The organism is Pseudomonas sp. PDM03 (genome assembly GCF_014852385.1).
Classification (GTDB): Bacteria; Pseudomonadota; Gammaproteobacteria; order Pseudomonadales; family Pseudomonadaceae; genus Aquipseudomonas; species Aquipseudomonas migulae.
The window spans coordinates 56,871-170,840 of sequence record NZ_JACVBM010000008.1 but is presented as its reverse complement, the minus strand read 5'-3'; the positions used below and the strand labels follow the sequence as shown (position 1 = coordinate 170,840).

The following is a 113,970-nucleotide window of genomic DNA, read 5'->3' as shown; positions in this document are numbered from 1 at the left end:
CGTCGAGTTGGCAGAGGTCACTACCGATCAGCGTCGTAGCGCCAAGGCCATCAACTTCGGTTTGATCTACGGCATGAGCGCGTTTGGCCTGGCCAAGCAGATCGGCGTGGACCGCAAACAGTCCCAGGCGTACATCGACCGCTATTTCGCCCGCTATCCAGGCGTCCTGGAATACATGGAGCGCACCCGCGCCCAGGCGGCCGAGCAAGGTTTTGTCGAGACCATCTTCGGTCGTCGCCTGTACCTGCCGGAAATCAACGCGAAAAACCCGGCCCTGCGCAAAGGCGCCGAACGCACTGCGATCAACGCACCGATGCAAGGCACTGCGGCAGACATCATCAAGAAAGCCATGGTGGCTGTGGATAACTGGCTGACGTCGTCAGGCCTCGACGCCAAAGTCATCCTGCAGGTACACGATGAATTGGTGCTTGAAGTACGTGAAGACCTGGTCGACCAGGTTCGTGAGGAAATTCGCGTGCACATGAGCGACGCTGCGAAGCTGGATGTGCCGCTTCTGGTCGAGGTGGGCGTGGGAAATAACTGGGATGAGGCTCACTGACACGTCCTCTGTAGGAGCTGGCTTGCCAGCGATGGTCGTTAACGATGACGCGTGTTTCCTGAATGCACGCGGCGATCTCAAGTCCATCGCGAGCAGGCTCGCTCCTACAGGGTATTTCGCTGCGGCATAGTGTCGCGATGAAGGGGCTTATTTCTGATAGCGAGCCGACTTATTTCAAATGGTTTTGGAAACACCGGAACTAAACCTGTGAAGCGCCACTCAGAGTTACTGAATGGCTGGTGAAGCCCTTCGATGCTCCTATGTTGTGTTAAGTGTTGGCAGATAATCTGGACCCCGCCCTAGCGGTCCGGAACTTGAACCCCGGAACTTCCCCCTCCCCATAAGAAGTCCGGGGTTTTTTTTGCCTGCGATTTATTGCTCGACGGGTTCAGCGCCCTTGTCCGCCAGCTCCATCCAGCCTGCCAGTACTGTGTAGGCCTCTTCCAGACCTAGGCGTTTTGGCGCCGAGAACAGCTGGATGGTGATCGCATCGCCCCAGCCTTTGCGGATATCCGACTGCACCTTGAGCAGGACGTTCTTCGCTGCGCCGTAGGTCAATTTGTCCGCTTTGGTCAGCAAAATGTGCATCGGCATGCCGCTGGCCACGGCCCAATCCAGCATCAACAGGTCGAAGTCGGTCATTGGATGACGGATGTCCATCATCAGAATCAGACCTTTCAAACTCTCGCGACCACCCAGATAAGCTTCCAGGTGACGCTGCCAGTGCAGCTTCAACGGGATAGGTACTTTCGCGTAACCGTACCCCGGCAGGTCGACCAGACGCCGATCATCGTCTAGCTTGAAGAAGTTCAAGAGTTGCGTGCGACCCGGGGTTTTCGAGGTCCGCGCCAGGCTGGCATGCGTCAGGGTGTTCAAAGCGCTGGATTTACCGGCGTTGGAACGCCCGGCGAAGGCCACTTCAAAGCCTTCGTCGTCGGGACATTGGTCGACTTTGGCAGCGCTGAGCATGAAGGTGGACTGTTGGCACAGGCCGAGGATGGGGTTCTTGAGTTGCATGGGATTTCCGATGTGGGCGGCGCCGGGAATGGACGCGGCAAGCGGTGTCGTTTCCGTTTCAGTGACGCCAGTATATAATGCCGCAGATTTTGTGTGCGCTTTGTCCCAGCGTAGGATGAAGTTCACGAGAGCGATTGACCTTGATTGCGCATTAGAACGCAGAACGCTCTCAACCCTGAAAAGGTCGTTTTATGACGAAATGGCTGCTAGCTGCCGGTGTCTTGATACCGCTTTACAGCGCTCAGGCTACACAGGATCCGGAAGCTGTGTACAACCGTGTTTGTGGTGCCTGTCATTCCGGCCAACTACCCATGGCGCCCAAAAAGGGCGATCAGGAAGCTTGGACGCCGAGGTTGGCGAAAGGTATGGAGACGCTGGTGCAACACGTGACCCAGGGTTTCAAGGCGATGCCGCCGCGTGGTTTGTGCATGGACTGCAGTGCCGAGGATTACCAAGTCATCATCCAGTGGATGAGCGAGTGATCCCGGTCCATAACTCTTTAACCCTTAGCCGTAGTTGGATTAGCTGATGAACAAATTGATCGTGAGTCTGCTGTTGACCGTGGGCATCTCCGGCATGGCCCATGCTGCAGGTGAGGCAGTACAACCGGGTGATGCAAAAGCCGGTCAGGCCAAAGCCGCCGTATGTGGCGCCTGCCACGGCCCGGATGGCAACAGCATGGCGCCAAACTTTCCAAAACTGGCGGGGCAAGGTGAACGCTACCTGACCAAGCAATTGCACGACATCAAGTCGGGCAAGCGCACCGTTCTGGAAATGACCGGCCTGCTGACCAACCTGAGCGATCAGGACCTGGCTGATATCTCTGCCTACTTCGCCAGTCAGAAAGGCAGCGTTGGCGCCGCCGACCCGAAAGTCGTGGCTCGCGGTGAAGCACTGTTCCGTGGTGGCGACCTGGCCAAGGGCCTTCCATCCTGCACCGGCTGCCACTCGCCAAATGGCGCGGGCAATGCCGCCGCCGGTTTCCCGCACCTGGGTGGCCAGCACGCTCAATACGTCGCCAAGCAACTGACCGATTTCCGCAAGGAAGAAGGCGGTCGCAACAACGACGGCGATACCAAGACGATGCAGAGCATTGCCAAAAAGCTGAGCGACGAAGACATCGCAGCAGTGTCCAGCTACATTCAAGGCCTGCACTAAGACGGCGAAGCGGGCGCCGCGCGGGACGTACATCTCCTGCAACGTTAACGCTCTATTAATCCGTCGCAGCAAGTATAAAAAGGGTGGCTCAGGCCACCCTTTTTTGTGCCTGCTGCCGTTACACTACAGAACTCAAGCCCGCCATGACCTGTCTGAAAACAGGTCGCGCGAGGCGACCCAAATTGTCCAGGAGTAAAGCATGCGTAATCTGATCATCAGCGCCGCACTCGTCGCTGCCAGCCTGTTCGGCATGACTGCCCAAGCCGCCGAAGCCCCCGCCGCCCCTTATGTCGAACTGAGCAATCCGGTTCCGGTTGCAGTGCCTGGCAAGATCGAAGTGGTGGAGCTGTTCTGGTACGGCTGCCCGCATTGCTACGCGTTCGAGCCAGTGATCAATCCCTGGGTCGAGAAGCTGCCGTCCGACGTGAATTTCGTGCGTATTCCTGCAATGTTCGGCGGCCCGTGGGACGCACACGGCCAGATGTTCCTGACCCTGGAAGCCATGGGCGTCGAGAACAAGGTTCACGCAGCAGTGTTCAACGCGATTCAGAAAGAACGCAAAAAGCTGACCGATAAAGACGAAATGGCCGACTTCCTGGCGACTCAAGGCGTAGACAAGGACAAGTTCCTGGCGACCTTCGATTCGTTCGCCATTAAAGGCCAAATCAACAAAGCCAAAGAACTGGCCAAGAAATATGAAATCTCCGGCGTTCCAACCATGATCGTCAACGGCAAGTACCGCTTTGACGTGGGCTCTGCCGGCGGCGCCGAGCAAGCGTTGCAACTGGCCGACAAACTGGTCGACAAAGAGCGAGCGGCTAACAAGGCTGCAGCCAACTAAGCGCGGGACCTGCCATGCGCCGCTGGGGTACTGAACGCGTCGTTGGCCTGCATGATCCGCAGGTCAACGAGCATCACCTGGAATCGACGGGCCTGCCCGCAGACAGCCGTCTGCGCTTGCTCAGCTTCAATATCCAGGTCGGTATCAGTACCGAGCGGTATCGGCACTACCTGACCCGGGGCTGGCAACATCTGTTGCCGCACACCGGGCGTGCCGACAATCTGCAAAAAATCGGCAATCTGCTGGGCGACTTCGATCTGGTTGCACTGCAGGAAGCCGATGGCGGCAGCCTGCGATCCGGCTACGTCAATCAAGTGGAACACCTGGCGCAACTCGGCGCCTTCCCCTACTGGTATCAACAACTCAATCGCAACCTCGGTCGTCTCGGCCAGCACAGCAATGGCGTGCTCAGCCGCCTGCGCCCGTGGGCGATTGAAGATCACCCGCTGCCGGGGCCCAAGGGTCGCGGGGCGATCCTGGTGCGCTTCGGCGAAGGTCCGGAAGCACTGGTGGTGGTCATGATGCATCTGGCGCTGGGCGCCCGCACCCGCAGCATGCAACTGGCTTACATCCGCGAGTTGATTGGCGGCTATAAACACCAGGTGCTGATGGGTGACATGAACACTCATGCCAGTGATCTGCTGCAAAATTCCGCGTTGCGCGACCTCGGCCTGCTGGCGCCGCAACTGGAAGCGACCTTCCCCAGCTGGCGCCCGCAGCGCTGCCTGGACCACATTCTGCTGAGCCCGACCCTGACGCTGGAAAAGGTCGAAGTGTTGGCTCAACCCATTTCCGATCACCTGCCGGTCGCGGTAGAAATTCGTCTGCCGGGTTCGCTCACGGCCGATGCATTCCCCGCGTTGAGTCCTGCCCCTCGCGGAACCCCTGAATGAGCGACGAAGCACAGCGCTGGAAAGAGAAATACCTCAAAAGCATCGAACAACAGGAAAAACTCGAGCGTCGCTGGGACGCCCGGCTCGACTTGCTGCGTCGGGGGTTGGTGCGCAGTACGCTGGCGGCCGAGGGCACTGACCGCGCTGTTGACCAGTGCATGAAAGAAATGCGCGAGGTCATCCGCACCAATGACATGGATGCGGGCCTGGCGGCGCTGCTTCCGCGACTGGAAAAAGCAGTACTCGACTCCGAACAGCGTCGCGAAACCCGAGTCAATCAGACCAGTGCCGCGCTGACCTCGCTGGTAACGCAACTGCAAACGTTGCCGTTGCCCCGGGAAGTGAGCCGGCCACTCAAGAACTTTGCCAAAACCCTGGACGGACGCGTCAGCCAGGCGCGCGAGATCCCGTTGCTGCTCAGCGAACTGAGCGGCCTGCAAGGCAAAGCCTTGAATCAGCTGGAGACCCCGACAGAACCCGGTCGCCCGGGTTTGCTGCAACGACTGTTCGGCAGTCGTGACGCGGATGAAGCCACTCCGGAAGCTGCGGCTCCGCAGGCCCAGGCGTCCGCTCCAGCGCCTGTAGAAGCCATTGCTGCTTTGCCTACCGAGACGCCGCGAGTCGCCGTCGAATCCGCACCCGTCGCAGCAGAGCCACCAGTAACCGCGCCTGACACGCACGCGGCCGCACCCGAGCCGCCAGTGATCGAAACGCCTACAGACGCCCCGCCGCCTGCCGTCGTGGCGTTTGTCCCGCCAGTTGTTGAGCCTCAGCCAGTACCCGACGTGGAAACACCGGCCCCGCCGCAGGTTCAACAACCGGAGCAACCGACACCCGCCGCGATGACACCGGTTGTCGAGGCTCAACCGCCTGCCAATCCCGACGAACTCACCCCGGTGGTGCTTCTCGACAGCTTGCCCCTGCCCTCGCCCGTGATCCAGGCGCTGGCCGCCATCGATCCGGAACAACCTGAACACGATATTCTCTACGCCCTTCCGGACTCGCCCGAGCCGTCCTACAGCTCAGTGGCCAAGCACATCGAAGACACGCTACTGGGCCTGCTCGACGACCTGTCGCTCCCCGAACGTCATCGCCCACAAGCCGAAGCGATGCGTGATCGCCTGCAAAACGGTTTGAACTGGTACGAATTGCTGCCGATCCTCGACGATCTGGCAACTTTGATGCTGGCGATCAACAACAGCGGACAGCACGAGTTCGAAGTTTATTTGCAGCAACTCAACGAACGCCTCGAGTCGTTCCAGAGCAACTTGCAAGCCGCCAGCGATGGCCATGCCGACAACCAATCTGCGGCACGGCAAATGGACACGCAGATCCGCGAACAAGTCGACGGCTTGCAGAGCAGCATGCAGGAAGCCGCCGACCTGGACGACCTCAAGCATGTGCTGGAGAACCACCTCGAAGGCCTGTTGGGCACCATGGACCAACACCAGAAGCAGCGCGACGAACGCGAACAGGAAGTGGCCGCCCGCCTGAAAGGCCTGGCCGAACGGGTGGCGCACATGGAGCAGGAAGCCCAGGGTTATCGCGAACATCTCGAAGAGCAGCGCCAGAAAGCCTTGATCGACCCGCTGACCGGGCTGCCGAACCGGGCGGCCTGGAGCGAGCGGCTCGACCACGAAATCCATCAGTGGCAGCAGCACGGCAACACCCTTCTGCTGGCCATGCTCGACCTCGACCATTTCAAACGCATCAACGATAACTATGGTCATCTGGCGGGCGACAAAGTGCTGAAAATCATCGCCACGGTGTTGCGTAAGCGCCTGCGAGGGACAGATTTCATTGCACGCTTTGGCGGAGAAGAATTTGTCCTGTTAATGCCCGGCACAGTGCCGGCCGTCGGCGCAAAACTGTTGGAAAGCTTGCGAGCGGCGGTCGAAGCCTGCCCGTTCCATTTCAAAAGCGAGCCGGTGACCATCACCATTTCCATGGGACTGACAGCGTTCAAACCCGGCGAACACAGCGATCTGGTGCTTAAAAGAGCCGATCAGGCGCTGTATCGTGCAAAACATGCCGGGCGTAACCGAGTGGAACTGGGCTGACGGCCAATTGTTCCATTTTGTTTAAAAGCTCGCGCCGACCATTCTCGCGCAAGGCAGTACGTTACACTGTTGCATTACTGTCTTGCGCGTACTGTCTCTACCATGAAATTTCTCACCCTCTTCGTGTCGCTGATCCTGTTGGCCGGCTGTGCCAGCGGACCTCGGTTCGACACCAGCCATCCTTCGGCCAATCACGACAGCCGCGTTCAATTCGTGGTGGTGCATTACACCTCGGCATCGCTGGAACGCTCGTTGCAACTGTTGACCCACGGCGAAGTCAGCAGCCATTACCTGATCGGCGACGACACAAACGCCACTATCTATAAGTTGATGGACGAAAACCAACGGGCATGGCACGCCGGAGAGAGTGAGTGGCAGGGTCGGACCTGGCTGAATTCCAGCTCCATCGGCATTGAAATCGTCAACCCAGGATTCAAGGAACTCCCGACCGGAGGGCGTTACTGGTATCCCTACAGCGAAGCTCAGGTCCAGTCCTTGATCGTCTTGCTAAAAGACATCAGCAAACGTCACGCCATCAGCCCCCGCAGCATTATCGGCCATAGCGACATCGCGCCATTCCGCAAGCTGGACCCGGGGCCGCTTTTCCCCTGGAAGCGCCTGGCCGCCGAAGGCCTTGGTGTTTGGCCAGACGAGCAGACCGTGGCGCGGCAACAAGTGCAGTTCGATTCGAAACTGCCGAGCGTCAGCTGGTTTCAGGCGCAGTTGGCCCGCCTCGGTTACGCCACGCCGCAAACCGGCGAGCTGGATGTGGCGACGCGTCACGTGATCGGCGCCTTTCAAATGCATTTCCGGCCGTCGCGCTTCGACGGCATGCCGGATGCGCAGACAGCTGCACTTCTCCAGGTGTTGAATCAGACAAAATAATGACGCCCGCCCGACGGTTCGGGCTTTTTCCCAATCAGCAGCTATAACTCATTGGTAATTCTTCGGATATTCCCATATGCCTGCTGCTCGAGAGACGCTTCGTAGCTGGTTCTATCGCCCGTGGTTTTTGGCGATGCTGGCGGCTGCCCTGAGCAGTGCGTTGCTATTGGCGCTCAGCCTGTTCGTGGCCATTCATCAGATCGAGCAGAACGAAAGCCTGGAAATGAACGCGCAAGGTGAGCGATTTCTTTCGCGCCTGGAGCAGTTGTTCGGGCAACTGCGCGAAGGCCTCGATGATCTGGAGGCCCAACCGCTTCGAACCTGCGACAAAGACATGATCGCCACTTTGCAGCAGGTCACCTTCAATTACCGCTTCATTTACGAGGCCGCGTATATGGATGCCTCGAAGATCTGCTCCAACCGACCGAGCCAGGAAGGACTGTCGCTGTCACGAGCACCGGACATTCAAGACCCCACTTACAGTTATTGGCTGAACACCACCACCGAACCTGATGAAAACCGCGCCGCACTCATGCTCGGACGGGGCAACTTCCGAGTCGCGACCTCTCGCGGACATTTGACCGACATGGTCGACCTGTCGCCGGGCAGCAGTCTTTTGGTGATACTCGACCACGGCACCCGCGCGATTCCGGTGCTGGGCTCCCCGCAAGCCTGGCCGCCGACCGAGCCTTGGCCACCGAAGAGCAGCGAAGCCTTGCAAGTCACCCCGACTCGCTTGATTTACCTCATGCCGACCAAAAGCCCCGAATACCAATTGGTGCTGATCACCCCGCGCACCGCCGTGAATGTGCCCACCGCCTGGTGGTGGCTGGTACCGGCCAGCCTGGCATTGGGAGTCCTGGTGGGCTTCATGGTGTTTCTGCTGGTGCGTCAGCGGCAGTCGCTGGACGCCGAATTGACCGGTGCGATACGACGTGGCGAGTTGCAGGTGTTGTATCAACCGATCTTCGACCTCGACAGCCGCAACTGCGTCGGAGCCGAAGCCTTGCTGCGCTGGCGCCGGCCGGATGGCACCCTGACCAGCCCCGATCTGTTCATTCCGATGGCGGAGAACACCGGCCAGATCCGTCAGATGACCGACTTCGTCCTGCAACGCCTGCTGGAGCAATTGGGGCAGTTGTTGCGGGCCAATCCGCAACTGTACATCTCGGTCAACCTCGCTGCGTGCGATGTCATGGTGCCGCGAATCGGTCAGGTGATGGCGCGCCTGCTGACCTTGCACCGTGTCGCAGCCAAGCAGATTGCCTTTGAGGTGACTGAACGGGGATTGATTGACGTGGTGGTGGCCCGGGAAAATCTGCAGGCCTTGCGTGATGTCGGGCATCAGGTATTGATCGATGACTTCGGCACCGGCTATTGCAGCCTCGCCTATCTGCAAACCCTGCCGGTGGACTGCCTGAAAATCGACAAGGCGTTCATCGATGCGCTGGGGCATGACGCCGCCAGCAGTGGCGTGGCGCCGTATATCATTCACATGGCCCAGTCGTTGCACTTGAAGGTGATTGCCGAAGGCATCGAGCATGAAGCCCAGGCCGCATTTTTGAGCAGTGAAGGGGTGAAGTTCGGTCAGGGCTGGTTGTTCGCCCATGCATTGAGCGCCGTACAGTTCATCGAACTGATTACCCGGGGTCGGCGACTGGCCGGTCGACGCCTGGACGACGAAGCGTAAACGCGCGTTAAACCGCCAACGCCATGTAGAACTGCGTGCCCTGCCCCGGCCGCGAATAAACCCCCATCCGCCCACCGTGCAACTGCACGATTTCCTTGCACAACGCCAGGCCGAGCCCCGCGCCACCCTTCTTGCGCCCGACCTGCACAAAAGGCTCGAAGATCCGCCCCTGCTGGCCGTAGGCGATGCCCTCGCCATTGTCCTCGACGCTGATGATCACCCGCTCCCCATGACGCCGCGCCTGCAAGCGTATCTGGCCGTCAGGGCCGGTATGTCGCAAGGCGTTGTCGATCAGGTTATCGAGCACACGGTCCAGTTGCGGTTGATCGGCCTGCAACCACGGTAACGGACCTTGCACCTCCACCAGCAGGTTGATGCCCTTCTCTTGTGCTGAATCGGCGAACCGCGACCGTGCCCGCTCAAGCAGCTCCTCGATGGAACACGGCGCCAGCGAGAGTTTCTGCAGTCCGTTCTGATAGCGGGAGAAGTTCAGCAAGTCGTTGATCAGTTGCATCAAACGCTGCATCTCTTCATTGACGGTGTCCAGCAGGTCCGCTTCTCGCGAGTCCTGCGCAAAGTGCGTGCGCTCCCGAAACAGGCCGAATGCCATGTGCATCCCGGTGACCGGCGTTCTCAGCTCATGGGACGCACGCAACACAAACTCGCTGCGCACTCGCTCGAAAGCACGCTGCTCGGTGACGTCATGCAACACCATTACCGCGCCCAGAATCTGGGCCTGGGTATGACTGACCGGCGTCAGGCTGTACGTGAGCAACCGCGACTCGCCATCGACCTCGATACTCAGGTCCTCCGGCGCCCGCTCCAACGTGCCGCCACGCAGCACCAGTTGCAGCTGTTGATCCAGCTCGGGGCGTTCGAGCGCGGCCCCCAGCCCCTGACCAAGACGATCGGTGTCCCAACCCAACTGGCGCTGCGCCACCGGGTTGAGGTGTTCCAGATGGCCGTCGCGGTCGATCATCAGCAGCCCGTCATCAATGCTGTCGAGCACCGCCTGCAAACGCTGCTGGCCGGCGAGCAATTCGTCGATATTAGTCGCCTGATGCTGACGCAGAGCCTCGGCCATGATCCCGAAACGCTTGGTCAGCAGATTCATTTCCACTGCCGAGGAAATCGGCAGGGTCACCTCGAAATTGCCTTGGCCGATGTTGTCGGCGGCCTGCGCCAACGCCTCGATCGGTTCGCCGAAACGACGTGCAATCGCATGAGCGGTGACGAAACCGATGATCAGCACCGCCAGCCCGACCAGACCGAGCAGGCCGGCAATCAGCAGCGCTCGTTCCCGCGCCTGACGTTGCGTTTCATTGATGGTATCCAGCGCTCGCTTTTGCTCGGTAATCAGCCCGTTGCGCAATACGTTGAGTTTTTCGGCGAGGTCTTCGTTGCCACTCAGTAAGTGGGACGGATCGTGTGCCTGGTCCAGCGCCTGAAGAAACCGCAGGTAATCGTCCTTGGCTTGCCTGAAACCGTTTTGGCCACTCTCTTGGTTCTGCTCATGGGCGATGCCTTCATCCACCAACTGCAGATAATGCAGCCTGGACGTTTCAAACGCCGCAGGATCCGATTTTTCGCCCAGCATGAGGATCAGTTGATCGCCCAAGGTCTGGCGCATCTTCAGGCCCAGATCCAGGGTGACGAAATTGTTGCGAATCAGCGCTTCCTGGGTTCCCGCCATCTGCATCACGCTGACCAGACCGAGCAAAAGCCCCAACAGCGCCACGGTGATCAAGGCGGAAATACTCAGAAAAAGCCGAGTACGCAACTTCATCGCCAGTTTCATCGCGCAGGGCTCACAAGTTGTACTGCTTGCGTTTGCGGTAGAGCGTCGAAGCGTCGATGCCGAGGGTCTTGGCGGCCTGATCCAGGGTGTCGGCGGTGGCGAGGACCGCGCCGATGTGGGCCTTCTCCAGTTCATCCAGGCTCAGCGCAGCGCCGATGCGTGGCGCATTGTTGACCGGGGTTTCGGCCATGCCCAAGTGGCTGATTTCAACCCGTTCCTGTGGACAAATAATGCTCGCCCGCTCGACCACGTTGCGCAGCTCGCGGATGTTCCCGGGCCAGCGATAGTTGAGAAGCGCTTCACGGGCTTCTTCACTGAAGCCCCGCGCAGGACGCGCGTATTCCTTGACGAACCGGGCCAGAAAACGGTCAGCCAGGTTCAGAATATCTTCCCGCCGTTCGCGCAGCGGTGGCAGGTGCAAGGTGATGACGTTCAGGCGATAGAGCAAATCTTCACGGAAACGTCCGTCGCGGACCATGTCTTCAAGATTGAGGTTGGTGGCCGCGAGGATGCGCACATCGGCGCGGCGGGTGACCGGATCGCCGACGCGCTCATATTCCTTGTCCTGGATGAATCGCAGCAACTTTGGCTGCAATGTCAGGGGAAAATCGCCGATTTCGTCGAGAAACAGCGTTCCGCCATCAGCCTGGTTCACTCGTCCGAGCGTGCTCTCACTGGCGCCGGTGAACGCGCCACGGCTGTGACCGAACAGCTCGCTTTCCATCAGTTCGGCGGTCAGCGATGGGCAGTTGATGGTGACGCAGGATTTTTTCGCACGCTTGCTCCAGCCATGAATGGCCTGGGACAGCTCCCCCTTGCCGGTACCGGACTCGCCTAGGATCAGGATGTTGGCATCCGTGCTGGCCACCTGGCGGGCGGTTTCAAGCACCACTTTCATCGCCGGGCTGTGGGAATCCAGACCGTCCTTGGGTTTTCGCACTTCACCTTCCAGCGCCTCCAGACGGGCCGACAGTTGCCGCACTTCCAGTTGCTTGGCGGTGGCAAGGCGCAATTGATCGGGGCTGCACGGCTTGACCAGATAATCAGCGGCGCCGGCCTGAATGGCATCCACCGCGGTGTCCACAGCCGAATGTGCGGTGACAATCACCACGCGCATCCACGGCGCCTGAATGCGCATCTGCGCCAACACGTCGAGGCCATTGTCCTCGCCGAGGCGCAAATCGAGGAAGCACAGGTCGAACACCTGGCGTTGCAGCAGCGCATCGGCCTGCGCCGCGCTGGTGGCGGTGGCGACGCTATAGCCTTCATCTTCGAGGCAGTATCGGAACGTTCGCAGGATGGCGGATTCGTCGTCCACCAGCAGAATGCGGCCTTGATGCTCAGTGGCTGATTCCATTTTCCTACGCTCCTTAAAGAATGATCTTGGTTTAGTCCCGGAATAATCGGGCAAGTTGCATGGTTGATTCTGGTCGATTCCGGCTACAGCAGGGTAGCTCGCCCCTCACCCTACGGCTAATCGCCTGATTTTGTTGTTTTTTTATCAGATAGCCGGTTTTCAGGTGATTCCCCATCTTTCCTTGTGACATCCACGCCCTCCCCGCAATTCAAAAAAAGTGAAAGTTCCTACAAATCCATCGTGCATTACGCACGACTGTGGAAGAGCCATCGTGCAGGATGCGTCCGGCATGATTTTTATGAGAATCATAACTATCTGATTTTATTGGTATTTATCATCATTAAAAGCTGGCATGCAGGCTGCAACAACCTGATTAACCAGGGCATTCAGAAACGAGGCCCATAACAAGATCACTACAGAGTGGGAGGAGCTTCAGGATGAATCGCCAACGTGCCGCCCAATTGCGTATCTCGCCACTGCATATCCAGCAAGGCCTGCTTGCTGTTCTGGCGCTCCTGATCACCTTGGTCGGCGGCCAGCAGTTTCAGCGTTGGGAGCAGAGCCAACAGCAAGAAGCGCCAAGCGTGTCGATTCAGCATCCGACCCAAACCCACTTCAGCGCCGTCAGCAGCAGCTTCGCTGACAGCGCCCCGACGCGAATGATGGATGTCGACCAGGCTCAGCCTGCGGACGAGCTGACACGTCAGGAGCGTTGGGTGTTCTAGACACACGAACTTGGCGCGCTCGCGGCGCCGGGAAACGCATCACAAGCAGCCTCTCTAAATAGAAGCGTAAGGAGAATGACCATGTTGAGCTGGGCAATCACATTCTTGATCATTGCCATCATCGCTGCAGTACTGGGCTTCGGTGGTATCGCGGGCACCGCCACGGGTATCGCCAAGATTCTCTTTGTCGTGTTCCTGGTGATGTTCATTGCTTCGTTCTTCTTTGGCCGTCGCGGTCGAGGTTGAAGATGAGCGGTTCACCCAAAACGTTGGCAGCCGCCCTGCTCCCGGGCGGCAGTGCCATCGCGATGGCGGCCAGACGCGGCGAAGAAAACAACTGAAGAAAGATCCGGGCTGGTACCGAATTTGTCACACGAAAGAAGCAGCATTGCTTCTCTCCAATGCGCTACCTGAGGAAGGTAGACGCATGACCAAGGGGTCGGGACGTTCTGCCTGTTTCAGGGGCGGAGTGACCTACGGGTACAGGGAGTACCTGCGAAAGGGCCGGGTCAGGAAAAAGCTGCGACGCAAGCTCGTCTTCCCTCCATGGCTCGACGGGCTTGCGAAGAGCTTGCGCGCAAAGCTTTGAAATAGAGCGATCCATCCGGTTTCGCTGTTCCAACCTCTCATTCGCACGACTAATCACCGGAAAATACTTTTCCCGGTGTTTCTTTCGTGACCGTACATCGAGAAAAAACTGCCCTATTTTGCAGCGATTTCTCACCTCTGATTGTCGGATTTTTCTGAAATACCTCTCCCGCACCACTGATCAAAAAATACCCAGCCTGCCCGGAGATGACCGGTTCACGGCACATATGCCTGCCGAAATGTCATATTCGAACCGTTTGCGACGTCGCTTTCAGTGAAAAAACCTCATGCCGATTCGGCATAGGGTAGGCGTTTACGGCATTAGACGTCGCATCCTTGCATCGGAATAGTTGCGCCTTTTTTCGCCTGCCAGAGAGCTATAAATACTCGCTCCGGGGCACCTTATACGGGGGCAGATGCACAAGACTTTTTCGCCAAAAGCGTTCCAGTTCCCGCATCTGCCTGAGTCAAACGCAAGTAAGGGTAAAGATATGAAGAAGGCAAAGCTTAGCCTCGCCTGGCAGATCCTAATCGGTCTGGTATTGGGGATTGCAATCGGTGCGCTGCTCAACCATTTCAGTGCCGAAAAGGCTTGGTGGATCAGCAACGTTCTGCAACCAGCAGGCGATATCTTTATCCGTCTGATCAAGATGATCGTGATCCCGATCGTGATCTCGTCGTTGATCGTCGGTATTGCGGGCGTCGGTGACGCGAAGAAACTCGGCAGCATCGGCCTCAAGACGATCATCTACTTCGAAGTCGTCACCACCATCGCCATCGTCGTTGGCCTGCTGCTCGCCAACCTGTTCCACCCGGGTGCCGGCATCGACATGAGCACCCTGGGTACCGTGGATATTTCCAAGTACCAGGCGACCGCCGCCGAGGTACAGCATGAACACGCGTTCATCGAAACCATCCTCAACCTGATCCCATCCAACATCTTCGCGGCCATGGCCCGCGGCGAAATGCTGCCGATCATCTTCTTCTCGGTGCTGTTCGGTCTCGGTTTGTCGAGCCTGAAGCCTGAGTTGCGCGACCCGCTGGTAACGATGTTCCAGGGCGTGTCGGAAAGCATGTTCAAGGTCACCCACATGATCATGAACTACGCCCCGATCGGCGTATTCGCACTGATCGCGGTGACCGTGGCCAACTTCGGCTTCGCGTCCCTGCTGCCGCTGGCCAAACTGGTAATCCTGGTTTACGTCGCCATCGCCTTCTTCGCCTTCGTGGTGCTGGGCCTGATCGCTCGCCTGTTCGGTTTCTCGGTGATCAAGCTGATGCGCATCTTCAAGGATGAGCTGGTGCTGGCCTACTCCACCGCCTCCTCCGAAACCGTGCTGCCACGCGTGATCGAGAAGATGGAAGCCTACGGTGCACCGAAAGCCATTTGCAGCTTCGTGGTGCCAACCGGTTACTCGTTCAACCTCGACGGTTCGACGCTTTATCAGAGCATCGCGGCAATCTTCATTGCCCAGCTCTACGGCATCGACCTGTCGATCAGCCAGCAATTGCTGCTGGTCCTGACCCTGATGGTCACCTCCAAAGGCATCGCCGGCGTTCCGGGCGTGTCCTTCGTGGTGCTGCTGGCAACCTTGGGCAGCGTGGGCATCCCGCTGGAAGGCCTGGCGTTCATCGCCGGTGTCGACCGCATCATGGACATGGCGCGTACCGCGCTGAACGTGATCGGCAACGCCCTGGCCGTGTTGGTCATCGCCCGTTGGGAAGGCATGTACGACGACGCCAAGGGCCAGCGCTACTGGAACTCCCTGCCGCACTGGCGCAGCAAGGAAAAGCTGCCGGTCGGCGAAGTGTCCAACAACTAAACCTGTAGGAGCCGGCTTGCTGGCGATGAACGATAACGCGGTATGTCTGATAAACCGCGGTGTCCGGATCGCCAGCAAGCCGGCTCCTACAAAGATGTGGCGTTTATATGAACCCCGGAGAAATCCGGGGTTTGTCGTTTCTGGCTACCCCGCTATCATTCGCCGCATTCTTCGGGGGATTTACTGATGCTCAATGGCCTTTGGCTTGGCTTCTTCATTGTGGCGGCCGTGTCGGCGCTGGCGCAGTGGCTGATCGGCGGGAATGCCGGGATCTTCGCGGCGATGGTGGAAAGCATTTTCGCCATGGCCAAGTTGTCGGTCGAGGTCATGGTCCTGCTATTCGGCACCCTCACCCTCTGGCTGGGTTTTCTGCGGATCGCCGAAAAGGCCGGGATCGTCGAGTGGCTGGCCAGAGCGCTGGGCCCGTTGTTCCTGCGCCTTATGCCGGAAGTGCCGGCCGGTCACCCCGCCATCGGCCTGATCACCCTGAACTTCGCCGCCAACGGCCTGGGCCTGGACAACGCCGCCACGCCGATCGGCCTTAAAGCCATGAAGGCGCTGCAAGAGCTCAACCCCAGCGACACCATTGCCAGCAACGCGCAGATCCTGTTCCTGGTGCTCAACGCCTCCTCCCTGACCCTGTTGCCGGTGACGATCTTCATGTACCGCGCGCAGCAAGGCGCGCCGGATCCGACGCTGGTGTTCCTGCCGATCCTGCTGGCCACCAGTTGCTCGACCATCGTCGGCTTCCTGGCTGTCGCGTTCATGCAACGCCTTCGCGTCTGGGACCCGGTGGTGCTGGCTTATATGATTCCTGGCGCCCTGATCCTTGGTAGTTTCATGGCGTTGCTGGCAACGCTCTCGGCCACCGCGCTAGCCAGTTTGTCGTCGATCCTCGGCAATCTGACGCTCTTCGGGATAATCATGCTGTTTCTGGTGATCGGCGCGCTGCGCAAAGTGAAGGTCTACGAGGCCTTCGTCGAAGGTGCGAAAGAAGGCTTCGACGTGGCGAAGAATCTGCTGCCGTATCTGGTGGCGATGCTCTGTGCCGTCGGTGTACTACGGGCGTCCGGTGCGCTGGATTTCGGCCTCGACGGTATTCGGCACCTGGTGGAATGGGCCGGTTGGGACACGCGCTTCGTCGACGCGCTGCCGACAGCGATGGTCAAACCGTTCTCCGGCAGCGCCGCGCGGGCGATGCTGATCGAAACCATGAAGACCTCCGGGGTAGACAGCTTCCCTGCCTTGGTAGCGGCGACGATTCAGGGCAGTACCGAGACGACGTTCTATGTGCTGGCCGTGTACTTCGGCGCGGTGGGGATTCAGCGGGCCCGGCATGCGGTGGGGTGTGCGTTGCTGGCGGAGCTGGCCGGGGTGCTCGGCGCCATTGGCGTCTGCTACTGGTTCTTCGGGTGAGTTTGGGATTTTTCGCTGGCAAGCCAGCTCCTGCAGGATTGTGGCGTTCACGCACCGTGCGTACAACACCGAACCTGTAGGAGCTGGCTTGCCGGCGATAAGGTCCGCAGGACCTTCAGGGCCTAGCTGGTGGCGCGACTTTCTGTCCTTGCTCAACCGCCCAATCCACCACCTGCGCCGTCAGCTGATCGCTTGCCAGGCCAAACCCGGCCACCACCGCCGGCACCTTCACATCGCTCAGCGGCTGCCGCACTTCAAAGCGCCGGCTGGCGAGAATGCGCTGGTCATAACCACGCACCAGCAACGCATCCAGACGCACAACGACACTCGCCGCTGTGCCTTGGTATTCAGTCTGGAACGCTTGCAAACTCCCGCCCAACTCCAGGTCCGCCTGGAAATTGCTGTCATCGGTGCTCAACAACGGCACCCGGCCATCACGCTGGAAACCATCGAGCAGACGATTGCGCAGCAGCACCGGCGCCGGATCGCTCCAGCGTGAAGCCTTGTAGCTGCTGATCAGGTCCCCCTGAGGGATCACGGCGATTTGCGGACTGTTCAACGCCTCGCTGGCCTGCGGTTTGGTGAGGCGCAGTGACCAGCGTTGCGCCGAGCCATAACTGCCCGAAACGCTGCCCTGGACCGAAGGCAACCGATAGACGTCGGACGGTTCGGACTTGGGCAGGATCGAGCAGGCGCTGGTCAGTGTAAAAACGCCGAGGAGGGCGATGTGAGTCAGCTTCATGGCGTGAACACCTTGTTCTTGTCATTGCCCAGCAAGTAACCGCTCGGGTTGGCTTCCAGGCGCTGGGAGATGGCGCGCAACGAGGTCAGGGTGTCGCGCAACTCACGTACAGCCGGGGCCAGGCCATTGAGGCCTTGCATGCCGCTGTTGAGTGAATCCTGGTTGTTGGTGAGCAACGTATTGATGGTCGCGCTGCTTTGTTCCAGCGACTTCATCGCCTGCTCGGCGCTGCCGAACATCTGCTTGCCCTGATCGTTGAGCAAACCGTTGGCGTTGCGCATCAGCGTCGACGTCTGTTCCAGCATCGCGCCCGCCTGCTTGCCGACCGATGCCAGTTGCTGCATCGCCTGACGGATGTCACCGCGCTGATCGGCGATGGTGCCGGTGGTTTGTTCCAGGTGTTCGAGGGTCTTGCTGATGCGCTCGACGTTCTCCGACGAAAACATCTGATTGGCGTTGTGCATCAACACGTTCACGCCGGCCATCAAGTCGTTGCTGTCGTTGAGCAAACGGGCGATGGGCGAGGGCGAGGCCACAATCGTCGGCAAGTTGCCGTCGTGGCCCTTGAGCGTCGGGCTCTGCGGCGTGCCGCCACTGAGCTGGATGATCGAGGTGCCGGTGATCCCGGTCAGCGCCAGTTTGGCCTGGGTGTCTTCCTTGATCGGCGTATCGCCGCCGAGGCGAATCCGCGCCAGCACGCGACGCGGGTCTTTCGGGTCCAGGCGCAAGCTCACCACATCGCCGACCTTGATCCCGCTGTACTGCACGGCGCTGCCCTTGGACAGGCCGCTGACCGCCTCGTTGAAGACGACCTCGTAATCCTTGAACTCGGTGTCGACGCTGGACTTGGCCAGCCACAGACCGAAGAGCAGGGCGCTTGCCACCACAATCACGGTGAACAGGCCGATCAATATGTGATGGGCTCGGGTTTCCATGTCAGACCTCGTTAAGCTGTTGAGCGGCTGTCAGCGCCGCGCGGCCGCGAGGGCCATGGAAGTATTCGTGAATCCACGCGTCATCGGTTTCCGACACCTTGTCGATGGCGTCCGCCACCAACACTTTCTTCTGCGCCAGCACCGCCACGCGGTCGGTAATGGTGTAGAGCGTGTCGAGGTCGTGGGTCACCAGAAACACACTCAGCCCTAACGCGTCGCGCAGGGTCAGGATCAATTGATCGAAGGCTGCCGCGCCAATCGGATCGAGGCCGGCTGTGGGCTCGTCGAGGAACAGGATGTCCGGGTCCAGCGCCAGCGCCCGGGCCAGTGCCGCGCGCTTGATCATGCCGCCGGACAGCGAAGCGGGGTACTTGTCCGCCGCCGACAGCGGCAACCCGGCCAACGCCAGTTTCACCGCCGCCAGGTGTTCGGCATCGTTACGGCTCAGGCCGGCGTGTTCGATCAGGGGCAGGGCGACGTTCTCGGTCACGGTCAACGAAGAGAACAGCGCGCCTTTCTGAAACAGCACGCCGAAGCGCCGTTCGACCATCGAGCGCTCGTGTTCGGACAGGGTCGGCAGGTTTTTACCAAACACTTTCACCACGCCTTCGCTGGGCTGGCGCAGGCCGACAATGCTGCGCAGCAGCACCGACTTGCCACTGCCGGAACCGCCGACCACCGCGAGGATTTCGCCCTTGTACAAATCCAGGTCGAGGTTTTCGTGCACGCTCTGACGACCGAAGCGATTGCACAGCCCACGGACCTCAATCACCGCCTCGGAGGGCGCTCGGGGTAGACGACTCACCAGCCCATCTCCATGAAAAACAGCGCGGCCACGGCGTCGAGCACGATCACCACGAAAATCGACTGCACCACGCTCGACGTGGTGTGCGCCCCGACGGACTCGGCGCTGCCGCTGACCTTGAAGCCTTCAAGGCAACCAATGGCGGCGATCAGGAAGGCGAAGATCGGCGCTTTGACGATGCCGACCAGAAAGTGCTGAACGCCGATGTCGGTTTGCAGCAGCGACAAGAACATCGCCGGCGAGATATCCAGCGCCACGGCGCAGACCACGCCACCGCCGACAATCCCCGAAAGCATCGCCACAAAGGTCAGCATCGGCAGCGCCACCAGCAGCGCCAGCACGCGTGGCACCACCAGCAACTCCATCGGGTCGAGACCCAAGGTGCGGATGGCGTCGATTTCTTCGTTGGCTTTCATCGAGCCGATCTGCGCGGTAAACGCACTGGCGGTGCGCCCGGCCATCAGGATTGCGGTGAGCAACACGCCGAACTCACGGAGGAAGGAGAACGCCACCAGGTCCACGGTGAAGATGCTCGCACCGAAACTCGCCAGCACCGTTGCGCCGAGAAACGCCACCACGGCGCCTACCAGGAAGGTCAGCAGGGCAACGATGGGGGCGGCGTCGAGGCCGGTCTGTTCGATGTGCGCGACCATAGGCGTGATGCGCCAGCGCTTCGGGCGGAACAGCCCACGGGCGATGGTTTCCAGTATCAGACCGACGAAGCCCAGCAGCTGCAGGGTGTCTTGCCAGACGGCATCCACTGCACGGCCGATGCGGGTCAGCAACTGAATGCCGACGCTGATTTCCGCTTCCTTGATCGGTACGCAGAAGTCGGTCATCGAGCAATAAACGGTCTGCAACAACGCACGATCGGCGACAGACAAGGTGCAGTCGGGATGTTCAGCGGATTTGCCGAGACGGTCCGAACCGAGCAATTCCACCAACAGCGATGCGCCGGCGGTGTCGAGCGCGCCGAGGCCATTGAGGTCGATGTGGGTTTTGTCGTCGTATTGGCCGCGAAGCTTTTCGCTCAGGTCCTTGAGTTCGGCGTAATGGGCAAGCGTCCAGTCACCCGTCACCCGCAGCTGAGCGGGGGAGTGAGCGGCGTCCAGTTGGGCATTGCCGGCCATTGTGCTGCTGGTCATAAGCTCCGTGCTTGTTCGGCTGTTACGCAGAGCTACGTAATAGCACGAACCGCATTACTTTTCTTTGGTCGGTGTGCTGTCCGTGATCTTGAAGCGCAACACGCCGATCAACTGGCCGTCCTCGGTCAGCACCCGAACCTGCCACTTGCCCGCCGGGTTACCGGGGAAGTTCTGCTTGTGGGTCCAGGCGCGATAGCCTTCCTTGCGCCCGCCGTGGATGTCCAGGGCGATACGGTCGACCTCTTTGCCGTTGAACTGCCACACATGGTAAATGCGCTCGTCGAGACCGCGCGGGGCATTGATCGCGGTGTAGGCGTACAGGCCATCGCCACGGATCTGCTCGGCGCTGACTTCTTCGAGACTCTTGCCCGGCGTGCGGTCCTGCATTTGCGTACTGATCGCCACATCGGTCATCCACAACGTGGCCGGCGGCACCCACGAGCGCAACACCCAACCCACGCCGCCGATGCCGACGGTGATGCTCAGGATTGCCAGCGCATTGCGCACGGTGCGAATAGGGAAGATCGACGCCAGGCTCGGGAACGACAGCACGACGGCGGTGCCCAGCGCCAGTTTGAAACTCTGGGAGGTGGTCAGGTGCAGGATGACGGGCAGGGCGGTCAGCAGCGCGGCAAACAGCGTCAGCGTATGCAACGCCAGGAACGCCCAGCGCCGGGGCGCGAGCCACTTGTAGTAAAGCGGATCAGTGATGGAAATCAGCGCGGCGATGCACAGCAGCCCGGTGAAGAACAACTGACCGCTGTTCCAGGTGGTGGTGATGAAAAAGAACGGCAGGACAAAAAACAGGCTTTCCTGGTGGATCATCTGCGTCGCATAACGCAGCAACGGCTGGGGAATTTCCCGTTTGAAGATTCGGGTGAAGAGCTTGGTGAGGCTGTTTTCCAGCATCAGCCAGATCCAGCTCAACACCATGATGATGGTGATCCACGTCGCCAGGCCTTGCTGACGATCCACCAGCATGAAGCTGCCGACCCCGGAAATGAAACCGCCGAGCGCAATGACCCCGGGATAGCGCTTCATCAGTTCGAGGATGCGCTGTACGAACAAGGTCAGGGTAGGCATTCGGCGGTTCACAATAGTCGTAGGAAAAAACCCCGACAGGTTACCGCCCGGGGGGCGGTGTGGCGAGGGTGAAGTAGAGTTCGCTGGCCTACGCAAAACTGTAGGAGCCGGCTTGCTGGCGATGGACTCAAAGGCACCGCGTTTATTCAGAAAATACGCGTTATCGTTGACGACCATCGCCAGCAAGCCGGCTCCTACAGGGGTTGGTTATTGCTTACGATGTATGCGCCACGCCACTAGCCCGAGCACCATCAAAGCGAACGCCCCGGCAATTGCCCACAGCACCTGGTCATAACTCATCAACGGCTTCTCGATCCGCAGATAACCCGGTTGCAGGAGCAATTCACGCATGGCCTTGTTGGCTTTTTCCAGCGTAACCCCCTGGAGTTCCTTGGCCGGGTCGGCGAAGCGGCCGTCTTCGTAGTCGCTCAACGCGCTCCAGTAGTAATCGGCCAACGCGCTGTTGCCTTGCACGGCCCAGGCCTGGCGCGCGATGGCGGCCTGCTTGAGGCGGTTGAAGGTGCCGGCGTTCAGGCCGTCCTTGAGCAACCCGGCCTTCAACTCATCCAGCACCTGTTCCGCCGCCGTCACATCGTCGCGCTCAAGGTCGGCGTGGAGGCTCATGAAGCCCACGCCGCCAAACACTTCGCGCTCGGCGGAGGGGCCGTAGGACAGACCATGGGCGAGGCGCATCTGACGATAGAGCGCCCAGTCCAGATAATCCTTGAGCAGGTCGAAGGTTTCGTCGTGCTGATCCGCCAGCACGGGCTCCGGCACCAGCCAGTGCAACTTGGCACCCGCACCGACGATACCGTGACTCAGCGTGCGTTCATGGGCTGCGCTGGCGTTGATCTCCGGCAGCGGCGGGTGATCGGTAGGGTCAACCGCGTCAAGCTCGCCCCAGGCCCGTTCCAGATAACCCGGCAACAAGCGGTCGAGGTCGCCGACCACGATCAGGGTCATGTTATTGGGCGCGTACCAGGCCTTGCGTACCTTCTCCAGTTGTTCGCGGGTCAGGTAATCGACCTCGGCCCGCTCCGGGCATTTAAGGCCCAGCTCCACGGCCAGTTGATTGCTCGCGGTGTGGCCCAGGTCCTGACGATCCAGCCACCGCTGCAGGTGCGAGTAGTGACCACCGTCTTCGCGCTCGACCACTTGCTTGGCAGCGTTGATGGCGTTGTCGTCGATACGGGTCTGGGTCAACAGCGCCAACAGCAGGTCGAGGACCTTGCGCTGGTTTTTCGCCGGGGCCTCGATGACGAACGTGGTGTCGGCGTTGCTGGTGTAGGCGTTCCACTCGCCGCCCAGCGCCTGCATGCGCTCTTCCAGACCACCTTCGCCGGTGGCGTCGATGCCACTGAACAGCAAGTGTTCGAGCAGGTGCGGCAGCTCCTTGTCGGCGCAGCTGAAATCATCGATGCCGACGCCGACCACCAGGCGAATCGCCACATGCCCGCGCTCGGTGCCGGGCTTGAGCAGCAATTGCAGGCCGTTGGGCAGCGTATAGCCCTCGACCTGGAAGCGGTCCAGGGCAAACGAAGGGAATGATCCGAGCAACAGGCAGGCGAACAACAAACAACGCATAGCGAGTTTCCATACGGCTGATTTGGAGATCCGTGTCGTCAGTCAGGGCCTCTTCGCGAGCAAGTCGAATCGTCGCACCGCCGCTCCCACAGAGGAATGCATTTCAAATGTGGGAGCGAGCCTGCTCGCGAATGGCCATCAAGCTGAATACATATAACTGACTGACCACACTGCCAGACGTTCAAGGCGAATGTGTGATGTCAGCCAAATCATCTACAGCGAGCGCACCGGTGTCAGACGTTTCCAGCACCACGTAAGCACTGCTGCAAAACAGAGAATTCAGACGCTTCATGTCGGCGATCAGCTCCAGGTGCAGCGAGCTGGTCTCGATACTCTGCACAATCTTACGTTGCAACCGGCTGACGTGAGCATGGGCCAGGCGGCGTTCCTGTGCACGAAAGCGACGCTTCTCCCGCAGCAGCTGGCGCGCACTTTCCTTGTCGGCGCTGAGGAACACCGACAACCCCAGGCGCAAATTGGAAATCAGCTGGCTGTGCAGCCCCGCCAATTCGTCCAGGCCGACCTCGGAAAAAGACCGGCGCTGCGAGGTTTTCTGTTGCTGCACCTTGCGCAACATGCGCTCAATCAGGTCGCTGGCGAGTTTGAGGTTGATCGCCAGTTCGATGATTTCCGCCCAACGCCGACTGTCCTGTTCGCTGAGGTCTTCACGGGGCATTTGCGCCAGATAGAGCTTGATCGAGTTGTAGAGCGCATCCACATCATCGGTCAGGCGACGCATTTCCTGGGTGACGGCAGTTTGCTTGCCGCGCAGCACGTCGAGCATGGCTTCGAGCATGCTGTCGATCAGATCGCCGATGCGCAGGGTTTCCCGGACGGCATTGGCCAGCGCCAGGCTGGGGGTGACCAGCGCCGTCGGATCAAGGTGTCGCGGTTTGGCCGTGCCGTTGATTTCCGGGCGTTCCGGCAAAAGCCAGGCACAAAGCCTCGCCATCAGGCCGACCGTCGGCAGCAAGATCAGGCAGCGAGCCGTGTTGTAGAGCAAGTGGAAGCCGATGACCATTTCCTGGGGGCTGAAGTCGAGGCTGTCGATCCAGTGCACCAACGGGTCGAGCACCGGAATGATCAGCAACAAGCCGATCAGCTTGTACAGCAGGCTCCCGAGCGCCACCTGACGGCCCGCGGCGTTCTGCATGCTGGTGCTCATGAACGCCAGAATACCGCTGCCGATGTTCGCGCCGATCACCAGGCCGATGGCCACCGGCAAGCTGATCACGCTGGCCCCGGCCAGGGTCGCGGTCAGCAGGACGGCGGCCAGGCTGGAGTAGGAAACCATCGCGAACAGGGCGCCGACCAAGGCATCGAGCAGGATGTCGCCGGTCAGCGAGGCGAAGATGACCTTGACCCCTTGCGCCTGGGTGATCGGCGCCGCCGCTTCGACGATCAGTTGCAGGGCCAGAATGATCAGGCCCAGACCGATGGCCACCCGGCCCATCTGGCCGAGTCGTGTCTGTTTGCGCGACAGGAAAAAAATCACCCCGAGGAAAATCAGCAGCGGCGACAGCCATGACAAATCAAACGTCAGCACCCGCGCCATCAGCGCCGTACCGACATCGGCGCCGAGCATGGTCGCCAGCGCAGGCATCAGCGCCATCAGGCCCTGACCGACAAAGGAGGTGACGAGCATGGCGGTGGCGTTGCTGCTCTGGACCATGGCGGTCACGACTATGCCGGCGATGAACGCCAGCCAGCGCTTGGACATGTTCTGGCCGATCACATGGCGCAGGTTGGAACCGTAGACCCGCAGGATGCCGGTTCGGACGATGTGCGTGCCCCAGATCAACAAGGCCACGGCAGATAACAAATTGAGCAGGGTGAGCATAAGGGCCCCCTGTGGTGGTAGCGCCCCAAAGGAGCAAGTTGACGGTGCCGCGCGACTTTCTACGTTGTGTACTTAAGCTGTAGTTGGCTAACGGTCTGCGCGCCAGCATCGCATAGCTAAAGAGGTGATTGAAACAAAACTGTCATGAAAACAGCTTGATGCAGACGTGAAAAAGGGGCCCGAAGGCCCCCGATTCATGTAGGAGCGAGCCTGCTCGCGATGGTCGTTAACGAAGACGCTCGCTTACAGGATAAACGCGGCGCCCCTGAGTCCATCGCGAGCAGGCTCGCTCCCACAGGTTTTACGTGTGACTTACTGCCCAGGAATATCCTTGCGCAGTTTCACCGGATCCTGCTGTTTCTTCTTTTTCGCAATCGCGGTGCGCATCTTGATGTTGATCGCTTCCACCGCCAGCGAGAACGCCATGGCGAAGTAGACGTAGCCTTTTGGCACGTGCACGTCGAAGGATTCAGCAATCAGCACGGTACCGACGATCAGCAGGAACGACAGCGCCAGCATCTTCAGCGACGGGTGCTTGTCGATGAACGAGCTGATGGTGCCGGAAGCCAGCATCATCACCAGCACAGCCACAACAATCGCCGCGACCATGACCGGTACGTGGGAGACCATGCCGACGGCGGTGATCACCGAGTCCAGCGAGAACACGATGTCGATGATCGCGATCTGGACGATGGTGTAGAAGAAGTTGCCGCCCTTGCCGCCCGGCTCCTCGTTGGATTCGTCTTCACCTTCCAGCGCGTGGTACATCTCTTGCGAGCTCTTCCACAGCAGGAACAGACCACCGAAGAACAGGATCAGGTCTCGCCCGGAAATGCCCTGGCCGAACACTTCGAACAAGTCAGCGGTGAGGCGCATGACCCAGGTGATCGACAGCAGCAACAGAATCCGCGTAACCATGGCCAGCGCCAGGCCGAAGATTCGGGTGCGCGCCTGCATGTGCTTGGGCATGCGGCTGACCAGGATCGAAATCATGATGATGTTATCGATACCCAGGACGATTTCCAGGGCGGTCAGGGTAAAGAAGGCAACCCAGATTTCAGGGTTGGTCAGCCATTCCATGTGTATTCCTTTGAGGATGTGTTAAACCACAAAGGGCCCGGGCTTCAAACAACGAAGCCTGGACCCCCAGTGGTGAGTCTTGGGCTTATAGAGTGCTGAACAGCGGAAAAATCCCCATCAGCAATGCTGCAACCAGTATGCACATGCACACCAGCACTGCCCATTTCAGGGTAAAGCGCTGATGGTCACCGAAGTCGATACCGGCCAGGGCCACCAACAAATAGGTCGATGGTACCAGCGGGCTCAGCAAGTGGACGGGCTGACCGACGATCGAGGCACGTGCCATTTCAACCGCGGTTATACCGTAATGACTGGCCGCTTCGGCAAGTACTGGTAACACGCCGTAATAAAATGCGTCGTTCGACATGAAGAACGTGAACGGCATGCTCACCAGCGCGGTGATCACGGCCAGGTACGGGCCGAGGAAATCCGGGATGACCGCCAACAGGCTCTTCGACATCGCATCGACCATGCCGGTGCCCGACAGGATACCGGTGAAGATACCCGCCGCGAAGATCAAACCGACCACCGCCAGCACGCTGCCGGCGTGGGCCGCAACGCGATCCTTCTGCTGTTGCAGGCAAGGATAGTTGACGATCATGGCAATACTGAACGCCACCATGAACAACACTGGCAACGGCAGCAGGCCTGCGATCAGGGTGCACATCAGTGCGAATGTCAGGGCACCGTTGAACCAGATCAGCTTTGGACGACGGGCGTCCGGGAACTGCGAAACGCTGATTTCGCTGTGGTCGATTTCATCGCCCACCAGGTGCAGCTCACCCAGACGCGCACGTTCACGTTTGCCGTAGAAGTAAGCGATGGCCAGGATGGCCAGGACACCGAAAGCCATTGCCGGAATCATCGGTACGAAGATATCCGACGGGTCCACATGCAACGCACTGGCCGCACGGGCAGTCGGACCGCCCCATGGCGTCATGTTCATCACGCCACCGGCGAGGATGATCAGGCCAGCCATAATCCGCGGGCTCATGCCGATGCGGCTGTAGAGCGGCAGCATGGCGGCCACGCAGATCATGTAAGTGGTCGCGCCGTCACCATCGAGGGAGACGACGAGCGCCAGTACGGCGGTGCCGACCGAAACTTTCAACGGGTCGCCCTTGACCAGTTTGAGGATTTTGCGCACGGCCGGGTCGAATAGGCCGGAGTCGATCATCAGGGCGAAGTAGAGGATGGCGAACATCAGCATCACGCCGGTTGGCGCAAGCTTGGTGATGCCTTCGAGCATCATCGGGCCGATCTTCGGCGCAAAACCACCGAACAGGGCGAAGACGATTGGAATGATGATCAGGGCGATCAGCGCAGACAGGCGCTTGGTCATGATCAGGAACATGAACGTGATGACCATGGCGAAGCCAAGGAAAGTCAGCATGGGAATACTCCAGGCGTAGCGCGGCTAGGGAATGGGCGAACCGGGTGGGTCAGCGCAGAACGGGAAGCACGAGGCGTACGGGCGGAGTTGCGGCGAAGCGGCGGGTATCAAAGGACATCAGGGTCACCATTGTTGTTGTTAAATGGGCTGTGCGAGCGATAAAACACTGGCATTGGCCGACCGGTCTGTTGCCGGTAGTGGGGGCGATCCTAATCGGGGAAGCTTTCAGCCAGCTTTCGCTGGTGAAAGCATTGACCGGATGTGCGACCGGTCGTCGGACGGGGGCTAGGCTTTAAACCACGTCGACACGATCGCGAGCAGGCTCGCTCCCACATGGAAATGCGTTCCCCTGTGGGAGCGAGACCGGCTTGCCGGCGATGGCGTCGGAACATACGCAACAGGAGGAAATGTGATGAACGAGCTTCACACCGGCGGCTGCCACTGCGGACAACTGCGCTATCAATTCACCGGCCCGCTGCACGACATCGCCCATTGTCACTGCTCGATTTGCCGGCGGGTCAGCGGCGGGATCGTGACCACCTGGATCACCGTGCCCTCATCGACCTTTGAATGGCTGAAAGGCACACCGGCGCAGTACGCCTCGTCATCCAGTTGCGTACGATATTTCTGCCCGACCTGTGGGGCGCAACTCGCGCTGGTGACACACCTCAGTCCCGAGAGCATCGACCTGACCATCGCCACCCTCGATCATCCCGAGCAGGCTCCGGCCGAGCGGCACATCTGGACCGACAGCCGTCTGCCCTGGCTGCACCTGGACGAACACCTGCCGGGCGAAGCCGAAGAAACACTCTGATCAAAAAATAGACAGGTCCAGTGGCCGGATCGCCCCCATCCAGATGGCATGTTCGGTGTGGTCGAGCAGATCGTCGCCGGTGTCCGGGTGCAGGAACACCACCAAACCCTTGCGGTTGAGCGCCAGCCACGGCAACACGTCGCCGATGAGTTCCGGCCCGAATGCCAGTTGGCAACTCCAGTCCGGGTGCGGGCCGACCGGACGTTCGTGCACCCGCCCCATTTTCAGCGGGAACAGCTGCGCCGCCTGCTCACACAAGGCTCGCGCCTGGTCGATGGTGCTGGCGTCGAAATACACGTGGGCGTGGTAGCCCTTGATCTGTTGCATCTGAAACCCTCTGAATCCCTGTCGAACCCTCACCGTCTCCCACAGGTCAAATGCCATACACCCAGGAAACGGAGCCCAGCCATGAAAAATGCCGAAACCCCGGTGGTAAAAGTGGTGCTTTATGGTGCCATGAGTAGCCTGGGCAGTGCGCTGATGGCTGAGATGCTGCGGCGGCAACACGAAGTGATCGCCATCCTCGATGACTTGACGGCACTCGCGCCACGTCCGGGTTTACGCACCAAGACGGGCGACCTGTTTGAGGCCGAGCGCGTCAAACAAAGCGTCGCGGGTTGTTCGGCCGTCATCTGTCTATTAGACGCACCAGGCTTGCCGTTCAACAGCGAACACGTTGAAAAAACCATTGTTCCAGGCCCGGTCGAACAGGTGCTCGCCGTCGATGCGCTGATAGACGGCATGCAGGCTGCCGGCATTGCCCGACTGTTTCTGGTGGGGGATTTCGAGGTGTTGGACGATCCGGAGATCGAGGATCAACTGCAACGCCACGCCGCCGAAGAAATCCGCGAATCCCTGCAAAGCAGTAAGTTGCACTGGACGCTGGTGAATGCACCGCGTGGCATCCCGGGGCTGACGATCGAGCATTTCAGCCACGCCAGCAGCAGCCTGGAACCGGGGCTGGCCGAACCGCTGGATCGCTTGAAACGTGTCGCGATAGGGATCGCCGATGAATTGCACTTCAATCTTCACGTGGGCGAACACGTGAATTTCGTGGCGACTTCAGAGTAGTGAAAGCTCGGGCCGCGCCCGGACGACCTTTTTGCTTTCACACCGCAATCGAAGGCAAAGGCAGGCCATTCAGCGATTGCGCACTGCTGGCCTGCTCGGCCATCAACCAATCCACAAACTGTTGAATCAACACCCCACGCCGTTTGCGTTGGGGCAGGACCACGTAATAACCCTGCCGGGACATCACCGTTTCAGTAATTGGCCGACACAACAAACCTTGCGCCAGCAAGTTATCCACAAGGTGCCGCCAGCCAATCGCCACGCCCTGGCCGCCAATCGCCGCTTGAATCAACAGCGTGTAATTGTCGAATCGCAACTGCCCGGGCGCCGGCGCCGAAGTAATCCCCAGTTCGCGAAACACACCACTCCAGTCGAACCAGTTGCTGCTGTTTTCGCCACGCAGGTGCAGCAACGGAAATTCCAGCAGCCCCTGGGGCGGCAAGGGCAGGGGACGGTCCTTCAATAGCAGCGGGCTGCACACCGGGAACACTTCTTCGCTGAACAGCCAATGGCTTTCGCCCTGTTTAAAACGCCCGTCACCAAACAGCACGGCAACATCGATATCGGTGCGCAGCATGTTGAGGCTGCGTTCGCTGGTGACCAGGCTAACGTCGACATGAGGATTGGCCGCGTGAAAGCGGTGCAATCGGGGCATCAGCCAGTAAGCGGCAAAGGCAAAATCGGTGGCGACCTGCAACACTTCATGCTGTTGCTGTGCACTGATCGCACTTAATCCTGCGTCGATATTCTGCAAACCGAGCTGAACCTGCTCGAAAAGAATCGCCCCGGCCTCGGTCAATTCGATCCCGCGATAAATGCGATCGAACAGCCGTGTGGCGAGTTGATCTTCCAGCCGTTTGATCTGCTGGCTGATGGCCGGTTGCGTGGTGCCGAGCTCTACCGCAGCGGCGGTGAAGCTGTGATGGCGGGCGGCCGCTTCGAAGGCGCGGAGCAGATCCAGAGACAAATCACCGAGGGCGTCATACATAAGCTGTGCTTATCCTAGTCATTGCCTGGCATGGGCTTTACCACAAATCACATGGACTCCATGCTCGATTGCAGCACTCTCGCATAAATATTCACTATGGAATGCCGCGATCACATGAAGCGCAAGAATATTCTTTTCATCATGGCCGATCAGATGGCCGCGCCAATGTTGCCGTTCTACGGCCATTCGCCGATCAAATTGCCCAATCTCAGCCGCCTCGCCGCCGAAGGCGTGGTGTTCGACGCCGCTTATTGCAACAGCCCACTCTGCGCGCCGTCGCGTTTTACCTTGGTCAGCGGTCAGTTACCGAGCAAGATCGGCGCCTACGATAACGCGGCCGATTTCCCTGCCGACGTGCCCACCTACGCCCACTACCTGCGGCGCCTCGGCTATCGCACCGCGTTGTCCGGCAAGATGCACTTTTGCGGCCCGGACCAACTGCACGGTTACGAAGAACGCCTGACCAGCGACATTTACCCGGCCGACTACGGTTGGGCAGTGAACTGGGACGAACCGGACGTGCGTCCGACCTGGTATCACAACATGTCGTCGGTACTGCAGGCCGGGCCTTGCGTGCGCACCAATCAGCTGGATTTCGATGAAGAGGTGGTGTTCAAGGCCCAGCAATACCTGTTCGACCACATTCGTGAGGATGGCGACCAGCCGTTCTGCCTGACCGTGTCGATGACTCACCCACACGACCCGTACACCATTCCCAAGGCCTTCTGGGATCTGTACGACGACGCCGACATCCCATTGCCCGAAACCCCGGCACAAACCGAGCTCGATCCGCACGCCCAGCGTTTGCTCAAGGTCTACGACCTGTGGGACAAGCCGCTGCCTGTGGATAAGATCCGCGATGCACGCCGGGCTTATTTCGGTGCTTGCAGCTATATCGACAGCAACGTCGGCAAACTTCTGCAAACGCTCGAAGATACCGGTCTGATCAACGACACGATCATCGTGTTCTCCGGCGACCACGGCGACATGCTCGGCGAGCGCGGCCTCTGGTACAAAATGCATTGGTACGAAATGGCCGCGCGCGTGCCGATGTTGATCAGTTCACCCGGCCAGTTTGGCGCCGGACGGGTCAGCGCAGCGGTTTCCACCGCCGACCTGCTGCCGACGTTTGTCGAGTTGGCCGGCGGCGCTCTGGAGCCGGGCTTGCCGCTGGATGGCCGCTCGCTGGTTCCGCACCTGCAAGGGCAGGGCGGTCACGACGAAGTCTTCGGCGAATACATGGCCGAAGGCACCATCAGTCCGCTGATGATGATTCGCCGTGGCGCCTACAAATTCATCTACAGCGAAGACGACCCGTGCCTGCTCTTCGACGTACACAACGACCCGCGTGAACAGGAAGAACTCAGCCAGTCGCCGCAACATCGGCTCCTGTTCGATGAATTTCTTGCCGAAGCACGGGCCAAATGGAACATCCCGGCGATACACCAACAGGTGCTCGCGAGCCAGCGTCGTCGGCGTTTCGTCGCCGAGGCACTGACCATCGGCAAGCTGAAGAGCTGGGATCACCAGCCACTGGTGGACGCCAGTCAGCAGTACATGCGCAACCACATCGACCTCGACGATCTGGAGCGTAAAGCACGTTATCCACAACCCTGCCAAAACCAATAATGTTAAGGGGAAGTCCATGCAAAAGTTATCCACAGTACTGACGATCGGACTGCTGGCTCTGGGCAGTGCGTCGGCGTATGCCGATCAGAGCTGCGAGACGGTGAAAATGGCCGACCCTGGCTGGAGCGACATCGCCGCGACCAACGCCATCACCGGGTTTCTGCTGGACGGCATGGGCTACAAGCCCAAAGTCGACACCCTCGCGGTGCCGATTACCTTTGGCGGGTTGAAGGATGGCCAGGTCGACGTGTTTCTCGGCAACTGGATGCCGGCGCAGCAGGGTTTCTATGACAAGTTCGTCGCCACCGGCGACGTCACGCAACTGGCGAAGAACCTCGATGGCACCGAGTTCACCCTGGCGGTGCCGGATTACGTGTGGGACGCGGGTGTGCATAACTTCGCCGACCTGAACAAATTCGCCGACAAGTTCGACAAGAAGATCTACGGCATCGGCTCCGGCGCTCCGGCGAACATCTCGCTGCAAGAAATCATCAAGAAGAACGACTTCGACATGGGCCAGTGGAAACTGGTCGAGTCCAGTGAACAGGCGATGCTGGCCGAAGTGTCTCGCGCGGTGAAGAAACAGAAATTCGTGACCTTCCTCGGCTGGACGCCGCACCCGATGAACGTGCAGCTGAAAATGCATTATCTGAAGGGCGGCGAGAAATACTTCGGCGACACCGGCAGCGTCCATACCCTGACCCGCAAGGGTTACGCCGAGGCCTGCCCGAACGTGGGCAAGTTGCTGACCAACCTGAGTTTCACCCAGGAGATGGAAAACAGCATCATGGCGGATGTGGTGAACAAGAAGCTCAGCAATGCGGATGCGGCCAAGGCGTGGATCAAGGCCAATCCGGCGGTGCTGGACAAATGGCTGGAAGGCGTGAAGACCGCGGACGGCAAGGATGCGTTGCCGGCGGTAAAAGCCAAGCTCTAACCCCTCGGGCCTGGATGCCGATCTGTAGGAGCCGGCTTGCTGGCGATTCAACGATAACGCGGTGTACCTGATACACCGCGGTGCCATTATCGCCAGCAAGCCGGCTCCTACAGGTGTTGGGCTGATACCCTTGCGCAAAATTTTCAACCGAGAGGACCCATGGCCTTCCCCAGCCGCCATTCACTCTTCCCCTTCCTCACGTGGTTGCCCCGGCAGACCCGCGCCAGCGTCGGCCGTGACCTGATCGTCGGCCTCAGCGGCGCCATTCTCGCGTTGCCGCAATCCATTGCCTACGCGCTGATCGCCGGTCTCCCACCGGAATACGGCTTGTACGCCGCCATCATCCCGGTGCTGATCGCCTGCCTCTGGGGTTCATCGTGGCATTTGATCTGTGGGCCTACGGCAGCGATCTCCATCGTCCTGTTCGCCAGTGTCAGTCCTCTGGCCGTCCCTGCGTCCAAGGACTACATCACGCTGATCCTGCTTCTGACGCTGCTCGCCGGCATTTTCCAGTGGCTACTGGGTTTGCTGCGGTTCGGCGCACTGGTGAATTTTGTCTCGCACTCGGTGGTATTGGGCTTCACCCTCGGCGCCGCCGTGGTGATTGCCATCGGTCAAATGCCCAACCTGCTGGGGCTGGACTTGCCTAGCCAGGCCACCGCACTGGACAGCTTTTTGATGCTGCTGCAGCACCTCGATGCGGTGGATAAACCCTCGCTCGTACTGGGACTGGCAACAGTCGTCGTCGGCATAATCCTGAAAGGGTTGCTGCCTCGCTGGCCGACGCTGCTGATCACCCTGATCCTCGCCGGGTTGCTGGTTTGGCTGTGGCCATCGATGTTCGGCCACGTGAACCTGGTGAGCGCGTTTGTCGGGCGGTTGCCGCCCTTCAGCCCGTTGCCACTGGATCTGGACATGATTTTGCGATTGCTGCCCAGCGCAGTAGCGGTGGGGATGCTCGGGCTGGTGACGAGCCTGTCGATTGCCCGTTCCTTGTCGGCGCGCTCGCAGCAATTGCTCGATGCCAATCAGGAAGTCCGCGCGCAGGGTTTATCGAACATAGTCGGTGCGTTTTTTTCCGGTTCGCTGTCAGCCGGTTCCTTCACCCGTTCCGGCCTCAGCTACGAAGCGGGTGCCTGTTCGCCAATGGCGGGGGTGTTTTCCGCTTTGTGGGTGGCGCTGTTTGCGATCTTCGGCGCCAACCTGATTGCGCATATTCCGATCCCGGCCATGGCCGGCAGCATTCTGCTGATCGCCTGGGGATTGGTCGATCATCGCGGCATTCGCGCGTTGCTGCGGGTCAGCCGCGCCGAGTTCATGGTGATGGCGCTGACCTGTGTCGCCACGCTGTTGCTGGAATTGCAGACAGCGATCTACGCCGGCGTGCTCGCGTCGTTGTTTTTCTACCTCAAGCGCACCTCGCAACCACGGGTACAGCATTGGCGCGACGGCGATGAAGACATTCTGCGGGTCGGCGGGTCGATCTTTTTCGGCGCCAGCCATTACCTGCAAGTGCGCCTGCAACGCATGCACGGGGCGCGGGTGGTGATCGAGGCGCAGCAGATCAACTTCATCGACTATTCGGGGGTGGAAATGCTGCACCAGGAAGCCCGGCGACTACGCAAGCAGGACCGTAGCCTGACCTTGCGCGGGGCGCGACCGCCGGTGGTGGAGGAGTTGCGAAAGCTCGAAGGCGCAGAGAAATGTCCGATCCATTTCGAAGATTGAAACACACCCATCTCCGGACAATGACCGCGATCACGGCATACCAACCGACTGTAGGAGCCGGCTTGCTGGCGATTCAACGATAACGCGGTTTGCCTGATGTACCGCGGCGTCGCCATCGCCAGCAAGCCGGCTCCTACAGTGTGCGTAGTAAGAGTGTGTTTACGCCGCGAGTTGGCGGCGCAGTTCGGCCAGCACCGGCGCGGTGTCCGGGCGTACGCCGCGCCACAGCAAGAAGGCTTCTGCCGCTTGCTCAGCCAGCATCCCCAAACCATCCATCGACACGGCAGCGCCATGCGCCGTAGCCCAACGGCAGAACGAGGTCGGTTCCTTGCCGTACATCATGTCGTAGCAAACGGTCTTGCCCGGCTCGATCAGAGTGCCCGCAATCGGCGGTACATCGCCCGACAAACTGGCCGATGTCGCGTTGATGATCAGGTCCACCGATTCCTGCAACCAGTCGAAACCACTGGCCGACACCGGCCCCAGATCCGCAAACAACTCAGCCAGCAGCTCGGCTTTTTCCACCGTGCGGTTGGCGATGATCACCGAGGCGGGTTGCTCGGCCAGCAGTGGCTCCAGCGCTCCGCGCACTGCGCCGCCGGCGCCGAGCAGCAGGATGCGTTTGCCCTTGAGGCTGAAACCGGCGTTGACCGTCAGGTCCCGCACCAGCCCGGCACCATCGGTGTTGTCGCCCAGCAGCGTGCCATCGGCGAGCTTGCTCAGGGTGTTCACCGCGCCAGCCCGCTGCGCTCGCGCCGTCAAACTGTCGGCCAGACGGAACGCCTCTTCCTTGAACGGCACCGTCACGTTCGCCCCGCGACCTTCCAGGAAAAACTCCCGGGCAAAGTCGGAAAAATCGTCGAGCGGTGCCAGCGAAGTGCTGTAGTCCAGTTGCTGAGCGGTCTGCTCGGCGAACAGACGATGGATCAACGGCGACTTGCTGTGGCCGATCGGGTTACCGAAAACGACGTAACGATCCATCAGAAATCCTCAGGCCTGGGCCAGCCAGTCGCGGTCTTGCAGGAAGTACTCGGTCAGGCGTGCTTCTTCGCTGCCGGGCTCGGCTTTCCAGTCATAGCTCCAGCGAACTTGCGGCGGCAACGACATGAGGATCGACTCGGTACGCCCACCCGATTGCAGGCCGAACAGCGTGCCACGGTCGTAAACCAGGTTGAACTCGACGTATCGGCCACGGCGGAATTCCTGGAATTCGCGCTGTTTTGCAGTGAACGCATCATTTTTGCGGCGCTGCACGATCGGCAGGTAGGCGTCGATGTAAGCGTCACCGATTGCACGCATGAAAGCGAAGCTGGTGTCGAAATCCCACTCGTTCAAATCATCGAAGAACAGGCCGCCGATGCCGCGCGGTTCGTGGCGATGCTTGATGTGGAAATAGCTGTCGCACCAGGCTTTGTAGCGCGAATAGACGTCCGGACCGAACGGCGCGCAGGCCTGCTCGGCGACGCGGTGCCAGTGCACGCAGTCATCGATGTTGCCGTAATAAGGGGTGAGGTCGAAGCCGCCGCCGAACCACCAGACCGGTTCTTCGCCTTCTTTTTCGGCGATGAAAAAGCGCACGTTGGCGTGGGAAGTCGGCACATGCGGATTGTGCGGGTGAATCACCAGCGACACGCCCAGGGCTTCAAAGCCACGGCCGGCCAGTTCAGGTCGATGGGCGCTGGCGGACGGTGGGAGACCGCTGCCAAACACGTGGGAAAAGTTGACGCCGCCCTTTTCGATGACCGCGCCGTTCTCGATCACGCGGGTGCGACCGCCACCGCCAGCAGGCCGGGTCCAGGCGTCTTCGACGAATTGCGTGCCGCCGTCTTCAGCTTCCAGGGCAGCGCAAATGCGGTCTTGCAGGTCGAGCAGGTAGGCTTTTACGGCCTCGGTGCGGGTCGTCATGTCTTCACCTTGAATCGGGCAAAACTACGCGGCGCTCCATGGGAGCGGGGGCCGGCGCAAATGGGCGCGTAGCATAACATTGCAGATGGACTCGCCACAGTTGACGGGGATCAAGCTTGGGAGTTCGATAGGGCGCTTGGCACTACACCTCTAGTAGCTGAAGACCTAAGGAGAGTTCTGATGGCAAAGCGTATCCAGTTCCGCGCCCATGGCGGCCCCGAAGTGCTCGAATATGTGGATTACCAACCGGCCGAGCCCGGCCCGCAGCAAGTGCGCGTCACCAACAAGGCCATCGGCCTGAACTTCATCGACACCTATTTCCGCAGCGGCCTCTATGCGCCGCCCGCCTTGCCGTCGGGCGTGGGTTCGGAAGGTGCAGGCGTGGTCGAGGCGGTGGGCAGCGAAGTCACCCGCTTCAAGGTCGGTGATCGCGTGGCATACGGCAGCGGCCCGTTGGGCGCCTACAGCGAAGTTCACGTATTGCCGGAAGCCAATCTGGTGCACCTGCCGGACGCGATCAGCTTCGAACAGGCCGCCGGGGTGATGCTCAAGGGCCTCACCGTGCAGTACCTGCTGCGTCAGACCTATGAACTCAAGGGTGGCGAAACCATTCTGTTTCATGCCGCTGCCGGGGGTGTCGGTTCGCTGGCCTGCCAATGGGCCAAGGCGCTGGGCGTGAAGTTGATCGGCACGGTCAGCTCGCCGGAGAAAGCCGCGTTGGCAAAGGCCAACGGTGCGTGGGCGACCATCGACTACAGCCACGAAAACGTCGCACAACGCGTACTGGAATTGACCGACGGCAAAAAAGTCCCGGTGGTGTACGACGGTGTCGGCAAAGACACCTGGCTGACTTCGCTGGATAGCACAGCGCCTCGAGGCCTGGTGGTGAGTTTTGGCAACGCTTCGGGCGCAGTGGACGGGGTAAACCTGGGGATTTTGTCGGCGAAGGGATCGCTGTACGTGACCCGGCCGACACTGGCGACTTATGCCAACAACGCTGAAAACCTGCAGCGGATGGCGGATGAGTTGTTTGAGATGATCATCAGCGGGAAGCTGAAGGTGGAGATCAGCCAGAAGTATTCACTGGCTGACGCGGCGAAGGCGCAGACCGAGTTGTCGGCGCGGCGGACGACAGGTTCGACTGTTTTGTTGCCTTGAAGACGCCATCGCCGGCAAGCCAGCTCCTACAGGTGCGAGTCGTTTGAATATTTTGCGAACGACTTGGACCTTGTAGGAGCTGGCTTGCCAGCGATGAACGATGACGCGGTCTCAACCCGGGCGAATGACGCTCCCGGTCGCCAGATCGCGAATCACGCTCGGATTCTTGCGCCCACCGAGGTTGCCGCCAAGAATCAAATCAAGCTGCCCACGGAAATACTGCTCCACGCGAATCCGCGTCCGCGCCGCCGGCCGGCCCTGCGGGTTGGCCGAGGTTGACACCAACGGCCCGACCAATGCGCACAAATCCCGCACCAACGGGTGATTGCTGACCCGCAACGCCACCGTTTCGTGCACGCCGGTAATCCACTGCGGCAACTGATTCCGATGCGGCACCAGCCAGGTATTCGGCCCCGGCCAAGTGCTGGCCATGCGGTCCATCCACAGCTCAGGGAAATCTTCGAACAGGAAGTCGAACTGGCGGATGTTGTCGGCAACCAGAATCAGGCCCTTGTCCACCGACCGGCCCTTTAGCATCAGCAGACGCTCGACCGCTTCTTCGTCCCACGGGTCGCAACCCAGGCCCCAGACCGCCTCGGTTGGATAGGCAATCACCGCCCCTGCGCGAATGGCTTGCGCGGCTTGTTGCACACGCCAACTGTTGACCATGAAAAACTCTCCGGAATAAGGCTCTGCGCAGTTTACCGATGTTCCTTATAAAACCTAGCTCACCCGCGCAAACCAGCGCCCGCTTTCGCAGACCGCCCGGCCGTCCATTTCCAGTTCCGTCAGCGCCGCCAGCACTTTGGGCAGCGCCCAGCCGCTGGAGACGGACAACGCTTCACTGGTGTGCGGCGCCGCGTGCAACAGCATCAACAGCGGATGTGCCACCGACGGAGCCTGCATGGCTAACGGCAACTGCTGCCAGCCGCGCAACGCTTCGAGGATATGTTCGATGGTTTCCACCAGCATCGCGCCGTCGCGAATCAGCTGATGACACCCCTTGGCGCCGGGATGATGGATCGATCCCGGAATCGCATACACCTCACGACCTTGTTCCGCCGCCAGCCTCGCGGTAATCAAGGAACCGCTGGCGACACTGGCCTCGACCACCAGCACGCCGAGGGACAAACCACTGATGATTCGATTGCGTCGCGGGAAGTTGCTGGCCGTAGGCCCGGCGTCCAGCGGGAACTCGGAAAGCACCGCGCTGCCCGACGCAATCATGGCATCGGCAAGCCTGCGGTTGCGCTGTGGATAAAACTTTTCAAGTCCCGTGCCAAGTACGCCGACCGTTTGCCCGCCCACGTCCAGAGCGGCTTGATGCGCGGCGGCATCGATCCCCAGCGCCAGACCGCTGGTGATGACAAAACCGGCGCCAGCCAGACTGCGCGAAAACGCGGCGGCCGTGTCCATCCCCGGACGGGAAGCGCGACGACTGCCGACCATCGCCAATTGCGGTTTTTCCAGTATGCCCGGATCGCCCGCGACGAATAGCAGTGGCGGCGCGTCGCTGATTTCCGCCAGCAATGCCGGGTAGTCAGGCTGGTCCCACATCAGTAAATGCTGGCCGGGACGGTCTAGCCAGGCCAATGCGTGGCTGGCGCCATCCCGGACATCATCGGCCCGGCGAGCCTCGGCGCAAGCAAACGGCAAGCCCAGCGAACGCCAGGCACTGGCCGGCGCGCTGATGGCTTTGGACGCCGAGCCGAAGGCTTCGAGCAGTTTCCTGAATCGTGCAGGGCCGAGCTCCGGCAAACGATGCAGACGTAAACGGGCTTCCAGTTCCGCAGGGGAAACCGGTGTAACAGCAGGCAGCGACATGGATCATCCTTGATCGTTATGAGCCCCGTTCAAACGGGAATAAGCTGTGGATAACTCTGTTGGTAACTTGTGGAGCCTGCTTACGGATTTCGCACCTTGTCCATCACCGCCAAGGAGCGCGATGCGGTGAGCACCAATCCGTAACTGAGTTTGTCGTAGGTGCGGAACACCATCAGCAAACCGGCGCGTTCATCGGGAATTTTCAGAGGCTGGCCGGAGACCCGGTCGCGCACGGTTTCGCCGGTCTTCATCACCACCAACACGTTGCCTTCGGCGAGACCGTCGCGTTGTCCCCGGTTCAGCGTCACGACATCCATCGCGCCGATCTGGGTAACCCCGCGCGGTACGTCGATGATCAGGCCATTGATCGGTTTTTTTGGCGCACTGGGCATGAAGGTCGAGTTGATCGATCGTTCCTCGCCGCTGAACAAGCGATCGCCGAGGCGCACTTCCTGAGTGGTGCGTTGCAGTGCAAGCGTCGCGACATCACCCTCGGTAGCGACAATTTCACCGCCGCCGATGTCGTCGGCATTGATCCCCAGGAACTCCTTGCTCTCGGGATCGGTATAAACCTTGCCTTGGCGAAAGATGCCGTAGACCGGCTGGTTCGGATCGAAATGGCCGCGGGCGAAAATCCGGTCGCCGGTGCCGCTGAGCACCCGTTCGGCATCGCCGGCGACGATGTAAGGCGCCTTGTCGAAATCCTCGACCTTGTCGACGATGCGGTTGCTCAGCAGAAAACTGTTGATCGACTGCAACGGAATGCTCGGGATGGCGTCGGCCACCGGCGAACTGTGCACCCGTGGCGAGAGCTTGATGGTGCCCCGGGAAGCCCCGCGATTGAGGGTCAGGCGCGGCTGCCCGTCAACGTAGACCAGCGACAGCAAATCGCCGGGGTAGATCAGATTGGGGTTCTGGATCTGCGGATTGGCCTGCCAGAGCTCGGGCCACTTCCACGGCTCACGGAGGAATTTCCCGGAGATGTCCCAAAGTGTGTCACCCGCCGCCACTGTGTATTGCTGTGGAAAACCTTCCTTGAGTTGCACTTGCCCATGCGCCAAACCGGCCGAGGCCAGAAGGAGCAAGGCGAGTAGTGATTTCCTCATGCGGTGAATCCCTTTATTATGTGCGTTCGCGTGAAACGCCAGAGCCCTCGTGGCTCGCTCCCGACTCTTTACCGAAAAGAAAAGGAGCTACGCTTCACAACGGTAGCCTGCATCTTCGGACCTGCCAGGCCATCGACCCGACTTTACCTCACACGTGCAGCAATCAAGCTTATGGCCATTTTAGACATCCTCGAATTCCCCGACTCGCGCCTGCGCACTATCGCCAAACCTGTGGCCGTAGTGGACGACGAAGTGCGTCAGTTGGTCGATGATATGTTTGAAACAATGTATGAAGCGCCAGGCATCGGCCTCGCCGCGACCCAGGTCAACGTGCACAAACGTATCGTCGTGATGGACCTCTCCGAAGACCGCACCGAACCGCGGGTGTTCATCAACCCCGAGTTCGAGCCCCTGACCGACGAGATGGAGCAATACCAGGAAGGCTGCCTCTCGGTGCCGGGTTTCTACGAAAACGTCGATCGCCCGCAGAAGGTCAAGGTCAAGGCCCTGGACCGCGACGGCCAGCCTTACGAACTGATCGCCGAAGGCCTGCTCGCCGTGTGCATCCAGCATGAATGCGACCACCTCAACGGCAAATTGTTCGTCGACTACCTGTCGAATCTCAAACGTGACCGAATCAAGAAGAAACTGGAAAAGCTCCATCGCCAGAACGCTTGATGCCCTCCTTTCAAAGGCTTGCTGCGGCAAGCCTTTTTCTTTTGCGACTGCTTTGTAAATGAGAGCTTCCCATGACTGAGCCACTGCGCATCGTCTTTGCCGGCACCCCGGAATTCGCCGCCGAACACCTCAAGGCCCTGCTCGACAGCCCTTACGAGATCGTCGCGGTCTACACCCAACCGGACCGTCCGGCAGGTCGCGGGCAAAAGTTGATGCCGAGCCCGGTCAAGCAGTTGGCCCAGGAAAACAACATCCCGGTGCTGCAACCGCCAACCCTGCGCAACGAAGACGCTCAAGCCGAACTGGCCGCGCTGAAGCCGGATTTGCTGGTGGTGGTCGCCTACGGCCTGATCCTGCCGCAAGTGGTGCTGGATATTCCGCGCCTGGGCTGCATCAACAGCCACGCGTCGTTGCTGCCACGCTGGCGCGGTGCGGCGCCGATCCAGCGCGCCGTCGAAGCCGGCGACAGCGAAAGCGGGGTGACCGTGATGCGCATGGAACTGGGCCTCGACACCGGGCCGATGCTGCTCAAGGTCACCACGCCGATCAGCGCGGAAGACACTGGCGGCAGCCTTCACGACCGCCTGGCGGAACTCGGCCCGCCGGCGGTGATTCAAGCCATCGCCGGCCTCGCCGCCGGCACGCTGGAAGGTGAAGTGCAGGACGACAGCCTCGCCACCTACGCACACAAATTGAACAAGGACGAAGCGCGCATCGACTGGAACCGCCCGGCCATTGAGCTGGAACGTCTGGTCCGCGCCTTCAACCCATGGCCGATCACCCACAGCACGTTGAATGGCGAAGCGTTGAAAGTGCTGGCCGCGAGCCTCGCCGAAGGGCAGGGCGCACCGGGGGAAATCCTCAGCGCCAGCAAGGACGGCCTGATCGTCGCTTGCGGTGAGCAGGCTCTGTGTCTGACCCGTCTGCAATTGCCCGGCGGCAAGGCGCTGAACTTCAGCGATTTGTTCAACAGCCGTCGTGAGAAATTCGCCGTCGGCACCGTGCTCGGTCAAACGGCGGACGCTCAATGAATCCACGTCTGGCCGCCGCCAAGGCACTTGCTGCAGTTCTCAACGGAAAAGCCTCGCTCAACAGTTCGCTGCCGACACAAATGGACAAGGTCGAAGACCGCGATCGCGGCTTCACCCAGGACCTGGCGTTCGGCACCGCGCGCTGGCAGCCACGTTTGTCGGCGCTCGCGGCCAAGTTGCTGCAGAAGCCGTTCAAGGCTGCCGACGCCGATGTCGAGGCGTTGCTGCTGGTCGGCCTCTATCAACTGCTTTACACCCGCGTCCCGGCTCACGCCGCCATCGGCGAAACCGTCGGTTGCGCCGACAAGCTGAAGAAGCCGTGGGCCAAAGCCTTGCTCAACGCCGTGTTACGCCGCGCCCAACGTGAAAGCGAAGCGCTGCTGGCCGAGCTGGAACACGACCCGGTGGTGCGCACCGCCCACCCACGCTGGCTGCAAAAATCCCTGAAAGCGTTTTGGCCTGAGCAGTGGGAAGCCATTTGTGCGGCAAACAACGCGCATCCGCCGATGATTTTGCGGGTCAACCGTCGCCATCACACTCGCGATGCCTACTTGGGTCTGCTGACCGAAGCGGGCATCGCCGCCACGGCGTGCGTTTACAGCCGGGACGGCATCATTCTCGACGCCGCCGCCGACGTACGCAGTCTGCCGGGCTTCGCCGAAGGCTGGATCAGCGTGCAGGACGAAGCGGCGCAACTCGCCGCCGACTTGCTCGACCTGGCGCCGGGCCAACGGGTGCTCGACGCCTGCTGCGCACCGGGAGGCAAGACCTGCCACATCCTCGAAGCCGAACCCGCACTGGCGGGCGTCGTCGCCGTGGATCTGGAAGCCAAGCGTCTGGTGCGTGTGCGAGAAAACCTCGCTCGCCTGGGCTTGAGCGCCGAACTGATCGCCGCCGACGGCCGCGACACGGCCACCTGGTGGGACGGCAAACCGTTCCAACGCATCCTGCTCGATGCGCCATGCTCGGCCACCGGTGTGATCCGTCGTCACCCGGACATCAAGCTGACTCGCCAACCGGATGACATCGCCGCGCTGGCAGTGCTGCAAGGCGAGTTGCTGGATGCCATGTGGATAACTCTGGAGGTCGGCGGGATTCTGCTTTACGCCACCTGTTCCACGTTGCCGACCGAGAACACCGAAGTCATCGAAGCCTTCCTCGCTCGCACACCGGGCGCCCGTGAGCTGGACCTCGCCACCACGGCCGGCATCAAGCAGCCCCACGGTCGCCAGTTGCTGGCACAGGAAGGCGGCCACGACGGGTTCTATTACGCCAAGCTGATCAAGATCGCCGCCGCGCGCGGTTAACCGGGTTTAAGGGAGTGACTGGATGAAAATCATCATCCTCGGCGCAGGGCAGGTCGGCGGTTCGCTGGCGGAACACTTGGCCAGCGAGGCCAACGACATCACCGTGGTCGACACCGATGGCGAACGCCTGCGCGACCTCGGCGACCGGTTGGACATCCGCACCGTGCAAGGCCGCGGCTCGCTGCCGACGGTGCTGCGCCAGGCCGGCGCGGACGATGCCGACATGCTGGTGGCGGTGACTAACAGTGACGAAACCAACATGGTCGCCTGTCAGGTCGCCCACACCCTGTTCCACACCCCGACGAAAATCGCCCGCGTCCGCGAAGCCGCGTACCTCACGCGCTCCGAGCTGTTCGATAACGAAGCGATTCCGGTGGATGTGCTGATCAGCCCGGAACAAGTGGTCACCAACTACATCAAGCGCCTGATCCAGCATCCGGGTGCGTTGCAGGTGATCGATTTCGCCGAAGGCAAAGCGCAGCTGGTCGCGGTGAAGGCGTACTACGGCGGACCGCTGGTGGGTCAGCAACTGCGTCAGTTGCGTGAACACATGCCGAATGTCGAAACCCGCGTAGCGGCGATTTTCCGCCGTGACCGGCCGATTTTGCCTCAGGGCGATACGGTGATCGAGGCGGACGACGAAGTGTTTTTCATCGCCGCCAAGGCGAATATTCGCGCAGTGATGAGCGAAATGCGCCGCCTCGATGAGAGCTACAAGCGCATCGTCATCGCCGGGGGCGGGCAGATCGGCGAGCGTCTGGCCGAGGCCATCGAAAGCCGTTATCAGGTGAAGATCATCGAGATGAACCCAGCCCGCTGCCGTCATCTCTCGGACACCCTCGACAGCACCGTGGTCCTGCAAGGCAGTGCCTCCGACCGCGATTTGCTGATGGAAGAGAACATCGCCGACGCCGACATCTTCCTGGCGCTGACCAACGATGACGAAGCCAACATCATGTCGTCGCTGCTGGCCAAGCGCCTGGGCGCGAAGAAGGTGATGACGATCATCAACAACCCGGCTTACGTCGACTTGATCCAGGGTGGCGACATCGACATCGCCATCAGCCCGCAACTGGCGACCATCGGCACCTTGCTGGCCCACGTGCGGCGCGGTGACATCGTCAGCGTGCATTCATTGCGCCGTGGTGCGGCGGAGGCCATCGAGGCGATTGCCCATGGTGATGCGAAGTCGAGCAAAGTGATCGGCAAGGCCATCGAGAACATCGGTCTGCCCCCGGGCACCACGATTGGCGCGATCATTCGTGATGAAGAGGTGATCATTGCCCACGATGACACGGTGATCGCGGCGGGCGACCATGTGATTCTGTTCCTTGTGGATAAGAAGCATATTCGGGATGTGGAGAAGTTGTTCCATGTCGGCCTCAGCTTCTTCTGATCCGTTAGACCGCTATCGCCAGCAAGCCGGCTCCTACAAAGGATTGCGTATAACCTGTAGGAGCCGGCTTGCTGGCGATGCGATTTCAATAACGCCGCCTATTCGGAAATGTTCCCAATGATCGAATCCCTGGAAAAAATGCTCGCCAAGGGTGTGGATAACTCACTGCTGCGCTTCGGCCTCGGCAAGGGCTATCTGGATCTTGGGGAAAACGCCAAGGCCGCCGAGCATTTCCAGCGTTGCGTCGAATTCGACCCGAAGTATTCAGCGGCGTGGAAGCTGTTGGGCAAGGCACATCTGGCGCTGGCGGACTATCCGGCCGCGCGTCAGGCGTGGGAGCAAGGTCTGGAAGCTGCTCGTGCTCACGGCGACAAGCAGGCGGAGAAGGAGATGACGGTGTTCCTGAAGAAACTTGAGCGCCAGGCGCACTGATCAGAGGTAGCGCAGGCCGATGCCGTCAGCGTCTACCAGCACCACTTCCATGCGAACCCGCGGCGCGCCTGTGGGTAAATCCTGTACCTGACCATAGACCACCGCCCCCTTGGGCAACGCCGACAAGCCCGGATGCTTGACGTAGACGCCCGTGGTCGAGAGATTTCGGGTTTGGCCAAGGCATTCGCCGAAGCTTTCGTGACTGATCTTGATGCGAAACGATTTGCGGTGTTCGGACATCTTCTGCGCCCTTTTTAGAACAGTTGTGGATAACCCGAATCTGTAGGAGCGAAGCTTGCTCGCGAAGAGGCCATTACATTCAACATTGATGTTGGATGTGATATCGCCTTCGCGGGCAAGTCGGATCGCCGCACCGTTCGCTCCTACAGGTTCAGTTATCCACAGATCATGCCAATCAACTCAATACCAGCGCTCTTCACCCGGCGGCCGCTTCTTGAAGCGTTTCATACTCCACATGTACTGGCTCGGATACGCCCGCACATAACGCTCGACCACCTTGCTCATGGCCGCGCAGGACGTCTCGGTATCAGTGCTGTACATGGCCTCAGGCGCCGCTTCGAGGATCACTTTGTAGCCCGAACCGTCCGGCAGCCGCAGGGCGTGCAGGAACACACCGACCGCTTTACCGCCTGCCAACATGTTCGGCACAAACTTGCTGGTCAGTGCCTGAGTGGCAAAGAACGGCACGAAGATCCCGGCGGATTCGGCCGGTTCCGGGTCAGCCGGAATGCCCACTGCACCACCTTTGCGCACTTCCTTGATGACGCTGAGGATGCCTTCCTTGGTGGAGGCGGCGACCTTGTTACCCAGTTGCACCCGCTGCTTGCGCAGCAATTCATCCACAGCCTTGAGCTTTGGCGGACGATAGAAAATGATCGGTTTGCACTGGCTGCAATAGAAGTGGTTCAACACTTCCCAGTTGCCGAGGTGGCTGGTGATACCGACCACACCTTTGCCGGAGGCGAGGGCGTCTTTCAAGACGTCGAGCCCTTCGACTTCGCGCACCAGATCGATGGAACGCTGCGCCGGCCAGATCCACGCGCAGGCACTTTCGGTCAGCGACTTGCCGATGTCTTTCAGGCTCTGGCCGACCAGACGCTCGCGCTCGGCAGGGTCCATCTCCGGAAAACACTTGGCCAGATTGATCCGCACCACATCACGGGAACGGTTTGGGGTTTTCCACATTACCCAGCCGATGGCCGAGCCAACCACCTGCACTGCTCGCCAGGGAAGCAGGGCAAACAGCCGCAGAGCGCCTACCAGCAAGGCGCCTTTCAACTTATCCACAGGTCACTCCTGATCTTGTGCTGTGCGCGAGGCGGCTATTCTAACCGCCGATCGACAAGGTCGCGTAGCGATCGCAATCCTTGGTGTGGTCCATGACCATCCCCGAAGCCTGCATCAGCGCGTAGCAAATGGTCGGGCCGACGAAGGTGAAGCCGGCTTTTTTCAGGCCTTTGCTCATATCCACGGCGACTGGCGTGACCGCCGGGACTTCGGTGCGATCCTTGAAATGATTGATCACAGGCTTACCGCCGACGAAAGACCAGAGAAACTCGACCGGGTCTTCAAGCGCCAGCCAGGCCTGGGCATTGCGCCGGGCGGCGTTGAGTTTGAGGCGATTGCGGATGATCCCGGGATCGAGCATCAATTCATCGATTTCGGCGTCGCTCATTTGCGCCACGCGCTGTACATCGAAGCCGAACAGCACCTCGCGATATCGCTCGCGTTTGCGCAACACGGTGATCCAGGAGAGGCCGGCCTGGAACCCTTCGAGCAAAAGCAACTCGAACAATCCCTGCGCATCGCGTAGCGGCGTGCCCCACTCCTGGTCGTGATAAGCCATGTACAGCGGATCTTCGGAACACCAAAAGCAGCGTGGCATAAGGCTCCAGGGGGCGTGCGCAGCAATGAATCGGGTATACTCCCGCTCTTTAAATCGCAGCCCAAGAAACAGGTGAATTTCGTGAGCCAGCCTACGCCAGCCGTGCGTACCTTCCAAGACTTGATCCTCGCCCTCCAGCAATACTGGGCCGAGCAAGGTTGCGTGGTACTTCAGCCCTACGATATGGAAGTAGGCGCCGGGACTTTCCACACAGCCACGTTTCTGCGCGCCATCGGCCCGGAAACCTGGAACGCCGCTTATGTGCAGCCCAGTCGTCGCCCGACTGACGGCCGCTACGGCGAAAACCCGAACCGTCTGCAGCACTACTATCAGTTCCAGGTGGTTCTGAAGCCGAACCCGGACAACTTCCAGGAACTGTACCTGGGCTCCCTCAAGCATGTCGGCCTGGACCCGCTGGTCCACGACATTCGCTTCGTCGAAGACAACTGGGAATCGCCGACCCTGGGCGCCTGGGGTCTGGGCTGGGAAGTCTGGCTCAACGGCATGGAAGTGACGCAGTTCACTTACTTCCAGCAGGCGGGCGGCATCGAGTGCTACCCGGTGACCGGCGAGATCACTTACGGCCTCGAGCGTCTGGCCATGTACCTGCAAGGCGTGGACTCGGTCTACGACCTGGTCTGGGCTGACGGTCCGTTCGGCAAAGTGACCTACGGCGACGTGTTCCACCAGAACGAAGTGGAGCAGTCGACCTACAACTTCGAACACGCCAACGTCGAGAAGCTGTTCGAACTGTTCGACTTCTACGAAAGCGAAGCCAAGCGCCTGATCGAACTCGACCAGCCGCTGCCGTTGCCGAGCTACGAAATGGTGTTGAAGGCGTCCCATACCTTCAACCTGCTGGATGCGCGCCGGGCGATCTCGGTGACTGCGCGTCAGCAATACATTCTGCGTGTACGCACCCTGGCGCGTTCCGTTGCGCAAGCCTACTTGCTGGCTCGCGCCAAGCTGGGCTTCCCGATGGCGACCCCGGACCTGCGTGATGAAGTACTGGCCAAGCTGGAGGCTGCACAATGAGTGCTCAAGATTTCCTGGTTGAACTGGGCACCGAAGAACTGCCACCCAAGGCCCTGAACACCTTGGCCGAAGCGTTCCTGGCCGGTATCGACAAAGGCCTGCAAGCCGCTGGCCTGAACTACGAGACCAAAACCGTCTACGCCGCGCCGCGTCGTCTGGCTGTGCTGATCACCGCGCTGGCTACCCAGCAACCGGATCGCAGCATCAACCTCGACGGCCCGCCACGTCAGGCGGCGTTCGATGCCGAAGGCAACCCGACTCAAGCGGCACTGGGTTTCGCCAAGAAGTGCGGCGTCGAGCTGAGCGAAATCGATCAGAGCGGTCCGAAACTGCGTTACAGCCAGAGCATCGCCGGCAAGCCGACCGCGAGCCTGCTGCCGACCATCGTCGAAGACTCCCTGAATGACCTGCCGATCCCGAAGCGCATGCGCTGGGGCGCACGCAAGGAAGAGTTCGTTCGTCCGACCCAATGGCTGGTCATGCTGCTCGGTGACCAGGTCATCGATTGCACGATCCTCGCCCAGAAGGCCGGCCGCGACTCCCGTGGTCACCGTTTCCATCACCCGGAAAGCGTACGCATCACCTCGCCGGCCAACTACCTGACCGACTTGCGTGCCGCTTACGTTCTGGCCGACGCCAACGAGCGTCGCGCGATTATCAGCAAGCGCACCGAAGAACTGGCAACGATGCAGGAAGGCACGGCGATCGTTCCGCCAGCCCTGCTCGACGAAGTGACCGCGCTGGTTGAATGGCCGGTGCCGCTGGTGTGCTCGTTCGAAGAGCGTTTCCTCGACGTGCCGCAAGAAGCGCTGATCACCACGATGCAGGACAACCAGAAGTATTTCTGCCTGCTGGATGCCGACGGCAAGTTGCTGCCACGTTTCATTACCGTGGCCAACATCGAAAGCAAAGACCCGCAGCAAATCATCGCCGGTAACGAGAAAGTGGTTCGCCCACGCCTGACCGACGCCGAGTTCTTCTTCAAGCAAGACAAGAAGCAGAAACTCGAAGACTTCAACCTGCGCCTGCAAAACGTGGTGTTCCAGGAAAAACTCGGCAGCGTCTACGACAAGGCCGAGCGCGTATCCAGGCTTGCCGCGTTCATCGCGCAACGCATTGGCGGTAACGCTGCATGGGCTTCCCGTGCCGGCCTGCTGTCCAAGTGCGACCTGGCGACCGAGATGGTCGGTGAGTTCCCGGAGATGCAAGGCGTCGCCGGTTACTACTACGCCCTGAACGATGGCGAGCCGGAAGAAGTCGCGCTGGCGCTGAACGAGCAATACATGCCACGCGGTGCCGGTGCTGAACTGCCGACCACCCTGACCGGTGCGGCCGTGGCCATCGCTGACAAACTCGACACGCTGGTCGGTATCTTCGGGATCGGCATGCTGCCAACCGGTAGCAAAGACCCGTATGCCCTGCGCCGTGCTGCACTGGGCGTATTGCGCATCCTGATCGACAAGAAGCTCGACCTCGACCTGAACGACGCCGTGGCCTTTGCCGTGAATGCGTTCGGCGCCAAGGTCAAGGCTGCTGGCCTGGCCGACTCGGTACTGGAATTCGTGTTCGACCGTCTGCGTGCCCGTTACGAAGATGAAGGCGTGGACGTAGCGACTTACCTGTCGGTTCGTGCCCTGAAACCAGGTTCGGCACTGGACTTCGATCAGCGCGTACAAGCGGTGGAAGCGTTCCGCAAATTGCCTGAAGCGGCGGCCCTCGCTGCAGTGAACAAGCGCGTTTCGAACTTGCTGAGCAAGGTCGAAGGTTCTGTTCCTACAGTCGTTGAAGCCAAGTACTTCGACAACGCCAACGAATTCTCCCTGTACTCGGCGATTCAGCAGGCGGACCAAGCGGTTCAACCGATGGCAGCTGCGCGTCAGTACAGCGAGTCGCTGGCACGTCTGGCAGCCTTGCGCGAGCCTGTGGATGCTTTCTTCGAAGCCGTCATGGTCAACGCTGAAGATGCCAAGGTCCGTGCCAACCGCTATGCGCTGCTGGCGCGTCTGCGTGGCTTGTTCCTCGGCGTCGCCGATATTTCGTTGCTGGGGTAAGACTGTTTGAAACTGCTGATTCTCGATCGGGACGGGGTGATCAATTACGACTCCGACGCTTACATCAAGTCGGTGGAGGAGTGGAAACCGCTCCCCGGTTCGATCGAAGCCATCGCGCAGTTGAGCAAGGCCGGCTGGACGGTAGCGGTCGCTACCAACCAGTCCGGCATCGCTCGCGGCTATTACGACGTCGCCACCCTGGACGCCATGCACGAGCGCTTGCGCTCGTTGGTGGCGGAGCAGGGCGGTGAAGTCGGGCTGATCGTCTATTGCCCGCACGGGCCGGACGAAGGCTGCGATTGCCGCAAGCCAAAACCCGGGATGCTGAAAACCATCGCCACGCATTACAACGTATCGCTGACTAATCTATGGTTCGTCGGCGACAGTCTTGGTGACCTGGAAGCCGCAAAAGCCGTCGATTCTCAGCCAGTTTTGGTAAAGACCGGGAAAGGCGAAAAGACTTTGGGCAAAACCCTACCGGTAGGCACTTTGATTTTTGACGATCTCGCGGCGATTGCCGCAGAACTTATCCACAATTAGAGCGTTTTCGAGATTCCTGACCAAGGATTGATCGGGAGTGCGCTTTATATAGACGGGCAGAGCCCGCACGGTAAACGTCGCCATGTCGATATTGCAGGCCATCAGAACCTTCCTCTTTTACCTGCTGCTGGGCACCAGTTCCTTGCTTTGGTGCAGCCTGAGCTTTTTTATCGCGCCTTTTCTGCCGTTCAAGGCGCGCTATCGTTTTATCAACGTGTACTGGTGCCGTTGCGCCTTGTGGCTGAGCAAAGTCTTTCTGGGCATCAGCTACGAAGTGAAAGGTGCCGAGAACGTGCCAGACCAGCCCTGCGTGATTCAGTCGAACCACCAGAGCACCTGGGAGACGTTCTTCCTCTCGGCCTATTTCGAGCCGTTGAGCCAGGTACTGAAGCGTTCATTGCTGTTTGTACCGTTCTTCGGTTGGGCCATGGCCATGCTGCGGCCGATCGCCATCGACCGCGATAATCCGAAGGCCGCGCTCAAACATGTAGCGAAGCAGGGCGATGAACTGCTGAAGGATGGCGTCTGGGTACTGATATTCCCTGAAGGAACGCGGGTCCCTTACGGCACCATCGGAAAATTCTCACGAGGTGGTACGGCGTTAGCCGTCAACGCCGAACTTCCGGTGCTGCCGATTGCGCACAATGCCGGCAAATTCTGGCCGAAAACCGGTTGGGCCAAGAAGCAGGGCGTCATCACTGTGATCATCGGCGAACCGATGCACGCCGAAGGCAGCGGGCCCCGTGCGATTGCCAACCTCAATGACCGGGTTCAGGCCTGGAACGAGCAGATGCAACGGGAAATGGGCTCGCTCCCACCCGCTCCGCAAGCGCCGGCTGCCAACGATCAGATGGCTGTCTGAGATTCTGTGGATAACCTGTGTACCGTTTTACTGAAAAGTAGCGTATTTAGTTTGTAGGCTTATGATTTATATACATATTTCCTAAGCTCATAAAATATGGAAAAAGGTGCATAAGTTTTTTTCGGACGTAAAAAAACCGGCTGATATAGCCGGTTTTTTTATGCCTTCGATTACTGTACTTCAATCGCTGAACAACACCACGATGTGACTGTAAACAAAGCCATTCAAAAACAAAAAGGCCAGCGCATTGCGCTGGCCTTTTTTTATTTTTGGCAGAACCGCTGGATCAGAAGTCCAGGTTTGAAACCGCCAAGGCATTGCTTTCGATGAAGTCACGACGAGGTTCGACCGCATCACCCATCAGGGTGTTGAAGATCTGGTCCGCGCCAATGGCGTCTTCGATGGTCACTTTGAGCATCCGGCGCTGGCTTGGGTCCATGGTGGTTTCCCACAGCTGATCCGGGTTCATCTCACCCAGACCTTTGTATCGCTGGATGGTGTGACGCTTGGTGCTTTCAGCCATCAGCCATTCAAGGGCTTCCTTGAACTCGGTGACCGGCTTCTTGCGTTCGCCACGCTGGATGTACGCGCCGTCGTCCAGCAGGGTGCTCAGCTGAGCGCCCAGGGATACGACAGTCCTGTAATCGTTGCTGCCGAAGAAGTCGCGGTTGAACGTGACGTAGTTCGACAGGCCGTGGGAGATCAGCTCGACCTCTGGCAGCCAGACGTTACGCTCACGGTCTTCACGCAGGCTGGCCTTGTAGACCAGGCCAGACTTCTCGACGGTGCGCAGACGGACTTCATACTTGGCCAGCCAATCCTGCATCGCTGCGTGATCGGACAGTTGCTCCATGCTCACCGCTGGCAGGTAGATGAAGTGCTCGGTCAGTTCCTGTGGGTACAGGCGCGACAGACGCTTGAGGGTCTTCATCACCAGACGGAAGTCGTTCACCAGGCGCTCGAGGGCTTCGCCGGAGATACCCGGGGCTTCCTCGTTAAGGTGCAGGCTCGCATCTTCCAGGGCCGACTGCGTCATGTACTCTTCCATGGCGTCGTCGTCTTTGATGTATTGCTCTTGCTTGCCTTTCTTGACCTTGTACAGCGGTGGCTGAGCGATGTAGATGTAGCCACGCTCGATCAGCTCTGGCAGTTGACGGAAGAAGAACGTCAGCAGCAGCGTACGGATGTGCGAACCGTCGACGTCAGCATCGGTCATGATGATGATGTTGTGGTAGCGCAGCTTGTCGATGTTGTATTCGTCGCGACCGATACCGCAGCCCAGTGCGGTGATCAAGGTGCCCACTTCTTGCGAAGAGATCATCTTGTCGAAGCGCGCCTTCTCGACGTTGAGGATCTTGCCCTTCAACGGCAGGATGGCCTGGGTTTTACGGTTACGCCCCTGCTTGGCGGAGCCGCCAGCAGAGTCACCTTCCACGAGGTACAGTTCGGAAAGGGCAGGGTCTTTTTCCTGGCAGTCAGCCAGTTTGCCCGGCAGGCCGGCGATGTCCAGCGCGCCTTTGCGGCGGGTCATCTCACGGGCCTTGCGTGCTGCTTCACGCGCACGTGCCGCGTCGATCATCTTGCCAACGACCAGTTTGGCTTCGTTCGGGTTTTCCAGCAGGAAGTCGGAGAAGTACTTGCCCATTTCCTGTTCGACCGCGGTCTTCACTTCGGAAGAAACCAGCTTGTCTTTGGTCTGGGAGCTGAACTTCGGATCCGGCACCTTCACCGAGATGATCGCGGTCAAGCCTTCACGGGCGTCATCACCGGTGGTGGCGACCTTGTGCTTCTTGGCCAGGCCTTCAGCTTCGATGTAGGTGTTCAGGTTACGCGTCAGAGCGGAACGGAAACCCACCAGGTGAGTACCGCCATCACGCTGCGGGATGTTGTTGGTGAAGCACAACAGATTCTCGTTGAAGCTGTCGTTCCACTGCAGGGCGATTTCCACGCCGATGCCGTCTTCACGCTGGATGTTGAAGTGGAACACCTGGTTGACCGCAGTCTTGTTGATGTTCAGGTATTCAACGAACGCACGCAGGCCGCCTTCGTATTTGAACAGCTCTTCCTTGCCGCTGCGCTCATCCTTGAGGACGATGCCGACACCGGAGTTGAGGAAGGACAGTTCACGAATCCGCTTGGCCAGGATGTCCCAGCTGAAGTGGATGTTCTTGAAGGTTTCAGCCGATGGCTTGAAGTGAATCTGGGTACCTGTGGTTTCGCTCTCGCCAACGATTTTCATCGGCTCTTGCGGGACGCCATGGACGTAAGTCTGTTCCCAGATCTTGCCGCTGCGGCGAACGGTCAGGACCAGTTCCTTGGACAGTGCGTTCACTACCGAAACACCTACACCGTGCAGACCGCCGGATACTTTGTAGGAGTTGTCGTCGAACTTACCGCCGGCGTGCAGCACGGTCATGATGACCTCAGCTGCCGAGACGCCTTCTTCTTTGTGTACGTCTACCGGGATGCCACGACCGTTGTCGCGAACGGTGATGGATTCGTCCGGGTGGATGATGATGCTGATGTCGTCGCAATGGCCGGCCAAAGCTTCGTCGATCGAGTTATCGACCACCTCGAACACCATGTGGTGCAGACCGCTGCCATCGTCGGTGTCACCAATGTACATACCGGGACGTTTGCGTACGGCATCCAGGCCTTTCAGCACTTTAATGCTCGTTGAGTCGTACGTATTTTCTTCGCTCAATGCCTTCACTCCCGATGGTCGTGGGTCTGGGTGATACGGCCCTGTTCCACGTGGAACAGAGCGACTGGCGTTTCCGTCTGCCAGCCTTCCCTCAATAATTCGTGATCTACACAGGTGATAAACACCTGGCAGCGTAAGTCTTCCAACAAGCGGCAAAGCGCGCGGCGGTGCTGCTCGTCCAGTTCGGACGGCAAGTCATCCACCAGATAAATACACTGGCCGCGTCGGGCCTGGCTGACCAGGTGCCCTTGGGCAATCCGCAATGCACAGACCACCAACTTCTGCTGACCACGGGACAAGATGTCCGCGGCGTTATGTGCGCCCAATCTGAGGCGCAAATCAGCGCGTTGTGGTCCGGCCTGGGTATGACCCATCTGCTGGTCTCGCTGAACGGACCCAGCGAGCACTGCACTCAATTCGCGGTCTTTGTCCCAGCCTCGGTAATAGCTGAGCGTCAAACCTTCAAGCTCAACCAGTTCGCTCAAGGTCTGTTCAAAGACTGGTTTCAAGGCTTTGATATAGGCACGGCGGTATTCATCAATTTCAGCGCTGGCCTGGCACAGTTCCCTGTCCCAAACCGCTTGCGAAACGGCGTCAAGTGTACCATGCCGCAGCCAAGAGTTTCTCTGGCGCAGGGCCTTCTGCAAGCGCTGCCAGGTGGACATGAACCGCGGTTCCACGTGGAACACGCCCCAGTCGAGAAACTGCCGGCGAATCTTCGGTGCGCCTTCAAGCAGGCGGAAGCTATCAGGGTTGATCAGTTGCAGCGGCAGAATCTCCGCCAGCTGTGCCGCACTGCGCGCGTTCTGCCCGTCAATACGGATCTGGAACTCGCCTTGGCGGTCCCGTGATATCCCCAGTGCGCTGTGCCCACCTTCAGCCAACTCAACCTGACCGAAGACCGTGCAGGCCAATTGCTCATACTGAATAACCGGCAAAAGGCGGGTACTACGAAACGAACGGGCAAGCCCCAGCAGGTGAATGGCTTCCAGAACACTGGTTTTGCCGCTGCCGTTGGCGCCGTAAAGAATGTTGATTCGGGGGGAGGGGGAGAAGGTCACCGGGTGCAGATTGCGCACCGCGGTGACCGAGACGCGACTTAATGACATCTAGCTTCTGCTGAGCATGATTACAGACGCATCGGCATGACAACGTAGGCCGAGTCATCGTTGTCGGACTCTTGCACCAGCGCACTGCTGTTGGAGTCGGACAGGATCAGGCGAACCTGCTCAGTGGTCATCACGCCCAGCACGTCGAGCAAGTAGCTCACGTTGAAGCCGATTTCCAGATTGCCGCCGTTGTACTCAACGCCCACTTCTTCTTCCGCTTCTTCCTGCTCCGGGTTGTTGGCCTGAATCTTCAACTGACCGCTGGCCAGTTGCAGACGGATACCGCGGTACTTCTCGTTGGACAGAATTGCGGTACGGCTGAAAGCTTCACGCAACGCCTGACGATCGCCGAGCACCAGTTTGTCGCCGCCCTTCGGCAGAACACGCTCATAGTCCGGGAATTTACCGTCGACCAGTTTAGAGGTGAAGGTGAACTCGCCTGTGGTGGCGCGGATGTGATGTTGACCCAGGACAATGCTGACATTGCCGTCCGGCTCGGTCAGCAGGCGCGCCAGCTCAAGGATACCCTTGCGCGGCACGATGACCTGGTGGCGATCCGGCTGACCGATGTCGGCCTGCATCGAGCACATGGCCAGACGGTGACCATCGGTGGCCACGGCCCGGATGATCCCGGCCGATACTTCCAGCAGCATGCCGTTCAGGTAATAACGCACGTCCTGCTGGGCCATGGCGAAGCTGGTGCGTTCAATCAGACGACGCAGTTTGCTTTGCTCAAGGCTGCAAGTCAGCGAACCCGGACCTTCTTCAACGGTCGGGAAATCGTTCGCCGGCAGGGTCGACAGGGTGAAGCGGCTACGGCCAGCCTTCACCACCAGCTTCTGCTCGTCGACCTTGATGTCGATCAGCGCGTCGTTCGGCAGGCTTTTGCAGATGTCCATCAGCTTGCGCGCAGGCACAGTGATGGAACCCGGGTCAGCCGGCTCTTCGAGTTGTACACGACCGACCAGCTCGACTTCCAGGTCGGTACCGGTCAGCGACAGTTGCTGGCCTTCGACAACCAGCAGCACGTTGGAGAGCACCGGCAAGGTCTGTCGGCGCTCGACGACGCCTGCGACCAGTTGCAGGGGTTTCAACAGGGCTTCGCGTTGAATGGTGAAATGCATGGTCTAGTCCCTTGCCTTAATAAGCTGCGCTGGTGTTCATCAAGTTGTCAGAGTACGCAGCAGGTTCTTGTAGTCCTCGCGGATGTCCGCGTCGGATTCCTTAAGTTCGTTGATCTTGCGGCAGGCGTGCAAAACAGTCGTGTGGTCGCGGCCGCCAAACACATCGCCGATTTCCGGCAGGCTGTGGTTAGTCAACTCTTTGGACAACGCCATGGCAACCTGACGCGGACGAGCGACCGAGCGTGAACGACGCTTGGACAGCAGGTCGGAAATCTTGATCTTGTAGTACTCGGCGACGGTGCGCTGAATGTTATCCACAGAGACCAGTTTGTCTTGCAGCGCCAACAGATCTTTCAGGGATTCGCGAATCAGCTCGATGGTGATATCACGGCCCATGAAGTGCGAGTGGGCGATTACGCGTTTAAGCGCACCTTCCAGCTCACGGACGTTGGAGCGAATACGTTGGGCGATGAAGAACGCCGCGTCGTGGGGCAGATCGACTTTGGCCTGGTCGGCCTTTTTCATCAGGATCGCGACACGGGTTTCCAGCTCCGGCGGCTCGACGGCTACTGTCAGGCCCCAGCCGAAACGGGATTTGAGGCGCTCTTCAAGGCCTTCGATTTCTTTAGGGTAGCGGTCACTGGTGAGAATGACCTGCTGGCCACCTTCGAGCAGGGCGTTGAAGGTGTGGAAAAACTCTTCCTGCGAACGTTCCTTGCGGGCGAAGAACTGAATGTCATCGATCAACAATGCGTCCACCGAACGGTAGAAGCGCTTGAACTCGTTGATCGCGTTCAGTTGCAGAGCCTTGACCATATCGGCCACGAAACGCTCCGAATGCAGGTACACGACCTTGGCATTCGGGTTCTTCTTTAATAGATGGTTACCCACAGCGTGCATCAAGTGAGTTTTACCCAAGCCAACACCGCCATAAAGGAAGAGCGGGTTGTAACCGTGCTTGGGGTTGTCCGCCACCTGCCAGGCCGCAGCCCGGGCCAGTTGGTTGGACTTACCTTCGACGAAGTTCTCGAAGGTGAAAGTGCGGTTCAGGTAACTGGTGTGCTTGAGCGCACCTTCGACCTGCACCGTGCGCTGCTCGGAACGCACCGGGGCCTGTTGAGAACTGGCGCCGGCCATTGGATCGAAGCTGTCGCGCGATGGCTCTTCACTGACTTCGGCAACTTTCTGGGTCGAACGCTTGGTCGGTGTGGCCGTCGGGGCAGGTGCCGGAGCACTGACAGGCGCTTGAGCCGCCTGTGCCTGAGACGCGGCGGCAGCCAGTGGCGCATTCGGGGCAGCCCGTGGAGCCGAACTGCGTTTGCTGCCTATTAATAAGGAAAGCGCCGGCGCCATGCCGTTGCCATGCTCATCCAGCAGTTCAAGGACGCGGCCCAGGTACTTTTCGTTGACCCAGTCGAGAACAAAACGATTCGGTGCGTAGACACGCAACTCGTCGCCTTCGGCTTCGACCTGTAGTGGACGGATCCAAGTGTTGAATTGTTGGGCAGGCAGCTCATCGCGCAAAAGCTCCACGCACTGCTGCCAAAGTTCCACTGACACGGATATCCCCTAAGTTGAAAGCCGGTGAGGCAAAAACAAGCGGCCATTGTAGCGACCAGACGCCGACTTATCCACACGTAGGTGGGTCACTGACCAAGAAGAATCAACGTTTTATAGGTAAAAAAGACGACCAGTGGTCTGTGCATAAGCTCTGTGGATAACCGCCCTTGAGGTCGTTGCACAAGTGGGGGCGAAACTCGGTGGATAACCTGCCTGTGGATAACAGCCCCTTTCACACACAGCTTATCCGACAGCGCAGCACAGGCTGACCACCGTTTTCCACCGTAGTTGTCATTCTCTGTACATCACGGGATAGAAGGCCTGAAGGTAGTTATCCACAGATGACCGGTGCCCTAGCTTTTATAAGCTTTACAGAAAAGCTTTAAATACTTTCCTTCTTTATTTTTATATTTGGCTGGAGGTGAAGACGAGCAAAACGTCTGGAGATCTATTTATAAGGAAACGTTGGTTGGAAATTGACCTAGAGGCTTGCTTTCTCTAGAATCCCCGGTCTCTTAAAACGGGGGCCATTCCGGCCCGTTGTGGACGAACCAGGTAACACGACAATGAAACGTACTTTCCAACCAAGCACTATCAAACGCGCTCGTACCCACGGTTTCCGTGCTCGCATGGCTACCAAGAACGGTCGTGCCGTTCTGTCGCGTCGTCGCGCCAAAGGTCGTGCGCGTCTGGCAGTTTGATAAGCCGGCACTGGAGGTGAGTCAGGACTTCAGTCGGGAAAAGCGTCTGCTTACTCCCCGGCATTTCAAGGCAGTCTTTGACTCCCCTACCGGCAAGGTTCCGGGGAAAAATCTCCTGCTCCTTGCGCGCAACAACGATCTTGATCACCCCCGTCTCGGGCTGGTTATCGGGAAAAAGAGCGTAAAGCTCTCCGTCGAGCGCAATCGCCTCAAACGTCTGATGCGCGAATCGTTCCGTCTAAACCAGGATTCACTGGTCGGCTGGGATATCGTTATCGTCGCGCGCAAAGGTTTGGGTGACGTAGAAAACCCCGAATTGATTCAGCATTTCGGCAAACTCTGGAAGCGTCTGGCACGCAGCACGCCGGTACCAGCAGTCAAAACCGAAACTGTAGGGGTAGACAGTCCCGATGCGTAAACTGGCACTCGTTCCGATCCAGTTTTATCGCTATGCCATTAGTCCCCTGATGGCCAGTCACTGTCGTTTCTACCCCAGTTGTTCCTGCTACGCGTTAGAAGCCATAGAAAATCATGGCCTTCTGCGCGGTGGCTGGCTGACCTTTCGTCGTTTAGGTCGCTGTCATCCGTGGAATCCCGGTGGTTATGACCCGGTTCCACCTATCCCTACCTCCCGTTCTTCTTCGATGGCCGAGTAATCATGGATATCAAACGCACGATCCTGATCGTCGCCCTGGCAATCGTGTCCTACGTTATGGTTCTTAAATGGAACCAGGACTATGGCCAGGCTGCCCTGCCGACTCAGAATGTTGCTTCCAGTACTTCCGCACCGGGCCTACCGGATACGGCGACTGGCAATAATGCTTCTGTCAGTGACGACATTCCGCGCGCCGCAAGCGATACCAGTGCCACTGCACCTGCTGAAACACCAGTAGCTGCAAGCAAAGACCTCATCCAGATCAAAACGGATGTGCTCAACCTGGCTATCGATCCACAAGGTGGCGATGTTGCACAGTTGACGCTGCCGCTGTATCCACGTCGCCAGGACCATCCGGAAATTCCATTCCAGTTGTTCGATAACGGCAACGAGCGGACTTATCTGGCTCAAAGCGGTTTGATCGGTACCGATGGTCCGGACGCAAGTCCTGCCGGTCGTCCGGTTTACTCCTCCGAGAAGAAGATCTACCAACTGGCCGACGGTCAGAACCAATTGGTTGTAGACCTGAAGTTCAGCAAGGACGGCGTCAACTACATCAAGCGTTTCACACTGAAACGTGGCCTGTATGACGTAACCGTTTCCTACGTGATCGACAACGAAAGCGCCAAGCCTTGGTCGGGTGCGATGTTCGCCCAACTGAAGCGCGACGCCAGCTCCGATCCTTCTTCCAGCACTGCCACCGGCACCGCGACTTACCTGGGCGCCGCCCTGTGGACAAGTAACGAGCCGTACAAGAAAGTGTCGATGAAGGACATGGACAAGGCTCAGCTGAAAGAAACCGTGAACGGTGGTTGGGTTGCCTGGTTGCAACACTACTTCGTGACCGCATGGATTCCGGCGAAGGGCGAAAACAACGTCGTCCAGACCCGTAAAGACAGCAAAGGCAACTACATCATCGGCTACACCGCCCCGGCAATGACTGTTGCGCCAGGTGCGAAAGCCGAAACCAGCGCTGTTCTGTACGCCGGTCCGAAAAGCCAGGCTGTGCTGAAAGAGTTGTCCCCAGGTCTGGAATTGACCGTCGACTACGGCATTCTGTGGTTCATTGCCCAGCCAATCTTCTGGCTGCTGCAACACATCCACGCGCTGGTCGGTAACTGGGGCTGGTCGATCATCTTCCTGACCATGCTGATCAAAGGGATTTTCTTCCCGCTGTCGGCAGCCAGCTACAAATCCATGGCCCGCATGCGCGCAGTGGCACCGAAACTGGCCGCACTGAAAGAGCAACATGGCGATGACCGGCAGAAAATGTCGCAAGCCATGATGGAGCTGTACAAGAAAGAGAAGATCAATCCGCTGGGTGGTTGCTTGCCAATCCTCGTGCAGATGCCGGTTTTCCTTTCGCTGTACTGGGTTCTGCTGGAAAGCGTTGAAATGCGCCAAGCGCCGTTCATGCTGTGGATTACTGACCTGTCGATCAAGGATCCGTTCTTCATTCTGCCGATCATCATGGGTGCAACCATGTTCATCCAGCAGCAGTTGAACCCGACTCCTCCGGATCCGATGCAGGCCAAGGTGATGAAGCTGATGCCAATCATCTTCACCTTCTTCTTCCTGTGGTTCCCGGCTGGTCTGGTGCTGTACTGGGTAGTGAACAACTGCCTGTCCATCGCCCAACAGTGGTACATCACTCGTAAAATCGAAGCGGCTACTAAAGCAGCTGCCTGATTTACACTGTGGATAACCACTCAAAACGCCCCCTAGTGGGGCGTTTTGCTATCTGTCACTTTTGTCTGGATACCGGTTTATGAGCGCTCCTCGTGAAACCATCGCCGCCGTCGCCACCGCTCAAGGTCGTGGCGGCGTAGGCATCGTCCGTATTTCCGGGCCGCTGGCGAGCGTTGCGGCCAAGGCCTTCAGCGGTCGTGAACTCAAGCCGCGATTCGCCCACTACGGCCCGTTTTTCGATCAAAACGAAGAGGTGCTGGACCAGGGCATTGCCTTGTATTTTCCGGGCCCGAACTCGTTCACCGGCGAAGATGTGCTGGAACTTCAGGGTCATGGCGGCCCGATTGTTCTCGACATGCTGCTCAAGCGATGCCTTGAACTGGGATGTCGTCTGGCACGGCCAGGCGAATTCAGCGAACGTGCGTTCCTCAATGACAAACTCGACCTGGCACAGGCCGAAGCAATCGCCGACCTGATCGAGGCCAGTTCTGCACAGGCCGCCCGCAATGCATTGCGCTCCTTGCAGGGGGCATTTTCCGATCGTGTGCATAACCTCACCGAGCAACTGATCGGCCTGCGGATTTACGTAGAAGCTGCCATCGACTTCCCGGAAGAAGAAATCGACTTCCTTGCCGATGGCCATGTACTGAGCATGCTCGACAAAGTCAGGGACGAGTTATCCACCGTGCTGCGCGAAGCCGGGCAGGGTGCGTTGCTGCGTGACGGCATGACGGTGGTCATCGCCGGTCGGCCAAATGCCGGTAAATCCAGTTTGCTCAACGCCCTGGCCGGTCGTGAAGCAGCGATCGTGACCGAGATTGCCGGCACAACCCGTGACATTTTGCGCGAACATATCCACATCGATGGCATGCCGCTTCACGTGGTGGATACCGCTGGTCTGCGAGATACCGATGACCATGTGGAAAAAATCGGTGTTGAACGGGCGTTGAAAGCCATTAGCGAAGCTGATCGAGTGCTGTTGGTGGTCGATGCCACTGCACCGGAAGCGCTTGATCCGTTCGCGTTGTGGCCAGAGTTCCTGGAAACCCGCCCGGATCCGGCAAAAGTCACGTTGATCCGTAACAAGGCCGACCTCACGGGTGAAGCGATTGCCCTGGAAGTCAGTGAGGATGGCCATGTGACCATCAGCCTGAGTGCCAAGTCGGCCGGCGAAGGCCTGGAACTGCTGCGTGATCATCTCAAGGCCTGCATGGGCTATGAGCAGACGTCGGAAAGCAGCTTCAGTGCTCGCAGGCGTCACCTTGAGGCGTTGCGTCATGCCAGTGCATCCCTCGAGCACGGCCGTGCGCAGCTGACTCTGGCGGGTGCCGGTGAGCTACTGGCCGAAGATTTACGCCAGGCTCAACATGCCTTGGGCGAGATCACCGGTGCATTCAGCTCCGATGACCTGCTGGGACGGATCTTTTCCAGTTTCTGTATCGGCAAATAGCCCCTTCGTTGTCCACAGACAGGCCATTCGTGCCTGTCTGTTCTCCCCCCTTTTCCTGAATTGCCTCCAGTGCCGAGCAGATTCTTTCTGCCTGGCCGGATTTTCTGCGCCCGGGATTTGATCAATCGCTGCTTTTCTGTGGATTAAGCCCTGTGAATAACTGCCGCTAAGGGCAGTTGATAACAGGGCCTCAAAACTGAAGATAACCGCCTCTGTGGATAACCACCCCTTTCATCCACAGGCTTACACCGGTTATCCAAGGGCCTCCTTGGCACATGACCACAGGGTTTTGATTCTCTGTACATATTGAAAACAAAGGGCTGTAGGAATCTATCCACAGAAATGGTGCTCAGTAGAAATAAACATAAAAACAAAGATTTAATAAATTTCTTTCTTTTTAATTTCTATAACCCCGACTTCTCCACAGCTGGTTAAATTTTGTGCAAAGGGTTCTTTAGGAAGGGCGAAGTCCCTATACTTGTCGACCAGGTCCAAAAACCTGAGCTCAAACTATTCCTGAATTACCTACTTAAGCAGGCACGAGGTGCGTGGTGGATTTCCCTTCCCGTTTTGAAGTGATCGTCATCGGCGGCGGTCATGCCGGTACCGAGGCAGCACTGGCCTCAGCACGTATGGGGGCCAAAACCCTGTTGCTGACGCATAACGTGGAAACCCTCGGTGCCATGAGTTGCAACCCGGCCATCGGCGGAATCGGCAAAAGCCACCTGGTAAAAGAAATCGATGCCCTCGGCGGCGCGATGGCCATGGCTACCGATAAAGGCGGCATTCAGTTTCGCGTGTTGAACAGCCGCAAAGGCCCGGCCGTGCGTGCAACCCGCGCCCAGGCAGACCGGGTTCTGTACAAAGCCGCTGTCCGCGAAGCATTGGAAAACCAGCCGAACCTGTGGATATTTCAACAAGCCGCTGATGACCTGATCGTTGAACAGGAACAAGTGCGCGGTGTTGTCACCCAAATGGGCCTGCGTTTCTTCGCCGACTCCGTGGTGTTGACCACTGGCACCTTCCTCGGTGGACTTATCCACATCGGAATGCAGAATTATTCCGGTGGTCGTGCCGGTGATCCCCCGTCGATCGCCCTGGCTCACCGTCTGCGCGAATTGCCACTGCGTGTTGGCCGATTGAAAACCGGTACTCCGCCGCGTATCGACGGTCGGTCTGTGGATTTCTCGGTGATGACCGAGCAAGCAGGTGATACGCCGATCCCGGTGATGTCGTTCATGGGTTCCAAAGAGCAGCATCCGAAACAGGTGAGCTGCTGGATTACCCACACCAACGCCCGGACTCACGAAATCATCGCAGCGAACCTCGACCGTTCGCCGATGTATTCCGATGCTGGGTTGATCGAAGGTATCGGCCCGCGCTACTGCCCGTCGATCGAAGACAAGATCCACCGCTTTGCCGACAAGGAAAGCCACCAGGTCTTCATCGAACCGGAAGGTTTGACCACTCACGAGCTGTACCCGAACGGGATATCCACATCCCTGCCGTTCGACGTGCAATTGCAGATCGTGCAATCGATTCGCGGCATGGAAAACGCGCACATCGTGCGTCCGGGCTACGCCATCGAGTACGACTACTTCGACCCGCGTGACCTGAAGTACAGCCTGGAAACCAAAGTCATCGGCGGTCTGTTTTTCGCCGGGCAAATCAATGGCACCACCGGTTACGAAGAAGCCGGCGCCCAAGGTTTGCTGGCCGGGGCCAACGCTGCACTGCGTGCGCAAGGCAAAGACGCCTGGTGCCCGCGTCGCGACGAGGCGTACATCGGCGTGTTGGTTGACGACCTGATTACCCTTGGAACTCAAGAGCCGTACCGGATGTTCACATCCCGCGCCGAGTACCGTCTGATCCTGCGTGAAGACAATGCGGACCTGCGCTTGACCGAAAAAGGTCGCGAGCTGGGTCTGGTGGATGATGCGCGTTGGGCAGCGTTCTGCACCAAACGCGAAAGCATCACGCTGGAAGAGCAGCGCCTGAAAAGTACCTGGGTTCGCCCGGGCACCGAGCAGGGCGATGCGATATCCGAAAAATTCGGCACGCCGCTGACTCACGAATACAACCTGCTCAACCTCTTGAGCCGTCCGGAAATCGACTACGCTGGTCTGATCGCCGTGACTGGCGGGGGCGCAGAAGATCCACAAGTCGCCGAGCAGGTCGAAATCAAGACCAAATACGCCGGTTATATCGATCGTCAGCAAGATGAAATCGCACGTCTGCGGGCGAGCGAAGACACGAAACTGCCTGTGGATATCGATTACACGAACATTTCCGGTCTCTCCAAAGAGATCCAGAGCAAGCTCGGTGCGACCCGTCCAGAAACACTGGGCCAGGCGTCACGCATTCCGGGTGTCACACCGGCAGCCATTTCGCTGTTGATGATTCATTTGAAAAAACGCGGCGCGGGCCGTCAGTTGGAGCAAAGCGCTTGAGTTCGTTGGTCACCTCGCAACACGCCGAAGAGTTATCCACAGGTGCTCGCCAGCTCGGTGTCACATTGACCGAAACCCAACACGCGCAGTTGTTGGGTTATCTGGCCCTGTTGATCAAATGGAACAAGGCCTACAACCTGACCGCCGTGCGCGATCCGGACGAAATGGTCTCGCGTCACCTGCTCGATAGTTTGAGCGTGATGTCGTTCATCGAAAACGGTCGTTGGCTGGACGTTGGCAGCGGCGGCGGCATGCCGGGCATTCCGCTTGCAATCCTGTTTCCAGAGTCCCAAGTGACCTGCCTGGACAGTAATGGCAAGAAAACCCGCTTCCTGACCCAGGTCAAACTCGAACTCAAACTGGATAACCTGCAAGTTATCCACAGTCGCGTCGAAGCCTTCCAGCCTGCACAGCCTTTCAACGGGATCATTTCCCGGGCGTTCAGCAGCATGGAGAACTTCAGCAACTGGACGCGCCACCTTGGCGATGCCGATACACGTTGGCTGGCAATGAAGGGCGTTCATCCGGCCGATGAGCTGGTAGCATTGCCGGCAGACTTCCACCTCGATAGCGAACACGCCCTGGCCGTACCTGGTTGCCAAGGCCAACGTCATCTGCTGATACTGCGCCGCACGGCATGATTGGGAACACAAGCAAGAATGGCTAAGGTATTCGCGATAGCGAACCAAAAGGGTGGTGTGGGTAAAACCACCACCTGCATCAACCTCGCAGCTTCCCTGGTTGCTACCAAGCGCAGGGTGCTGTTGATCGATCTCGATCCACAGGGCAACGCCACCATGGGTAGCGGTGTGGATAAACACGGCCTGGAAAACTCGGTCTACGACTTGCTGATCGGCGAATGCGATCTGGCCCAGGCCATGCACTTCTCCGAGCACGGTGGTTACCAGCTGTTGCCGGCCAACCGCGACCTGACCGCGGCCGAAGTGGTTCTGCTGGAAATGCAGATGAAGGAAAGCCGCCTGCGCAGCGCGCTGGCGCCGATCCGTGAAAACTACGACTACATTTTGATCGACTGCCCGCCCTCGCTGTCGATGCTCACGCTGAACGCTTTGGTCGCGGCTGACGGGGTAATTATCCCCATGCAGTGCGAGTACTTTGCGCTCGAAGGCCTGAGCGACCTTGTGGATAACATCAAGCGCATCGCTGAACTGCTGAACCCGAACCTGAAAGTCGAAGGTCTGTTGCGCACGATGTATGACCCGCGCCTGAGCCTGATGAACGACGTGTCGGCGCAGCTGAAAGAACACTTCGGCGAGCAGCTCTACGACACGGTTATCCCGCGTAACATCCGCCTCGCCGAAGCGCCAAGCTATGGCATGCCGGCGCTGGCTTACGACAAGACTTCGCGGGGCGCCATTGCCTATCTGGCACTTGCCGGCGAGATGGTTCGCCGTCAGCGCAAAAACTCACGCACTGCCGCAGCTCAGGCAACTTAAGGAATCCCCATGGCCGTCAAGAAACGAGGTCTCGGACGTGGACTGGATGCACTGCTGAGCGGTCCGACTGTCAGCTCGCTGGAAGAGCAGGCTGTACAAGCCGATCAGCGTGAGCTGCAGCATTTGCCCCTGGACCTGATCCAGCGCGGCAAGTACCAGCCGCGTCGGGACATGGACCCGCAAGCGCTGGAAGAACTGGCGCAATCGATCAAGGCCCAGGGCGTGATGCAGCCGATTGTGGTTCGCCCGATCGGCAGCGGCCGCTTCGAAATCATCGCCGGCGAACGTCGCTGGCGTGCCAGCCAGCAGGCTGGCCAGGAAACCATCCCGGCGATGGTGCGCGATGTGCCGGATGAAACCGCCATCGCCATGGCGCTGATCGAGAACATCCAGCGCGAAGACCTCAATCCGATCGAAGAAGCGGTGGCCCTGCAGCGTTTGCAGCAGGAATTCCAGCTGACTCAGCAACAAGTGGCCGAAGCGGTGGGCAAATCCCGCGTGACTGTGGCCAACCTGCTACGCTTGATCGCGTTGCCGGAAGTTATCAAGACCATGCTGTCGCACGGCGACCTGGAAATGGGTCATGCCCGAGCTTTGCTTGGTTTGCCGGAGAATCAACAGGTTGAAGGGGCGCGACATGTTGTCGCACGGGGGCTGACTGTGCGCCAGACTGAGGCACTGGTTCGCCAGTGGTTGAGTGGCAAACAGGAGCCTGCGGAACCGGTAAAACCGGACCCGGATATCGCCCGACTCGAGCAGCGTCTGGCTGAGCGCCTAGGCTCTGCGGTGCAGATCCGACACGGAAAGAAGGGGAAAGGGCAGTTGGTCATTGGTTACAACTCCCTCGATGAGCTTCAGGGTGTGCTCGCACACATTCGCTGAAACATTTCCTCATGTAGCGTGCAGTCGGAAATCACTACCTGACAGTTGAATAGGGGCAGAACCGCCCCTATACTCTGCGCGCATTTTGTCGGCACAAATTATGCCAAGTTATTGAATTCTGGCAGCCGACCATTGGGGAGTATTAGTGATGGAAACCCGCACGCCAAACCGCTTGCCGTTCCATCGCCTGGCAGTTTTTCCGGTGTTGATGGCTCAGTTTGTCGTGTTGCTGATCGCCGCTTTGGCGCTGTGGCAATGGCACGGAGTCGTTGCCGGGTACTCAGGACTCTGCGGAGGCCTGATAGCCTTGCTACCCAATGTTTATTTCGCTCACAGGGCATTTCGGTTTTCCGGCGCCCGAGCAGCTCAAGCCATCGTCCGGTCTTTTTATGCCGGCGAGGCGGGCAAACTGATTTTGACGGCAGTGCTTTTTGCATTGACGTTTGCAGGTGTGAAGCCATTGGCGCCGCTAGCTGTATTCGGCGTCTTCGTGTTGACCCAACTGGTCAGCTGGTTCGCGCCCCTGCTGATGAGAACAAGACTTTCGAGACCTTAGGGCGTTTGAGGCAACCATGGCAGAAACAACCGCTTCGGGCTATATCCAGCACCACTTGCAGAACCTGACCTTCGGTCAGCACCCAACCGGCGGGTGGGGTTTTGCCCACACCGCAGCAGAAGCCAAAGAAATGGGCTTCTGGGCTTTCCACGTCGATACCCTCGGCTGGTCGGTCGCTTTGGGTCTGATCTTCGTTCTTCTTTTCCGCATGGCGGCAAAGAAAGCGACTTCCGGTCAGCCTGGTGCTTTGCAGAACTTCGTTGAAGTATTGGTCGAATTCGTCGATGGCAGCGTGAAAGACAGCTTCCATGGCCGTAGCCCGGTGATTGCACCGCTGGCACTGACCATCTTCGTCTGGGTCTTCCTGATGAACGCCGTCGACCTGATCCCGGTCGACTGGATTCCTCAGCTGGCCATCCTGATCACTGGCGATGCGCATATTCCGTTCCGTGCCGTATCGACCACTGACCCGAACGCTACCCTGGGCATGGCCCTGTCGGTGTTCGCGTTGATCATTTTCTACAGCATCAAGGTCAAGGGCATCGGCGGCTTCGTCGGCGAGCTGACCCTGCACCCGTTCGGCAGCAAGAACATCTTCGTTCAAGCCCTGCTGATTCCGGTGAACTTCCTGCTGGAGTTCGTGACGCTGGTAGCCAAGCCAATCTCCCTGGCACTGCGTCTGTTCGGCAACATGTACGCCGGCGAGCTGGTCTTCATTCTGATTGCTGTGATGTTCGGCAGCGGTCTGCTCTGGCTTAGCGGCCTGGGCGTAGTTCTGCAGTGGGCGTGGGCTGTGTTCCACATCCTGATCATCACCCTGCAGGCGTTTATCTTCATGATGCTGACCATCGTTTACCTTTCGATGGCGCACGAAGAGAACCATTAAGGCCAGTCTCGACTAGTCTGATGTCCCACTCGGTCAAACGAGTGGGGGCCCGAACAGGGCTATGAAACGATTTGTTTTACCGCTTTAAAATCTAAAAAACCTAAACCATACGACGTAAAAGTCGGGAGGAAAGATGGAAACTGTAGTTGGTCTAACCGCTATCGCTGTTGCACTGTTGATCGGCCTGGGCGCACTGGGTACCGCAATTGGTTTCGGCCTGTTGGGCGGCAAGTTCCTGGAAGGCGCAGCGCGTCAGCCAGAAATGGTTCCAATGCTGCAAGTTAAAATGTTCATCGTTGCCGGTCTGCTCGACGCCGTAACCATGATCGGTGTTGGTATCGCTCTGTTCTTCACCTTCGCGAACCCATTCGTTGGTCAACTCGCTGGCTAATCACTCGAACCTTCGAGTGATTGGTTTGATGTGCAACGAACGAGCGAGGTGTTGGCGTGAACATTAATGCAACCCTGATTGGCCAGTCCGTTGCGTTCTTCATTTTTGTACTGTTTTGCATGAAGTTCGTGTGGCCTCCGGTCATCGCGGCTTTGCACGAACGTCAGAAGAAGATCGCGGATGGACTGGACGCTGCCGCCCGAGCAGCTCGCGACCTGGAGTTGGCCCAAGATAAAGCGGGTCAACAACTGCGCGAAGCTAAGGCTCAGGCAGCTGAAATCATTGAGCAAGCCAAGAAACGCGGTAACCAGATTGTTGAAGAGGCTGTTGAAAAAGCCCGTATCGACGCTGACCGTGTGAAGGTTCAGGCTCAGGCCGAGATCGAGCAGGAACTGAACAGTGTCAAAGACGCGCTGCGTGCCCAACTGGGTGCACTGGCCGTTGGCGGCGCCGAGAAGATCCTGGGTGCCACAATCGATCAAAACGCGCACGCGGAGCTGGTAAACAAACTGGCTGCTGAAATTTAAGCGAGGGCGATCATGGCAGAATTGACCACGTTGGCCCGACCTTACGCTAAGGCAGCCTTCGAGCACGCCCAGGCCCACCAGCAACTGGCCTCTTGGTCAGCCATGCTCGGCCTGGCTGCAGCAGTGTCGCAAGACGACACCATGCAGCGCGTGCTCAAGGCCCCGCGACTGACGAGCGCAGACAAGGCCGCCACGTTTATTGACGTGTGCGGCGACAAGTTTGATGCCAAGGCACAGAACTTCATCAACGTCGTTGCCGAAAACGACCGTCTCCCGCTGTTGCCGGAGATATCCGCTCTGTTCGACCTGTACAAGGCCGAACAAGAGAAGTCGGTAGACGTTGAAGTGACCAGTGCTTTTGCATTGAACCAAGAACAGCAAGACAAACTCGCCAAGGTTCTCAGTGCACGACTCAACCGGGAAGTGCGCCTGCAAGTCGAGGAAGACAAATCCCTTATTGGGGGCATTGTCATCCGCGCCGGCGACCTGGTTATCGATGGCTCGGTTCGCGGCAAACTCGCGAGCCTTGCCGAAGCATTGAAATCTTGAGTTTGAAGGGGCAGCAGAGCAATGCAGCAACTCAATCCTTCCGAAATAAGTGAAATTATCAAGGGCCGCATCGACAAGCTCGATGTGACCTCCCAAGCCCGTAACGAAGGCACTGTCGTCAGCGTATCTGACGGTATCGTGCGGATTCACGGTCTGGCCGATGTAATGTACGGCGAGATGATCGAGTTTCCGGGCGGCGTCTTCGGTATGGCCCTCAACCTGGAGCAAGACTCTGTAGGTGCCGTTGTATTGGGCGCATACCAGACTCTGGCTGAAGGCATGAGCGCCAAGTGCACCGGCCGCATCCTCGAAGTTCCGGTTGGTAAGGAACTGCTGGGTCGCGTAGTCGACGCACTGGGTAACCCAGTTGACGGCAAAGGTCCGCTGAACAACACCGAGACCGACGCGGTCGAGAAAGTTGCTCCGGGCGTGATCTGGCGTAAGTCGGTAGACCAGCCTGTACAGACTGGCTACAAGGCTGTCGATGCCATGATCCCTGTCGGCCGTGGCCAGCGTGAGCTGATCATCGGTGACCGTCAGATCGGTAAAACCGCTCTGGCGATCGACGCGATCATCAACCAGAAAAACAGCGGCATTTTCTGCGTCTACGTAGCGATCGGTCAGAAACAATCGACCATCGCCAACGTGGTTCGCAAGCTGGAAGAAAACGGCGCACTGGCTAACACCATCGTCGTGGCAGCGAGCGCTTCGGAATCTGCAGCACTGCAATTCCTGGCACCGTACTCCGGTTGCACCATGGGTGAATTCTTCCGCGACCGCGGTGAAGACGCGCTGATCGTTTATGACGATCTGTCCAAGCAAGCAGTGGCTTACCGCCAGATTTCCCTGCTGCTGCGCCGTCCACCAGGCCGTGAAGCTTACCCAGGCGACGTGTTCTATCTCCACTCCCGTCTGCTGGAGCGCGCATCCCGCGTTTCGGAAGAATACGTAGAGAAGTTCACCAACGGCGCAGTGACCGGCAAAACCGGTTCCCTGACCGCACTGCCGATCATCGAAACCCAGGCTGGCGACGTTTCCGCGTTCGTTCCGACCAACGTGATTTCCATCACCGACGGTCAGATCTTCCTGGAATCGGCCATGTTCAACTCCGGGATCCGTCCTGCTGTGAACGCCGGTGTTTCGGTATCCCGTGTGGGTGGTGCCGCTCAGACCAAGATCATCAAGAAGCTCTCCGGTGGTATCCGTACCGCTCTGGCTCAGTACCGTGAACTGGCGGCATTCGCCCAGTTCGCTTCTGACCTGGACGAAGCGACCCGTAAGCAACTTGAGCATGGTCAGCGCGTTACCGAGCTGATGAAGCAGAAGCAATACGCACCAATGTCGATCGCTGACATGGCGCTGTCGCTGTATGCCGCTGAGCGTGGGTTCCTGACTGACGTTGAAATCGCCAAGATCGGCAGCTTCGAACAAGCGCTGATTGCTTTCTTCAACCGCGATCACGCCGAATTGATGGCGAAGATCAACGTGAAGGGTGACTTCAATGACGAAATCGACGCTGGCATGAAAGCCGGTATCGAGAAGTTCAAGGCCACCCAAACCTGGTAAGCCGCAGCGGGAGCCGCAAGGCTCCCGCTTGCTAACCTGATAGGTGTTACATGGCAGGCGCAAAAGAGATTCGCAGTAAGATTGCGAGCATCAAAAGCACGCAAAAGATTACCAGCGCCATGGAAAAAGTGGCGGTCAGTAAAATGCGCAAGGCACAAATGCGCATGGCTGCTAGCCGTCCTTACGCGGAGCGCATCCGCCAGGTTATTGGCCATTTGGCCAACGCTAACCCGGAATATCGCCACCCATTCATGATCGACCGTGAAGTAAAGCGCGTTGGTTATGTCGTGGTGAGCAGTGACCGTGGTCTGTGTGGTGGCTTGAACACCAACCTGTTCAAGGCTCTGGTCAAGGACATGGCGGTAAACCGCGAAAACGGCGTCGAGATTGATCTGTGTGTTGTTGGTAGCAAGGGTGCGGCTTTCTTCCGCAACTTCGGCGGTAACGTCGTAGCAGCTATCAGCCACCTGGGTGAAGAGCCGTCGATCAATGACCTGATCGGCAGCGTCAAGGTGATGCTGGATGCCTACCTGGACGGCCGTATTGACCGCCTGTCCGTGGTGTCCAACAAGTTCATCAACACCATGACGCAAACGCCTACCGTGGAGCAGTTGATTCCACTGGTGGCAACCCCGGATCAAGGACTCAAGCACCACTGGGATTATCTGTACGAACCGGACGCCAAAGAGCTGCTTGACGGCTTGATGGTCCGTTACGTGGAGTCGCAGGTCTACCAGGCGGTGGTCGAGAACAACGCGGCTGAACAAGCTGCGCGGATGATCGCGATGAAGAACGCTACCGACAACGCCGGTGATTTGATCAGCGATTTGCAGCTGGTCTACAACAAGGCGCGTCAGGCTGCGATCACCCAAGAGATCTCGGAAATCGTCGGCGGCGCTGCCGCGGTTTAACGGTTCAAATATTCAGAGGATCCAGCTATGAGTAGCGGACGTATCGTTCAAATCATCGGCGCCGTTATCGACGTGGAATTCCCACGCGACAGCGTACCGAGCATCTACAACGCTTTGAGTGTAAAAAGCGATGCAGGCACCACTCTCGAAGTTCAGCAGCAGCTGGGCGACGGCGTGGTTCGTACCATTGCGATGGGTTCCACCGAGGGCTTGAAGCGCGGTCTGGAAGTCACCGACTCTGGCGCAGCCATCTCCGTACCGGTCGGTAAAGCGACTCTGGGCCGGATCATGGACGTACTGGGCAACCCGATCGACGAAGCTGGTCCGATCGCCACCGAAGAGCGCTGGGGCATTCACCGTCCTGCGCCAACCTTCGCTGAGCAAGCGGGCGGCAACGACCTGCTGGAAACCGGCATCAAGGTTATCGACCTGGTTTGCCCGTTCGCCAAGGGTGGTAAAGTTGGTCTGTTCGGTGGTGCCGGTGTAGGCAAAACCGTAAACATGATGGAACTGATCCGTAACATCGCCATCGAGCACAGCGGTTATTCCGTGTTCGCCGGTGTGGGTGAGCGTACTCGTGAGGGTAACGACTTCTACCACGAGATGAAGGACTCCAACGTTCTGGACAAAGTGGCACTGGTTTACGGTCAAATGAACGAGCCGCCGGGTAACCGTCTGCGCGTAGCACTGACCGGCCTGACCATGGCCGAGAAGTTCCGTGACGAAGGTAACGACGTTCTGCTGTTCGTCGACAACATCTATCGTTACACCCTGGCCGGTACTGAAGTATCCGCACTGCTGGGCCGTATGCCTTCCGCAGTAGGTTACCAGCCGACCCTGGCCGAAGAGATGGGTACTCTGCAAGAGCGTATCACTTCGACCAAAAACGGTTCGATCACCTCCATCCAAGCGGTATACGTACCTGCGGATGACTTGACTGACCCGTCGCCAGCGACCACCTTCGCCCACTTGGACGCCACCGTCGTTCTGTCCCGTGACATCGCTTCCCTGGGTATCTACCCAGCGGTCGATCCACTCGACTCGACTTCGCGCCAGCTGGACCCGAACGTAATCGGCCAGGACCACTACGATACCGCTCGCGGTGTACAGTACGTTCTGCAGCGTTACAAAGAACTGAAGGACATCATTGCGATCCTGGGTATGGACGAGCTGTCGGAAGCCGACAAGCAGTTGGTAAACCGTGCTCGTAAGATCCAGCGCTTCTTGTCGCAGCCGTTCTTCGTGGCTGAAGTCTTCACCGGTGCCTCGGGTAAATACGTTTCCCTGAAAGACACCATTGCTGGCTTCAAAGGCATCCTCAACGGTGACTACGACCACCTGCCAGAACAAGCGTTCTACATGGTCGGCGGCATCGAAGAAGCGATCGAGAAAGCCAAGAAACTGTAATCCCGGCGCCCGGCAACGGGCGCTAATTTAGGTTGAGGCAATCAGATGGCTATGACAGTCCATTGCGATATCGTCAGCGCGGAAGGAGAAATCTTTTCCGGCCTGGTCGAGATGGTGATTGCGCACGGTGCACTGGGTGATCTTGGTATCGCCCTGGGCCACGCGCCGCTGATCACTAATCTCAAGCCTGGCCCGATCCGCCTGGTCAAGCAGGGCGGGGAAGAGGAGGTGTATTACATCTCCGGTGGTTTCCTCGAGGTTCAGCCGAACATGGTCAAGGTTCTTGCCGACACCGTGCAACGAGCTGCCGACCTGGACGAAGCCTCCGCTCAGGAAGCCGTTAAGGCTGCCGAGAAGGCCTTGCATGAGCGGGGCGCGGAATTCGATTACGGTTCTGCTGCCGCACGTCTGGCCGAGGCTGCAGCTCAGCTGCGCACCGTCCAGCAGATCCGCAAGAAGTTTGGCCACTAACAGGCCATCACTTGTTGCGCGATTGATTAAAAAGGGTAGCCTCGGCTACCCTTTTTTCTTTTCCGATTTTCATAACCTGGTCGCAGCCGCTGACCATCCAGGATTGGTAGCCAGTCATGTCTCTTGAAATTGTTATCCTCGCTGCCGGCCAAGGCACTCGCATGCGTTCGGCACTGCCGAAAGTCCTGCATCCGATTGCCGGCAACTCGATGCTTGGCCATGTTATCCACAGCGCGCGGCAACTTGATCCACAGCGCATCCACGTGGTGATTGGCCATGGTGCCGACGCCGTACGTGAGCGACTGGCAGCCGATGATCTGAATTTCGTCCTGCAGGACAAACAGCTGGGTACTGGCCACGCGGTTGCTCAAGCAGTGCCGTTCATTGAGTCCGACACCGTCCTGATTCTTTACGGCGATGTGCCGTTGATCGAGGTCGAGACCCTTCAACGTCTGCTCAAGCAGGTTGCACCGCAGCAGTTGGGTTTGCTGACCGTTCAGTTGGATGATCCAACCGGCTATGGCCGCATCGTTCGTGATGCTGCCGGCAAGGTGACGGCTATCGTCGAGCAGAAAGACGCCAACGAAGCCGAGCGTGCGATCACTGAAGGCAACACCGGTATTCTCGCGCTGCCGTTCGCACAACTGGGCGGCTGGATGAGCCGTCTTTCCAACAACAACGCCCAGGGCGAGTACTACCTGACCGATGTGATTGCCATGGCAGTCAGCGATGGTCTGGTGGTGGCGACCGAGCAGCCTCACGATGCGATGGAAGTGCAGGGCGCCAATGATCGCAAGCAGCTTTCCGAGCTCGAGCGTCATTATCAACTGCGCGCGGGTCGTCGTTTGATGGCCCAGGGTGTGACCCTGCGCGACCCGGCACGTTTCGATGTCCGCGGTGACATCACTGTCGGTCGCGATGTGCTGATCGACATCAACGTGATTCTCGAAGGCAAGGTTGTCATCGAAGATGACGTGGTGATCGGCCCGAATTGCGTGATCAAGGACAGCACTTTGCGTAAAGGTGTGGTGATCAAGGCCAACAGCCATATCGAAGGCGCGATCATGGGCGAAGGCAGTGATGCCGGTCCATTCGCGCGCCTGCGTCCCGGCTCCGTGCTGGAGGCTCGCGCGCATGTGGGTAACTTTGTCGAGCTGAAAAACGCTCACATGGGCGAAGGCGCCAAGGCCGGTCACTTGGCCTATCTGGGCGATGCCGAGATTGGCGCCCGCACCAACATCGGTGCGGGCACCATCACGTGCAACTATGACGGTGCCAACAAGTGGAAAACCGTGTTGGGTGAGGATGTGTTCATCGGTTCCAACAACTCGTTGGTGGCGCCTGTGGATATCTCTAGCGGTGCAACCACTGCGGCCGGATCGACTATTACGCAGAATGTGGATAACGCGCAGTTGGCCGTCGGACGTGCGCGGCAGAAGAACATCGATGGCTGGAAGCGACCAGAGAAAATCAAAAAGGCCTGAGTTATCCACAATCCTGTAGGAGCCGGCTTGCCGGCGATAGCGGTTTACCTGAAACACCGCGTCGGTCCATCGCCGGCAAGGTTATCCACAGACCTTTTTATCGCCTCGCGCTTGACGAAGTTTCGCCAATAGGTTTTGATTGCTTCCGTTATCTTTCGAATCGAAACTTACCAGGTCATGTCGAAGCGCAATACACCTCAACGCCGTCACAATATCCTCGCCTTGCTCAATGAGCAGGGCGAAGTCAGTGTTGATGAATTGGCCAAGCGCTTCGAAACCTCGGAAGTTACGATTCGCAAGGACCTGGCGGCGCTCGAAAGCAATGGTCTTTTGTTGCGTCGGTATGGCGGTGCGATCACCATGCCTCAGGAACTGGTCGCCGATATCGGGCAGCCGGTTTCCAGGTACAAACAGGCGATTGCCCGTGCTGCCGTTGCGCGGATCCGCGAGCATGCCCGGATCATCATCGACAGCGGCAGCACCACGGCAGCGATGATTCCGGAACTCGGTCAACAGCCGGGCCTGGTGGTGATGACCAACTCGCTTCATGTCGCCAACGCCTTGAGTGAACTCGAGCACGAACCGGTGCTGCTGATGACCGGCGGTACCTGGGACCCGCATTCCGAGTCTTTCCAGGGGCAGGTCGCCGAGCAAGTACTGCGCTCCTACGATTTCGATCAGTTGTTCATCGGTGCCGACGGCATCGACCTGGTGCGCGGTACCACCACCTTCAATGAATTGCTGGGACTCAGCCGCGTCATGGCGGATGTTGCCCGTGAAGTGATTGTGATGGTGGAGTCCGACAAGATAGGCCGCAAGATTCCCAACCTGGAGCTGCCATGGAGCAGCGTCCATACCCTAATTACCGATGATCGCCTGCCGCTGGAGGCACGCGATCAGATACAAGCCCGCGGTATCACGCTGATATGCGCGGCTGTCAGTCAGGAGAAATAGCATGTGTGGAATTGTCGGTGCAGTCGCAGAACGTAACATCACTGCCATCCTCCTCGAAGGCCTCAAGCGCCTGGAATACCGTGGCTATGACAGCGCCGGTGTGGCGGTCTATACCAATGACCAACAGCTCGAGCGTATGCGTCGTCCGGGTAAAGTCAGCGAGCTGGAACTGGCGCTCGAAGCCGAGCCGCTGGCCGGTCGCCTGGGCATCGCCCACACTCGCTGGGCCACTCACGGTGCGCCGTGCGAGCGCAACGCTCACCCGCATTTTTCCGGTGATCTGGCGGTGGTGCACAACGGCATCATCGAGAACTACGAAGCCCTGCGCGAACAACTCAAGGCATTGGGTTACGTGTTCACATCGGACACCGACACTGAAGTCATCGCTCACCTGCTGAACCACAAACTCAAAGATCTGAACGACCTGACCGTGGCCCTCAAGGCCACCGTTAAAGAGTTGCACGGTGCTTACGGCCTGGCCGTGATCAGCGCTCGGCAACCGGATCGCCTGCTCGCCGCTCGCAGTGGCAGCCCGTTGGTGATCGGCCTTGGCCTGGGTGAAAACTTCCTCGCTTCCGACCAATTGGCCCTGCGCCAGGTCACTGACCGCTTCATGTACCTTGAAGAAGGCGATATCGCCGAAATTCGTCGCGATAGCGTGCAGATCTGGGACGTTAGCGGCAAGGTCGTCGAGCGTCAAACCGTGCAGTACCGTGACGGTGCCGACGTGGCTGACAAGGGCGAGTTCCGCCACTTCATGCTCAAGGAAATCCACGAACAACCGGCTGTGGTGCAGCGTACCCTCGAAGGTCGTCTGAGCCCGGACGGAGTGTTGGTGCAAGCTTTCGGCCCACAGGCTGCCGAGCTGTTCGCCAAAGTGCGCAACGTGCAGATCGTCGCCTGCGGCACCAGCTACCACGCCGGTATGGTCGCCCGTTACTGGCTGGAAGAACTGGCCGGCATCCCGTGCCAGGTCGAAGTCGCGAGTGAATTCCGCTATCGCAAAGTCGTGGTGCAGCCAGACACCCTGTTCGTGACCATTTCCCAGTCTGGCGAAACCGCCGACACCCTGGCCGCGCTGCGCAACGCCAAAGAGTTGGGCTTCCTCGCCAGCCTGGCGATCTGCAACGTCGGCATCAGCTCGCTGGTGCGTGAGTCCGACCTGACCTTGCTGACCCAGGCCGGCCGCGAAATCGGTGTGGCCTCGACCAAAGCCTTCACCACTCAGTTGGTTGGCCTGCTGTTGCTGACGCTGTCCCTGGGTCAAGTGCGCGGCACTTTGGCCAAAGGCGTCGAAGCCACCCTGGTCGAAGAACTGCGTCGCCTGCCGACCCGTCTGGGCGAAGCCCTGGCCATGGACAGCACTGTGGAGAAGATCGCCGAGCTGTTCGCCGAGAAACACCACACCCTGTTCCTCGGTCGTGGCGCGCAATTCCCGGTAGCGATGGAAGGTGCCCTGAAACTTAAGGAAATCTCCTACATCCACGCTGAAGCTTACCCGGCCGGCGAACTGAAACACGGCCCGTTGGCGCTTGTGGATAACGACATGCCGGTAGTGACCGTGGCGCCCAACAACGAACTGCTGGAGAAGTTGAAGTCCAACCTCCAGGAAGTGCGCGCCCGTGGCGGCCAACTGATCGTCTTCGCAGACGAACAGGCCGGCATGACCAACGGCGAAGGCACTCACGTTGTGCACATGCCGCACATCCACGACATTCTGTCGCCGATCCTCTACACCATCCCGCTGCAGTTGCTGTCGTACTACGTCGCGGTGTTGAAAGGCACAGACGTTGACCAGCCGCGCAACCTGGCGAAGTCAGTCACCGTGGAATAAGTTATCCACAGCTGAATCGAGGGGCAGGGTTCCTGTTGTTCACAGGACCTTGCCCCTTTTACATTCAGCTCAGAATTTTTCCGGTATCAAACGCAGTGGATAATCCGGCTCTCGATAGCTGCCTGGCTTTTGGCGTTTGGGCAACTTCACGGGCTCCCTCGGAACATCCTTATAGGGAATGCGGCTGAGCAGGTCGGTGATGATGTTCAGGCGAGCCCGTCGCTTGTCATTGGAGTTGGCCACGAACCAGGGGGCATGTTCGGTGTCGGTCATCTTGAACATGTCGTCACGGGCGCGTGAATAGTCGTACCAGCGGCTGTATGACTTGAGATCCATGCCGGTGAGCTTCCAGATTTTGCGTCCATCCTTGATGCGTGCCTGAAGTCGTCGTGTCTGTTCCTCTTGGCTGACCTCCAGCCAATATTTGATCAGGATGACGCCCGAATCGACGATTGCACGTTCCACCAACGGAATCGACTTCAGGAAACGGTCGACCTGCTCTTGGGTGCAGAACCCCATCACGCGTTCAACGCCCGCACGGTTGTACCAACTGCGATCGAAGATCACCACTTCGCCAGCCGCCGGCAGATGCGGCAGGTACCGCTGAACATACATCTGGGTTTTCTCACGTTCGGTCGGCGCGCTCAACGCCACCACACGAAAGATGCGAGGGCTCACCCGTTCAGTCAGGGCCTTGATTGTCCCTCCCTTGCCGGCGCCGTCGCGACCCTCGAAAACAATACACACCTTGATGCCTTTGTGCCGTACCCACTCCTGCAACTTGACGGTTTCGACGTGCAGTCGGCGCAGTTCTTCCAGGTAGTCCTTGTTAGTCATCTTCGAGCTGTCGGCAGCGTTCTGCTTAAGCGGGCGCTTCTTATCCTTTGCCATAATCAAGACCTCGCAAATTCCCGGTTATGTCAGACTAGATTGTTTTGAACGTCGTATTGGATTCGCAGCCTGACGGTAGCGAATATCTGAGTAGAGGACATACCCAGTGGACCGATTCCAGGAAATGCAGGTCTTCGCCGCCGTCGCCCAGGACCAGGGTTTCTCGGCTGCGGCGCGGCGTTTGGGCCTGTCGGCGGCCAGTGTTACCCGTGCCGTGGCCGCGCTGGAAAAACGCATTGGTGCACGGTTGCTGACGCGCACCACCCGCAGCGTGCATTTGAGCGAGGCGGGTCAGCGGTATCTCGAAGACTGCAGGAGGATTCTTGCCGAGGTGCAGGAAGCGGAGGATTCAGCTGCGGGCAGTCATGCCGAACCCCGTGGGCAACTGACGATCACCGCGCCGGTGTTATTTGGTGAGTTGTTCGTCACGCCGGTGATGGTGAGTTATCTGAAGCAGTTTCCTGAAGTCTGCATCAACGGCTTGCTGGTTGATCGAGTGGTGAGCATGGTCGAGGAGGGGATTGATGTGGCTGTGCGCATCGGTGAATTGCCCGACAGCAACCAGCACGCGATCCGCGTCGGCGAAGTACGGCGGGTGATTTGCGCTGCTCCGCCATTTCTGGAGGCGCAAGGCGCGCCCGTGCATCCTCAGGATCTGGCGCGTGCACCGGTTATTTCGACGTCTGCTATCGGTCAGCTTAAAAGCTGGCCTTTTCAGGAAGCGGGCGAGCCACTCAGCGTACGGGTTGAATCGCGATTGGTGGTGACGGCGAATCAGGCAGCCATTACGGCAGCGTGTCTCGGACTGGGATTCACCCGTGTCCTGTCTTATCAAGTCGCCAGTAAAGTCGCTTCCGGCGAACTGGAAATCGTATTGGCTGACTTCGAACTGCCGCCATTGCCCATCCATGTGGTGTATCAGGGCGGCCGCAATGCGCCGGCCCGGATTCGCAGTTTTGTCGACTTCACGGTGAAAGCGCTGCGCGAACACCCGGCCTTGCAGGGCTGATGGGTTATTGCACTGGCTGAAATAATTGATTGCGTTTGCTGGTTATTCTGTTGTTTTGGTTGGGGGTGGAAGATGGCTCCCATCGGCGCTGATCGTTTCAGAACGGCGCCACCACCCAGCGGAGTCGACCATGCAAGCGATCAAACTCTACAACTTCCCACGTTCCGGCCATGCTCACCGTGTGGAGCTGATGTTATCCCTGCTGCAACTGCCGACCGAGCTGATCCTGGTCGATATGGCCAAGGGCGCGCACAAACAACCGGATTACCTGGCGATCAACCCGTTCGGACAGGTCCCTGCCATCGACGATCAAGGCGTGGTGCTGGCCGATTCCAACGCGATTCTGGTTTACCTGGCGAAAAAATACGGTAACGGTCGCTGGCTGCCAGACGACCCGCTCGGCGCCGCCAAGGTTCAACGCTGGTTGTCAGTGGCGGCTGGACCGATTGCCTTTGGCCCGGGCCGGGCGCGGCTGATCACGGTGTTTGGCGCGCCTTACAGGGCTGAAGAGACGATCGCTTACGCCCACGTCTGGCTCAAACTGATCGATCAGGAACTGGCTGATACGGTTTACCTGACCGGCAGCGAACCGACCATTGCCGACGTGGCCGCCTACAGTTACATCGCCCACGCTCCGGAAGGCAACGTGTCGCTCGAGGACTACGCGAACGTGCGGGCCTGGCTGGCGCGCATCGAAGCCTTGCCAGGGTTTGTCGGCATGCCGCGCACCGTCGCCGGCCTGCAAAAAACTGCCTGATACCTGCGGCCCGGCATTGTCGGGCCGTTCACACTGCGCCTGACGCGCGGGGAGAAGCCGTAATGGACCAGTCAACTTGGCACGCGGGCGAAAAACAGTTGCAGGCACACGTCGGTGTTGCCGAGCGAATGGAGGAGTTGGGTCGTAGGGTGGTTCGCACTGAGATGCCGGACCAGCACCGCAAATTCTATGAGCAACTGCCGTTCATGCTGTACGGCGCAGTGGATGCCGACGGCAATCCTTGGGCGAGCATTCTTGAAGGGCAACCGGGCTTCGCTCACTCGCCCCAGCCAGGTGCGCTGCAATTCGACAGCTTGCCGGGGGCGGATGACCCGGCGCAATTGACCGATGGCGCGGCGATCGGCTTGTTGGGGATCGAACTGCACACGCGGCGGCGCAACCGCCTCAATGGTCGCGTCGGCGCCGTGACGGCGAATGGCTTCGGCGTAACGGTCGAACAGTCCTTCGGCAACTGCCCGCAATACATTCAATTGCGGCAGTTTCGTTCGGTGCCGCTGGCGGATCCCTCGACGCGCATCGCGCAGCACCTGGGCGGTCTGGATGACGCTGCCAAAGCCATGATTGCCGACGCCGATACCTTCTTCGTCGCCAGTTATGTGGATGTCGACGGTCGGCGCTCAGTGGACGTTTCCCACCGTGGCGGTCAGGCCGGTTTCGTACACGTGGAAGGTAATCGTCTGACCATCCCGGACTTCGCCGGCAATCTGTTCTTCAATACCCTGGGCAACCTGTTGATCAATCCACGGGCGGGTTTGCTGTTTATCGATTTCAACTCCGGCGACCTGCTGCACCTCAGCGGTCGTACCGAAATCATCCTTGAAGGCCCCCAAGTCGAAGCCTTTCAAGGCGCCGAGCGTCTGTGGACATTCGAGGTGGAGCAGGTGGTGCGTCGGCCTGCAGCACTGGCTCTGCGCTGGCGCTTCGACGGCGTATCGCCCACCAGTTTGCTGACGGGCACCTGGGAGCAGGCCAACGCACGCCTGCAAGCCCGGGCGCTGGGTGATCATTGGCGGCCGCTGCGGGTGGTGCGCATCGAAGCGGAAAGCCACAACATCCGCTCGATCTATCTGGAGCCCGCCGATGGCGCCGGGTTGCCGCTGTTTCAAGCGGGGCAGCATTTACCGCTGCGGTTCAACATTGGCGGTGAGGTGCATATCCGCACCTACAGCCTGTCGAGCGCGCCGTCCGATGACTTTTTCCGCATCAGTGTGAAGCGAGAAGGGCGGGTGTCTTCGCATCTGCATGAGCAGGTTCGTGTCGGTGATCTGCTGGAAGCCCGCGCGCCTCAAGGGCACTTCACCGTGGCAACCCATGAACGTCGGCCGCTGGTGTTGTTGGCCGCCGGCGTAGGCATTACGCCTTTGCTGTCGATGGTGCGGGAGGTCGTGTATCAAGGCCTGCGCACCCGGCACATTCGGCCTACATGGTTTTTCCAGAGTTCGCGCACGCTGGCTGATCAACCGTTTCGCTCCGAGCTGGATCGTTTGCTGGATGACGCCGGTGATTCGGTGCGGGTGCTGCGTCTGCTCAGTCAGCCGGAGGCCGATGCTCAGGAGGGCGAGGACTTTGACCTGACCGGACGGATCGACACCGCGTTGCTGAAGAACATCCTTGAAGTGGAGGACTACGATCAGCTGGATTTTGTACTCTGCGGGCCGGGCAGTTTTACCCAGGGGCTGTACGACAGCCTTCGGGAACTGGACATCCGTGACAGCAGGATTCACGCCGAGACCTTCGGCCCGTCGACCTTGCGTCGCCGGCCGGACCCCGACGCGGTGGTCATCGAGCAACCGCCGGCCGCGACCACGTCGGTGCCGGTGGTGTTCGAGCGTTCAGCCAAAGAAGCCAGGTGGCAACCCGAGGGCGGCAGTTTGCTGGAGCTGGCGGAAAGCCGAGGTTTGCGCCCGGAATTCAGTTGCCGCGGCGGTTCCTGCGGGACCTGTAAGACTCGCCTGATCAGCGGTCAGGTGAATTATCCACAGCCGCCAGCGGAAGTGCCGGAAGAAGGACACGTCCTGATTTGTTGTGCGATTCCGGCGCAGGGCTCGCAGCCTTTGGTGCTCGACCTGTAGCATCTGGCGGACGCTGCCTTCAGCAGCTTCCAAGGATGCTTTATGGTTTTTCTCGCTCGCCTTTCAGGCTTGCTGGTGATGCTGGCTTTGCTTAGCGGTTGTGAACGGCAGGACGCACCGCCGCTCGATCAGCAACTTTATGTATGGCAACGACAATGGACGCCGGCCCACGAAGCCGCACTCAAAGACAGCCGTGCGGATTTTTCGACCCTGCGGGTGCTGGCCTTGCAGGCGTTTCCCAAGGCGGGCTGGAACCGGGCGCGAATTGACCCGGTGCTGCTCAAACGGGATGGCCGGCCGCTGATTGCGGTGATTCGTCTCGATGGCCAGCTCAAGTCGCTGGATCAGGACGAGGTCGCTGCGCAGATCCAGCAAGTGCTCAGCGATTGGCAGGCGCAGGGGCTGCTGCTATCCGGCGTGGAAATCGACCACGATGCCGGGAACGCTCGGCTACCGGCTTATCGGAAATTCCTCACGGATTTGCGCGCGGTGCTGCCGGCTTCCATGCCGTTGAGCATTACCGCGCTGCCGGCATGGCTCGACAGTTCCGAACTGCCTGCATTGTTATCCACAGTCGATAGCAGCGTGTTGCAGGTGCATGCGGTGAGCGACCCGCGCATGGGATTGTTTGACCCGGATCAGGCCAGAAAATGGGCCAGCGCCTGGAGCCGCATCACTTCTAAACCTTTTTATCTGGCGTTGCCGGCCTATGGCGTAGCGTTGTTGCCGCAGGCCGGCGGCGCACCCGACGTGGAAAGCGAAGTGCCCATTGAGCGCGTCGGCGAGCGCCGGGAATTGCTGGCCGATCCGCAGCAACTGAGCACACTTGCCACCCAGTTGCGCGACGATCCACCGGCTCATCTGGCCGGGCTGATCTGGTTTCGCCTGCCGTTGGCCAATGATCGCCGGGCCTGGAGCCTGACGACCTTGCGCGCCGTGGCCCGTGGCGAAGCCCTCGATAGTCGCCTGACGCTGAAACTCTCGGCGCAGGATGGCCTCTATGACGTCAGCATCAGCAATCAAGGCAACCTCGACAGCGCCTGGCCCGAACGCCTGACGCTCGCCGCACGAGGTTGTGAGGGCGCCGATGCCCTGGCCGGTTATGCGTTGCAACAAAGCCCGGATCTGCTTACCTTCACCCGCCTGCGCGACGGTCGGATCCCGGCCGGTGGGCAGCGCGCCATCGGTTGGGCGCGCTGCACAAACATTGATCAAGGAGGTTCGAATGTTCACCCGTAACTGGCCCCGCCATTTGCTTTGCCTGAGCCTCGGTTTTCCACTGGGTTCGGCAGTGGCCTGCGGGCCGGATTTCCCCATGCGCCTGCTCGACAACCGGGGGCAGTCGCTGGCGGAGCTGCCGGAAGGCAACTTCCGGTTCGAGATCAGTCGTCTCGGGCAGGCGATTACGGGTTTGAAGAACGTCAGCGAAGTCGTCTACAGCATGGACGCGCCTGACTATGCCGTGCAGCGGGACGACGCCGAACAGGCTGGTTTGACGGTGCCGCAGCAGGCGTTGGTCAAACAACTGCGCACGCTGAGCGATGCTCAACAGGTCGAGGTGCAGGGCGCAAGCCTGCCGACCGAGCTCAGGCTTTATCTGGCGGGTGCCGTGGCGTTCAGCGCCGGTGACCATGGATTGGCCGCCGATTACTTCCAGAAAGTGCTCGCATTGCCAGCGGATCAACGCGCGTTGCGCAGCACGTGGGCCGCTTATTCGCTGGGCCGGGCGCTGTTTGCCATGAGCAGCGAAGCGGACGCCACGCCCGATCTGCTGACGCAGTCGCGCAAGACCTTTGAGCAGGCGCGCCAGTTGAGCATCGACGGCTTCAGCGACCCATTGGAGCTGGGCGTCGCCAGCCTCGGCGAAGAGGCGCGAGTCGCTCGCACGGCGGGCGATTGGGACAGTGCCATCGGACTCTACGCCACGCAAAACCTCCATGGTTCCGCAGTGGGTTACACCTCATTGAAGCTGTTGATGGCCGATCTGGCGGCGATGCCCGACGAGCAACTGGCCGCGTTGCTTAAAGGCAAACCGGTGCAGCAACTGGTCACGGCGTCGTTGATCAGCCGGTTGGGTTGGTCATTTGGTGATCAACCGCCGAACGAGCAAAAACTGATCAAGCTGCTGCAAAACAGCACGCGCGGCAGCCTCGACAATGCTGATCGGCTGGCCGCCGTGAATTATCAACAGGGCGATTACGCCAGCGCCAAGGCCTTCCTTGAACACGCCGGCGACGGTGGCCTGGCGTGGTGGCTGCGGGCGAAACTGGCGATGCGCGAGGGTGATAAAACGGCTGCCGCCGCCGCGTACGCCAAGGCTGCCCAGGCCTTCCCGCAGAACGAATCCTGGGGCGAGCGACGGACACCGGACTGGGATTTCGAAACGCTTCAGCCCAAGTGCCGCGTCGAGGGGGAAAGCGCGATCCTGGCGTTGCAGCGTGGGGATTATTTGCAGGCATTCGATCAGCTTTATCGCAGCAACGACATTTACTGGTTCGACGCTGCGACCGTCGCTGAGCGTGTGCTGACCGTCGATGAGCTCAAGCATTACGTCGACACTCAAGTGCCGGCGCCGCCAGCGCTGACTCAGCAGGATCGCGATAACTACGTGCCGTTGTCTGTGGCGGCGAAGTTGCGCAACCTGCTGGGGCGGCGATTGCTGCGCGAAGCGCGTTACGACGAAGCGCCAGGCTATTTCGACAATGCCGACTTGCAGGCCAAGGCCAAGTGGTACGGGGAATTGCGCCACGACGCCGAATCGAAATGGTGGCCAACCAAACGGGCATTCGCTTATTACCATGCCGCGACAGTGGCTCGTTTCGACGGAATGGAGCTGTTGGGCTACGAGATGTCTCCGGATTACGCGACTTTCGGTGGCAATTACAGTCTCGAGACTCCCGAGCTCAAGGTCGGCCCATTGATGGCCGAGGGTGAGGTGAAACGCCAGCAAGCCACGTTGGCGCAACCTGATGAGCGTTTCCATTACCGATTTGTTGCCACCGCGCTGGCGAGTAAAGCGGCTGATCTTTTACCCCACAGCAGTCAGGCTTTCGCGTCGGTGCTGTGCAAGGCTTCGTCGTGGGGTACGAACCTGCAAGAGCAAAGCGCGTTCTACCGTCGTTATGTCGAGGAAGGCCCGTATGTCGTCTGGGCGGGTGATTTCGGTCACCAATGCCAGGACCCGGACTTTCAGCGCGCCGACAAGCGCTACGTCACCCAGGTCACCGACGCCGTGCGCTCCGAGCTGCGGCCTTACAAAAAAACTTTGCAGATCGGCGGTGTGTTGGCGGTCACGGCAGCGGCATTGTTAATGATCAATCGTCGCCGCCGCCGTAAGGCGCAGTAAGGTTCAAGCCTGTTGAACAAAGGTCAGTCGCAGGGCAAAACCAATCAACAGGCTGCCAAACAACCACTGCTGTACGCGCTGGGCCGAAGGACTGCGTTGCAGCCAGCGACCAAGCGCGGCGCCGGCCAAGGCGTACGCGCTGTCGAACAACAAACCGACACTGACCAGCACCACGCCCAGGGTTGCGAATTGTGCGAGCACCGGCCCTGCATGCGGATCGATAAATTGCGGCAGCAGCACCGAGCAGAACAGCAGCGCCTTGGGGTTCAGCAGGTTGGTCAACAATCCGCGCTGAATGGCTTCGCGCCAACGAGGTTTTCCACAGGCTGAATCTGCACCGTTCAGGCTTGGGAGCATCGTGGTCCGCAGGCATTGAATGCCGATCCACAACAGGTAAGCGGCCCCGGCCAGGCGCACCATATCGAACGTCCAGGGCGCGGCCTTGAACAGTGCCGCCAGCCCCAGTGCCGCCAACGCCACGTGACAGCCCCGGGCAATGCCCAAACCCACCGCCGTGGCCAGCGCCGCACCTTTGCCCTGACGAGCGCCGGTTTGCAGCAGCAGAATCATGTCCGGGCCTGGGAGCAGGTAAACCACTGCCAGCGCCATGAAAAACAGCCAAAGCCCCGCCATGCTGCACCCCTTTCGTTGTCGATTCGGTAGCGCCAGTCTAGGGCTGAAACCCAGGGCAGGTGGTTGCGTAGTTTGCTTCTAAACAGTCTTGAATTGGCATAATCTGCCATTCTCTGACGCTTGAACCATCAGGATCTGCCAAACATGAAACTCGACGCTTACGACCGAAAAATTCTCGCGGCCCTGCAACGTGACGGTCGTCTGAGCAACGTACAACTGGCTGACGAGATTGGTCTGTCCGCGTCCCCCTGTTTGCGTCGGGTGCGGATGCTGGAGGAGGCCGGGGTGATTCGCGGCTATCAGGCCAACCTGGACCGCGATGAAGTCGGGTTGGGGCTGACGGTTTTTGTCGGGGTCAAGGTCGAGCGCCACAACGACGAACAGGCCGAAGCCTTCCGTGTGGCGGTGATGGCGTTGCCCGAGGTGATTTCGGCGTTTCTGGTGTCAGGGGAATCGGATTTTTTGTTGCAGGTGGTGGTGCCGGATTTGCGTGCTTATGACCGCTTTCTCACCGGCCGTTTGCTGAAGTTGCCGGGCGTAAGCGACATCCGCAGCAACTTTGCGATTCACACGGTGAAAACGCCGGGGGCGTTGCCGTTGGAACACTTGCCGCTCTAGACCGGGTTGCCCCCTTCGCGAGCAAGCCCGCTCCCACAATGGTTTTGTGTGCGCCACAGATCAAATGTGGGAGCGAGCCTGCTCGCGATGGCGGTAGATCAGTCTCAACAGGTCTCCAGCCCTACATCTGCGTCGCCATCCCCTCCACATTCATCGCCGCCTGACGCAAAGCCTCGGAGCGCGTCGGGTGTGGATGACAGGTCAGGGCAATGTCTTCAGCCGAAGCGCTGAACTCCATGGCCACGCAATATTCGCCAATCATTTCACTGACGCTCGGGCCTACCAGGTGCACGCCGAGAATTTCGTCGGTGCGCTCATCGGCCAGCACTTTGGCGAAGCCTTCAGTCTCGTGGTTGATCTTCGCCCGGCTGTTGGCGGTGAAGGGGAATTTACCGACCTTGTACGCGCGGCCCTCAGCCTTGAGTTGCTCTTCGGTCTTGCCGACGCTGGCCAGCTCCGGCCTGGTGTAAATGACGTTGGGGATCAGATCGTAATTGACCTCGCCTGCCTTGCCGACGATCTGCTCGATACAGGCCATGGCTTCATCTTCGGCCTTGTGCGCGAGCATCGGCCCCGACGTGACATCGCCGATGACCCACACGCCTGCCGCTTCAGTGCGATGACCCTTGTTGGCGAGCATGCCGCGTTTATCCGTGGCGAGGCCGACGTTCTCCAGCCCCAGGCCCTCGGTGTAAGGCCGGCGCCCGATGGCGACCAGCACGTAATCGGCTTCGAGTAGTTCGGCAGTACCGCCAGCGGCCGATTCGACGCTGAGCTGAACACCGTTCGCCGAAGTCGTAGCGCGGGTGACTTTCGAACTCAGCTTGAAACTGATGCCTTGCTTGCTCAACGAACGTTGCAGGGTTTTGCCCGCTTCACCGTCCACACCGGGGCAGATCCGGTCGAGAAACTCGACCACGGTCACCTGTGCGCCCAAACGCCGCCACACCGAGCCCAATTCCAGGCCAATGACCCCGGCGCCAATCACCACCAGATGCTTGGGCACTTCGGACAAAGAAAGCGCACCTGTGGAATCGAGGATGCGCGTGTTGTCGATGTCCACGCCGGGCAGGGGAGTGGGCTCGGAGCCGGTGGCAATGATGATGTCCTTGGCGCTCAGCTCAGTCTTGCCGCCCTGGCTGTCCGTCACCGTGACTTTGCCCGGCCCGTCGATATGGCCCCAGCCCTTGATCCAGTCGACCTTGTTTTTGCGGAACAGAAACTCGATGCCCTTGGTCAGCCCGGCAACACTGTCATCCTTCTGCTTCATCATTTGCGCGAGGTTCAGCGTGGGTTTGACCTCGATACCGAGATTGGCAAATTCCGCGCCCATGGCCGCGTCATACAATTCAGAAGCATGCAGCAATGCCTTGGACGGCATGCAACCGACGTTCAGACAAGTGCCGCCGAGGGTGGCGCGGCCTTCGACACAGGCGGCTTTAAGGCCCAACTGGCCGGCGCGAATTGCCGCGTTGTAGCCGCCGGGGCCTCCGCCCAGTATCACGACGTCATAGTTGCTCATGGATGTACTCCTGAATTGGATGGGAATCGGGCTGGATAAACGTAGTTCCTGAATAAAATTACGAGCGTAATATGTGCGCAGCCACGCCTTTCGGTCAAGGCTTCAGCCAAGCGACAGGTTGAGCGTCTTTAGATAAAGAGATTTAGTACGAAAATTTCACGGTTTTCGTTATATCGTAACGAATTGCGACGTGAGCAAAGAAAATCACTGGGGTGGTATGCAAGTCGATCTCGAGATTGAGGGCGCAACGGTAGCCGGGCTGCCGCGCTTTCAGCAGGCAGTCTTACAAGGGCGGCGATTGCGGCAGTTGGCAATCGGCCTCGGCGCGCTCGCAGGGGCAGGCTGGGTGCTGGCGTTTTTCGTCGGGCTGTTTGCACCGCAGTCGCTTTGGCCTGCGGTGCTGGTCAATCAGAGCGCTGGTTTGCTGGTGCTGGTCGCCGGGCTGCAATCGGCGTGGTGGGTGACACAGTGGCGTGAAAGGGCGATGAACCCGGCGATGCTCCCTGTGGAAGTCGTCGCTGAATCGCCGCCGGAAGGCTGGTATGAACGGCTGCTGGAGCGGATCAGCCAGCGATGGTTGCGGCTGCTGGCGCAGATCGGCGCCTCGACGCTGTGGCTTGGCGCTTGGGCGCTGCTGGTAGTGTTCAGCATCAATCAAGTCTGGAACCTGGCCCTGCCTCCCGCTGCGCTCGGCTTTTCCGCAAGTGTCGCGGCGGCATTGTCGTTGCTGTTGGCCTTCGGTTTGCTGGTGCTGGAACGGCAACTTGCCCAGGAAAACGTGGCCCAGTGGCCCGAAGCAGGTTCGCTGGCGCAGCTGACGCGCGTTGCAATCATCTGCCTTGTGCTGAGCGCGCTGTGCCTGTTGTTGGGCAGCGAAGCGTCGGTTTGGCCGGTACGTCTGGCTGTACTGATTGGCCTGCTGCCGGGGCTGGTCGCGGTCGAACTGCTGCTACGCGCGGTGTTGTCACTGTTCAGTCCGCAGCGTGAACAACTCGAACCTGCGTTGCTGGCGCGAAGTTTCGTCGCCGACATGCTGCGCTGGCCGCCCCAACCGTTGCTGGCGCTGCAACACGAATTACATAACCGCTTCGGCATCGATCTGCGGCAGATCTGGGCCTTCACTTACATGCGCCGGGCATTCGTTCCGGTGCTGGCGGTGGTGGCACTGGTTGGTTGGTCGCTCACCGGCATTCACGAAATTTCCCTGCAAGGGCGGGGCATCTATGAGCGTTTCGGCAAACCGGTGGAGGTCTTCGGCCCCGGTTTGCACGCAGGTCTGCCATGGCCGTTGGGCCGAGTGTTGAGTGTCGAGAACGGCGTGGTCCACGAGTTGGCCACCAGTGTTGGTGAAGCGACGGCGCCGATTGTGGCTGAACCGGCTGAAGGTCCGGCGCCGGCGACAGCCAATCGCTTATGGGACGCCAGCCATGTGAACGACAAGTCTCAGGTGATTGCCAGCAGTCGCGCCGACAAACAGAGCTTCCAGATCGTCAACATGGACGTACGTTTTGTCTATCGCATCGGCCTCACGGATCAAGCGGCGTTGGCCGCGACGTACAACAGCGCCAACGTACCGGCACTGATCCGCAGCACCGCCAGCCGGATTCTGGTGCACGACTTCGCGTCTCGTACCCTTGACGGTCTACTCGGTGAGGACAGGGTAGGGCTCGCTGAAGAGATTGGCCGCGCGGTGCAGGCGGACCTGGAAAAGCTCGACAGCGGCGTGGAGATTCTCGCGACTGTGGTTGAAGCGATTCACCCACCGGCCGGCGCGGCCAATGCTTATCACGGTGTGCAAGCGGCGCAAATTGCAGCGCAAGCCCTGATCTCGCGTGAGCGCGGCGCAGCTGCAGAGGCCACCAATCAGGCGCAATTGCAGGCCAGCATCGCACGGGATCAAGCGACGGCCAGCGCGCGTGAAATCAATGCGGCTGCGCAAGCGGCCGATCTGAAATTCAGCGCCGAGCAAAAAGCCTACGCCAGCGCGGGCCAGGCTTTCGTGCTGGAGCAGTATTTCAGCCAGCTCTCCCAAGGCCTGACCAACGCCAGGTTGCTGGTTCTCGATCATCGTCTGGGCGGCAGCGGCAACGCGCCGACCATCGACCTCCGTACTTTCACGCTGCCGGTTGACCCTGCATCGGCGCGTAAAAATGCTCAGCCAGGAGCTGCCAATTGAGCCAGTCGCACACTCACGATCACGATGATCACGCCGGCCACGATCATGGCCATGGCGGGCATCACCACGGGCATCATCACCACCACGGCGATCCGCAGGAAGCGGGTCCATTCCCGTGGCGGCGCATGGGGTGGGCGGCGTTGCTGGTGGCGTTTGCCATCGCGGCTGCAAGCCTTGTGCAGGTGCGTTCCGGCGAAGCCACGGTGATCACGCGCTTCGGTAATCCGTCGCGGGTGTTGCTGGAGCCGGGGCTGGGCTGGCGTTGGCCCGCGCCTTTTGAAGCGGCGATTCCGGTCGATTTGCGTCTGCGCACCACGTCCAGTGGTTTGCAGGATGTGGGCACGCGCGACGGTTTGCGCATCATCGTTCAGGCTTACGTGGCGTGGCAGGTGCAGGGCGATCCGGACAATGTGCAGCGCTTCATGCGCGCCGTGCAGAATCAGCCGGACGAAGCGGCGCGGCAGATTCGCACCTTCGTCGGCTCGGCGCTGGAAACCACGGCCAGCAGTTTTGATCTGGCCAATCTGGTGAACACCGATGCCAGCCAGGTACACATCGCTGATTTTGAAGCGCAGTTGCGTCAGCAAATCGATCAGCAGTTACTCGCCACGTATGGCGTTCGTGTGCTGCAAGTCGGCATCGAACGATTGACCTTGCCGTCGGTGACCCTGACCGCCACCGTCGATCGCATGCGCGCCGAGCGTGAAACAATCGCCACTGAACGCACGGCCATCGGCAAACGTGAAGCGGCGCAAATTCGCTCTGCTGCCGAGCGTGATGCGCGAATCGTCCAGGCCGATGCTACGGTAAAAGCAGCCGACATCGAGGCTCAATCCCGGGTCGAAGCCGCACAGATTTACGGCCGCGCTTACGCGGGTTCGCCGCAGCTGTATAACTTGCTGCGCTCCCTCGACACCTTGGGCACCATCGTCACGCCTGGAACCAAACTGATTCTGCGCACCGATGCCGCGCCGTTCCGGGTGTTGGTTGACGGCCCGCCGACGCTCGATAACAAGTCCGGATCGCAGCCATGAGTTTGGTTCCACGTGGAACAAATGAGTTCAGCAGCCCCTGGATTCAGGCCGGGCGATTGGCTTTTCTCGCCCTGTATGCGGTGACAGTCTTCGCCGCGTTGGCGTGGGCATTCTCCAACGTGAGGCAAATCGATCCGCAAAATCGCGCGGTGGTGTTGCACTTTGGCGCGCTGGATCGCATTCAGAATGCCGGTCTGCTGTTGGCGTGGCCGAGGCCGTTCGAGCAGGTGGTTTTGTTGCCGGCGGCGGATCGTGTGATCGAGCGTCGAGTCGATAATCTACTGCGCAGCGATGCCGCGTTGCAGGCCGACCGAGCAGCCACTTTCGCCACGCCGCTCAGTGATGCGCTGGCAGGTTCCGGTTATCTGCTGACGGGTGACGCGGGTGTGGTGCAACTGGATGTGCGGGTGTTTTACAAAGTCACCGAACCGTATGCGTTCGTTGTTCAAGGTGAACACGTGCTGCCGGCACTGGATCGCCTGGTGACTCGCAGCGCCGTGGCACTCACCGCCGCACGAGATCTGGACACCATCCTGGTGGCGCGCCCGGAGTTGATCGGCGCGGATAATCAAGCAGCGGAAAGACGCGAGCGCCTGCGCGGGGATTTGGTACAAGGCATCAATCAACGACTCGCGCAATTGACCGCAACAGGGCAGGGACTGGGGATCGAAGTGTCGCGCGTGGATGTGCAGTCGAGTCTGCCAGGACCTGCGGTCAATGCTTTCAACGCCGTTCTGACGGCAAGTCAGCAAGCCGATAAAGCCGTGGCCAATGCTCGCACTGAAGCCGAGAAACTCACTCAGGCCGCCAACGAGCAAGCCGACCGTGCGCTGCAAGTCGCTCACGCTCAAGCCAGCGAACGGCTGGCCAAAGCCTCCGCCGACACGGCCACGGTGTTGAGCCTGGCCAAGGCGCAACAACAAGGCACCGACCCGCAAATGCTGTTGCGCATTTACCGCGAACGCTTGCCGAAAATCCTCGGTCAGGCCGGCTCGGTGACCACAGTCAATCCGAAAGACGATTCCCGCCTGATCATTCAGGGAGCTGCACAATGACCGCCCAAACCGCCGCCGCACCGAGCATGTTGTCCTCGGCCGAACAACGCAGCGCTGCACGCCAACTGACCCTGGCCATGCTCGCGCTCGGCTTGCTGGCGCTCGGTTTGATCTGGCGCTGGTGGTCACCGGAGCAGACGGGTGTCAGTCAATTGCTGCTGGGTTTTGCCTCGTTGCTGGTGGCCGTGCCGGTGATGCGTTCGGCCTGGTACAGCCTGCGTTATCCCAGCTTGCACGGGATCACCGATCAGTTGATTGCGTTGGCGATGTTGGGTGCCTGGGCAACGGGTGATCTGCTGACCGCTGCGTTGTTACCGATCATCATGATCTTCGGCCATGTGTTGGAGGAGCGCAGCGTGATCGGTTCCCAGGAGGCGATTCACGCACTCGGCAAACTGACGCGCAGCCATGCGCGCAAGGTTCAGGCGGATGGCTCCATCGTCGAAGTCGACAACGGCACACTCAAGGCTGGCGACCGCGTGGAGGTCCGCGCCGGTGATCGAGTGCCGGCCGATGGTCGTGTGCTCTCCGGTCAGGCGAGTCTCGATACCGCATCGATCACTGGCGAGTCGGTGCCGGTGGAGGCGGGCGTCGGCATGACGGTGTTCGGCGGGGCGATCAACCTTGATGGCCTGCTGCGCATTGAAGTGACCCGTACCGGCAACGAATCGACACTCGGCAAAGTCATCGCGCTGATGCAAAGCGCCGAGCGTTCCAAGCCGCCAATCACCCGTTTGCTGGAGCGCTACGCCGGCAGCTATATGGTGCTGGTGTTGTTGCTGGCCGCAGTGACCTGGTTCATCACCAACGATGCGCAAGCGATGCTCGCGGTGTTGGTGGCAGCCTGTCCGTGTGCGTTGGTGTTGTCGGCACCGGCCACGGCGATTGCCGGCGTTGCGGTTGCCGCACGACACGGGATTCTGATCCGCAGTTCGGCGTTTCTCGAGGAGTTGGCGGATCTGACGTCGCTGGTGGTCGACAAGACCGGGACGCTGACCTTCGGCACCTTGCGCCTGCAATCGATCGACAGTCCGCTGGAAGATCGCAACCACGTGTTGAAACTGGCCGCCAGCCTGGGTTCTGCCAGCAGTCACCCGGTCAGTCGCGCGCTCGCCGGGTTGGTTACTCAGGAACATTTTCTGCTGCTCACGGACATTCACGAACGTCAGGGCCTGGGCGTGGTAGCGATGACCGAACAAGGCGAAGCAGCACTCGGGCGACCGGAGTTGTTTGCGCAATTGGCGATCGCCACTTCTGCCGTTCCCGAACACGATGGCCCAATTGCCGGGTTGGCGCTCAACGGTGAGTTCCTGGCCTGGCTGTTGCTCGCGGACAGTGTCAAACCTGAAGCGCGGTTCGCCTTGAGTGAGTTGCGTGAACTTGGATTGGGCCGGCAATTGCTGCTCACCGGCGATCGCCAAAGCGTCGCGAATACGTTGGCCCTGGATGTCGGTATCAGCGATGTCGAAGCCCAGGCCTTGCCCGAGGACAAACTCAACCGTGTGCTGAAAGAAATCGGCAGCGGCTTCCGGCCGATGGTAGTCGGGGATGGCATCAATGATTCGCTGGCACTCAAGGCCGGTGTGGTGGGCGTCGCCATGGGCGCGGGCGGGGCGGATATTGCCTTGGCTTCAGCCGACATCGTGCTGATCGGCAGCGACCTGCGTCGGCTCGGCACTTGCGTACGTTTGAGTCGCCAATGCCGGCAAACCTTGCAGGTCAACGTGATTATCGGTCTCGGCTGGACACTGGCAATTGTCGCTTTCGCTGCCTTCGGCTGGCTCGGTGCGGCAGGGGCGATGATTGCTGCGCTGCTGCATAACTTGAGTACGTTGCTGGTATTGGGCAACGCCGGGCGGCTGCTGCGTTTCCAAGAGCCGTTGCTCAAGATGAAGGAAGACGTCTGAGCGATGTGAACATTTCAGAACTGTGCGCGAAATTCGCAGTCATCTAGTGTGAGGGCAATCACTTCTGTGATTTTGCGGCGTTTGTTTCCAGTGCTGCAAATCATAGAAGACGGCTATTAAATCGATAGCCTGCTATTTTTCAAGGATGGTCTACCCTCACATCAGACGTCTGAAACAAGGGGGATATTCCATGCTCGCGCAACTTCCACCGGCCTTACAGAATCTGCAGTTACCGCTACGCCTGCGACTCTGGGATGGCCATGAATTTAATCTGGGGCCGACGCCCAGCGTCACGATTGTGGTCAAGGACCCACAAATGGTTACCCAGTTGACTCATCCCAGCCTCGATGCGCTCGGAGCGGCATTCGTCGAGGGCAAACTTGAGTTGGAAGGCTCCATCAGCGACGTGATCCGCGTCTGCGATGAATGGAGTCAGGCCTTGCTGGGCGACATCGACAGTCAGCCTGTTCGCACTGCCCACGACAAGGAAACCGACGCCAAGGCGATTTCCTATCACTACGACCTGTCCAACGCGTTTTATCAGCTGTGGCTCGACAGTGACATGGCGTATTCCTGCGCGTACTTCGAGACCGGCAGCGAAACGCTTGAGCAGGCCCAGCAAGCCAAATTCCGCCACCTGTGTCGCAAACTACGCCTGCAACCTGGCGAGTATCTGCTGGATGTCGGGTGTGGCTGGGGCGGTTTGGCGCGCTATGCGGCGCGGGAGTTTGGCGCGAAGGTATTCGGGATCACACTGAGCAAAGCACAACTGGCTCTGGCCCGTGAGCGGGTGAAGGAGGAAGGCCTCGACGATCTGGTCGAGCTGCAATTGCTGGACTACCGCGATCTGCCTCGGGACGGGCGCTTCGATAAAGTGGTCAGCGTCGGCATGTTCGAGCATGTGGGGCATGCGAACCTGGCCGAGTACTGCAAAACCCTGTTCGACGCGGTGAAAGAGGGCGGTCTGGTGATGAACCACGGCATCACCGCCAAGCACACCGATGGCCGGCCAGTGGGACGTGGTGCGGGTGATTTTATCGAGAAATACGTGTTCCCCAACGGCGAACTGCCGCATCTGTCGATGATCTCTGCCGAGATCAGTGAAGCAGGGCTGGAGATCGTCGATGTCGAGAGTTTGCGCCTGCACTACGCGCGCACCCTGGACCATTGGAGCGAACGCCTGGAGGACAACCTGGAAGCCGCCGCCCGGCAAGTGCCGGAGCAGGCCTTGCGAATCTGGCGACTGTACCTGGCGGGATGTGCTTATGCGTTCGCCCGGGGCTGGATCAACCTGCACCAGATCCTCGCAGTGAAAGCCCACCCCGACGGCAGCCATGAACTGCCCTGGACCCGCGACGACATCTACAACCCTTAAAGTATCGGTGAAATAAGCCGGGCGATCCGCATGCCGACCTGTTGCAGACGGTGGGTCTCCCGGCTTTCTTCTTTGGCGACTTCATGCGCCTGGTCGAAGTCGTCGTTGAGCATCTGTTCCACCTCGCCGGCAAACACTCGGTCGACAGTCAGCAACATCACTTCAAAATTCAGTCGGAACGAACGGTTGTCCATATTGGCGCTGCCTATGGCGCTGATTTCGCTGTCGATCAACACCACTTTCTGATGCAGGAAACCGGGCTCGTAGCGAAATACCCGCACACCGGCGCGCACGGCTTCGAAGGCATACAGGCTGGAGGCGGCGTAGACGATGCGGTGATCCGGTCGTGAAGGCAGCAGCAATCGCACATCCACGCCGCGCAGAACCGCCAGCCTCAAGGCGGCAAACACCGCTTCATCGGGGATGAAGTAGGGGCTGGTGATCCACACCCGCTCGGTCGCCGCGTGAATGGCTTCGACGAAGAATAACGAACAGGTTTCGTAGGAATCTGCCGGCCCGCTGGCAAGCAATTGGCAGAGTACGCCGTTGTCCGGATACGCGTCCGGCAGTATCAACGGCGGCAACGAGCGCGCTGCCCAAAACCAGTCTTCGGCGAAGGACTCCTGCATGCTCGCCACCACCGGCCCGCGCACCCGCACGTGGGTATCGCGCCAAGGGGCGAGGGGTGGTTTCTCGCCCATGTATTCGTCGCCCACGTTATGCCCGCCCACGAAGCCCAACACGCCATCCACCACGACGATCTTGCGATGGTTGCGGAAGTTGACCTGAAAGCGATTGAGCCAGCCGCTACGCGTCGCGAAGGCTTTGACCTCGACACCGGCATCGCGCAACGACTGCACATAACTGTGGGGCAGGGAGTGGCTGCCGATGCGGTCGTACAGTAAATAAACGGGGACGCCTTCGGCGGCTTTTTTCAACAACAAGGTTTGCAGGCGTTGGCCCAGACGGTCGTCGTGGATGATGAAAAACTGGATCAGCACGGCTTCCTTCGCCTGGCTGATGGCCTCAAAAATCGCCTCGAAAGTGGCGTGGCCGTTGATCAGCAGGCTGACTTCGTTGTTCGCCAGGCAGGGCATGCGGCCCAGTTTTGGCATCGCCCTCAATGATGCGTAGGCGTTGGAGGCACGGGCGGTCAGTGCTTCTTCGACCCACGGGCGCCAGTTCAAATCGGAGATGGCCTTGCGCATTTCCTCGTTGGCCTGTCGCCGTGCCTTGATGTAGCCATCGAAGGTGCTGCGGCCGAAGACCAGATAGGGAATGAGCGTGAGGTAGGGAATGAACAGCAGCGACAAGGCCCAGGCGATCGAGCCCTGAGCGGTCCGAACGGTCAACACGGCATGAATGGCGGCGATCATGCCCAACGAGTGCAGCAGTGCGATCAGATAACCGAAAATATGCGGTCCAAAGTAATCCATGGGGCAGCCTTGCTCCTGAAGATTCAGTGCTTAACAGACCATGTTCCGTGCAGAATGTCGCTATTTAATTGGCCCATGAACCGAAGCTCGTGGCTGACGTCTAACGGCCACTATCGATCAGGAGTTACTCAATGAACGTTCGTCTGCTGGGTTTGGCCGTAGCTTTAGGTTTAGCACTTCCGGTGGCCGCTCAGGCGCAGATGCTGCAGCCGGGTTTGTGGGAATTGACCTCGAGCAACATGAAGGTCGATGACCAGAACATGCCGGATCTGCAACTGATCCTCGGTCAGATACAGAGCCAGATGACGCCTGAACAGCGTGCGCAGCTGGAGAAGCAGGGCATCACCATGGGCGGCAAGGGGATCCGGGCTTGCCTGACGCCGGAGCAAGTGAAGACCGACAACATTCCGCTGACGGATCCGCAATCGGGCTGCAAGCAGGAAATCACCGAGCGCACCGGTAACCAGTGGAAATTCCGCTTCAGCTGCCCGAAAGCGCAGGGTACGGGTGTGGCCACATTCCTCAGTGATCGTGAGTTCACCACCAAGGTGAATGGCACGTTCAACGCTACCGGCATTCAGCAGAAGGGTAGCCTTGATACTCGCGCGGTGTGGTTGGGGCAGGATTGCGGGACAGTGAAGCCAAGGGCTTAAAAGCTTTGCGGGCAAGTCGGATCGCCGCACCGCTCGCTCCTACAGGGTCGGTGTGAATCCTGTAGGAGCGAGGCTTGCCCGCGAAGGCGTCCGTTCATACACCGGCAATCCCCGTTGATCTCAGCCAATCACACACCGCTTCAATGGCCATCCGGCCAAAATCCTCCCCGGTGTGACTTCGCACGCTGACAAACCCGCCTTCTTTTTCTTTCTCCCCGATCACCACCAGATACGGCACTTGCTGGCTGTGTTCGCGAATCTTGTGGCGGACCTTCTCGTTGCGCAGGTCCGCACGGGCGCGTACGCCGCTTCGGCGCAAGGCCTCGGTCACCCACTGTGCGTAATCCGTTTGGCGATCATCCATGCTCACGACCATCACATGCGGCGGTGCCCGCCAGTCGTCCAGTTCTTCCTGGCAAGACCAGCACGTGCCATAGATCCGCTGTGGCGCAAGGCCGCTGATGTGATCGAGCGCGAATGCCTGCAACACTCTGGTTGCCGGAGCATGCGGGCCTATCGACACACATTCGAAGTCCCCGAGCAGGTAGGTCGCAGGTTTTTCCATGTACTTGGAACGCGGTGACGGCTCGCGCCGGCGGATCGAATGATTGGTCGCCGCCAGGGTCTTCATGCGCGCTTCGATGCCCGCAAGGTCGACCAGGTTTAACGGTCGTTCAAAGGAAAACTCATAATAGAACCCGTCACCCAGTGCCGATCCGGTCTGCAATTGCGCTTTTGGATAGAGCTGTTTCACGGCCATCGCCAGCATCAATGCGCAGGAGCGGCGCAGTATCTCCAGGCCATCGGGCTCTTGAGGCGTCACGATGCTGACCCGGGCATCGGCTTCGATCAAGAACTGACAGTCCACCAATACGCCGTCCACCCGGCCGGCGACGGCTGCTTTGGCAAGCCCGGGACCAATGCTCGCGGCGAACTCGTACACCGACAACGGTTGGTCGTATTCACGCAATGAACCATCGCTCAGAGTGATGTGGATCATGTCGGTGCTCTCGAGTGCTGCACTAGCGTGTAAACCGTAGCGGTAAACCCTGGCAGCTGTCATTAAGACGTTTGTCGTGCCACGCAATTTGCCCCGATACCAACGTAGTGCTCACGCTGTGGCGAAAGCGCCGTTGCGCGAAGGGCGTCCAGCCGCATTGAGACAGGATCGGCTGTTGGGAGACGGCAACGCCACCAGGTTCGGGTTTGATCAACACCAGGTCGGCCCAATACCCTTCGCGCAAATAGCCTCGGTCAGGAATCGCAAACAGATCGGCGACACGGTGACTGGTCTTGGCCACAAGGGTGGTGATCGGTAGAACGTCATCCGCCACCAACTCCAGCAGGGCGGGCAGGGCGTGTTGCACCAATGGCAAGCCGGACGGTGCCTGGCAGTAGGGACGTTGCTTTTCGTCCCAGGTGTGAGGCGCGTGATCGCTGCCGATGACGTCCAGTCGATCACTCATCAGGGCCCGGCGCAAGGTGTCCCGGTCGGCCTGAGTCTTGATCGCCGGGTTGCATTTGATCAAGTTGCCGAGCATTGCGTAGTCGCGATCGTCGAAGAGCAGGTGGTGCAGACAGACTTCGGCGGTAATGCGTTTTTGTGTCAGTGGCTTGTCTTCGAACAACGCTAGTTCGCGGGCGGTGGTCAGGTGCAACACGTGAAGCTGGGTGCCATGTCGCTTGGCCAGATCCACGGCCATCGAGGACGAACGGAAGCAGGCCTCGGCATTGCGGATCAGCGGATGGGCTGCGGCGGGAACGTGTTCGCCGAACAGCTCTCGCAGGTTCAGCGCATTGGCGTCGATGCTGGGCGTGTGTTCGCAATGGGCCAACAGAATCGTCGGCACCTCGGCGAATAGCCGCTCCAGAACCTTGGGATCGTCTACCAGCATATTGCCCGTGGACGCGCCCATGAACACTTTTACGCCGGCCACTTCGCAAGGATTGAGCGCGGCGACGGTGTCGAGATTGTCGTTGCTCACGCCGAAGTGAAAGCCGTAGTTGGCCACCGAATTGATCGCTGCGCGGCGCTTCTTGTTGGCCAATGCTGCCAGCGTCAGGGTCGCCGGATTCGTGTTGGGCATGTCCATGAAGCTGGTGATGCCGCCGGCCACCGCAGCTCGCGATTCGGTGTAGAAACTGCCCTTGTCGGGCGAACCGGGATCGCGGAAGTGCACCTGATCGTCGATCATTCCAGGCATCAACCACTGGCCGTCAGCATCGATTTCGACGGCAGCATTTTCCCCTTCGATGCTGCTCGCGATCTTGACGATGCGACCATGGCCGACCAACAGATCACCGTCAAACTCACGTCCTTCATTCACCAGCCGGGCATTGCGAATCAGCACGCTGCTCATGGTCAGAACTCGTTTTGCAGGGCTTTGTAGCCACGCACCAGATCGACGTTGGTGCGGGCCACGTCTTCGGAAAACTCCGAGGCGCTGACGCTCACCGGCGGGAATTGCGACAGGTCGGTGTTGGGCCCGATGCGGGTGGTGGAGGGCACGTAGAAGTCGGCGGGCAAGTCGCGACCGTCGACCACCGAGTTGTGCCGCACCACGCAGCCATCACCGACGGCGCAGTTGAACAGCACGCTGTTGAACCCGATGAACACCCGGTCGCCCACGGAGCACGGTCCATGAACAATGGAGCGGTGGGCGATCGAGCTGAACTCGCCGATCGTCACCGCCGCACCGGACTTGGAGTGGATCACCACGCCGTCCTGGATGTTCGAGTTGGCGCCGATGGTGATCGGCTCCATCTCGCCCGAGGCGTCGACTTCGTCCGCGCGAATCACCGCGTAGGGGCCGACGAAAACGTTCTCGCCGATCACCACTTTGCCGCAGATGATCGCAGTCTTATCGACGTAGGCGGACTCCGCAATCAGCGGCAAATCACCCGAGGGATTCTTGCGGATCATGGCTTGTTCAAAGCCTCGTACAAGGTGTTGAGGTTGTACTCGAACAACCCGGTAAAGGTGCTCGCCGGACCGGTGGCAGCGAGCGCATCGGAGTACAGCGTGCCGCCGATGTGCGCACCGCTTTCATCGGCAATCTGCTTGAGCAGGCGGGCGTCCTTGATGTTCTCCATGAACACCGCTTTGACTTTGGCCTGGCGAATCTGGGTGATCAGCGCAGCGACTTCGGCGGCGGAGGGTTCGCGCTCGGTGGACAGACCTTGTGGCGCCATGAAGTCGATGCCATAGGCCTGACCCAGATAACCGAATGCGTCGTGGGATGTGACGATCTTGCGGTTGCCCGGTGGCAGCGAACCGAGCTTGGCTTTGGCTTCGGCGAGCAGCGCGTAGATCTGTTTCAGGTAGGCCTGGCTGTTGCGTACGTAGTCGGCTTTGTTCGCCGGGTCGGCGGCGATCAGCGCCTTGGTGATGTTGCTGATGTACAGCTCGGTGTTCGCCAGGTTGTGCCAGGCGTGAGGGTCGGGGACGGTCTCGCCATCTTCATCCAGCGAGCGTGGGATGACGCCGTGGCTCGCGCTGATGACCGGGGCTTTGGTCTCGGTGCTGGTCACCAGGCGGTCCAGCCACGGCTCGAAACCCAAGCCGTTTTTGATGATGAGTCTGGCCTTGAGCAATGCCTTGGCATCATCCGGAGTCGGCTCATAGGTGTGAGCATCGGCGTCAGGGCCAACCATGTTGGTGATCTGGATGTGCTCGCCACCGACCTGATGGGTCATGTCGGCGAGGATGCTGAAGCTGGTGACCACCTGCAGTTTTTCCGCCGCAGACAACGACATCGACAGCATCAAACTGAACAGCACGAGTAAAGCGCGCATCGGGAAACACCTCATTGGGATGTGAGCAAGGGCGGGCGGCGCAGCAAGCCGTGCACCGGTCCGAACACCACGGACAGCAGATACCCGCCGCCAGCCACCAGCACGATCGCCGGGCCGCTGGGCAGCGAGTAGTAGAACGACAGCAACAAGCCGAGCCACACCGAAAGGCAGCCAAGCAGCCCGGCGATGGCCATCAACACGGGCAAGCGTCGGCTCCAGAAGCGCGACGCGGCGGCGGGCAGCATCATCAGACCGACGACCATCAACGCACCGATGGCTTGAAATCCGATCACCAGATTCAGCACCACCAATGTCAGGAATACGCCGTGTGCCAGCGGACCCAGACGGCTGACGGTTTGCAGAAACAGTGGGTCGAGGGTGTCCAGCAACAACGGTTTGTAGATGAGCGCCATGGCGACAAGGCTGAGCCCTGAGACCCACAACATGCCGGTCAACGTCGGGCCGTCGACCGCCAACGCCGAGCCAAACAGCAGGTGCAGTAGGTCCAGGCGTTTGCCGGCGATGCCGAGGATCAGCACGCCGCTGGCGAGGGAGATTGGGTAGATTGCGGCGAGGCTCGCGTCTTCTCTCAGACCTGTGCGGCGAGTGATCCATGCCGCGAGCCCGGCCATGCTCAAGCCCGCACCGAGGCCGCCGAAGGTCAATGCCGGCAAGCTCAGCCCGGCAAACCAGAAGCCGAGTGCTGCGCCGGGAAGGATGCCGTGAGCGACCGCGTCGCCGATCAAACTCATGCGTCGCAGGATCAGAAACACCCCGAGCGGTGCCGTGCTGCAGGCCAACACCAATCCACCGAGCAGTGCCCGGCGCATGAACACGAACTCGTGGAACGGTTGCCAAAGATGGGCTGCGGCGAGCATCAGGCCACCTGCGTCTGTGGTTGTTGGCGGATAAGGTCGGTGCTTGAGCCGAGGACGCAGCCGCTGCTTTTGATCAGCAGCGTTTGAGGAATGTGTTGGCGCACGGCGGCGAGGTCATGACACACGACCACCAGGGTTCGGCCTTCGGCGTGCCAGGCGTGGATGTTTCTCCACAGCAGTGATTGACCGAGTTCGTCGAGGGCAGCATGAGGTTCATCGAGCAACAGCAAGGGCGCTTCGGCGAGGCTCAATCGGGCGAGCAGGGCGCGCTGCAATTCGCCGCCGGAGAGGGCCATCAATGGGCGCTGCTCCAGACCGGTCAGGCACCAGTTCTCCAACACGGCTTTAAGGCGCTGGCTTCGGACTTCGGGGGATAGCTTGCTGCCCCAGAAACCCGCGGCGACCAACTCTTGCAGACTGATCGGAAATTGCCGGTCGAGGTGCTGTTGCTGGGGGAGGAACGACAGTGAGCCTTTGCGTGGAACATCCAGGATCACTTTTCCGGTCAGTGGTTTTTGCAGGCCGGCGATGACTTTCAGCAGGCTGCTTTTGCCTGAGCCGTTGGCGCCGATCACGGCGGTCAGGCTGCCTTGGTTCAGTTCGAAATCTACCGGCGGCGTGAGCGGTTGGCCTGGTGCACCCCAGCGCAATGCCTCGCAGCGAATCATGCGACCTCCCAATTCCATCGGCTTTCGGCGACGGCGTCGTGGGCGTGCAGGCTCTCGGCGTGGACGACTTTCAGGTGAAAGGCATTGATGCCGGGCGAGCGCTTCAACGCCAGATTCAAACGGCGAGCGGCGTCTTCGCAGAACATCAGGTTTTGACCATTGGCCAGCGCGAAGGCTTGTTCGTCCGCGCGCTTTACCGCGGTTTGCACGGCGGTGCCGAGGGCGCCTTCGGCATCGTTGATCAGCGCAATCAGTGGCAGGTCATCAAGATAATCATCGAGACGAAGCCTCAACTGCGCATTGCTGCGTTGGCTGTGAGGCGTGGCAACGATGCCTTTTGTGGTGCCGAGCCAAGCCAAAACATCGGCATGTTGCAGTGGCTGGTTGGCAAAGTCGTCGACGAATTGCTGCTGAATCAACTGCCGCGCCAATGCAGCTGAACAGGGGCAAGTTGAGGAATAGGGGATGTCGATGTTTAGTTCCACGTGGAACATCGCGTTTTTCAAACGCGCATTGATGCTGACTGGATAGGATTTCCAACCGGACAATGGACTGATCAGCGCTGGCCGTTTGAGCAGTAAATCTGCGTGAATGTTCAGGTAAGCGCTGTGGGATAGACCTTCATGGGTATCAAGAAATCGCTGCAAGACACGCCGCAACAGGGCGGGTGTCAGGCGTTCCTGTTCGAGCATTTCCAGCGCCAGGTACAGCCGCGACATATGAATGCCGCGCGCTTCTCCATCATCGAGGCTCACGCCCGCATCGGCCTTCGCGCTCAATCGTTGGCCATCGAATAAAACTGGAAGAGCAATGCCGCACATGCCCACCCATTCAAGTGGCAGGGCTTGGCGTGAGGCCTGCGCGGCGATATCCGGCAGAGTCAGCGCATTCATGAGCAGGTCCATCGTGGAAGTCGGTTCGACATGTTATGTTATTACATTAAAATCGACTACGCCTTTTTCACGAGCGGCTTTCACCATGCACAGACGTCACTTGCTCAACCTGATTCTGGCCAGCGCGGCCTTCGCATTGCCCTTCAGTGTTGGCGCCACGCAAATTCGCAACGCGCGGCTCTGGCGCTCGGATGACAAGCTGCGCCTGGTGTTCGATCTGAGCGGGCCGGTGCAGTACAAAACCTTTTCACTGAGCGCGCCTGAGCGGCTGATCATTGACCTCAGTGGCGCCAACTTCAGTGGCGACTTCAGTCAGCTGGTGCTTGGCAACACGGTGATCCGCTCGATCCGCTCCGGGCACTTTGGTCAGGGCGATACGCGGATCGTCCTCGACCTCAGCGGCCCGGTGCAGCTCAACAGCTTTTTGTTGCCGCCGCAGGACGGGCAGGGTCATCGGCTGGTGCTCGACCTGAAGACAGCGGCACCCTTGCAAATAGCCGCCGCGCCCGTGGCAGCCATCGACAAGGCTCACCCGAAACGGGACATCATCGTGGTGGTCGACCCCGGCCATGGCGGCAAAGACCCGGGCGCGGTCGGTGCCAAAGGCGAGCGTGAGAAAGACGTGGTGTTGTCCATTGCTCAGCTATTGGCCAAGCGGCTGAAACGGGAGAAGGGCTTCGACGTGAAACTGGTGCGCAACGACGACTTCTTCGTCCCGCTGCGCAAGCGCGTGGAGATCGCCCGCAAACACAACGCCGATATGTTCATCTCGGTGCATGCCGATGCGGCGCCGCGTCTCACGGCTTCTGGTGCGTCGGTGTATTGCTTGTCTGAGGGCGGAGCGACGTCGGCCACGGCGCGCTTCATGGCGCAGCGAGAGAACGGCGCGGACCTGTTGGGCGCCACCAGCCTGCTCAATCTCAAGGACAAGGACCCGATGCTGGCCGGGGTGATTCTCGACATGTCGATGAACGCCACCCTCGCCGCGAGTTTGCAGTTGGGCAACACGGTGCTTGGCAGTCTGGCGGGCATCACCACGTTGCATCAGAAGCGCGTGGAGCAGGCAGGGTTTGCCGTGCTGAAATCGCCGGACGTGCCGTCGATCCTGGTGGAAACCGGCTTCATTTCCAACGCTCGCGACAGTCAGCGGCTGGTCACGGCGCGGCATCAGCAGGCCGTGGCTGACGGATTGTTCGAAGGATTACAGCGCTACTTCCAGAAGAATCCGCCGGTCAACAGTTACATCGCCTGGCAGCAGGAACAGCAAAAAGCGCAGGCCTAGCAGCCGGTGATCCGGCTGCAAGTGAACCTGGCACTGCTGCCACCGGAACTGGAAAACCGGTTGATGGTGGTCCAGCCAACCCGACGGTTGTAGCCCACCCAGGCTTCGCCGTCGGAAGCGATCCCGGTGAAGAATGTCAGTTGCCCGTAGCGGCTGTTGGTTTGCGCCCAATAGCGCTTGCCCGCCTGTTCGAAGCCTCGCAAGTAGATCGTGCTGCCGACGGTGTTGACGCTGTAAGCGTTGCCGTCGGCATCCACACAGGCCAGCAGGTTGGCGCTGCGGGTGCATTTGGCCAGGCTCGGTATTTGCGCCCAGGCGTCTACGGCGAGCAGCAACGAAACGCTCATCAGCGTTAATTTCAAAGCAGTGCGCATGGGGTTTCTCACGGGGCGAACGAGTTTCAGCATCCTGCCCTTTGTCACTGTCGGCAAGAGGGAGTGGTTTAATTGAGTTGTTATACTATAACATTGAGTTAAGCCCGACACTGCGACCGGGCATCTCCTGTGAGGATTACCTGATGCCCAATCGTCTCCCCGTGACCGTTTTGTCGGGCTTTCTCGGCGCCGGCAAAAGCACGCTGCTCAACTACGTGCTGCGTAACCGCGACAACCTGCGAGTCGCCGTGATCGTCAACGACATGAGCGAAATCAACATCGATGGCAGTGAAGTTCAGCGTGATGTCACCCTGAACCGCGCCGAAGAAAAACTCGTGGAAATGAGCAACGGCTGCATCTGCTGCACCTTGCGCGAAGACCTGCTCGAAGAAGTCAGCCAACTCGCCAGGGACGGCCGCTTCGATTATTTGCTGATCGAATCCACCGGCATTTCCGAACCCCTTCCCGTGGCGGAAACCTTCACTTTCCGCGACGAAGAAGGGCAAAGCCTGGCCGACATCGCGCGGCTCGACACCATGGTCACTGTGGTCGATGGCATGAACTTTCTGCTCGATTATCAGGCCGCCGAAAGCCTCGCCTCGCGTGGCGAAACCCTGGGCGAAGAGGACGAGCGCTCGATCACCGATCTATTGATCGAGCAGATCGAATTCGCCGACGTGATCCTGATCAGCAAGATCGATTTGATCAGCAGCCGCGAGCGTCAGGAGCTGATCGCGATCCTTGAGCGATTGAACTCGCAAGCCGAAATCATCCCGATGGTCATGGGCGAAATCCCGCTGAAAAAGATCCTCAACACCGGTCGTTTCGACTTTGAAAAAGCGGCGCAGGCGCCAGGCTGGTTGCAGGAGCTTCGCGGTGAACACGTGCCGGAAACCGAGGAATACGGCATCTCTTCCACGGCGTATCGAGCACGCAGGCCGTTTCATCCACAGCGCTTCTTCAGCTTCATCGACCGTCCGTGGGTGAATGGCAAATTGCTGCGCTCGAAAGGTTTTTTCTGGCTGGCGAGCAAACCCATGGACGCGGGCAGCTGGTCTCAGGCGGGCGGTTTGATGCGCCATGGTTTTGCCGGACGCTGGTGGCGTTTCGTGCCGAAAACCCAATGGCCGCAGGACGAAGAAAGCACCGCGGGGATCATGGAAAACTGGACCGCCGCCACTGGCGATTGCCGGCAGGAACTGGTGTTCATTGGCCAGAACATCGACTTCAACTTACTCACTGCGGAACTCGACGACTGCCTGCTGAGTGATGAAGAAATGGCGTCCGGCGTCGAGGGCTGGCGATTGTTGCCCGATCCGTTCGGCCCCTGGCATGAAGAGGAAGCCGCGTGATGCTGGCGCCGACCTTGAAGTTACGACCGGTCATTTGCCAGGTTCAGGGCGAGACGCCGCAAGCCCTCGCGCGAATTCTGGACGATGGCGTGAACCTCGCCATTTGGCAGCGCCGACTCCCGGTGCACATCGCCGATTTCGGCCGTTTGTTGCTGTCTCTGAACGAGCCATTGGCCGAGTCGCTGGTTTTGGAAATGCCCGCTGACGACACCGAGCCCAATCTGCAGGGACTGGCCTCGGGCTTCAACGATCTTGAAGGCTACGAAGGCTTTATCGCCGACGTTTCCTGGTTGGTCAGCGCATTCGCCTGCCTGTTGGGCGCCAAGCGTATCGGCGTGCGTCTACGGGTTCTGGACAAAGCCATGTGCCCGCTTTTTCACGTCGATCATGTGCCTGTGCGCTTGATCACCACGTACGCCGGAATTGGCAGCGAATGGCTGAAGGAAGGGGCGATGGATCGCCGCCAATTGAGCAAGCCCGAAGCCGAACCCACGGATGATTCGCTGATCCAGCACATCGCCAGCGGTTATGTGGCTTTACTCAAGGGCGAGAAATGGGACGGCAACGAAGGCTTTGGCCTGATCCACCGCTCACCGCAACCCGCGCCGGGCGAGCGCCGTTTGATCCTGACCCTCGACTGGTTGGGTTAGCGGATCAAGGCTTGAGCCAGTTGCCCTGGCTCTGGCCTTCGCAAAACGGCTTCAGGTACGCCGCGTCGGTGGCCACGCCGTAATAGTGAATATCCTGTCGGTAAGGCATATTGGCGACTTGGGCATTGCTGCATACACCGAATGCACCGCCGGGGCATTGGTCGACGTATTGCACGTCGACTTTCTGGCCAGGAAGATTGGGCTGGCAGAACCCGTCGGCGAAGAGCTTTTCCGGGATGTTGCGGTTCTGCTGGCAGACTTTCACGTCGAGTCGCTCAGCCGTGCTATGTACTACGCAGGCCTGGGCCAGCGCCTCGCCGCAAACCAGCGCCAGAAGCAACGTCCAGCCAATCAACCGCATCCTTTACCTCCTCAGAAAACACCGACCATGTTGCAGAACATTCCAACGCACGTCATTGCCGGCCCCTTGGGCGCAGGCAAGACCAGTTTGATCAAGCATCTGTTGGCGCAGCGGCCGGCGAACGAGCGCTGGGCGGTGCTGATCAACGAGTTCGGCCAGATCGGCCTCGACGCTGCGTTGCTGACCCGGGATGCCGATGGTATCGCACTGGGTGAAGTGGCCGGGGGCTGTTTGTGTTGCGTCAATGGTGCGCCGTTTCAGATCGGCCTCGGACGTTTGCTGCGCAAGGCGCGGCCGGATCGGTTGTTTATCGAGCCATCCGGGCTGGGCCATCCGGCGCAGTTGCTCAGGCAATTGCAAGAGGCGCCGTGGTTGGGTGTGCTGGCCGTCCAGCCCAGCGTGCTGGTGCTGGATGCCCAAGCGCTCGCCGCCGGCAAACCGCTGCCTGTGACGCAGCAGGAGGCGTTGGGCAGCGCCGGGCTGTTGTTGCTGAACAAGTCGGAAAACCTCGACACAGGCGATCATCAGCGAATTGTTGCGCAGTTGCCGGCGCGGCGCGTGTACTGGACGCAACAGGCGCGGTTGCCATTGAGCGAGTTGCCCGGCCTGGAGGCGAAGGCTGTGGCGGGTGTGGATAACTTCATCCAACCCAAAGGAATGGCGCAGATGCCGACCGTCTGGACCGATCCCGAGGTGCCGATTTGCTTGAGTCAGGAGCAGGAGGGGGGCTGGAGCATTGGTTGGCGCTGGCATCCGAGCCAGACATTCGATTCCGCGCGCGTTGGCCGATGGCTTGAAAGCCTTGCCTGGCGGCGGGCGAAGCTGGTTATCCACAGCAGCGACGGCTGGGTTTCAGCGAATGCCCTGGATAACTCGCCATTGGCGTGGCAGCCCAGTGAATGGCGCCGGGATTCGCGGATCGAGCTGATCTTCAGCGAGCCGCAGGAGATTGATTCATTGCAGAGCGCACTGGCCGACTGTCGGTTGAATTAAGGACGCCATTTTGTGTGTTCTTGCCGCCACTGACTAAGCTCAATCACTTCAGCGCGTGGCTTCGCCACGTCGACCACCGGAGGCGTGTCGTCGAACGGCATCGGGTAGGGCGCCAGTTCGATCTGCGCGCTGTGGGCGCCGAACTGGGTGATGGTGCCGTTATGGCGGGTTTCGCCGGTCACCGTGAACTCGAAGTTGTACACGCGGGCCAAGCGTCGCCGACCGTTGGCATCCTTGATGAAGGCGATTTTTTTCAGCGCCACGTTGCCGTCCAGCAACTCGATCCCGAGCTTGACGCAATGCAGCTTGACCCGCTCCAGCGCACGCTCGCGCAAGCCATGGTTGTGCCACAGCCACGCGCCGCCTGTGGCGAGTAGCATCAGCACGAAGATATTTCCGAGGGTCAGCATCAACAGGGTGCTCCAACTAGATAGTGTCAGCTTAACTGCGTCGCCGGTCTGTCGTACAGGCTGCGTTTAGTCGCATACTGCGCGGCTTGAATTTCAATCGGTTTACGGAAAACTCACCGCATGAAACGTACGCCCCATCTGCTCGCCATTCAGTCCCACGTGGTGTTCGGCCACGCTGGCAACAGCGCCGCGGTTTTCCCGATGCAGCGGGTCGGGGTGAATGTCTGGCCGCTCAATACCGTGCAGTTCTCCAACCACACCCAATACGGGCAATGGGCGGGCGACGTGCTGGCACCGCAGCAGATTCCCGAATTGGTCGAAGGCATCGCAGCGATTGGCGAGTTGGGCAATTGCGATGCGGTGTTGTCCGGTTACCTCGGCAGTGCCGCCCAGGGCCGGGCGATCCTGACGGGCGTGGCGCGGATCAAGTCGATGAATCCCAAGGCACTGTATCTGTGCGACCCGGTGATGGGCCATCCAGAGAAGGGGTGCAGCGTGCCGGCCGAAGTCAGCGATTTTCTGCTGGAAGAAGCGGCAGCCATGGCGGACTTCATGTGCCCGAACCAACTGGAGCTGGACAGCTTCTCGGGCCGCAAGCCGCAGTCGCTGTTTGATTGCCTGGCCATGGCGAAAGCGTTGCTGGCGCGTGGTCCGCAGGCGGTGCTGGTCAAGCATCTGGCCTATCCCGGCAAACCGGAGGATGTGTTCGAGATGTTGCTGGTGACGAACGAAGGCAGTTGGCACCTGCGACGTCCAATGCTGGCGTTTCCGCGTCAACCGGTGGGCGTTGGCGACCTGACATCCGGCCTGTTTCTGGCGCGTGTACTGCTGGGAGACAGCCTGGTGGCGGCGTTCGAATTTGCTGCGTCGGCGGTGCATGAAGTGCTGCTGGAGACTCAGGCGTGCGCCAGTTACGAGTTGGAGCTGGTGCGGGCGCAGGACCGTATTGCGCATCCGCGAGTGCGGTTTGAGGCCACCGCGATCAGCCTTTAAAAGCTTCGCGGGCAAGTCGGATCGCCGCACCGCTCGCTCCTACAGTTTGTATGCGATCCCTGTAGGAGCGAGCGGTGCGGCGATCCGACTTGCCCGCGAATGCGATTTAACGGTCAAACGTATCAGGCGTCGCCCTTGATCTCCTGATACCGCTTTTCCAGCTCCTGACGAATCTGCCGACGCTGCTGGGCCTGCATGTAGCGGCGTTTGTCTTCGCTGTTCTGCGGTTGCAGCGGCGGTACGGCGGCCGGTTTGCGGTCGTCATCCACCGCGACCATGGTGAAGAAGCAGCTGTTGGTGTGGCGCACCGAGCGCTCGCGGATGTTTTCGGTCACCACCTTGATGCCGACCTCCATGGAGGTGTTGCCGGTGTAGTTGACCGACGCCAGGAAGGTCACCAGTTCGCCGACATGGATCGGCTCGCGAAAAATCACCTGATCCACCGACAGGGTCACCACGTAGCGGCCGGCATAGCGGCTGGCGCAGGCGTAGGCCACTTCGTCCAGGTACTTGAGCAAGGTGCCGCCGTGGACATTGCCAGAGAAGTTGGCCATGTCGGGAGTCATCAGTACCGTCATCGACAGCTGGGCGTTTCCGGGTTCCATAACGTTCTCACGGTTCAAGGCAGGTTTCGGAGGAGTGCACCTCTGCGGGTGCCTGTTCGGTTTTTTCAAACCACAGTTATCGGGACGCCGGGCGGGTGATCGCCGTCACGCCGGATCGATCTGTTTCCATATATTGCACCGCCTTTCTGGCGGAAGTCGCGGTGTTAACCTCCGAAAGTCGACCTTAAGGAGCCCCACGCCATGCATGCCATCAGTTTTATTCAGGATCTGGCAGTGATCATGCTGGTCGCAGGCGTGGTGACCGTACTGTTTCACCGCCTCAAACAACCGGTCGTCCTCGGCTACATCGTCGCCGGGTTCATCATCGGCCCGCACACGCCACCCTTCGGCCTGATCCACGACGAAGACACCATCAAGACCCTCGCCGAGCTCGGGGTGATTTTCCTGATGTTCTGCCTCGGCCTGGAGTTCAGCCTGCGCAAACTGTTCAAGGTCGGCGCCACGGCGTTTATCGCGGCGTTCCTGGAAATCGTGCTGATGATCTGGATCGGCTACGAAATCGGCCGCTGGTTCGACTGGAACACCATGGACTCGCTGTTCCTCGGCGCGATCCTGGCCATCTCATCGACCACCATCATCGTCAAGGCGCTCAATGACCTGAAGATGAAAAACGAGCGTTTTGCGCAGCTGATTTTCGGCGTACTGATCGTCGAGGACATTCTCGGCATCGGAATCATCGCCTTGCTGTCGAGCATCGCGGTCAGTGGCACGGTCAGTTCCGGCGAAGTGTTTTCCACGGTTGGCAAACTGTCGCTGTTCATGATCGTCGCGCTGGTGATCGGGATTCTGCTGGTGCCGCGCCTGCTGGCCTACGTGGCCAAATTCGAAAGCAACGAGATGCTGCTGATCACCGTACTGGGCCTGTGTTTTGGCTTCTGCCTGTTGGTGGTCAAGCTCGAATACAGCATGGTGCTCGGCGCGTTCCTGATTGGCGCGATCATGGCCGAGTCGCGGCAATTGTTGAAGATCGAGCGACTGATCGAGCCGGTTCGCGACCTGTTCAGTGCAATCTTTTTCGTCGCCATCGGGCTGATGCTCGACCCGATGATCCTGCTGCA

Annotated in this window: 107 protein-coding genes (2 of these 107 running past the window's edge); 66 read left to right on the top strand and 41 right to left on the bottom strand. The window is 59.5% G+C overall.

The genetic code is table 11. The annotated features are described in order from the left end of the window. A protein-coding gene (gene polA, locus IB254_RS14355) for a DNA polymerase I (RefSeq protein WP_192228119.1) crosses the window boundary here: on the top strand, positions 1 to 559 show its 3' end. It extends 2,213 nt beyond the left edge of the window; 559 of the gene's 2,772 nt are visible here — the last part of the coding sequence; the start codon falls outside the window, past its left edge; it ends in the stop codon at positions 557 to 559. Positions 560 to 931: 372 nt separating this feature from the next. Here the strand turns inward: polA and yihA are convergent, their stop codons facing one another. Further along, positions 932 to 1,576 carry a ribosome biogenesis GTP-binding protein YihA/YsxC gene (yihA, locus tag IB254_RS14350; RefSeq protein ID WP_008044703.1) on the bottom strand — a complete coding sequence of 215 codons (645 nt, stop codon included), beginning with the start codon at positions 1,574 to 1,576 and terminating at the stop codon, positions 932 to 934. Positions 1,577 to 1,767: 191 nt separating this feature from the next. Here yihA and IB254_RS14345 point away from each other — a divergent pair, with 191 nt between their 5' ends. From IB254_RS14345 to IB254_RS14315, 7 genes are all read left to right on the top strand, one after another. Then, positions 1,768 to 2,058, top strand: coding sequence for a c-type cytochrome (locus IB254_RS14345; RefSeq protein ID WP_008027657.1), 291 nt, complete (start codon positions 1,768 to 1,770; stop codon positions 2,056 to 2,058). A 46-nt stretch (positions 2,059 to 2,104) separates the two neighbouring features. Continuing rightward, positions 2,105 to 2,734: a c-type cytochrome gene (locus tag IB254_RS14340; protein WP_192417851.1), complete on the top strand. Its 630-nt coding sequence runs from the start codon at positions 2,105 to 2,107 to the stop codon at positions 2,732 to 2,734. A 199-nt stretch (positions 2,735 to 2,933) separates the two neighbouring features. After that, positions 2,934 to 3,575, top strand: coding sequence for a thiol:disulfide interchange protein DsbA/DsbL (locus IB254_RS14335; protein WP_192417850.1), 642 nt, complete (start codon positions 2,934 to 2,936; stop codon positions 3,573 to 3,575). Positions 3,576 to 3,589: 14 nt separating this feature from the next. Continuing rightward, positions 3,590 to 4,468 (top strand): endonuclease/exonuclease/phosphatase family protein, encoded by an 879-nt coding sequence (locus IB254_RS14330; protein ID WP_192417849.1) that lies wholly within the window; start codon positions 3,590 to 3,592, stop codon positions 4,466 to 4,468. Next, positions 4,465 to 6,528 carry a GGDEF domain-containing protein gene (locus tag IB254_RS14325; protein WP_192417848.1) on the top strand — a complete coding sequence of 688 codons (2,064 nt, stop codon included), beginning with the start codon at positions 4,465 to 4,467 and terminating at the stop codon, positions 6,526 to 6,528. Before IB254_RS14330 ends, IB254_RS14325 begins: the two co-directional genes overlap by 4 nt. Before the next feature lie 102 nt (positions 6,529 to 6,630). Beyond that, positions 6,631 to 7,413 carry an N-acetylmuramoyl-L-alanine amidase gene (locus IB254_RS14320; protein ID WP_192417847.1) on the top strand — a complete coding sequence of 261 codons (783 nt, stop codon included), beginning with the start codon at positions 6,631 to 6,633 and terminating at the stop codon, positions 7,411 to 7,413. Positions 7,414 to 7,489: 76 nt separating this feature from the next. Then, positions 7,490 to 9,103: an EAL domain-containing protein gene (locus tag IB254_RS14315; RefSeq protein ID WP_192417846.1), complete on the top strand. Its 1,614-nt coding sequence runs from the start codon at positions 7,490 to 7,492 to the stop codon at positions 9,101 to 9,103. A gap of 7 nt (positions 9,104 to 9,110) precedes the next feature. Here IB254_RS14315 and IB254_RS14310 read toward each other — a convergent pair whose 3' ends face one another. Both IB254_RS14310 and algB read right to left on the bottom strand, forming a co-directional pair. Further along, complete coding sequence (locus IB254_RS14310; RefSeq protein WP_192417845.1) at positions 9,111 to 10,901, bottom strand: ATP-binding protein; 1,791 nt, start codon at positions 10,899 to 10,901, stop codon at positions 9,111 to 9,113. A gap of 10 nt (positions 10,902 to 10,911) precedes the next feature. Next, positions 10,912 to 12,258 carry a sigma-54-dependent response regulator transcription factor AlgB gene (algB, locus tag IB254_RS14305; protein WP_192417842.1) on the bottom strand — a complete coding sequence of 449 codons (1,347 nt, stop codon included), beginning with the start codon at positions 12,256 to 12,258 and terminating at the stop codon, positions 10,912 to 10,914. Between the two features lie 437 nt (positions 12,259 to 12,695). Here algB and IB254_RS14300 point away from each other — a divergent pair, with 437 nt between their 5' ends. From IB254_RS14300 to IB254_RS14285, 4 genes are all read left to right on the top strand, one after another. Beyond that, entirely contained in the window at positions 12,696 to 12,983 is a 288-nt protein-coding gene (locus IB254_RS14300) for a hypothetical protein (RefSeq protein ID WP_192417840.1), read from the top strand. Between the two features lie 81 nt (positions 12,984 to 13,064). After that, entirely contained in the window at positions 13,065 to 13,229 is a 165-nt protein-coding gene (locus IB254_RS14295; protein WP_003177151.1) for a DUF1328 domain-containing protein, read from the top strand. A gap of 833 nt (positions 13,230 to 14,062) precedes the next feature. Beyond that, the gene (gene gltP / locus IB254_RS14290) at positions 14,063 to 15,394 is read left to right on the top strand and encodes a glutamate/aspartate:proton symporter GltP (RefSeq protein WP_008044718.1); all 1,332 of its coding nucleotides are present in this window, start codon (positions 14,063 to 14,065) and stop codon (positions 15,392 to 15,394) included. A 186-nt stretch (positions 15,395 to 15,580) separates the two neighbouring features. Beyond that, complete coding sequence (locus IB254_RS14285; RefSeq protein ID WP_008027633.1) at positions 15,581 to 16,810, top strand: nucleoside recognition domain-containing protein; 1,230 nt, start codon at positions 15,581 to 15,583, stop codon at positions 16,808 to 16,810. A gap of 115 nt (positions 16,811 to 16,925) precedes the next feature. Here IB254_RS14285 and IB254_RS14280 read toward each other — a convergent pair whose 3' ends face one another. From IB254_RS14280 to IB254_RS14240, 9 genes are all read right to left on the bottom strand, one after another. Beyond that, the gene (locus IB254_RS14280; protein ID WP_192417838.1) at positions 16,926 to 17,552 is read right to left on the bottom strand and encodes an ABC-type transport auxiliary lipoprotein family protein; all 627 of its coding nucleotides are present in this window, start codon (positions 17,550 to 17,552) and stop codon (positions 16,926 to 16,928) included. After that, entirely contained in the window at positions 17,549 to 18,487 is a 939-nt protein-coding gene (locus IB254_RS14275; protein ID WP_192417836.1) for an MlaD family protein, read from the bottom strand. The genes IB254_RS14280 and IB254_RS14275 overlap by 4 nt, the downstream gene beginning before the upstream one ends. Position 18,488: 1 nt before the next feature. After that, on the bottom strand, positions 18,489 to 19,292 hold the full coding sequence (locus tag IB254_RS14270; protein WP_192417834.1) for an ABC transporter ATP-binding protein: 804 nt from the start codon (positions 19,290 to 19,292) through the stop codon (positions 18,489 to 18,491). Next, a complete protein-coding gene (locus tag IB254_RS14265) occupies positions 19,289 to 20,437 on the bottom strand; it encodes an ABC transporter permease (protein ID WP_032828683.1) in 1,149 nt (382 codons plus the stop codon). Before IB254_RS14265 ends, IB254_RS14270 begins: the two co-directional genes overlap by 4 nt. A gap of 54 nt (positions 20,438 to 20,491) precedes the next feature. Further along, a complete protein-coding gene (locus IB254_RS14260; RefSeq protein ID WP_192417828.1) occupies positions 20,492 to 21,520 on the bottom strand; it encodes a DUF5924 family protein in 1,029 nt (342 codons plus the stop codon). Positions 21,521 to 21,727: 207 nt separating this feature from the next. Then, positions 21,728 to 23,104: a M16 family metallopeptidase gene (locus IB254_RS14255; RefSeq protein ID WP_192417827.1), complete on the bottom strand. Its 1,377-nt coding sequence runs from the start codon at positions 23,102 to 23,104 to the stop codon at positions 21,728 to 21,730. 181 nt (positions 23,105 to 23,285) lie between these two features. Further along, the gene (locus IB254_RS14250; protein WP_192417825.1) at positions 23,286 to 24,944 is read right to left on the bottom strand and encodes a Na/Pi cotransporter family protein; all 1,659 of its coding nucleotides are present in this window, start codon (positions 24,942 to 24,944) and stop codon (positions 23,286 to 23,288) included. Positions 24,945 to 25,256: 312 nt separating this feature from the next. Beyond that, positions 25,257 to 26,024, bottom strand: coding sequence for a TerC family protein (locus tag IB254_RS14245; protein ID WP_192417823.1), 768 nt, complete (start codon positions 26,022 to 26,024; stop codon positions 25,257 to 25,259). Between the two features lie 85 nt (positions 26,025 to 26,109). Continuing rightward, positions 26,110 to 27,417, bottom strand: a complete 1,308-nt coding sequence (locus IB254_RS14240; RefSeq protein WP_192417821.1) for a CitMHS family transporter — start codon at positions 27,415 to 27,417, stop codon at positions 26,110 to 26,112. A 412-nt stretch (positions 27,418 to 27,829) separates the two neighbouring features. Here IB254_RS14240 and IB254_RS14235 point away from each other — a divergent pair, with 412 nt between their 5' ends. Next, entirely contained in the window at positions 27,830 to 28,231 is a 402-nt protein-coding gene (locus IB254_RS14235) for a GFA family protein (protein ID WP_192417819.1), read from the top strand. Here IB254_RS14235 and IB254_RS14230 read toward each other — a convergent pair whose 3' ends face one another. Next, positions 28,232 to 28,558 carry a DOPA 4,5-dioxygenase family protein gene (locus tag IB254_RS14230; protein ID WP_008027608.1) on the bottom strand — a complete coding sequence of 109 codons (327 nt, stop codon included), beginning with the start codon at positions 28,556 to 28,558 and terminating at the stop codon, positions 28,232 to 28,234. A gap of 81 nt (positions 28,559 to 28,639) precedes the next feature. Between IB254_RS14230 and IB254_RS14225 the strand changes: the two genes are divergently transcribed. Next, positions 28,640 to 29,302 carry an NAD(P)-dependent oxidoreductase gene (locus tag IB254_RS14225; RefSeq protein WP_192417817.1) on the top strand — a complete coding sequence of 221 codons (663 nt, stop codon included), beginning with the start codon at positions 28,640 to 28,642 and terminating at the stop codon, positions 29,300 to 29,302. A gap of 37 nt (positions 29,303 to 29,339) precedes the next feature. Here IB254_RS14225 and IB254_RS14220 read toward each other — a convergent pair whose 3' ends face one another. Beyond that, complete coding sequence (locus IB254_RS14220) at positions 29,340 to 30,290, bottom strand: choline sulfate utilization transcriptional regulator (protein WP_192417815.1); 951 nt, start codon at positions 30,288 to 30,290, stop codon at positions 29,340 to 29,342. Positions 30,291 to 30,404: 114 nt separating this feature from the next. On the opposite strand from IB254_RS14220, the gene betC reads away from it, so the two are divergent. From betC to IB254_RS14205, 3 genes are all read left to right on the top strand, one after another. After that, on the top strand, positions 30,405 to 31,919 hold the full coding sequence (gene betC / locus IB254_RS14215) for a choline-sulfatase (RefSeq protein ID WP_192417814.1): 1,515 nt from the start codon (positions 30,405 to 30,407) through the stop codon (positions 31,917 to 31,919). A gap of 16 nt (positions 31,920 to 31,935) precedes the next feature. After that, positions 31,936 to 32,856 carry a choline ABC transporter substrate-binding protein gene (choX, locus tag IB254_RS14210; protein ID WP_192417812.1) on the top strand — a complete coding sequence of 307 codons (921 nt, stop codon included), beginning with the start codon at positions 31,936 to 31,938 and terminating at the stop codon, positions 32,854 to 32,856. Between the two features lie 159 nt (positions 32,857 to 33,015). Next, positions 33,016 to 34,584 (top strand): SulP family inorganic anion transporter, encoded by a 1,569-nt coding sequence (locus tag IB254_RS14205; protein ID WP_192417810.1) that lies wholly within the window; start codon positions 33,016 to 33,018, stop codon positions 34,582 to 34,584. A 159-nt stretch (positions 34,585 to 34,743) separates the two neighbouring features. Here IB254_RS14205 and aroE read toward each other — a convergent pair whose 3' ends face one another. Then, the gene (gene aroE, locus IB254_RS14200; RefSeq protein WP_192417808.1) at positions 34,744 to 35,565 is read right to left on the bottom strand and encodes a shikimate dehydrogenase; all 822 of its coding nucleotides are present in this window, start codon (positions 35,563 to 35,565) and stop codon (positions 34,744 to 34,746) included. Positions 35,566 to 35,574: 9 nt separating this feature from the next. Continuing rightward, positions 35,575 to 36,489, bottom strand: a complete 915-nt coding sequence (gene hemF / locus IB254_RS14195) for an oxygen-dependent coproporphyrinogen oxidase (protein ID WP_008027593.1) — start codon at positions 36,487 to 36,489, stop codon at positions 35,575 to 35,577. Positions 36,490 to 36,669: 180 nt separating this feature from the next. Between hemF and IB254_RS14190 the strand changes: the two genes are divergently transcribed. Next, a complete protein-coding gene (locus tag IB254_RS14190) occupies positions 36,670 to 37,647 on the top strand; it encodes an NADPH:quinone reductase (protein WP_008027591.1) in 978 nt (325 codons plus the stop codon). Between the two features lie 111 nt (positions 37,648 to 37,758). Here IB254_RS14190 and IB254_RS14185 read toward each other — a convergent pair whose 3' ends face one another. The 3 genes from IB254_RS14185 to IB254_RS14175 form a co-directional block, all read right to left on the bottom strand. Continuing rightward, positions 37,759 to 38,316, bottom strand: a complete 558-nt coding sequence (locus IB254_RS14185; RefSeq protein WP_008041467.1) for an L-threonylcarbamoyladenylate synthase — start codon at positions 38,314 to 38,316, stop codon at positions 37,759 to 37,761. 54 nt (positions 38,317 to 38,370) lie between these two features. Continuing rightward, on the bottom strand, positions 38,371 to 39,471 hold the full coding sequence (gene dprA / locus IB254_RS14180) for a DNA-processing protein DprA (RefSeq protein ID WP_008027588.1): 1,101 nt from the start codon (positions 39,469 to 39,471) through the stop codon (positions 38,371 to 38,373). Positions 39,472 to 39,551: 80 nt separating this feature from the next. Next, a complete protein-coding gene (locus tag IB254_RS14175; RefSeq protein ID WP_192417806.1) occupies positions 39,552 to 40,577 on the bottom strand; it encodes a LysM peptidoglycan-binding domain-containing protein in 1,026 nt (341 codons plus the stop codon). A 171-nt stretch (positions 40,578 to 40,748) separates the two neighbouring features. On the opposite strand from IB254_RS14175, the gene def reads away from it, so the two are divergent. From def to IB254_RS14150, 5 genes are all read left to right on the top strand, one after another. Further along, positions 40,749 to 41,255: a peptide deformylase gene (def, locus tag IB254_RS14170; RefSeq protein WP_008027583.1), complete on the top strand. Its 507-nt coding sequence runs from the start codon at positions 40,749 to 40,751 to the stop codon at positions 41,253 to 41,255. A 71-nt stretch (positions 41,256 to 41,326) separates the two neighbouring features. Beyond that, positions 41,327 to 42,286, top strand: a complete 960-nt coding sequence (fmt, locus tag IB254_RS14165) for a methionyl-tRNA formyltransferase (protein WP_192417804.1) — start codon at positions 41,327 to 41,329, stop codon at positions 42,284 to 42,286. Continuing rightward, on the top strand, positions 42,283 to 43,593 hold the full coding sequence (gene rsmB, locus IB254_RS14160) for a 16S rRNA (cytosine(967)-C(5))-methyltransferase RsmB (RefSeq protein WP_008041465.1): 1,311 nt from the start codon (positions 42,283 to 42,285) through the stop codon (positions 43,591 to 43,593). The genes fmt and rsmB overlap by 4 nt, the downstream gene beginning before the upstream one ends. Positions 43,594 to 43,615: 22 nt before the next feature. Then, complete coding sequence (trkA, locus tag IB254_RS14155; RefSeq protein WP_008027578.1) at positions 43,616 to 44,989, top strand: Trk system potassium transporter TrkA; 1,374 nt, start codon at positions 43,616 to 43,618, stop codon at positions 44,987 to 44,989. A 117-nt stretch (positions 44,990 to 45,106) separates the two neighbouring features. After that, complete coding sequence (locus tag IB254_RS14150) at positions 45,107 to 45,421, top strand: tetratricopeptide repeat protein (RefSeq protein ID WP_008027576.1); 315 nt, start codon at positions 45,107 to 45,109, stop codon at positions 45,419 to 45,421. Here the strand turns inward: IB254_RS14150 and IB254_RS14145 are convergent, their stop codons facing one another. The 3 genes from IB254_RS14145 to tag form a co-directional block, all read right to left on the bottom strand. Continuing rightward, the gene (locus tag IB254_RS14145) at positions 45,422 to 45,661 is read right to left on the bottom strand and encodes a PilZ domain-containing protein (protein WP_008027574.1); all 240 of its coding nucleotides are present in this window, start codon (positions 45,659 to 45,661) and stop codon (positions 45,422 to 45,424) included. Between the two features lie 180 nt (positions 45,662 to 45,841). Then, a complete protein-coding gene (locus IB254_RS14140; RefSeq protein WP_192417802.1) occupies positions 45,842 to 46,729 on the bottom strand; it encodes a lysophospholipid acyltransferase in 888 nt (295 codons plus the stop codon). A gap of 40 nt (positions 46,730 to 46,769) precedes the next feature. Further along, positions 46,770 to 47,327, bottom strand: a complete 558-nt coding sequence (tag, locus tag IB254_RS14135; RefSeq protein WP_192417800.1) for a DNA-3-methyladenine glycosylase I — start codon at positions 47,325 to 47,327, stop codon at positions 46,770 to 46,772. Between the two features lie 81 nt (positions 47,328 to 47,408). On the opposite strand from tag, the gene glyQ reads away from it, so the two are divergent. From glyQ to IB254_RS14115, 4 genes are all read left to right on the top strand, one after another. Further along, complete coding sequence (glyQ, locus tag IB254_RS14130; RefSeq protein WP_003213601.1) at positions 47,409 to 48,362, top strand: glycine--tRNA ligase subunit alpha; 954 nt, start codon at positions 47,409 to 47,411, stop codon at positions 48,360 to 48,362. Beyond that, on the top strand, positions 48,359 to 50,413 hold the full coding sequence (gene glyS, locus IB254_RS14125) for a glycine--tRNA ligase subunit beta (protein ID WP_192417798.1): 2,055 nt from the start codon (positions 48,359 to 48,361) through the stop codon (positions 50,411 to 50,413). The genes glyQ and glyS overlap by 4 nt, the downstream gene beginning before the upstream one ends. A gap of 6 nt (positions 50,414 to 50,419) precedes the next feature. Continuing rightward, entirely contained in the window at positions 50,420 to 50,953 is a 534-nt protein-coding gene (gmhB, locus tag IB254_RS14120) for a D-glycero-beta-D-manno-heptose 1,7-bisphosphate 7-phosphatase (protein ID WP_008027564.1), read from the top strand. Positions 50,954 to 51,035: 82 nt separating this feature from the next. Continuing rightward, complete coding sequence (locus IB254_RS14115) at positions 51,036 to 51,815, top strand: lysophospholipid acyltransferase family protein (protein ID WP_192417797.1); 780 nt, start codon at positions 51,036 to 51,038, stop codon at positions 51,813 to 51,815. Positions 51,816 to 52,101: 286 nt separating this feature from the next. On the opposite strand, the gene gyrB is transcribed toward IB254_RS14115, so the two are convergent. Genes gyrB through dnaA form a run of 4 tightly spaced genes read right to left on the bottom strand, consistent with a single transcriptional unit; the run spans position 52,102 to position 58,312 of the window. Beyond that, positions 52,102 to 54,519 carry a DNA topoisomerase (ATP-hydrolyzing) subunit B gene (gene gyrB, locus IB254_RS14110; RefSeq protein WP_192417795.1) on the bottom strand — a complete coding sequence of 806 codons (2,418 nt, stop codon included), beginning with the start codon at positions 54,517 to 54,519 and terminating at the stop codon, positions 52,102 to 52,104. Between the two features lie 5 nt (positions 54,520 to 54,524). After that, the gene (gene recF, locus IB254_RS14105) at positions 54,525 to 55,628 is read right to left on the bottom strand and encodes a DNA replication/repair protein RecF (protein ID WP_008041454.1); all 1,104 of its coding nucleotides are present in this window, start codon (positions 55,626 to 55,628) and stop codon (positions 54,525 to 54,527) included. A 20-nt stretch (positions 55,629 to 55,648) separates the two neighbouring features. Then, positions 55,649 to 56,752: a DNA polymerase III subunit beta gene (dnaN, locus tag IB254_RS14100; protein WP_008027555.1), complete on the bottom strand. Its 1,104-nt coding sequence runs from the start codon at positions 56,750 to 56,752 to the stop codon at positions 55,649 to 55,651. Between the two features lie 39 nt (positions 56,753 to 56,791). After that, a complete protein-coding gene (gene dnaA, locus IB254_RS14095) occupies positions 56,792 to 58,312 on the bottom strand; it encodes a chromosomal replication initiator protein DnaA (protein ID WP_008027554.1) in 1,521 nt (506 codons plus the stop codon). 566 nt (positions 58,313 to 58,878) lie between these two features. On the opposite strand from dnaA, the gene rpmH reads away from it, so the two are divergent. The 21 genes from rpmH (at position 58,879) to glmS (ending at position 79,132) form a co-directional block, all read left to right on the top strand. After that, positions 58,879 to 59,013 carry a 50S ribosomal protein L34 gene (gene rpmH / locus IB254_RS14090; protein ID WP_003213577.1) on the top strand — a complete coding sequence of 45 codons (135 nt, stop codon included), beginning with the start codon at positions 58,879 to 58,881 and terminating at the stop codon, positions 59,011 to 59,013. A gap of 16 nt (positions 59,014 to 59,029) precedes the next feature. After that, positions 59,030 to 59,431, top strand: coding sequence for a ribonuclease P protein component (rnpA, locus tag IB254_RS14085; RefSeq protein ID WP_028620331.1), 402 nt, complete (start codon positions 59,030 to 59,032; stop codon positions 59,429 to 59,431). Continuing rightward, entirely contained in the window at positions 59,424 to 59,669 is a 246-nt protein-coding gene (yidD, locus tag IB254_RS14080) for a membrane protein insertion efficiency factor YidD (RefSeq protein ID WP_010207715.1), read from the top strand. Before rnpA ends, yidD begins: the two co-directional genes overlap by 8 nt. A 2-nt stretch (positions 59,670 to 59,671) precedes the next feature. Next, positions 59,672 to 61,357, top strand: coding sequence for a membrane protein insertase YidC (gene yidC / locus IB254_RS14075; RefSeq protein WP_192228144.1), 1,686 nt, complete (start codon positions 59,672 to 59,674; stop codon positions 61,355 to 61,357). 79 nt (positions 61,358 to 61,436) lie between these two features. After that, positions 61,437 to 62,807 carry a tRNA uridine-5-carboxymethylaminomethyl(34) synthesis GTPase MnmE gene (mnmE, locus tag IB254_RS14070; RefSeq protein WP_008027547.1) on the top strand — a complete coding sequence of 457 codons (1,371 nt, stop codon included), beginning with the start codon at positions 61,437 to 61,439 and terminating at the stop codon, positions 62,805 to 62,807. Between the two features lie 551 nt (positions 62,808 to 63,358). Next, on the top strand, positions 63,359 to 65,257 hold the full coding sequence (mnmG, locus tag IB254_RS14065) for a tRNA uridine-5-carboxymethylaminomethyl(34) synthesis enzyme MnmG (protein ID WP_192417793.1): 1,899 nt from the start codon (positions 63,359 to 63,361) through the stop codon (positions 65,255 to 65,257). Then, positions 65,254 to 65,898, top strand: coding sequence for a 16S rRNA (guanine(527)-N(7))-methyltransferase RsmG (rsmG, locus tag IB254_RS14060; protein WP_007948096.1), 645 nt, complete (start codon positions 65,254 to 65,256; stop codon positions 65,896 to 65,898). Before mnmG ends, rsmG begins: the two co-directional genes overlap by 4 nt. 18 nt (positions 65,899 to 65,916) lie before the next feature. Continuing rightward, positions 65,917 to 66,714, top strand: a complete 798-nt coding sequence (locus IB254_RS14055) for a ParA family protein (RefSeq protein WP_008027543.1) — start codon at positions 65,917 to 65,919, stop codon at positions 66,712 to 66,714. A gap of 9 nt (positions 66,715 to 66,723) precedes the next feature. Continuing rightward, positions 66,724 to 67,596 (top strand): ParB/RepB/Spo0J family partition protein, encoded by an 873-nt coding sequence (locus tag IB254_RS14050; protein ID WP_008027541.1) that lies wholly within the window; start codon positions 66,724 to 66,726, stop codon positions 67,594 to 67,596. A 148-nt stretch (positions 67,597 to 67,744) separates the two neighbouring features. Continuing rightward, positions 67,745 to 68,152 carry a F0F1 ATP synthase subunit I gene (locus IB254_RS14045; protein WP_008027539.1) on the top strand — a complete coding sequence of 136 codons (408 nt, stop codon included), beginning with the start codon at positions 67,745 to 67,747 and terminating at the stop codon, positions 68,150 to 68,152. Positions 68,153 to 68,168: 16 nt separating this feature from the next. Beyond that, positions 68,169 to 69,038 (top strand): F0F1 ATP synthase subunit A, encoded by an 870-nt coding sequence (gene atpB / locus IB254_RS14040; protein WP_008027537.1) that lies wholly within the window; start codon positions 68,169 to 68,171, stop codon positions 69,036 to 69,038. A gap of 133 nt (positions 69,039 to 69,171) precedes the next feature. Beyond that, positions 69,172 to 69,429, top strand: coding sequence for a F0F1 ATP synthase subunit C (gene atpE / locus IB254_RS14035; RefSeq protein WP_002555987.1), 258 nt, complete (start codon positions 69,172 to 69,174; stop codon positions 69,427 to 69,429). Positions 69,430 to 69,485: 56 nt separating this feature from the next. Continuing rightward, complete coding sequence (locus tag IB254_RS14030) at positions 69,486 to 69,956, top strand: F0F1 ATP synthase subunit B (RefSeq protein ID WP_008027535.1); 471 nt, start codon at positions 69,486 to 69,488, stop codon at positions 69,954 to 69,956. A 12-nt stretch (positions 69,957 to 69,968) separates the two neighbouring features. Beyond that, entirely contained in the window at positions 69,969 to 70,505 is a 537-nt protein-coding gene (locus tag IB254_RS14025; protein WP_008027533.1) for a F0F1 ATP synthase subunit delta, read from the top strand. 21 nt (positions 70,506 to 70,526) lie between these two features. Further along, positions 70,527 to 72,071 carry a F0F1 ATP synthase subunit alpha gene (gene atpA, locus IB254_RS14020; RefSeq protein ID WP_008041439.1) on the top strand — a complete coding sequence of 515 codons (1,545 nt, stop codon included), beginning with the start codon at positions 70,527 to 70,529 and terminating at the stop codon, positions 72,069 to 72,071. 50 nt (positions 72,072 to 72,121) lie between these two features. Beyond that, on the top strand, positions 72,122 to 72,982 hold the full coding sequence (gene atpG, locus IB254_RS14015; RefSeq protein ID WP_008027528.1) for a F0F1 ATP synthase subunit gamma: 861 nt from the start codon (positions 72,122 to 72,124) through the stop codon (positions 72,980 to 72,982). A 27-nt stretch (positions 72,983 to 73,009) separates the two neighbouring features. Next, on the top strand, positions 73,010 to 74,389 hold the full coding sequence (gene atpD, locus IB254_RS14010; RefSeq protein WP_008027526.1) for a F0F1 ATP synthase subunit beta: 1,380 nt from the start codon (positions 73,010 to 73,012) through the stop codon (positions 74,387 to 74,389). Positions 74,390 to 74,434: 45 nt separating this feature from the next. Further along, complete coding sequence (locus tag IB254_RS14005) at positions 74,435 to 74,860, top strand: F0F1 ATP synthase subunit epsilon (protein ID WP_007969909.1); 426 nt, start codon at positions 74,435 to 74,437, stop codon at positions 74,858 to 74,860. Between the two features lie 116 nt (positions 74,861 to 74,976). Beyond that, complete coding sequence (gene glmU, locus IB254_RS14000) at positions 74,977 to 76,344, top strand: bifunctional UDP-N-acetylglucosamine diphosphorylase/glucosamine-1-phosphate N-acetyltransferase GlmU (protein ID WP_192417792.1); 1,368 nt, start codon at positions 74,977 to 74,979, stop codon at positions 76,342 to 76,344. A 177-nt stretch (positions 76,345 to 76,521) separates the two neighbouring features. Then, a complete protein-coding gene (locus IB254_RS13995) occupies positions 76,522 to 77,298 on the top strand; it encodes a DeoR family transcriptional regulator (RefSeq protein WP_008027522.1) in 777 nt (258 codons plus the stop codon). 1 nt (position 77,299) lies between these two features. Then, positions 77,300 to 79,132: a glutamine--fructose-6-phosphate transaminase (isomerizing) gene (gene glmS, locus IB254_RS13990; RefSeq protein WP_008041429.1), complete on the top strand. Its 1,833-nt coding sequence runs from the start codon at positions 77,300 to 77,302 to the stop codon at positions 79,130 to 79,132. A 69-nt stretch (positions 79,133 to 79,201) separates the two neighbouring features. Here glmS and ppk2 read toward each other — a convergent pair whose 3' ends face one another. Continuing rightward, complete coding sequence (gene ppk2 / locus IB254_RS13985) at positions 79,202 to 80,023, bottom strand: polyphosphate kinase 2 (protein WP_192417790.1); 822 nt, start codon at positions 80,021 to 80,023, stop codon at positions 79,202 to 79,204. A gap of 106 nt (positions 80,024 to 80,129) precedes the next feature. On the opposite strand from ppk2, the gene IB254_RS13980 reads away from it, so the two are divergent. From IB254_RS13980 to IB254_RS13960, 5 genes are all read left to right on the top strand, one after another. Then, positions 80,130 to 81,032, top strand: coding sequence for a LysR family transcriptional regulator (locus IB254_RS13980; protein WP_192417788.1), 903 nt, complete (start codon positions 80,130 to 80,132; stop codon positions 81,030 to 81,032). Between the two features lie 130 nt (positions 81,033 to 81,162). Further along, positions 81,163 to 81,789 carry a glutathione S-transferase family protein gene (locus tag IB254_RS13975; RefSeq protein ID WP_008041372.1) on the top strand — a complete coding sequence of 209 codons (627 nt, stop codon included), beginning with the start codon at positions 81,163 to 81,165 and terminating at the stop codon, positions 81,787 to 81,789. A gap of 62 nt (positions 81,790 to 81,851) precedes the next feature. Then, complete coding sequence (locus IB254_RS13970) at positions 81,852 to 83,882, top strand: pyridoxamine 5'-phosphate oxidase family protein (RefSeq protein WP_192417786.1); 2,031 nt, start codon at positions 81,852 to 81,854, stop codon at positions 83,880 to 83,882. 42 nt (positions 83,883 to 83,924) lie between these two features. Beyond that, positions 83,925 to 85,121: a DUF3142 domain-containing protein gene (locus IB254_RS13965; RefSeq protein WP_192417784.1), complete on the top strand. Its 1,197-nt coding sequence runs from the start codon at positions 83,925 to 83,927 to the stop codon at positions 85,119 to 85,121. Then, positions 85,108 to 87,228, top strand: coding sequence for a hypothetical protein (locus IB254_RS13960; RefSeq protein WP_192417783.1), 2,121 nt, complete (start codon positions 85,108 to 85,110; stop codon positions 87,226 to 87,228). The genes IB254_RS13965 and IB254_RS13960 overlap by 14 nt, the downstream gene beginning before the upstream one ends. Before the next feature lie 3 nt (positions 87,229 to 87,231). Here the strand turns inward: IB254_RS13960 and IB254_RS13955 are convergent, their stop codons facing one another. After that, positions 87,232 to 87,861: a LysE family translocator gene (locus IB254_RS13955; protein WP_008027508.1), complete on the bottom strand. Its 630-nt coding sequence runs from the start codon at positions 87,859 to 87,861 to the stop codon at positions 87,232 to 87,234. 144 nt (positions 87,862 to 88,005) lie between these two features. Between IB254_RS13955 and IB254_RS13950 the strand changes: the two genes are divergently transcribed. Then, positions 88,006 to 88,479, top strand: a complete 474-nt coding sequence (locus tag IB254_RS13950) for an Lrp/AsnC family transcriptional regulator (RefSeq protein ID WP_008027506.1) — start codon at positions 88,006 to 88,008, stop codon at positions 88,477 to 88,479. 121 nt (positions 88,480 to 88,600) lie between these two features. On the opposite strand, the gene lpdA is transcribed toward IB254_RS13950, so the two are convergent. After that, complete coding sequence (gene lpdA, locus IB254_RS13945) at positions 88,601 to 90,001, bottom strand: dihydrolipoyl dehydrogenase (protein ID WP_192417781.1); 1,401 nt, start codon at positions 89,999 to 90,001, stop codon at positions 88,601 to 88,603. Positions 90,002 to 90,218: 217 nt separating this feature from the next. On the opposite strand from lpdA, the gene hflK (IB254_RS13940) reads away from it, so the two are divergent. The 5 genes from hflK (IB254_RS13940) (at position 90,219) to cfaB (ending at position 97,548) form a co-directional block, all read left to right on the top strand. Continuing rightward, entirely contained in the window at positions 90,219 to 92,177 is a 1,959-nt protein-coding gene (gene hflK / locus IB254_RS13940) for a protease modulator HflK (RefSeq protein WP_192417877.1), read from the top strand. Beyond that, entirely contained in the window at positions 92,174 to 93,211 is a 1,038-nt protein-coding gene (gene hflC, locus IB254_RS13935) for a protease modulator HflC (RefSeq protein ID WP_192417780.1), read from the top strand. The genes hflK (IB254_RS13940) and hflC overlap by 4 nt, the downstream gene beginning before the upstream one ends. After that, on the top strand, positions 93,208 to 94,266 hold the full coding sequence (gene hflK / locus IB254_RS13930; protein ID WP_192417778.1) for a protease modulator HflK: 1,059 nt from the start codon (positions 93,208 to 93,210) through the stop codon (positions 94,264 to 94,266). The genes hflC and hflK (IB254_RS13930) overlap by 4 nt, the downstream gene beginning before the upstream one ends. Next, positions 94,263 to 96,173 (top strand): cation-translocating P-type ATPase, encoded by a 1,911-nt coding sequence (locus tag IB254_RS13925; protein WP_192417776.1) that lies wholly within the window; start codon positions 94,263 to 94,265, stop codon positions 96,171 to 96,173. Before hflK (IB254_RS13930) ends, IB254_RS13925 begins: the two co-directional genes overlap by 4 nt. 190 nt (positions 96,174 to 96,363) lie before the next feature. Continuing rightward, on the top strand, positions 96,364 to 97,548 hold the full coding sequence (gene cfaB, locus IB254_RS13920) for a C17 cyclopropane fatty acid synthase CfaB (protein ID WP_192417774.1): 1,185 nt from the start codon (positions 96,364 to 96,366) through the stop codon (positions 97,546 to 97,548). On the opposite strand, the gene cls is transcribed toward cfaB, so the two are convergent. Further along, on the bottom strand, positions 97,545 to 98,984 hold the full coding sequence (gene cls, locus IB254_RS13915) for a cardiolipin synthase (RefSeq protein ID WP_192417772.1): 1,440 nt from the start codon (positions 98,982 to 98,984) through the stop codon (positions 97,545 to 97,547). The two genes, cfaB and cls, sit on opposite strands and share 4 nt — an antisense overlap. 131 nt (positions 98,985 to 99,115) lie before the next feature. Here cls and IB254_RS13910 point away from each other — a divergent pair, with 131 nt between their 5' ends. Then, positions 99,116 to 99,637: a DUF3617 domain-containing protein gene (locus tag IB254_RS13910; RefSeq protein WP_192417770.1), complete on the top strand. Its 522-nt coding sequence runs from the start codon at positions 99,116 to 99,118 to the stop codon at positions 99,635 to 99,637. 94 nt (positions 99,638 to 99,731) lie between these two features. Here the strand turns inward: IB254_RS13910 and IB254_RS13905 are convergent, their stop codons facing one another. Genes IB254_RS13905 through folE2 form a run of 7 tightly spaced genes read right to left on the bottom strand, consistent with a single transcriptional unit; the run spans position 99,732 to position 105,871 of the window. Next, complete coding sequence (locus tag IB254_RS13905; RefSeq protein ID WP_192417768.1) at positions 99,732 to 100,637, bottom strand: His/Gly/Thr/Pro-type tRNA ligase C-terminal domain-containing protein; 906 nt, start codon at positions 100,635 to 100,637, stop codon at positions 99,732 to 99,734. Between the two features lie 22 nt (positions 100,638 to 100,659). After that, positions 100,660 to 101,997 (bottom strand): dihydroorotase, encoded by a 1,338-nt coding sequence (locus IB254_RS13900; protein ID WP_192417766.1) that lies wholly within the window; start codon positions 101,995 to 101,997, stop codon positions 100,660 to 100,662. A 2-nt stretch (positions 101,998 to 101,999) separates the two neighbouring features. Beyond that, a complete protein-coding gene (locus IB254_RS13895) occupies positions 102,000 to 102,560 on the bottom strand; it encodes a DapH/DapD/GlmU-related protein (RefSeq protein ID WP_150630614.1) in 561 nt (186 codons plus the stop codon). Continuing rightward, positions 102,557 to 103,432: a metal ABC transporter substrate-binding protein gene (locus IB254_RS13890; RefSeq protein ID WP_192417765.1), complete on the bottom strand. Its 876-nt coding sequence runs from the start codon at positions 103,430 to 103,432 to the stop codon at positions 102,557 to 102,559. Before IB254_RS13890 ends, IB254_RS13895 begins: the two co-directional genes overlap by 4 nt. 11 nt (positions 103,433 to 103,443) lie before the next feature. Then, complete coding sequence (locus IB254_RS13885) at positions 103,444 to 104,310, bottom strand: metal ABC transporter permease (protein ID WP_192417763.1); 867 nt, start codon at positions 104,308 to 104,310, stop codon at positions 103,444 to 103,446. Then, entirely contained in the window at positions 104,310 to 104,978 is a 669-nt protein-coding gene (locus IB254_RS13880) for a metal ABC transporter ATP-binding protein (protein WP_192228162.1), read from the bottom strand. The genes IB254_RS13885 and IB254_RS13880 overlap by 1 nt, the downstream gene beginning before the upstream one ends. Beyond that, entirely contained in the window at positions 104,975 to 105,871 is an 897-nt protein-coding gene (folE2, locus tag IB254_RS13875; protein ID WP_192417761.1) for a GTP cyclohydrolase FolE2, read from the bottom strand. The genes IB254_RS13880 and folE2 overlap by 4 nt, the downstream gene beginning before the upstream one ends. 85 nt (positions 105,872 to 105,956) lie before the next feature. Here folE2 and IB254_RS13870 point away from each other — a divergent pair, with 85 nt between their 5' ends. Next, entirely contained in the window at positions 105,957 to 107,153 is a 1,197-nt protein-coding gene (locus IB254_RS13870; RefSeq protein ID WP_192417759.1) for an N-acetylmuramoyl-L-alanine amidase, read from the top strand. On the opposite strand, the gene IB254_RS13865 is transcribed toward IB254_RS13870, so the two are convergent. Further along, the gene (locus tag IB254_RS13865; protein WP_192417758.1) at positions 107,150 to 107,527 is read right to left on the bottom strand and encodes a glutamine synthetase; all 378 of its coding nucleotides are present in this window, start codon (positions 107,525 to 107,527) and stop codon (positions 107,150 to 107,152) included. The two genes, IB254_RS13870 and IB254_RS13865, sit on opposite strands and share 4 nt — an antisense overlap. A 143-nt stretch (positions 107,528 to 107,670) precedes the next feature. Here IB254_RS13865 and zigA point away from each other — a divergent pair, with 143 nt between their 5' ends. Next, positions 107,671 to 108,879, top strand: a complete 1,209-nt coding sequence (zigA, locus tag IB254_RS13860; protein WP_192417756.1) for a zinc metallochaperone GTPase ZigA — start codon at positions 107,671 to 107,673, stop codon at positions 108,877 to 108,879. Continuing rightward, on the top strand, positions 108,879 to 109,529 hold the full coding sequence (locus IB254_RS13855) for a DUF1826 domain-containing protein (protein ID WP_192417754.1): 651 nt from the start codon (positions 108,879 to 108,881) through the stop codon (positions 109,527 to 109,529). The genes zigA and IB254_RS13855 overlap by 1 nt, the downstream gene beginning before the upstream one ends. 4 nt (positions 109,530 to 109,533) lie before the next feature. On the opposite strand, the gene IB254_RS13850 is transcribed toward IB254_RS13855, so the two are convergent. Then, positions 109,534 to 109,890 (bottom strand): NADH:ubiquinone oxidoreductase, encoded by a 357-nt coding sequence (locus tag IB254_RS13850; protein WP_150630606.1) that lies wholly within the window; start codon positions 109,888 to 109,890, stop codon positions 109,534 to 109,536. 27 nt (positions 109,891 to 109,917) lie between these two features. On the opposite strand from IB254_RS13850, the gene IB254_RS13845 reads away from it, so the two are divergent. Further along, positions 109,918 to 110,883, top strand: a complete 966-nt coding sequence (locus IB254_RS13845; RefSeq protein ID WP_192417752.1) for a CobW family GTP-binding protein — start codon at positions 109,918 to 109,920, stop codon at positions 110,881 to 110,883. Here the strand turns inward: IB254_RS13845 and IB254_RS13840 are convergent. Next, the gene (locus tag IB254_RS13840) at positions 110,880 to 111,293 is read right to left on the bottom strand and encodes a DUF3301 domain-containing protein (protein ID WP_008027461.1); all 414 of its coding nucleotides are present in this window, start codon (positions 111,291 to 111,293) and stop codon (positions 110,880 to 110,882) included. The two genes, IB254_RS13845 and IB254_RS13840, sit on opposite strands and share 4 nt — an antisense overlap. Before the next feature lie 120 nt (positions 111,294 to 111,413). Here IB254_RS13840 and pdxY point away from each other — a divergent pair, with 120 nt between their 5' ends. After that, a complete protein-coding gene (pdxY, locus tag IB254_RS13835) occupies positions 111,414 to 112,286 on the top strand; it encodes a pyridoxal kinase PdxY (protein WP_192417750.1) in 873 nt (290 codons plus the stop codon). Positions 112,287 to 112,408: 122 nt separating this feature from the next. Here pdxY and IB254_RS13830 read toward each other — a convergent pair whose 3' ends face one another. Then, complete coding sequence (locus tag IB254_RS13830) at positions 112,409 to 112,891, bottom strand: acyl-CoA thioesterase (RefSeq protein ID WP_008027457.1); 483 nt, start codon at positions 112,889 to 112,891, stop codon at positions 112,409 to 112,411. Positions 112,892 to 113,092: 201 nt separating this feature from the next. Here IB254_RS13830 and IB254_RS13825 point away from each other — a divergent pair, with 201 nt between their 5' ends. After that, a protein-coding gene (locus IB254_RS13825) for a cation:proton antiporter (RefSeq protein WP_192417749.1) crosses the window boundary here: on the top strand, positions 113,093 to 113,970 show its 5' end (the start). The gene runs 886 nt beyond the window's last position; only the first 878 of its 1,764 coding nucleotides appear in the window; it begins with the start codon at positions 113,093 to 113,095; the stop codon falls past the right edge of the window.

Bases quoted from the DNA above. Each gene is read 5' to 3' on its own strand.
- IB254_RS13905 (WP_192417768.1), bottom strand. From the start codon at position 100,637: ATGATCCACATCACTCTGAGCGATGGTTCATTGCGTGAATACGACCAA.
- IB254_RS14025 (WP_008027533.1), top strand. From the start codon at position 69,969: ATGGCAGAATTGACCACGTTGGCCCGACCTTACGCTAAGGCAGCCTTC.
- IB254_RS13975 (WP_008041372.1), top strand. From the start codon at position 81,163: ATGCAAGCGATCAAACTCTACAACTTCCCACGTTCCGGCCATGCTCAC.
- recF (WP_008041454.1), bottom strand. From the start codon at position 55,628: ATGTCATTAAGTCGCGTCTCGGTCACCGCGGTGCGCAATCTGCACCCG.
- IB254_RS14220 (WP_192417815.1), bottom strand. From the start codon at position 30,290: ATGTATGACGCCCTCGGTGATTTGTCTCTGGATCTGCTCCGCGCCTTC.
- IB254_RS14145 (WP_008027574.1), bottom strand. From the start codon at position 45,661: ATGTCCGAACACCGCAAATCGTTTCGCATCAAGATCAGTCACGAAAGC.
- mnmE (WP_008027547.1), top strand. From the start codon at position 61,437: ATGAGCGCTCCTCGTGAAACCATCGCCGCCGTCGCCACCGCTCAAGGT.
- folE2 (WP_192417761.1), bottom strand. From the start codon at position 105,871: ATGAATGCGCTGACTCTGCCGGATATCGCCGCGCAGGCCTCACGCCAA.
- IB254_RS13965 (WP_192417784.1), top strand. From the start codon at position 83,925: ATGGTTTTTCTCGCTCGCCTTTCAGGCTTGCTGGTGATGCTGGCTTTG.
- trkA (WP_008027578.1), top strand. From the start codon at position 43,616: ATGAAAATCATCATCCTCGGCGCAGGGCAGGTCGGCGGTTCGCTGGCG.
- yidC (WP_192228144.1), top strand. From the start codon at position 59,672: ATGGATATCAAACGCACGATCCTGATCGTCGCCCTGGCAATCGTGTCC.
- algB (WP_192417842.1), bottom strand. From the start codon at position 12,258: ATGGAATCAGCCACTGAGCATCAAGGCCGCATTCTGCTGGTGGACGAC.
- IB254_RS13960 (WP_192417783.1), top strand. From the start codon at position 85,108: ATGTTCACCCGTAACTGGCCCCGCCATTTGCTTTGCCTGAGCCTCGGT.
- zigA (WP_192417756.1), top strand. From the start codon at position 107,671: ATGCCCAATCGTCTCCCCGTGACCGTTTTGTCGGGCTTTCTCGGCGCC.
- IB254_RS14320 (WP_192417847.1), top strand. From the start codon at position 6,631: ATGAAATTTCTCACCCTCTTCGTGTCGCTGATCCTGTTGGCCGGCTGT.
- dprA (WP_008027588.1), bottom strand. From the start codon at position 39,471: ATGTCGCTGCCTGCTGTTACACCGGTTTCCCCTGCGGAACTGGAAGCC.
- IB254_RS14285 (WP_008027633.1), top strand. From the start codon at position 15,581: ATGCTCAATGGCCTTTGGCTTGGCTTCTTCATTGTGGCGGCCGTGTCG.
- IB254_RS14235 (WP_192417819.1), top strand. From the start codon at position 27,830: ATGAACGAGCTTCACACCGGCGGCTGCCACTGCGGACAACTGCGCTAT.
- IB254_RS13970 (WP_192417786.1), top strand. From the start codon at position 81,852: ATGGACCAGTCAACTTGGCACGCGGGCGAAAAACAGTTGCAGGCACAC.
- atpG (WP_008027528.1), top strand. From the start codon at position 72,122: ATGGCAGGCGCAAAAGAGATTCGCAGTAAGATTGCGAGCATCAAAAGC.
- IB254_RS13830 (WP_008027457.1), bottom strand. From the start codon at position 112,891: ATGGAACCCGGAAACGCCCAGCTGTCGATGACGGTACTGATGACTCCC.
- IB254_RS13855 (WP_192417754.1), top strand. From the start codon at position 108,879: ATGCTGGCGCCGACCTTGAAGTTACGACCGGTCATTTGCCAGGTTCAG.
- IB254_RS14310 (WP_192417845.1), bottom strand. From the start codon at position 10,901: ATGAAACTGGCGATGAAGTTGCGTACTCGGCTTTTTCTGAGTATTTCC.
- fmt (WP_192417804.1), top strand. From the start codon at position 41,327: ATGACTGAGCCACTGCGCATCGTCTTTGCCGGCACCCCGGAATTCGCC.
- IB254_RS13910 (WP_192417770.1), top strand. From the start codon at position 99,116: ATGAACGTTCGTCTGCTGGGTTTGGCCGTAGCTTTAGGTTTAGCACTT.
- IB254_RS14340 (WP_192417851.1), top strand. From the start codon at position 2,105: ATGAACAAATTGATCGTGAGTCTGCTGTTGACCGTGGGCATCTCCGGC.
- IB254_RS14175 (WP_192417806.1), bottom strand. From the start codon at position 40,577: ATGAGGAAATCACTACTCGCCTTGCTCCTTCTGGCCTCGGCCGGTTTG.
- IB254_RS14045 (WP_008027539.1), top strand. From the start codon at position 67,745: ATGGAAACCCGCACGCCAAACCGCTTGCCGTTCCATCGCCTGGCAGTT.
- IB254_RS13895 (WP_150630614.1), bottom strand. From the start codon at position 102,560: ATGATCCGCAAGAATCCCTCGGGTGATTTGCCGCTGATTGCGGAGTCC.
- IB254_RS14315 (WP_192417846.1), top strand. From the start codon at position 7,490: ATGCCTGCTGCTCGAGAGACGCTTCGTAGCTGGTTCTATCGCCCGTGG.
- IB254_RS14055 (WP_008027543.1), top strand. From the start codon at position 65,917: ATGGCTAAGGTATTCGCGATAGCGAACCAAAAGGGTGGTGTGGGTAAA.
- IB254_RS14230 (WP_008027608.1), bottom strand. From the start codon at position 28,558: ATGCAACAGATCAAGGGCTACCACGCCCACGTGTATTTCGACGCCAGC.
- yihA (WP_008044703.1), bottom strand. From the start codon at position 1,576: ATGCAACTCAAGAACCCCATCCTCGGCCTGTGCCAACAGTCCACCTTC.
- IB254_RS14245 (WP_192417823.1), bottom strand. From the start codon at position 26,024: ATGGAATGGCTGACCAACCCTGAAATCTGGGTTGCCTTCTTTACCCTG.
- IB254_RS13880 (WP_192228162.1), bottom strand. From the start codon at position 104,978: ATGATTCGCTGCGAGGCATTGCGCTGGGGTGCACCAGGCCAACCGCTC.
- IB254_RS14295 (WP_003177151.1), top strand. From the start codon at position 13,065: ATGTTGAGCTGGGCAATCACATTCTTGATCATTGCCATCATCGCTGCA.
- IB254_RS14255 (WP_192417827.1), bottom strand. From the start codon at position 23,104: ATGCGTTGTTTGTTGTTCGCCTGCCTGTTGCTCGGATCATTCCCTTCG.
- ppk2 (WP_192417790.1), bottom strand. From the start codon at position 80,023: ATGGCAAAGGATAAGAAGCGCCCGCTTAAGCAGAACGCTGCCGACAGC.
- IB254_RS13955 (WP_008027508.1), bottom strand. From the start codon at position 87,861: ATGGCGGGGCTTTGGCTGTTTTTCATGGCGCTGGCAGTGGTTTACCTG.
- IB254_RS14205 (WP_192417810.1), top strand. From the start codon at position 33,016: ATGGCCTTCCCCAGCCGCCATTCACTCTTCCCCTTCCTCACGTGGTTG.
- glmS (WP_008041429.1), top strand. From the start codon at position 77,300: ATGTGTGGAATTGTCGGTGCAGTCGCAGAACGTAACATCACTGCCATC.
- IB254_RS14325 (WP_192417848.1), top strand. From the start codon at position 4,465: ATGAGCGACGAAGCACAGCGCTGGAAAGAGAAATACCTCAAAAGCATC.
- IB254_RS13900 (WP_192417766.1), bottom strand. From the start codon at position 101,997: ATGAGCAGCGTGCTGATTCGCAATGCCCGGCTGGTGAATGAAGGACGT.
- atpB (WP_008027537.1), top strand. From the start codon at position 68,169: ATGGCAGAAACAACCGCTTCGGGCTATATCCAGCACCACTTGCAGAAC.
- IB254_RS14275 (WP_192417836.1), bottom strand. From the start codon at position 18,487: ATGGAAACCCGAGCCCATCACATATTGATCGGCCTGTTCACCGTGATT.
- IB254_RS14260 (WP_192417828.1), bottom strand. From the start codon at position 21,520: ATGCCTACCCTGACCTTGTTCGTACAGCGCATCCTCGAACTGATGAAG.
- cfaB (WP_192417774.1), top strand. From the start codon at position 96,364: ATGCTCGCGCAACTTCCACCGGCCTTACAGAATCTGCAGTTACCGCTA.
- atpA (WP_008041439.1), top strand. From the start codon at position 70,527: ATGCAGCAACTCAATCCTTCCGAAATAAGTGAAATTATCAAGGGCCGC.
- IB254_RS13885 (WP_192417763.1), bottom strand. From the start codon at position 104,310: ATGCTCGCCGCAGCCCATCTTTGGCAACCGTTCCACGAGTTCGTGTTC.
- pdxY (WP_192417750.1), top strand. From the start codon at position 111,414: ATGAAACGTACGCCCCATCTGCTCGCCATTCAGTCCCACGTGGTGTTC.
- IB254_RS13865 (WP_192417758.1), bottom strand. From the start codon at position 107,527: ATGCGCACTGCTTTGAAATTAACGCTGATGAGCGTTTCGTTGCTGCTC.
- IB254_RS14225 (WP_192417817.1), top strand. From the start codon at position 28,640: ATGAAAAATGCCGAAACCCCGGTGGTAAAAGTGGTGCTTTATGGTGCC.
- IB254_RS14240 (WP_192417821.1), bottom strand. From the start codon at position 27,417: ATGCTGACTTTCCTTGGCTTCGCCATGGTCATCACGTTCATGTTCCTG.
- IB254_RS14150 (WP_008027576.1), top strand. From the start codon at position 45,107: ATGATCGAATCCCTGGAAAAAATGCTCGCCAAGGGTGTGGATAACTCA.
- IB254_RS14005 (WP_007969909.1), top strand. From the start codon at position 74,435: ATGGCTATGACAGTCCATTGCGATATCGTCAGCGCGGAAGGAGAAATC.
- lpdA (WP_192417781.1), bottom strand. From the start codon at position 90,001: ATGAGCAACTATGACGTCGTGATACTGGGCGGAGGCCCCGGCGGCTAC.
- IB254_RS14345 (WP_008027657.1), top strand. From the start codon at position 1,768: ATGACGAAATGGCTGCTAGCTGCCGGTGTCTTGATACCGCTTTACAGC.
- rpmH (WP_003213577.1), top strand. From the start codon at position 58,879: ATGAAACGTACTTTCCAACCAAGCACTATCAAACGCGCTCGTACCCAC.
- choX (WP_192417812.1), top strand. From the start codon at position 31,936: ATGCAAAAGTTATCCACAGTACTGACGATCGGACTGCTGGCTCTGGGC.
- aroE (WP_192417808.1), bottom strand. From the start codon at position 35,565: ATGGATCGTTACGTCGTTTTCGGTAACCCGATCGGCCACAGCAAGTCG.
- hemF (WP_008027593.1), bottom strand. From the start codon at position 36,489: ATGACGACCCGCACCGAGGCCGTAAAAGCCTACCTGCTCGACCTGCAA.
- IB254_RS14250 (WP_192417825.1), bottom strand. From the start codon at position 24,944: ATGCTCACCCTGCTCAATTTGTTATCTGCCGTGGCCTTGTTGATCTGG.
- yidD (WP_010207715.1), top strand. From the start codon at position 59,424: ATGCGTAAACTGGCACTCGTTCCGATCCAGTTTTATCGCTATGCCATT.
- IB254_RS13995 (WP_008027522.1), top strand. From the start codon at position 76,522: ATGTCGAAGCGCAATACACCTCAACGCCGTCACAATATCCTCGCCTTG.
- glmU (WP_192417792.1), top strand. From the start codon at position 74,977: ATGTCTCTTGAAATTGTTATCCTCGCTGCCGGCCAAGGCACTCGCATG.
- IB254_RS14190 (WP_008027591.1), top strand. From the start codon at position 36,670: ATGGCAAAGCGTATCCAGTTCCGCGCCCATGGCGGCCCCGAAGTGCTC.
- betC (WP_192417814.1), top strand. From the start codon at position 30,405: ATGAAGCGCAAGAATATTCTTTTCATCATGGCCGATCAGATGGCCGCG.
- IB254_RS13870 (WP_192417759.1), top strand. From the start codon at position 105,957: ATGCACAGACGTCACTTGCTCAACCTGATTCTGGCCAGCGCGGCCTTC.
- gltP (WP_008044718.1), top strand. From the start codon at position 14,063: ATGAAGAAGGCAAAGCTTAGCCTCGCCTGGCAGATCCTAATCGGTCTG.
- IB254_RS14265 (WP_032828683.1), bottom strand. From the start codon at position 20,437: ATGACCAGCAGCACAATGGCCGGCAATGCCCAACTGGACGCCGCTCAC.
- tag (WP_192417800.1), bottom strand. From the start codon at position 47,327: ATGCCACGCTGCTTTTGGTGTTCCGAAGATCCGCTGTACATGGCTTAT.
- rsmB (WP_008041465.1), top strand. From the start codon at position 42,283: ATGAATCCACGTCTGGCCGCCGCCAAGGCACTTGCTGCAGTTCTCAAC.
- IB254_RS14330 (WP_192417849.1), top strand. From the start codon at position 3,590: ATGCGCCGCTGGGGTACTGAACGCGTCGTTGGCCTGCATGATCCGCAG.
- IB254_RS13840 (WP_008027461.1), bottom strand. From the start codon at position 111,293: ATGCTGACCCTCGGAAATATCTTCGTGCTGATGCTACTCGCCACAGGC.
- hflK (WP_192417877.1), top strand. From the start codon at position 90,219: ATGCAAGTCGATCTCGAGATTGAGGGCGCAACGGTAGCCGGGCTGCCG.
- IB254_RS14280 (WP_192417838.1), bottom strand. From the start codon at position 17,552: ATGAAGCTGACTCACATCGCCCTCCTCGGCGTTTTTACACTGACCAGC.
- IB254_RS14335 (WP_192417850.1), top strand. From the start codon at position 2,934: ATGCGTAATCTGATCATCAGCGCCGCACTCGTCGCTGCCAGCCTGTTC.
- IB254_RS13925 (WP_192417776.1), top strand. From the start codon at position 94,263: ATGACCGCCCAAACCGCCGCCGCACCGAGCATGTTGTCCTCGGCCGAA.
- atpE (WP_002555987.1), top strand. From the start codon at position 69,172: ATGGAAACTGTAGTTGGTCTAACCGCTATCGCTGTTGCACTGTTGATC.
- hflK (WP_192417778.1), top strand. From the start codon at position 93,208: ATGAGTTTGGTTCCACGTGGAACAAATGAGTTCAGCAGCCCCTGGATT.
- IB254_RS13950 (WP_008027506.1), top strand. From the start codon at position 88,006: ATGAAACTCGACGCTTACGACCGAAAAATTCTCGCGGCCCTGCAACGT.
- atpD (WP_008027526.1), top strand. From the start codon at position 73,010: ATGAGTAGCGGACGTATCGTTCAAATCATCGGCGCCGTTATCGACGTG.
- cls (WP_192417772.1), bottom strand. From the start codon at position 98,984: ATGGATTACTTTGGACCGCATATTTTCGGTTATCTGATCGCACTGCTG.
- IB254_RS14115 (WP_192417797.1), top strand. From the start codon at position 51,036: ATGTCGATATTGCAGGCCATCAGAACCTTCCTCTTTTACCTGCTGCTG.
- IB254_RS13845 (WP_192417752.1), top strand. From the start codon at position 109,918: ATGTTGCAGAACATTCCAACGCACGTCATTGCCGGCCCCTTGGGCGCA.
- IB254_RS14050 (WP_008027541.1), top strand. From the start codon at position 66,724: ATGGCCGTCAAGAAACGAGGTCTCGGACGTGGACTGGATGCACTGCTG.
- IB254_RS13890 (WP_192417765.1), bottom strand. From the start codon at position 103,432: ATGCGCGCTTTACTCGTGCTGTTCAGTTTGATGCTGTCGATGTCGTTG.
- IB254_RS14300 (WP_192417840.1), top strand. From the start codon at position 12,696: ATGAATCGCCAACGTGCCGCCCAATTGCGTATCTCGCCACTGCATATC.
- glyS (WP_192417798.1), top strand. From the start codon at position 48,359: ATGAGTGCTCAAGATTTCCTGGTTGAACTGGGCACCGAAGAACTGCCA.
- IB254_RS13850 (WP_150630606.1), bottom strand. From the start codon at position 109,890: ATGCGGTTGATTGGCTGGACGTTGCTTCTGGCGCTGGTTTGCGGCGAG.
- IB254_RS14185 (WP_008041467.1), bottom strand. From the start codon at position 38,316: ATGGTCAACAGTTGGCGTGTGCAACAAGCCGCGCAAGCCATTCGCGCA.
- def (WP_008027583.1), top strand. From the start codon at position 40,749: ATGGCCATTTTAGACATCCTCGAATTCCCCGACTCGCGCCTGCGCACT.
- dnaN (WP_008027555.1), bottom strand. From the start codon at position 56,752: ATGCATTTCACCATTCAACGCGAAGCCCTGTTGAAACCCCTGCAACTG.